Origin of the sequence: Streptosporangium sp. NPDC000095, assembly GCF_042899335.1 — a bacterium.
Taxonomy (GTDB): domain Bacteria; phylum Actinomycetota; class Actinomycetes; order Streptosporangiales; family Streptosporangiaceae; genus Streptosporangium.
In genome coordinates, this window is the sequence record NZ_JBIAZS010000020.1 from 28399 (window position 1) to 142683 (window position 114285).

The window sequence follows — 114285 nt, forward strand, 5'->3', positions numbered from 1 at the left end:
GCCACTCACCCGCGTCCACTCACCCGCGTCCACTCACCCGCGTCCACTCACCCGCGTCCACTCACCCGCGTCCACTCACCCGCGTCCACTCACCCGCGTCCACTCACCCGAGGCGAAGTCGGCGATGACCGGGGGCGGCTGCTGTGTGGAGGCCGCGCACACCGAGGTCGTGGTCCCGGCCACGGCGCTCGCCGCTCAGCCGCGCCAGCCGTCCTCGTCCACCCCGCCGGGCACCTCCGCCTGCGGGTCGTAGGGGGTACGGGTGAAGACGAAGGTGTTGAGGTCCAGGTGGCTGAGGGAGCCGTCGGGCCTGCGGACCACGCGGAGGGTCTCGCCCGCGTAGTAGCCGTCCAGCCCGAGCCAGGTCCCGTCGTCCTGGGCGGTGAACCGCGAGGCCCGTCCCGCGCCGCCGATCGGGTTGAGGGAGAGACCGCCCTCGGGCAACAGCCGCAGCGCGTACGCGCTGGGCCCCCAGTACCACGGACCGGTGAGCTCCAGCAGACCCGCGGTGTCGGCGACGGGCTGCCATTCGTCGGGCAGGCGCGGCTCGTGCTGGTCGAGGATGGCCAGCAGGTCGCTCAGCAGGGTGCGGCCGACGCCCGCGGTGGAGTTGGCGGTGAACAGCACGCCGACCTTGTCGGCAGGGTCGGCCCACACCGTGGCCAAAAAGCCCGGCATGGAGCCGGTGTGACCGGCCAGGCGGCGGCCGCCCGCCCGGGCCAGTTGCAGGCCCAGGCCGTATCCGCCCGTCCAGGCGTCGCCGTCGTCGACGATCGCCGGCTCGCGCATCTCCGCCACGGTGTCCGGGGCGAGCACGTCCCCGGTGTCTCCGGCGACGAACGCCGCCCACCGGGCGAGGTCGGCGGGGGTGGACCACAGCTGCCCGGCCGGGGCCATGGCGACCGCGTCGTGTTCGGGTTCCGGCAGCAGGACGTCCGCCCAGGGGTGCACGGCGTAGCCGGTGGCGTGGGGTGCGCGTGGCCGGGGCGTGGTGTCGCGCATGCCCAGGGGCAGCAGGATCTCCTCGTGCACGGCCTGTGCCCAGTTCACGCCGCGGTGGCGGGCGACCAGCTCGCCCAGCAGGGCGAAGCCCACGTTGGAGTAGTGGTAGCGGCGTCCCGGCCGGTGCCTGGCCGCCTCGGGCCCGAGCGCGGCGACGAGGTCGGCGGCCGGCACGCCCTCGGTCCGCTCCCACCACTGGCCGGGGGACTCGGCGCTCAGCCCCGAGGTGTGCGACAGCAGCTGGGCGACGGTCATCTCACCGACCCGCAGGTCGGGAAGGTGCTTGGTGACCGGGTCGAGCAGGCCGACCTTCCCCTCGTCGCGCAGGCGCATCACCACGACGGCGACCAGGCTCTTGGTGATCGAGCCGATGCGGTACTGGGTGCCCGGGGTGGGGGCGGCCCCATCCACCCGGCCGCGCGCGCCGAACCAGGCGAGCTCCCCGTCACGCACCACGGCGGCGGTCAGCGAGGGCAGGCGTCCCTGGGACTGCTCGACCGCGATCCTGCGCAGCAGCGCGCGAGCCGTACTCTCCAGAACCGGCGACATCAGATGGCTCCTCACCCGACACGAAACCCAACGCGAAAAAGTGCCCCCAGGTTAGTGCCGCCCGAACCGGGAGGGCATCGCCGACGGCTCGGCGCGACGGGCGATCAGCGGCTCCACAGCATCTGGGCTTTCGCCTCCGTACGACGGCGAATGCGACGAAGCCGGCGGTGTGACCGGCCGAGAAGGCGGCGCACGCCGAGCGGGCGGTCCGAGCGGATGCGCGTGCCGAACTTTCGGCCTGGGCACCGGGGCGCCGCCCCGAGGAGGCGTCCGGGAAACCCTCTATCTCGCCAATCCGGGTGATTCCGCGTTGGAACATCGCCGCTGCTGCGGGGGAGGCGGAGCGCCGCTTCGCGAGGGTCTCGTCCGTCCACGGCGGACGACAAGGAAAGGGAAGTATCCACACCTTTCCACTCTTAACGTATAGCGCACCGGGGGGCTTGCCACAAGACCCGGGTCATGCCGCAGAATCGTCGGCCGAAGCCGGAAGTTGCGGAAACGGGGGATGCGAAGTGAGTGTGTTGCCGCCGACGTATGAGGGGGCCGGGAAGGCCTCTCGTCCACCTCGGATCGGAGCCGAGGACGTGAACCCGGTGACGAATCCGCTGACCAGCAGCGCGTTCGACCTTCCCACCCATCTCGCCGCCAAGGCCGACCCGGCGCTGATCGCCGGCGACGAACGGCACTTCGTGGCCATCGCGCAAAGCCTTGAGCACACGATCGCCGACCTGTCCGGCCGCCTCGACACCGAACGCAGGGCGCCCGGCGGCAAAGGCCGGCAGGCGCTGGACCGGGACCTGGAGATCCACCGGCTGTCGGCTCGCCTGCGCACCCTGCGTCGCTTCGGCCTGGACCTGTGTCTTGGCCACATGGTCGGCGCGGACGATTCCGAGCCCGTGCACATCGGACGGCTCGGCCTCACCGACAGCGCGGGCCGCCGCCTGCTGCTCGACTGGCGCTCTCCGGCGGCCGAGCCGTTCTTCGGAGCGACCCACGCCAACCCGATGGGGCTCGCGAGCCGCCGCAGGTACCGCTGGAGTCGCGGCCGGATCAGCGACTACTGGGACGAGGTATTCACCCCGGAGGGATTCGAAGGACACCACGCGGCCCTTGACGACCAGTCCGCCTTCATCGCCAGCCTGGGCGGTGACCGGTCGGCCCGGATGCGAGACGTGCTCGGCACCATCCAGGCCGACCAGGACGCCATCATCCGCGCGGGATCTCGCGGGGCTCTCGTCGTCGACGGCGGTCCGGGGACGGGCAAGACCGTCGTCGCCCTGCACCGCTCCGCCTACCTGCTCTACTCCGATCCCCGTCTCGGCCACCACCGGGGCGGTGTGTTGTTCGTCGGCCCGCACCAGCCCTATCTGGCCTACGTCGCCGACGTCCTGCCCAGCCTCGGAGAGGAGGGCGTGCGCACCTGCACCCTGCGAGACCTCGTCGCCGAGGGAGCCGGCGCGACGGTCGAGACCGACCCGCGGGTGGCCCGCCTGAAGGCGTCGGCGGACCTGCTGAAGGCGATCGAGCCGGCCGTCAGGTTCTACGAGAACCCGCCCGCCAAGGGGATGACGGTCACGACCCACTGGTCCGACATCTGGCTGGGCCCCGACGATTGGGCCGAGGCGTTCGGGGCGGCCGAACCCGGCACCTCGCACAACGAGGCACGCGACCAGATCTGGGAGGAACTGCTCAGGATCCTGATCGACAAGCACGACGACGAGGTCTCGGCCGACCTGCTGCGCAGATCGCTGCTGCGAGACGAGGAACTGCTCACCACCTTCAACCGCGCGTGGCCGCTGCTGGAGGCGGCCGACCTCGTCGGAGACCTGTGGTCGGTGCCGGCCTACCTGCGGATGTGCGCTCCCTGGCTCGACCCTGAGGACGTCCGGCGACTGCAGCGCGCCGACGCCCAGGCCTGGACGGTGTCGGACCTGCCGTTCCTGGACGCGGCGCGGCAACGTCTCGGCGACCCGGAGACGTCACGACGCAGGCGCCGGCAGGAAGCCGCTCTCGCCGCCCAGCGCGAGCGGATGGCCCAGGTCGTCGACAACCTGATCGAGGCCGACGACGACGGTGAAGGGCTCGTGACGCAGTTGCGCCGCGCGGACCTGCAGCGAAATCTGATCGACGAGTCCGAGCTGCCCACCTTCGAACCGGACCTGCTCGCCGGCCCGTTCGCGCACATCGTCGTGGACGAGGCCCAGGAACTCACCGACGCGCAGTGGCAGATGTTGCTGCTGCGCTGCCCGTCGCGGAGCTTCACCATCGTCGGGGACCGTGCCCAGTCCAGGGGCGGTTTCACCGAGTCGTGGAGCGAACGGCTTGAGCGTGTCGGGCTCGACCGGATCACCCTGGCCTCCCTGAGCATCAACTACCGGACGCCGAAGGAGATCATGGCGGAGGCCGAGCCGGTCATCCGGGCCGTGCTCCCGGACGCCAACGTGCCGACCTCCATCCGCGGCGGTGCCGTCCCCGTCGTCCACGGATTGGTCTCGGAGCTGGGCTCGGTCCTTGAGACCTGGCTCGCCGAGCATGCCGAGGGCATCGCCTGTGTCATCGGTGCCCCCACGTTCCAGGCGACCTCTCGGGTTCGGTCGCTGACCCCGGAGTTGTCCAAGGGGCTGGAGTTCGACCTGGTCGTCCTCGTCGATCCGGAGACGTTCGGCACGGGTGTCGAAGGAGCGGTCGACCGCTATGTCGCGATGACCCGGGCGACCCAGCGGCTCGTCATCCTGTCAACACCCTGATCGCCCGCCCTGTCCGGCCGGGGTGCGGGGGATCCCCCGCACCCCGGCCGTGTCCGCCGCCGTGTCCGGCGCGCAGGGCCGGCGGAGGTCAGGCGTCGGGCCCGGGTACGGCGAGGTCGATCCGGCGAAGGCGGTCCGGCTCCGCGATCACGTCGATCTCGGTGATCCCGTCCTTGGTGATCGTGAAGCCGAGCACCAGGCGCAGGTGACCGTAGGGGGCCATCGCGAGCCCGATCGCCCCGTCGAGCAGGACGGGTCCGGTGAACCAGGCCCGTTCCATCGCGGCCATCGCGCCCTCGGCCACGGAACGGGAGCCGCGGACCACGAAGGGCTCGGGGGTGGGGATGACCGCTGCGTCGGCCCGGAGCACCACGTCGGGATGGAGCAGGGCGACCAGCGCCTCGAAGTCCCCTGCGCGCGTGGCGGCCAGGAAGGCGTCGACGACCCGGCGCCGGCGGGTCAGGTCGGCGTCGGGGGCCGCGGGTGCCCCTTTGACCCGGCGGCGGGCGCGGCTCGCGAGCTGCCTGGTCGCGGCCGGCGACCGCTCGAGCATCGGGGCGATCTCCTCGAACGGCACGGCGAACATGTCGTGCAGCACGAAGGCGAGACGTTCGGCCGGTGCCAGCGTGTCGAGCACCACCAGCAGCGCCACCCCGACCGAGTCGGCCATCAGCACCTCCCGTTCAGGGTCGGTCCCGGCCTCCTGCCGGCCGATGAGCGTGCCGGTCACCTGCGCGTCGATGGGGTCCTCACGCCGATGCTCGCGCGCACGCAGCATGTTCAGGCACACCCTCGCCACCACCGTGGTCAGCCACCCGCCGAGGTTGTCCACGTCGCCGGCTCCCGCGCGGCTGACGCGCAGCCAGGCCTCCTGCACGGCGTCGTCGGCCTCGCTGAGCGAGCCGAGCATCCGGTAGCCCACCGACCGCAGACGAGGCCGATGCTCCTCGAAACGCCCTGCCAGCCATTCGCGTTCGTCCACCGTGTCACATTCCTTCGCCGCCGGGGGTCATAGCAGTACATCCGAAAAACACCAGCCGAAAGTACCGGGAGGTCGACTCCCGGCCGAACGAACACTGGAGAAGCCATGACGGCACCCATCCTGGTCACCGGAGGCACGGGCACGCTCGGCGGCCACGTCGTCCCCCTTTTGCGGGAGGCCGGTCGCGAGGTACGGACCCTGAGCCGCCGTGATCACGGGCCCGGCGACGGCGTCGAGCACTTCTCCGCCGACCTGCTCAAGGGCGAGGGGATCGAGCCCGCGGTGAAGGGCGTCGAGACCGTCCTGCACCTGGCGGGCGGCAGCAAGGGCGACGACAAGGCGACGTGGAACCTGGTGGGCGCCGCCTCGAAGGCCGGTGTGCGGCACATCGTGTACATCTCGGTGATCGGGGCGAACACGATGCCGCTGAGCTGGTTCAAGACCCAGCTGGAGGCGGAGCGGGCGGTGACGGACTCCGGTATTCCGTGGACGATGCTGCGCGCGGCCCAGTTCCACGACCTCGTCTTGAAGATCGCGGAGATGATGGGCAGGATGCCGGTGGTCCCGGTCCCGGGCGGGCTGCGCTTCCAGCCGGTCGACTCGCGTGAGGTGGCGGCCCGGCTGGTGCAGCTGACGCTGGGGCGGCCGGCCGGCCTGGTCCCCGACCTCGCGGGACCTGCGGTGTACGGGATGGGGGAACTGGTCGGCGGCTACCTGCGGGCGCGCGGCAAGCGCCGGATGATGATGCCGGTGCGGATGCCGGGAAAGGCCGGCAAGGCCTACCGGGCCGGGGAGAACCTGTCGCTGGACGGGGCCGATGTGGGCAGGCGGACCTGGGAGGAGTTCCTGGCGGAGCGGGTGCGCTAGCGCGCCGGCGTCTTCGTCCGTGACACGCGCGCGGCTTTGGGGACGTCCGGCTCCATGCCGCCCGCCCTGCCGGTCGTTCCTTGCACGCCGGCCGCCTCGGGGCGGCCGGCGTGCAAGGGGCGGCTGCGGTGACCGGGTCGCCTAAGGGTGGGGGATCGAGCCGGTGAGGGGATCCTCCGTCCGGCGGCGGTGGCGCGCCGCCGGGGGCGGCCGGTGCTCGGGGGCGGCCTTGCGGGCGCTGGCCAGCGCGGCCAGGGCCGTGGTGATCGGGACGGCCGCGATGAGTCCCAGGGTGCCCACCACGCTGCGGACGATCTCGGTGGCGATGACCGGGTTGGTCACCACCTCGCCGATGGGCTGGTCGCCGACGCTGACCAGCAGCAGCAGCGGCAGGGAGGCTCCGGCGTAGGCGAGGATGATCGTGTTGATCACCGAGGCGATGTGGGCGCGGCCGACCCGGGCGGCGGCCCGGTACAGCTGGGCGAAGGTGTAGCCGGGGTTGGCGTGCGCGAGCTCGGTGACGGTGGCGGCCTGGGTGACGGTGACGTCGTCCAGGACACCGAGCGAGCCGATGATGATGCTGGCCAGCAGCAGGCCCTCGGTGTTGATCCGGTAGCTGACGTCCAGGTAGAACGAGCTCTCGTCGGTGATCCCGTTGAGCTGGGCGAGGCCGATGGCCGCGTACGACAGCACGCCGGTCAGGCTGAGGCTGACCAGAGTGCCGACCACGGCCATCGAGGTGGGGACGGTGAAGCCGTGGGTGAGATAGAGCACCGCGAGCATGATCGCCGCGGCGCCGACGATGGCGACCAGCAGCGGCTGCTGCCCGGTCAGGATCGCCGGGATGACGAACAACAGGAGCAGTACGAAGGTGACGGCCAGCCCGATCAGCGCCATCACCCCGCGCCAGCGGCCAAAAGCGACCACCGCCGCGGCGAACGCGGCACCGGCCAGCCACAGCGGCGAGGAGCGGTCGTGGTCGGAGATCTGGTACGGCGGCACCTCCAGCTCACCGCCCAGCTCACCGTCACCGCCGGGGGTGTGGACCAGGATCACGTCGTCGCCTGCGGCGAACCTCTGCGAACCGGGCCCGCTGGGAAGGCCGCTGGTGACGAAGTGACCGGCCTCGGGCCCGCTGGTCAGCTCGACCTTGGCGTCGCCGCAGGTGGCGGGGTCGGCCGGCCGCTGCTCGCCGGAGGGTTGCCCGTCGGCGGGCGGCTCCTGCGGGCACGGGGTGAGGGTGATGGCGGTGATCGTCCCGGTCACCCGTTGCAGGCCGGCAGGTTGCTGCCCGCTGGAGGTGAGCTTCGCGGGCCACATCCAGATCAGGGCGATCAGCGTGGCCAGCGCCAGGGGGACGATGACGGCCAGCGTCGCCCACACCGTGCCACGGGAGCTGGGGGCGGCCGGGCCGTGCGAGTGGTTGGCACCCATGGTCGAAAAAGCTCTCCTCAGGGACGGTAAAGGCGAAAGTACCGCACCTGGGAGGTGGCCGTGGCGCCGTGGCGGCTCAACAGGACCGGTGAGGGCGGCAAACGTGGGTGTCCTGCGTGTTCATCCTGATGGATGGCGCTTTCCGGTCATTGTGGAAGGCCGAAGTGGTGGGTGAGCGCAGCGCGCAGCGTGGCGGTGTCCCCGGTGTCCCCGGTGTCCCCGGCGGACCAGGCGGACCAGGCGACGAAGCAGTCGGGGCGCACGAGTAACGCGGTCGCGGTGGTGCCCTGCAGTGGGCCGGTGACCACGTCGACCCGGTCTCGCCATGGCGCGGTGACCTCGGCGTAGGCGCCCCTGGAGTCCAGCAGCAGCGGCCGGGCGGCGCGGGTCAGTTCGGCGAGGCGTTTCGGGCCGTGCTCACCGTGCACGACCACGTCGGGGGCGCAGCGGCCGGCCAGCGGATCGGCGGGGTAGCGGGTGTCCACGCCGGACATCAGCGCCGCGATGTGCCCGGTCACCTCGGGCTTGCGCAGCAGTTCGGCGAAGAGTTCCCGCTCATGCGTGCTCAGGATCGCCGGGCGGCCGGGGAACGGGGCCCAGGCGATGAGGCCGCGCGCGGTGCGGGTGTGCTGGAACGGCGGGACGACGCCGTAGCCGGGGACCCGCAGGCCGCCGGTCCCGGGGTCGAGGAAGGAGTCCGGGACGGTCACGGTGGCGGTGCGGGAGATCGACCGGTCGTTGGTGACGCCGGGGAAGTCGATGCCGGCCAGGCGGCGCACCGTGCTGCGGCCGCCGTCGGCGCCGACGAGGAAACGGCAGGTGAGCCGCCTGCCGTCGGCCAGGCGGACCTCGACCGCTTCGGGGTGTTGGCACACGTCGACGACCTCGTGGCCGCGGCGCAGGTCGACTCCGAGCTCGGCGGCCCGGGCGGCGAGGGCGGCCTCGAGCCGGGCTTGCGGCACACCGAGCACGTAGTGCGGGTTGTCCGCGAGCACCGTGAGGTCCAGCGGGAACGCGCCGAAGGTGAAGGCCGGCTGGGGGGAGGGCGGAGTGCCCTCGCCGCTGAGCCGCGTGTAGAGGCCGCGCCGGTCGAGCAGGCGGACGACCTGCCCGACCAGGCCGTTGGCGCGGGACTCGCCGGTGGGCGCGGCGTGGCGTTCGAGGACGACGGGGTGGACGCCGGCGAGGGCCAGTTCGCAGGCGAGCATGAGGTTGTTGGGCCCGGCTCCGGCGATGAGGACATCGATCATGATCGTGTTCCTTTGCTGGGCGTGCGTCATCGCCACGGCGGGCGCGGCACGCGGCCGGCCCGCCGTGGGGTGTGACGCGGCTGCAAGGGTGGGTGAGGCGGTGTCTTGGGCGAGGAGTGAGAGCTTCAGCGGGGCGGCGCCGGGAGGCCGGCGGCGACCTGGGTGAAGGCGTCGGTGATGAGGCGCTCGATCGGGGTGGGCGGGTCGGCGCTGTCGAGATAGTGCCGCACGGCGACGGCGACGGCGGCGCTGGCCGCGGCCGCGACGAGCCTTGGATACATGTCGGTGGCGAGGTCGGTGCCGGTGCGCTCGGCGACCGCGGCGGCCAGCTCGGCCTCGGCGATCGCGACCGCGCGCAGCCGCTCGCCCTGCAGCGCGGGCTCGGCGAGCATGGTGCGTACGCCGGTCACCCACTTGCCTCGCGTGAGGCAAGGGGCGGCCGGGCCTGCCCCGGTGGCGCGTCAGTCGTCAAAGGCACCGAGGTCACCGACACCGAGGTCACCGAACCCTCCCGCCGTATCCACGACAGTGGCCGGTGACGGCGGTGTGAACCGCGTCCGGGCACGGAGGGTGCGTATCAGGCGCGGCCGGGTCAGCGCTTCCACTCCCTGTCGTCCGGCGTGACGGTCTGCTTGAGGAAGACGACGCCGTCGACCCTGCCGAGCCGGGCCGGGTCCAGCGGGAAATAGGCGAAGTCGTGGGAGACGCGCGGGACGGGCTTCGTGAGGGTCTCGGCCAGGCGGCGGGCGTCGACGAGAGAGTGCTCCCACGGGAGGGTGGACAACAGGCCCTCGACGGTGTCCGGAGGCGGGGTGTCGTCGCCGAACGTGCCGAAGGCCGAGGCCAGGAAGGCGTACCGGTCGCCCAGGTGCGCCTCGGTGATCGCTCCCGCGCTCCACCACTCCAGTTGCCGGTCACCGAGCGACATGAGGCTCTTGTCGCGATGCAGGTGAAGGTTGTGGGCGAAGACCAGGGCCGGACCGCTCTCGGCGACGGCGCGCAGGTTGGCGGCCATCATCGCGTCCCGCAGACCCGACAGCCTGGCCATCCGGGCCGGGGAGGTGTCGGCCATCCAGTGGTGGTAGCGCAGCAGGCCGACGGCGGTGCGCCCGTACAGCGCCGCCCGCTCCCTGTCGGGCCGGCTCAGCCCGGGTGCCTGGATGTCGAGCAGCGCCACCAGGTCGTCGGCGATCAGCCGCAGCCGCCGGGCGTCGGCGGACTGGCCGATCGACTGGGACGGATCCATCACCGTGGCCTCGTTCGTCCACCGCCGGTCCGGGCCCAGCAGCGCCTCCAGGGTTTCCACGGTGCAGGGCAGCGGGCCCTCCAGGAGGGCGTACAGGGCGGTGAGCGCCTGGCGCGGGCTCTCGGCCCAGTACTCCAGCGGGCCGTCGAAGCCGAAGAACCGAAGCTTTTCCTCGTGCTGCTCGTTGTGGGCGCGCATCCAGCGCACGAGTTCGCGGTTGGCCGCGAAGGCGCCGAAGTTGTGGCTGAAGCCGCGTTCCATGACGTCGTCGAGCGTGCCCGCGCCCGTGGTGACGTAGTCGTCCACCACCAGGCCCTTAAGGCAGTCGCTCTCGATGGCGAACGACCGATATCCCTCGTGCTCGGCCAGATGCCGGAAGATCTCGTTGCGCAGCTCGCCCAGCTCCCCCACGAAGTGCCTGGCCTCGCCCAGGCCGAGGAGCAGGGGCCGGGCGGCGAGCGAGCGCAGGAACGCCGAGACGCCCGTGCCGTCGAGCGGCCGGGCCGTGTCCTTGATATCCATGCCTTAAACGGTATCGTTGAACACACGATGTAAACTTTTGCGGTAATTACCCGCTGTTGTCGCGACGGACCTTCAAACGATGGTGTATTCATGAGGCCGGTGGACCTGGCGCGCGAGCATGGTCTGTCCACCCAGGCGATCAGAAACTACGAGGAGGCCGGCATCCTGCCCGCCGCCGGACGCAGCGTCCACGGCTATCGCAGCTACACGCCGTTGCACGCCCAGGCCCTGCGCGCGTTCCTCGCCCTGGTGCCCGGGCACGGCCACCAGCGGGCCACGTCGATCATGCGGGCGGCCAACCGGGGTGCCACCGAGGAGGCGCTGCGGTTCATCGACGACAGCCATGGCCAGCTCCTGGAGGACCGCCGCACCCTGCAGGCCGTCGAGGCCGCGCTGGGTGACCTGGCGCCGGTGCCGCCGGAGCGCGGCGACACCTTCATCGGCCCCCTGGCCAGGAGGCTCGGCATCCGCCCCGCCACCTTGCGTAAATGGGAGGGTGCAGGCCTGGTCAAGCCGCGCCGCGACCCGCGGACGGGCTACCGGGTCTACAGTCCGGCCGACGTGCGCGACGTCCGGCTGGTCCACCAGCTGCGGCGCGGCGGCTACCTTCTGGAGCAGATCGCCCCGCTGATCGCCCAGGTCCGCTCCGCCGGAGGCGTCGCCCCGCTGGAGTCGACGTTGCGCGACTGGCGCGCCCGCCTGTCGGCCCGGGGCCGCGCCATGCTCAAGGGCGCCGCCGAACTGGACGCCTACCTGCGGGCCCTCGACGCCTGAAGGCGGCTTTGAGAGTCAGCTCGTGTCACGGGGGATCAGCTGCAGCCCCAACGCCATCTCGCGGACGGCGCCGGGCCGGTCGAGGCGTTGGATGAGAAGTTCCATCGCGGCACGGCCGGACTCCTCCAAGGGCTGGCGCACGGTGGTGAGTTCCAGGGCCTCGGCCAGGTCGCTGTCGTCGAAGCCGACCACCGCCAGGTCCTCGGGGACGGTGAGGCCGAGGTCGCGGGCGGCCCTCAGTGTTCCCGCCGCGAGGGTGTCGTCGGCGGCGAAGACGGCCGAGGGGCGATCCGGCGCCGACAACAGCTCCCTGGCGACGGCGCGGGCCGGTGCGACGCCGTGTCCGGCCAGCCGCACGTCGCCGTCGAGGAGAAGGTGGCCCGCTTCGGCCAGGGCCGAGCGGTAGCCGGCGAGGCGCTGCTGGGAGGGCGAGAGGTACAGGCCGGATCTCTGCGTCTCGCCGAGGAAGCCGAACCGGCGGTGACCACGGCTGATCAGGTGTTCGGCCACCAGCCGGCCGCCGACGGCGTCGTCGGTGTGCACGGAGTCGAAGCGGGGGTGGCGGACGTCGATCAGCACCGTCGGCAGCCGCATGCCGCTCAGGCGGCCGGCCACCGCCTCGTCCAGGGTGAGACTGATGACGACGAGCCCGTCCAGGCGTCCGGTGATGGGCAGGCTGGCGAGCAGGGGGGAGGCGCTCTGCGCGGCCGACTCCTGGTCGAACAGGACGATTTCCAGGGGACGGTGGCCCACGGCCCGCAGGATGCCGTTCAGGCGCCGGGCGACCGACGGATAGGAGGTGAACGGCGCGATGACGCCGACGCGCCCCACCCCTCGCCGCGCCTTGGCGATCGCGTCCTGCTTGGGCACGAAGCCGAGCGCGTCCGCGGCCTGGAGGACCTTGCGCCTGGTCTCCTGACTGACCCGGGCCGGGGAGTTGAGGGCGAGCGAGACGGTGGAGATGCTGACGCCCGCCGCGGTGGCGACGTCGTAGATGGTCGTCCTGGCCGCCACGTGCCCCTCCTCCCGCGAGACGTGCTCTCGCCGTCGGCAGGAATCGTATCAAGTGCCGGAAAGGATCGAAGTGCTTCGATAGAAGCGTTTGACATTTTCGCCGGAGGCCCCGTCTCATGGTGGGGAAACGGCTGCGCGGCCGGTGCCCGGATGGCACAGGGCACGACCGCGTCATGTCGAGGGTCTTGGCGAGCCTGCGCATCGACGAACAAAGGAGAGGGCATGAGCCGTTCGTACGTGGTGACGGGAGGGGGCCGAGGCATCGGCAGGGCCGTCGTCGAGCGCCTGCTCGGCGAGGGCGCCGTCGTGGTCGCCGTCGAGCGCGATCCGGCGGCCCTGACCTGGACGCAGGGCCATTCCGCCGGCGCACGCCTGGCCGGCGTGGTCGGCGACGCGGCCGACGAGAGCGTGGCGCGGCGAGCCGCCGACGCCGCGCAGGCCGCGGGCCCCCTCGCCGGTTGGGTCAACAACGCCGCCGTGTTCGGGGACGCCTCCCTGCACTCGGCCACGACCGCACGCGTGCTGGAGCTCATCGCGGCCAACCTCGACGCCGCCGTCGTCGGCTGTGCCACCGCGATCCGCCGCTTCCTCGCGGCCCGCACACCGGGGGCGATCGTCAACCTCTCCTCACACCAGGCGCGCCGGGCGGTCCCCGGCTGCCTGCCGTACGTGACGGCCAAGGCGGCCGTCGAGGGGATGACCCGTGCGCTCGCGGTCGAGTACGGGCCGTCCGGCATCCGCGTCAACGTCGTGGCGCCGGGTTCGGTGGACACCGAGCGCTACGCGCACTTCCTCGGCTCCCAGCAGCCCGCGGCGGCCGCCCGCATCCAGCGCCAGATGGCGCTGTTGCACCCGCTGGGCCGGGTGGCGCGCTCCGCGGAGGTCGCGGCCGCGATCGTCTACCTGCTCTCGGACGACGCCGGCTTCATCACCGGCGCGACCGTGCCCGTCGACGGCGGCCGGTCGGTGCTCGCGCACGATCCCGAGTCATGATTTCCGGCCAACGGCGGCCGTCGTGCGGGCCCACGCCGATCCCGGGTGATGGGACGCTCCTCCTCACCCGGCCGCTGGGCGCCCAGCGACCACTGCCCCGATACGGCGATCCGGCGTCGAGCACGCCGAGGCGGAACACCCCCTTTCACCAGGAATGATATGAACGCTTTCGGCAGGGTAGGGCCGGATTCATGGACGGGGAACGGCAGGACGGCGCTGCCTGGCGCGCCGAGGTGGAAAGAGGGTTCGTCGCCGAGGTGGAGTCGGGACGGCTGGAGCTTCCGCTGCCCGGTGCCGGGCGGACCAGGCTGCGCTGGGAGGCCCTGGCCGCGCTGGCCCGGCGGGACCTGTCGCTGGCGCGGCTGTGCGAGGGGCACACCGACGCCGTCGCGATCCTCGCCGAACTCGCCGGGCCCGCACCGGCGGCCGGCAGCCGGTGGGGCGTGTGGGCCGCGCAGCCTCCCGGCCCGTCCCTGTCGGCGCGTCCGGTGGCCACCGGATGGCGGCTGAGCGGGACCAAACGGTACTGCTCGGGAGCGCGGGTGTGCACCCACGCCCTGGTGACCGCCCAGACGCCGGACGGCCACCGGCTGTTCGCCGTGGCGGTCGAGGACCTGCGGCCGGTGGAGGGCAGCTGGCCGGCGACGGGAATGGCCGCCAGTGACACCCTGGACGTCCGCTTCGACGATGTCGCGGGCGAGCCGGTGGGGCCGGTGGAGGGGTATGTGAGAAGGCGCGGTTTCCACCAGGGCGGCGCGGGTGTGGCCGCGTGCTGGTACGGAGGGGCCAAAGGCGTGGCCGAGGCGTTGCTCGCCGCAGCGGGCGAGCGGGAGGTCGGCCCGCACGCCCTGGCCCACCTGGGCGCGGTCGACGTGGCGCTGCGGACCGCGAAGGCCGCCTTGGAGGAGGCGGCCGACGAGATCGACGCCGACCCCCGCGACCTCAAGAACGCGGGAAGAACGCGTTCCCTGCGGCTCAAGGCGCTGGTGGAGGCCGTGGCCACCGACGTCATGGGGCGGGTGGGCAGGGCGCTGGGCGCCGGGCCGCTCGGCCACGACGCCGCGCACGGGCGCCGGGTCGCCGACCTCACGGTCTATCTGCGCCAGCATCACGCCGAACGCGACCTCGCCGCGCTGGGAGCGATCGTCGCCGAGCAGGGAGCCCGATGGTGAGCGCCGAACGAGCCGACCGCGCCGAGCGGGACGCCGGGGACGATCTTCCCCCCAATCCCATCGACGCCCCGGGCACCCGCGAGTCCGACTGGCGCGCCTGGCCGGGACTCGGCGCGCTTTCGGCGCTCGCCCACGACAACTGGCGCAGCGCGGTGGTGGTCGCCGCCCACCCCGACGACGAGGTGCTGGGCGTGGGCGGGCTGCTGTCGCTGCTGGCGGCCTCGGGCGTGCGGCTGCGCCTGGTCGCCGTCACCGACGGCGAGGCCTCCCATCCGGACATCGCCGACGCGGCGGCGCTGGCGGCGCGGCGGGTGCGGGAGACCGGGGCCGCGCTGGAGGCCCTGGGAGCCGGCGACGTCGAGATCGTGCGGCTGGGCATGCCGGACACCGCTCTCGCGGCCCGCGAGGGCGAGCTCACCCAGGCGCTGAAGGAGGCCTCGGCCGGCTTCCAGGTGTGCCTGGCCCCGTGGGAGGCGGACGCGCACTCCGACCACGAGGCCGCCGGCAGGGCCGCGGCCGCCGCGGGGCTGCGCCCCTACTTCTACCCGATCTGGGCCTGGCACTGGGCCAGGCCCGGCGACGGGCGGCTGCCCTGGGAGCGGGCGTCGCGGATCCGCCTGCCGCCGGCGGTCCTGGCCCGCAAGCGGGAGGCCATCGGCTGTTTCACCAGCCAGCTGGAACCCCGCGCCGCCGGCCTGGAGGCGGTGCTGCCCCCCGGCATCGTCGCCCACTTCACCCGCGAGTACGAGGTGCTCTTTCGTTGACATCCCTTCCACCGCCGCAGTCCACCGAACCCCACGCCGGAGGTGTCCGATGACGCCTCGTCCAAGGACGCTCGGGCCGCAGTACTTCGAGGAGATGTACTCGGCCTCACCCGACCCGTGGGGATTCACCTCCCGCTGGTACGAGGAACGCAAGTACGCCATCAGTGCCGCGCTACTGCCCGCGCGCCGCTACCGCGACGCCTTCGAGGCCGGCTGCTCCATCGGGGTGTTCACCGCCCTGCTCGCCCCGCGCTGTGAGCGGCTGCTCGCCTGCGACCTGTCCTTCGCCGCGGTCGAGGCGGCCTCGCGGCGCACCGCCGCCCACCCGGGGACGCGGGTGCAGCGGCGCGTCCTGCCCGAGGAGTGGCCCACCGACGAGGGGAGGTTCGACCTCGTCGTGCTGTCGGAGGTGCTCTACTACTTCGGCGACGCGGACCTGGAGCGGGTGCTCGACCTGGCGGTCGGCGCGCTGAGCCCCGGGGGCACCCTGCTCGCGGTGCACTGGAGGCATCCCGTCGCGGAGTATCCGCGCGGCGGCGAAGACGCGCACCGCGCCCTGGCGGCCCTTGCCGGGCGGGCGGGGCTGAGGCGTCTTGTCGACCATCGTGAACCGGATTTCCTCGCCGAGGTCTACCTGTCCGGCCCCGGGGCCTGCTCGGTGGCCGAGGCCGAGGGACTTGTGTGATCCAGGCCGTCGGAGTCGTGGTGCCCGCCCGCGACGAGGAGAAACTGCTGCCCGCCTGCCTGGCCTCGGTGAAGCTGGCCGGGTGCATGGTTCCCGGCGTGGCGTTCCACCTGATCGTCGTCGCCGACACCTGCACCGACCGTACGGCGCTCCTGGCCGCGCGGGCCGGTGCGACCGTCGTCGAGGGCGCCATGACCAACGTCGGGCGGGCGCGGCTGGCGGGCACCCGGGTGCTGTTGCGGCAGACCCGCGCCCTGGACCCGGCCACCGTCTGGGTCGCCACCACCGACGCCGACACCCTGGTCCCGCCCTGCTGGCTCAGCCGCCAGCTCAGGCACGCCGCCCAGGGCTGGGAGGCCGTCGTCGGCACCGTGACGGTCACCGACTGGTCCGGCTACCCGCCGCCCCTCCACCTGGCCTACGCCCAGAGCTACGCCGCGACGCCGGCGAGCCTGACGCCGGCGAGCGGCGGGAACGCCGCCGCCAGGAGAGGCGACGGCGCGCGGTGGCATCCGCACGTGCACGGCGCCAACCTCGGCGTCACCGCCGCCGCCTACCTGGCCGTCGGCGGGTTCGGCCCGGTGGCGGCCGGTGAGGACCGGGCCCTGGTCGGTGCCCTGGAGTCGGCCGGCCGGCGGGTCCTGCGCACCACCGGGGTGAGCGTGGTGACCTCGGCACGCCGCGACCCGCGGGCGCCGGACGGCTTCGGCCACTTCCTCGCCCGGCTCGAAGCCGACACCGTCTCACAGCAGGCCTCACAGCAGTAGGCGTACCGCGGCCAGCAGCGTGAGCCCCAGCGTGAGCCACTCGAACAGGGTGCGGTCGATGCGGCTGATGACCGCGCGCCCGACCGCGGCCCCGGCCAGGACCGCCGGGGTGCCCAGCGCGGCGAAGACGAGGCCGGAGGGGGTGATGAGGCCCAGCGCGACGCTGAAGGGCACCTTGAAGGCGTTGATCGTCAGGAAGAACCAGGCGCTGGTGCCCAGGAAGCCCAGCATCGGCAGGCCCGCCGCCAGAAGGTAGACGGCCATGATGGGGCCGGCCGCGTTCGCCGTCATGGTGGCGAAACCCGCGAAGACGCCAGCCAGGGCGGCCACCGGGCGGCGGTGGGCGAGTGAGTCCTGCGGCGCCTGGCGCCGGTTCCACAGGTGCACCGCGATGATCACCAGCAGGATCGCCCCGATGAGCCGTCTCATCTGCGTGTCGTCGACCCAGCGCACCACCACCGCCCCGGCGACCACGCCCAGGGCGACCCATGGGAACAACCTGATCAGCCTCGGCCAGTCGGCGTGCCGCCGGTAGGAGGCCACGGCGACCAGGTCGCCGACGAGCAGCAGCGGCAACAGGGTGCCCGTCGACTGCTTGGTCGGCAGCACGAGCGCGAACAGGGCGATCGCCACCATCCCGGTACCGGAGACACCGGTCTTGGAGAAGCCCACCAGGAACAGGGCGGCCAGCAGGACCACCCACTGGACGACGTCGAGGGAGGGCATCAGCCTCCCCGACGGGAGGAAAGGGGATATGAGGTCACAGATGACCGTACAACGGGTGACAATCGAACACGGCGGAAGGGGTCGCCGAGGGAGATATCCACTGGTCACAGCGGTGCGGGCGGCTCCGGTGATCGAACTGCCCGCTCAAAGCGCCGGCCATCCCCGAGGCCGGGCCGGCCGCGGTCACCGCCGTCTTCGCGTCCGGCTGCTCGCCTTTCGCGGACGCCGCGGCGAACCCTTCCCCGCCCGGCGCGCCCTGACCGCGGCGAATGAGCTCGCGGACCTGCGGTTCGGGGTGCTCAGGCGCGCCCCGCAGCCCGGACCGTAACGCTCGCCGACGGCCGGGGCCGATGGGCCGTCAGACGAGCACCTTTCAGCGCCTCCCAGCGCGCTGGTCAGCCACGGTCGGGCCGGATGGCGACGTCGAACACCTGCCGGTCGGCGGGAAAGAGGCCGTAGTTGTAGTTGACGGCGCCGGTGAGCAGGTTGATGCCGTAGAACCCGTAGCGCCCGCCGACCCTCAGCGCGGCGAAGGCGCTGTTGGAGACGGTGACGCCGTTGCGCAGGGAGCTGTGCACGTCCAGGCCCGCCGCGCCGGTCGCGGCCACCCGCAGGTTGCCGATCGCCACCAGCACGCCCGTGTCGGCCGGGGACTGCAGCAACACCCGGGCGGCCGTGGTGTCCACGACGAAGAGTGTCGTGGCGGTGGCCGGGCTGAGGTCGTTGTTGGTGTACCCGGCGCCCGTGACACCGGTCGCGGCCACCGCGGCGACGGCCGGCGGCAGGGACGGGCCGCCGGGGGAGCCGGCCTGCGAAGCGGTGAGCGCGTCGGTCCCGGGTCCGGGCCGCGGGCGGGTCAGCGGATCGTCGGCCACGCTCTGTCCCGCCGCCGGAGCGCCCCGCGGATCGTCGAGGTTGTGGCGCAGATTCTGCCCGGTGTCACTGATCACCCGCAGCCGGTCGGTGGCGGGGTCGAAGTCGACGCCGAAGCCGGCGCCGCTCAGCGGCACGCTCAGCTGCGAGACCTTGACCGCCCTGGAGCGCCCGCTGAGCGTGTAGACGCCGCCCTGGTCGCCGACGCCGTACAGCCTGCCGTCGCGCACCCGGTAGTCGATGCCGACCAGGGTGGTGTCACCGGCGAGCCCGCGGACCCTGCCGAGGTCGCGGGTACGGCCGGGGGAGCGGATCTCGAACCCCACCAGGCGCCGGTCGGCGGTCAGCCCGATGACGTCGAGGCCGCGCCTGGCCGTCCCCGGCGCACCGCCGCTCACAGCGCCCGCCGTGGTGTCTGCCGCAGTGTCTGCCGCCCGGCCTGCGACAGGGCCCGTCGCGGCTCCTGTCGCAGGGCCCGCCATCGTGCTCAGCGCCACCACGGCGGCCAGGAGTGTCCTTCGCATGTGCCTCTCCTTCGCGACCGGCTACCGGAGCACCGGCCTGTTCGGCGACCAGGTCGTCGCAGATCGCGAAGACTTCATCACACACCGCGACGACGCGCACGTGAAAGGCGCGGCCGGCCACCGGCGTGTCGGGGATCGGCGGGCAAGCCACCTCGCCCACCCCCGGACGGAGCCTGCCGAAAACCGCGAAACCCCGCCCCGCGCCCCACCGGCCTCTCCCATCGATCCGGCGGGCCCCTGACCGCTTCCTCCCGGCGGGCCCGGCGCGGGGGCGGTCGGGACGGGGAAACACGCGTCTTCCGGCCGTGAAGGCTGTCCTACACTTGCGCGAGCGGATCCAGCCGATCCAGCGCGAAGGAGGTGGCGTGCAGCCGGAGCAACGGGCAGTCGCGGGCGTGTCGATCTCGGCCGTGCTCGAGCGCATCACCTACGCCAACGAGGAGACGGGCTACACCATCGCCCGGGTGGCCACCGACCGCTCCGGCGCCGATCTGCTGACCGTGGTCGGGCCGCTGCTGGGCGCCCAGCCCGGCGAGTCGCTGCGGCTGACCGGGCGCTGGGCCTCCCACCCCAAGTACGGCAAGCAGTTCGAGGTGTGGTCCTACGCCACCGTGCTGCCCGCCACCATCCAGGGCATCCGCCGCTATCTGGGCTCCGGGCTGATCAAGGGCATCGGGCCGAAGATGGCCGAGCGGATCGTCGACCACTTCGGCGTCGACACCCTGGAGGTCATCGAGACCACCCCCGAGCGGCTGGTGGAGGTTCCCGGGCTCGGCCCCAAGCGGACCAAGATGATCGGCGTCGCCTGGGAGGAACAGAAGATCATCAAAGAGGTGATGATCTTCCTGCAGGGGGTCGGCGTGTCCACCTCCATCGCGGTCCGCATCTTCAAGCAGTACGGCGACAAGTCCATCACCGTCGTCAAGAGCGAGCCCTACCGGCTGGCCGACGACGTGTGGGGCATCGGTTTCAAGACCGCCGACACCATCGCCCAGGCCGTGGGCATCCCGCACGACAGCCCCGAGCGCGTCAAGGCGGGCCTGCGCTACACCCTGTCGCAGGCCGCCGACGACGGCCACTGCTACCTGCCGGCACCCAACCTCGTCGGCGACGCGGTGAAGATCTTGGAGGTTCCCGCCGAGCTCACCGCCCGCTGCCTGGAGGAGCTCATCGCCGAGGAGGGCGTGGTCCGCGAGGAGATCCCGGTCGGCGACGCCGGCGTCCCCGCGGTCTACCTGGTGCCCTTCCACCGCGCCGAGCTGTCCCTGGCCGGCGCGCTGCGTTCCCTGCTGGCCTGCGAGCACGATCGGCTGGGCGCCTTCGCCGGCGTCGACTGGGACGCGGCGCTGAGGTGGCTGCGGACCAAGACCGGCGCCGACCTCGCCGAGGAGCAGGCCCAGTCGGTACGGCTGGCGCTGACCGAGAAGGTCGCGGTGCTGACCGGCGGCCCCGGCTGCGGCAAGAGCTTCACCGTGCGCTCCATCGTCACCCTGGCCCGCGCCAAGAAGGCCAAGGTCATCTTGGCCGCGCCCACCGGCAGGGCGGCCAAGCGCCTGGCGGAGCTGACCGGCCACGAGGCCACCACCGTGCACCGGCTGCTGCAGCTGCGTCCCGGCGGGGAGGCCACCTTCGACCGCGACAACCCCCTGGACGCCGACCTGGTCGTGGTCGACGAGGCCTCGATGCTGGACCTGCTGCTGGCCAACAAGCTGGTCAAGGCCGTGGCCCCGGGCACGCACCTGCTCTTCGTCGGAGACGTCGACCAGCTGCCCTCGGTCGGCGCCGGTGAGGTGCTGCGCGACCTGCTCGCCGCCGAGCAGGAGATCCCCCGGGTGCGGCTGACCCACATCTTCCGCCAGGCCCAGGAGTCGGGGGTGGTCGTCAACGCCCACCGCATCAACACCGGCCTGCCCCCGGCGCTGGAGGGCATGAACGACTTCTTCCTGTTTGCCTGCGAGGAGCCCGAGGAGATCGCGGCGCTGACCGTCGACGTGGTCGCCAACCGCATCCCGCGCCGGTTCGGCCTCAACCCGCGCCGCGACGTACAGGTCCTGTCGCCGATGCACCGGGGCCCGGCCGGCGCCGGCAACCTCAACAACGCGCTACAGGAGGCGCTCACCCCCTTCCGGGAGGGCATGCCCGAGCGCCGCTACGGCGGGCGGGTCTTCCGGGTCGGCGACAAGGTCACCCAGCTGCGCAACAACTACGAGAAAGGCGCGGCGGGGGTGTTCAACGGCACCGTGGGCACGGTGGTCGACATCAGGCCCGACGAGCACAAGCTGACCGTGCTGACCGACGAGGACGAGAACGTCGAGTACGCCTTCGACGAGCTGGACGAGCTGACCCACGCCTACGCGGTGTCGATCCACCGATCCCAGGGCAGCGAGTACCCGGCGGTGGTCATCCCGTTGTCGACCAGCGCGTGGATGATGCTGCAGCGCAACCTCCTCTACACCGCGATCACCCGGGCCAAGAGGCTCGTCGTCATCGTCGGCTCGCGCCGCGCGCTCGCCCAGGCGGTACGCACCCGGGGCGCCGGGCGCCGCCACACCAGCCTCACCCACCGCCTGCGCGTGCGCTGAGCACCTCCTGCGGCCGCGGTGCCGCGGCGCTCGCCCAGGCGGTGAGACCCAGCAGGCGTTCCAGGGCCTCGCCCCCGGCGCCGGTGACGGCCACGGCGCGCCCGGAGCCGATGCGGACGACCCAGCCGCGCTCCAGCATGGTCGTGCACAGCACGGCCCCGGCACTGCCGGCCAGATGGGGGCGGCGTTCGGTCCAGTCCAGGCAGGGCCGGGCCTGGGGGCGGCGCCCGCCGCCGGGCAGCGGCGCCCTCAGCTCGGCGGCGAACCACGACAATCCCTCGTCGCTGAGCGCGAAGGCGGCGTCCTGGCGCAGCAGGCCGCGCGCGGTGAGCGCGTCGGTGATCGTCACGCCGAGCCGCCCGGCCAGGTGGTCATAACAGGTGCGGGCCTCAGCCAGCGCGCGTGCCGCGCTCACGGCGCGCAGCGTCGCGGGCCGGGGCCCGCACCCGGTGTGGGCCGCGTGGGAGGCCAGATCCTCGATGAGCTGGGCCACCCGCGGCCCGGCCAGGCGCACGTAGCGCCGGCGTCCCCGGCGCTGTTCGGCCAGCAGCCCACCGGCGACGAGCCGCGACAGGTGCTCGCTGGCGGTGGAGGCGGCGACCCCGGCGTGAGCGGCCAGCTCCCCGGCGCTCCAGGCGCGCCCGTCCAGCAGGGCCAGGCAGAACGTGGCACGGGTGGCGTCGGCGAGCAGGGCGGCCAGCGCGGCCAGCGGCACCGGCCCGCCCGGCGTCATGGCAGGTGTCATGTCCCCATCATCGGCCGGCACCGCTTCGGCGCCGGACGAAGCCTTCCCAAGGCCCTCGGCGGCCCTCTGCGGCCCTCGGCGCTCTAGTGGCGGTCGCCGGCGCTCACTCCTGCTCCTGGGGAAGCCGGAAGACCCGGTCCAAGGCGGTGACCCGCAGCAGATGGCGCAGGTAGGGGGTGAGGGCGACGATGCGCATGGCGATGTCGTGCTCGCCCGCGGAGTTGTAGACGTTGATCAGCGCCGCCACCCCCGAGGAGTCGATGAACTCCAGACCCGACAGGTCCAGATCGAGGTTGCGCATCTGTCCCGACAGCAACTCTCGCGCGAAACCGAAGAGCTCAGGGGCCGTGTCGTAGTCGAGGTCACCGCTGAGGACGAGCAGGGTGGTGTCCGCAGCGGTGGTGCGCACCTCGGTACGCAACGGGGTCTTGTCGAACATCAAACGTCAGGTCTCCTGATCGGGGCCGGGGACAGGTGCCGCCTCGGCTGCCTGGACCAGCATGTGACGGGCACGGGGGAAGTCTCGCAGCTCGTCGTGGAAAACGCGCAATCCCACCGTCACGGCCTCGGCGGGGACGCCGCGTGCGGCGAGCACGGAACCGGTCCAGCCGATGAAGCCGGTGAACAGCTGCGCGTCGTCGACGTACAGGGACGCGGCCAGAAAGTCGAGCAGATGGCCCAGGTCGGCGGCGGTGGCGTCGACCTGCTGCAGGTCGTAGGCCGCCATCGGCGGGTAGGCGCGGGCCAGGGCCCCCAAGGCGCAGGTGAGCAGCTCGGCGCGCCGGCGCGTCAGATGGGTGTACTCCTCGTCGGCCAGATGGGCCGGCGCGGCGGCCTGGCGGGGCGGGCCGGTCAGGTCGCCGCGCTCCAGCAGGTCGGCCGCGGCGTCGGCGCTGGGCGCCCAGGCGTCGGCGCCCAGCAGGCGGGCGTAGCGGCCGTCGGCGCCGAAGCCGGCCCCGCCGGCCATGACCGGCACGCCGACGGCCTGGCAGGCGGTGAGCGTGGCGTGCGCCCGGGGCAGCCGGGTGGCCAATGCGCAGCCCAGCGCGACCGCGTCGGGCCCGCTCTGGTGCAGGTGGGTGATCAGGTGCGGGCCCGGCACGCTGGCGCCCAGGAAGTCGACCCGCCAGCCGCGCAGGCGCAAGACCTCGGCCAGCAGGCGGGTGGGCAGCGCGTGGTACTCGCCGTCGGCGCAGGCGACGGTGAGGCGCCCGCGGGTGGGCTCGGGCCGGACGCGGGCGGCGATCGCGGCCACGGCGCGCTCGCTGACGGCGGTGGCGCCGTGCTCGCGGGCGATGGACCACTCGTTGGCCGCCCACAGCTCGCCGACGCGCCGCTGGGCGGGGGCGATGAGATCGAGCAGCAGCCGCTCGGCGTCCGCCCCCTGCTCCAGCAGGTCGAGCACCAGGTCGATGGCGGCGAACTCGTCGGCGCGCCCGATGTGCTCCAGGTACCGGCCGAGGGCCTCGTGCGGGCCCGCCCCGCGCGGTGCGGTCGCGCCCGGCGTATCCGTGGTGCTCAGGATGCTCATCGGGACGGCCTCGCCTGCACCGCCAGCAGTGCCCGGTCGTCTTGGACGTCGCCGCCCAGCCAGTCGGTGCTGATCTGCTCCAGCCGCTCGACCAGTGCCGCGACCGGCATGCCCGCGCAGCCGGCCAGGGCGGCCTTCAGCCGCTGGGCGCCGTACATCTCCCTGCCGGTGGGGCCGCCGAAGGCCTCGGTGATGCCGTCGCTGTAGAACAGGCACACCTCGCCGGGGGCCAGGTCGACCCCGGCCGGGGCCAGGTCGGCCTCGGCGAACGCGCCGAGCATGGGTCCGCGGGCCGCGCACTCCTGCACGGTGCCGTCCAGGCGCAGGATCAGCGGCGCCGGGTGCCCGGCGACCGCCAGGTTCACCTGGACGTGCCCGCCCGGGGCGGCGCTGAGCGCGCCGAGCACGAGGGTGGCGTAGGAGTTGGGGGTGGGCGAGCCCCGCAGGGAGCGGTTGAGCAGGGCGACCAGATGCTCGGGGCGCTCTTCCAGCAGCAGCAGGGTGCGCAGGCAGTGGCGGATGTGCCCGGCCATGACGGCGGCGCGGGCGCCCTTGCCGCAGACGTCGCCCAGCACCACCAGCGGATCGCCGGACTCGCCGGGCTCGGGCAGGTAGACGTCGTAGAAGTCGCCGCCGATGAGCCCGGCCTGGCGGGCGGCGCGCAGCGATCCGGCCAGCTCCGCGCCGGCCAGCGCCGGCAGCGGCGGGGGCAGCAGGTCGCTGCTGAGGATCGCGTTGGTGGCGCTTTGCTCCTGGTAGAGGGCGGCGGCGGAGATGGCGGCCCCGGCCCGGGCGGCAAAAATCCGCACCAGGGTCTCGGCGTCCTCGTCGAAGGGCGGCCCGTCTTCGTGACGGGCGAGCACGAGCGCTCCGGCGGGCACCCCGTTGCCGGGCAGCGGGGTGACCAGCAGGTGCCCGGCCGCCCCGAACCTGTCGGGCAGCAGCCAGCCGGGCACCTGCCCCGGATCCAGCCAGCGGCTGGGCACGGGCGGGAAACCCGCCAGCGCCTCGGCCAGGCCGGGCACCTGCGCGGTGTCGGCGACGGCGACGTTGCCCTCCTGCAGGGACCGGTCGGTGCTGGTCAGGCGGAGCCAGCCGGCGTGGCGGCGCCCCGAGGGCGGCAGCACGACCATGGCGGCATCGGCCAGGAACGGGGTGGCCAGCTCGATCGCGGTGCGAGCGCAGCGGCGCATGTTGAGCGAGGCCGACAGCCTGCGGCCCGCCTCGATGAGGAAGTCGGTGCGCCGGCGCTCGGCCAGCAACGCGTCGGTCCTGGCGGCATCGGTGGTGACGTCACGCAGGTACCAGGCCCGGTGGCTGAGGCCGAAGACCTCGCGACGTACCCGGATCCGGCGCCGCCCGTGATCGCTCTCGCGGCTCTCACCGTCGGGGTGCTCACCGTCGAACAGGGACGCGGCCGGGCCCTGGCACAGCGGGCGGCCCACGACGATCTCCGGCGCCATCTCGGCCGCGGCGGTGTTCAGCATCACCACGACCCCGTCGGCGCCGCACAGCACGACCCCCTCGCCGCTGGCCTCCACGATGGCGCGCAGCACCTCTTCACCCGGTGGACGCGAAAGATCGCGCTCATCGGTGCCGGTGTCACGGTCGAGGCCGGCCGCGGCGGTGAGCACGTGGCCGGGGTCGCGCAGCGGGGGAGGTCTTGTCATCACCCTGGGCTTCCGTGTGGAGAGGGATCGATCAGACTATCTTCCCGCCGCGCCGTCGGGACGGGGCGGGGAACCGGCGCGTGAGGCCGGAGGGTCCTTTGCTGCCCATGCCCCTCACAGGGCCGTTGATGCGGCCGGCGCGCGACGGTTTACGGCGGGAAACCGCACCCGCGGCCGCCCACCCCGCCGGAGCAGGGCTTTCACGTCGGGGCCGGTGACGTGGGCATTTCGCCGTCCCCTGACTCTCGGTTGGTATTTTTCCGACTTTACGAAGAGTCCGAAACGTTACCAAACCCACCGCAACCATGCCGAGTCACCATGCATCTCCTATTAGTGTTTTAAGAGCAGTTTGCTGTAGTGGGGGAGAGACATTGTGCTGACCATGCAACACCGACGCCTCAGGACGCCACTGGCCGCCGCGGCCCTGGCGACCACGACGGTGCTGGTCACCGCCTGTTCCACGGGGACGGGCCCGAAGGATCCCGCCGGTCCCGGCGCCGGATCGGGCGCCGTGGCCGCCACCGCTCCGGCCGCGACCGAGATAAAGATCAGCCCCGCCCAGGGCAGCAAGACCGTACGCCCCGACAAGAAGGTCGTCGTCGCCGCCTCCAGCGGCGCGCTGGAGGAGGTCACCGTGCAAAGCGGCGACCGGGTGCTGGAAGGCGACTTCAACGCCGAACGCACCAGATGGGTCTCCACCACGCCCATGGAACCGGCCAGCGACTACACCGTGTCGGCGCGGGCGGTCGACGGCACCACCGCCACCGGCTCCTTCAGGACGCTCAAGCCCAAGCATGAGCTCGAGGTGGCGGACGTGACCCCGGCGATCAAGGGGGAGAAGGTCGGCGTGGGGGCGCCGATCATCGTCACCTTCAACCAGCAGATCGCCAACAAGGCCGGGGTGGAAAAAGCCCTGAAGGTCACCTCACAAAAACCGGCCCAGGGCGCATGGCGGTGGATCAACGACACCACCGTGATCTACCGGACCGCGAAGTTCTGGCAACCCCACCAGAAGGTGACCTTCACCGCCCGCCTCAAAGGCGTACAGGGCGGCAAGGACATGTACGGCGTCAAGGACATGACCAAGGTCATCCAGATCGGCGCCGCCCAGATCTCCACCATCGACACCCGCAAGCACAAGATGATCGTCAAACGCGACGGCAAGGTCGTGCAGACCATGCTGATCAGCGCCGGCAACGCCAGCACCCGCGAGTACACCACCACCAGCGGCGTCCACCTGACGATGGGCAAGGCCAACCCCGAACGCATGATCTCCCCGGGCCGCAAGAAGGGCGACCCCGGCTACTACGACCTGATGATCAACCACGCGGTGCGGTTCTCCAACAGCGGCGAGTACGTGCACGCGCTGAACAACGTCTGGGCCCAGGGGCGCCAGAACGTCAGCCACGGATGCATCAACGCCCGCCCCGACCAGGCCAAGTGGTTCTACGACCAGGTCCAGCGCGGCGACGTGATCACCATCAAGGGCACCAACCGCGAGATGGAGTGGAACAACGGCTGGGGCTTTTGGCAGCTGTCGTTCAAGGAATGGCGCAGCGGCAGCGCCCTGACCTAGAGCCCTCGCTCTTCGAAGCCCTCCCGAGCCCTCCCGAGCCCTTCAGGGCTCGGGAGGGCTGATGACCGCATGAGTTCACCGGCTGCCCGGCGCGTTCGGCGGTGAAGGTGCCCGGGTGACCAGGCGTTCGCCACGGATCCGGCCGGTGGTGCCCGAGCCCGGCCGAGCCCGGAACGCGAGGACCACCCGCGGACGCACATCGCGCACCGATTAGGTTTCCGCCCCGCGCCCGTCTGTAGGTGTGAGATCGACTCACGGGAGGCTGCACGATGCGGAAACCGATCTTCGGCATGAACCTGAGCCTGGACGGCTACATCGCCGCGCCCGGCGACGACCTCGGCTGGGACGTACCGAGCGACGAGCTGTTCCAATGGTGGTCCGACCGGGTGGGGGCGACCGGCCTGGCGCTGTACGGGCGCAGACTGTGGGAGACGATGAGCTCCCACTGGCCGACCGCCGACCAGCAGCCCGGCGCCACACCGGCGCAGATCGAGTACGCCCGCCGCTGGCGGGACATGCCGAAGGTGGTGTTCTCCTCGATCGTGACGATGATCTTCGGGCATGAAGATGCCCCGCCGGCAACGCCGGCGGGGCGGTGGTGTTCGCGTTGGTGTCCAGCTGGCCGGGGCGCTCATTTCGCGGTGACTTCGGTGACGGCGGCCCGTGCGCCGGACTCGTCGACGATGGGGACTCCCCTGATCACAGTGCCGGGGGCAGGCCCAGCCATGGCTTGTCGGCGGCGTCGAATCCGGTGAGCTCGGCGATCTTCCCGTCGACGATGCGCAGGACCGCGATGGCAAATGGCCGGTACCCCGGGTCGCCGGGGGCGCGCAGGTACAGCGCAGCGGCAGGCATGCGGTTGACCGTCGTGGTGATACCGCGCCAGTCGTCGTAGCCGCGCTGGAAGAGCCCATTGGAGACCCAGCCGTCCACCGCGTCCTCGGCCGTCATGATCAAGGTGACCGCCTCGGGCAGCATCGCGAAGCGCAGGTCCTCACGCAGCAGGGACACCAGCCCGTCGAGGTCGTTGCGCTCATGGGCGTCGATGTACGACTTCACCACACCGCGCTCGTCATCCGACAACTCGTGGGTGGCGGGGCTCCGCCAGTCGAGGCGGCGGCCGGGCAGCTGCTCGCGCATCGTCACACGGGCCCGCTGCAGTGCGCTGGTCACCGATGCGACGGTCAACTCGAGGGCGTCGGCGGCCTTCGACGCCGGCCAGCCGAGGACGTCGCGCAGAATGAACACCGCCCGCTGCCGCGGCGGCAGGTGCTGGACGGCGACGATGAACGCCAGCTCGATCGTCTCCCGGGCCACCACCGACTCCTGCGGGTCCTCGGGGAGCATCCGGTCGGGGTACGGCTGCAGGTACCGCACCTCGGAGCCGGGGTCCGGCAGCTCGGACGGCACAGGTGTGCGGTCGTTGCGCTTGTCCAGGAAGTCGAGGCAGGCGTTCGTCGCGATCCGGTACAGCCAGGTCCGCAGGGCCGCGTGGCCCCTGAACGACTCCCGCTTGTTCCACGCTCGCAGGAACGTCTCCTGCGTCATGTCCTGGGCATCCTCGTAGTTCGCGAGCATCCGGTAGCAGTGCACCTGCAGCTCACGCCGGTGGCGCTCGGTCACGAGCGCGAACCGCGCGGTATCCTCCGCGCGGATGGCCGCGATGAACGTGGCCTCGTCGTCGCCCAGCAGCCTGGCGTCGGTCATGGTCGTCAATCCTTCCGCGGGTGACAAGGGATTACCAGAACTGACGATGTGGCGGAGGATTTCTGATCGGTGAAGCCGCTGACACCGCACCGCCGGTCGGGCCGGATGGGCCGTGGCCGATCCAGGGGAGGTGTTCGGGTCGGGCACACCCTCGGTGCCGACCCGAACCGGCCGTAGCCCTCCAGCCCCTGGCCGATCACGGCGACATGACCGCAGAGCCGCCTGAACAGCCCACGACGAGGACCCTTACCGCCGGATCTCGCGGACCTGCTCCTCGCGGGCCGAAAACAGGACGCGCCGGGCCCGGCGGGCGCGGTAGCGTGTGCGCCGGGCACCGTCCAGGCACGGTGGCCGGCGCACCGAAGGCGGCCAGGACCGCCGATGACGACGTTCTCGGGGGAGGACCAGGTGAGACTCCAGGGGCAGGTGCTCATCTTCGACGCCGACGACACGCTGTGGGAGAACAACGTGCTGTTCGAGCGCGTCGTGGAGGACTTCCTCGACTGGCTGGCGCACCCGACCCTGGAGCGCGCCCAGATCCGCGCCGTCCTCGACGACATCCAGGCGGCCAACGCCGTCACCCACGGCTATGGCAGCACGATGTTCCTGCGCAGTCTCGGCGAGTGCTTCGAGCGGCTGCGCGAGCGCCCGGCGACCGCGGCCGAGCGCCGCCACATCGACGAGCTGGCCCTGGCCCTCCTGCAGCGCCGGGTGGAGCTGGTCGCGGGCGTCACCGAGACGCTCACCGCGCTCGGCGAGCGCCACGAGCTGCTCCTGCTCACCAAGGGCGACCTGGAGGAGCAGCGGCGCAAACTGGAGGCCTCACAGCTGGCCCACCACTTTCGCGACGTGCACATCGTGGCCGAAAAAGACGTCGCCGTCTATCGGTGGCTGGCCCGCGAGCACGCCCTGGCGCCCGCGACGACCTGGATGATCGGCAACTCCCCGAAGTCGGACATCCTTCCCGCCCGGCAGGCGGGCCTGAACGCCGTCTTCATCCCCAACGACCACACCTGGGCGCTGGAGCACGACGAGCTGGACCCCGGCGACGAGCGGGTGCTGCGGCTGGAGCGGTTCTCCGAACTGCTGGAGCACTTCTGAGACCCGCCGGGGCCTGCCGGGACGGTCGGCCGGCCTACAGCAGGGTGAGCTGGGCCTGCCGGGGCAACGCCAGCGGCAGCGGCTGCTCAGGCCGGGTCGGCCCCATCCCGTAGCGGGCGGCCAGCTGCAGGATCTGGCCGGTCAGGCGGCGCACATAGCCGGGTTCGGCGTCGGCGCCGCGGCCGTACAGCTCGGCATAGCGGGGCTCAAGCGCAGGATGGTGCTCTCGCAGCCAGGCCAGATACCACTCACGCGCCCCGGGGGGCAGGCGCAGCACCTGCGGGACGCAGCTGACGGCCCCGGCGTCGGCGATACGGCGCACGGTGGCCGAAAGCTGGTCGGGGGAGTCGGTCAGCAGCGGCAGGATCGGCGCCATCGCCACCCCGCACGCCACCCCGCGCTCGTTCAGCTCCGCCACCAACTCCAGGCGTTTTTGCGCGCCGACGGCACCGGGCTCCACCGTGCGGCGGATCCGGTCGTCGACGAACGCGATCGAGACCACCACCCCGGCCCCCGGTGTGGCGGCCAGCAGGTCGGCGTCGCGCAGGATCAACCGGCTCTTGGTGTGCACGGTGAACGGCGCCCCGGCCTCACGCAACGCGGTGACCAGGCCCGGCATCAGCCGGTAGACCTCCTCCACCTGCTGGTAGCAGTCGCCTGCCATCCCCACGGTGATGTGCTCACCGTCCCAGCGTGACCTCAGCTCCGCACGCAACCGGCGCACGATGTTGGTGCGCACCACGATCCGCGCGTCGAAGTCGCCTTCGGCGTCCAGCCCCAGGTAGCGGTGCCCCCGGCGCGCCGAGCAGTAACGGCACGCCTGCGCGCACCCCCGATACGGACTGACCGCCCAGCCCTCGGGCGTGGTGTCCAGCGCGGTGCGCGCCTGCACCTCGTAACAGGTCAGGGCCCCGTGAACCCTGGTCAGCGCGGAACGCTCGATCCGCGGCCTGGCGTCGGGCGGCGCGGCGAGCAGGGGAGGCGCGTCCCATCGCATACGGCTCAGTGGAACACGCTTTCGACGCCGCTCGCAAGCCGGGCAGGTCGTGGCGCCGGACGGTTCCGCCCACGGGGGGCTCCCCTCTGCGATCAGCGAAAAATGGTATGTTTGGCCCGATTTACGGGGGAGTGGTGACAATGGCGTGGCTAATCCTGGCCGGGGCGATCATCGCCGAGATCGTGGCGACCACCGCCCTCAAACTGAGCGACGGATTCACCCACAAAGGCTGGTCGGTCCTCGTCGTCGCCGGCTACGCCGCCGCCTTCCTCCTGCTGGCCCAGGCACTCAAGCTCCAGATGGAGGTCGGCACCGCCTACGCCGTCTGGGCCGGAGCCGGCACCGCCGCCATCGCCGCCATCGGCGTCCTCTTCCTCGGCGAGACGATCAACCTCGCCAAGGTCGCCGGAATCGCCCTGATCATCGGCGGCGTCGTGGTCCTCAACCTGGCCGGAAGCCCCCACTGACCCCCGCACACCCCCACCCTCCCGCGAATATTGACTCGCCCCGCCTCGGCGGCTGTCCTACCCTGACCGGATGCTGAAGCCCGCCCTGCCCATCCGGACCGACCGCCTCACCCTGCGCGCCTACACCCCCGCCGACCTCGACGCCCTGCACGCCATCCACCGCCTGCCCCAGGTCACCCGCTACCTGTACTGGGAACCACGCGACCGCGACCAGACCCGCCAAGCACTGGAAAAGAAGATCAGCGAGACGGCGCTGCTGGAAGAAGGACAATCCCTCACCCTGGCGGTGGAACTGACCGCCACCGGCGAACTCCTCGGCGACGCCCTGCTCATCTGGCACAGCCGCTCACAACGCGCCGGCGAGATCGGCTACGTCCTGCACCCCGACCACCACGGCAAGGGCTACGCCACCGAGGCCGCCCGGGTCATGCTCGAACTCGGCTTCGAGCACCTGAACCTGCACCGCATCGTCGGACGCCTCGACGCCCGCAACGAGGCCTCGGCCCGAGTACTGGAGAAACTCGGCATGCGCCGCGAGGCCCACTTCCTCGACAACGAGATCGTCAAAGGCGAATGGACCAGCGAGATCGTCTACGCCATCCTGCGCCGCGAGTGGCACCCCCAGCGCTGACACCACCCGCCCCCGGTTGAACGACCGGTTGAACGACGGCGACGCACACGGCACCATGTCTGCGGTGACCATCCTGCATCTCGCCCTGGCCTCCGACTGGGAGGCGGCCCGCCAGGCGGGGGAGTACCGCGTCTCCACCCTCGGCCGCACCCTCGACGACGTCGGCTTCATCCACGCCTGCGCCGGCCACGAACAGCTACTCGGCGTCGCGGAACGCTTCTACCGCGACGTCACCGACCCCCTCGTGCTGCTCAGCGTCGACCCCACCGGACTCGACGTCCGCATGGAGGTCCCCGACGACACCCCTGAGGCCTTCCCGCACATCTACGGCCCCCTCCCGCTCAGCGCGGTGACCTCCGTCCTGCCCTACACCCCGCCCGGCCCCGGCCCCGGCCAGTAGGGTCCCTGCATGACCGACGTATCCGGACCGACGATCCGCACCCTCGACTCCATGGTCGTCTACACCAATCCATGGATCAGCGTGCGCGAGGACCGTATCGAACGCCCCGACGGCTCCCACGGCATCTACGGCGTCGTGGACATCCCCGACTTCGCCCTCATCGTCCCCATGGAGAACGACGGCTTCCACCTCGTGGAGGAATACCGCTACCCGGTCAGACGACGCACCTGGAACTTCCCCCAGGGCGGAGTCAAGGACAGCCCCTCGCCCCTGGTCACCGCCCACACCGAACTCACCCAGGAAACCGGCCTGCGAGCCACCTCGATGACCCATCTGGGACGCCTGGACAACGCCCACGGCACCTCAGGCCAAAACTACGACATCTTCCTCGCCACGGGCCTGACCGCCGGCGCCCACGAGCGCGAGCACACCGAACAGGACATGCGCCAGACCTGGGTTCCCCGCACCGAACTGGAACAGATGATCGTGAACGGCGCCATCACCGACAGCAACTCGATCGCCGCCTACGCCATGCTCCTGCTGCGCGGCCTGGCCCGACAGACCTGACCCGACAGACCCGACAGGGCACTCCCGCACCTTCGGCGCCCTCAAGACCGCCATCACCGTCAAATCCGGTGATCTCACCTCACACACGCGGACCTCGCGGCGGTACGCTCACCCCATGTCGAACCTGATCGTCATCCTCCTCCTGACGGCGGTCATCGTGGCGGCGCTCATCGCCCTGATCGTCTTCGCGGTACGAGCCGCACAGCGCCCTAGAAACGCCCTGGTCGGCGGGGGAGTAGGCCCCGAGCTCATCGAACGGCTCCTGGAACTCAAGGCGGCCGGCCAGTTCGACCAGGCCGTCTTCCTGGTACGCGGCGAAACCGGCATGAGCCACCGCACCGCCGCCCGCTTCGTCAGGAGACTCAAACCCGCACCCCCGCCCTGACCCCCACCACCCGCCCGACACAGGAACCGACCCACCAGTGCCGGCGGCGCGCCCCGCGAGGACCGTCACCCGACGCTTTCGGCCACCCAGTTCCGTACGGCCGGGACGTACCCGGCCGGCTTGTCCCCGACCTTGACACCGGGACTGACCAGCCAGCCCTGATAACCGGGCGTGAACATCCGGTAGACCGACGAGGGCGGCACGGCACTCGCCTCCTCCAGCCGGGCGCGCAGTTCGGCCGGCAGCTCGAAATCCAGAGCGGTCATGGTGGCGTCGAGCTGGTCGGCGCCGCTCGCCCCGACGATCGCCGAGGCGACCCCGGGCTGGGTGGCGACCCAGTTGACCGCGACCTGCGCCATCGTCACCCCGAGCGTGGCGGCGACCTCCTCCAGCACCGCCACAAGCCGCCAATCCCGCTCCGTCCACGAGCGGCCCTGCGAGCCCGCGCCACCCAGCCGCCCCTGCCCGCTCAGCCCCCGGTCGCCGTGGCGGTACTTGCCGGTCAGGAAGCCCCCGCCGAGCGGGCTCCACGCGGTGATGCCGAGCCCCAGAGCACCCCCCATCGGGACGTGCTCCGTCTCGATCGTCCGGTCCAGGAGGGAGTAGGGCAGCTGCAGGCCCACCACCGGCACGAGGGAATGGGCCTCGGCGTAGGTCTGGGCCCGCGCCGCGTACCAGCTCGGCACATCGGACAGACCCGCGTAGCGGATCTTCCCGGCCCTGGTGAGGTCGTCGAAGGTCCGCATGACCTCCTCGACGGGAGTGATCCGATCCCAGGTGTGCAGCATGAACAGATCGATGTAGTCGGTGCGCAGACGGCGCAGCGACGCCTCGACCGCCCTGATCATGTGCTTGCGGCCGTTGCCCCCCGCGTTCGGGTCCCCAGGATCGACGCTGTTGGTGAACTTGGTGGTGAGCACCATCTTGTCGCGCACCTTGGCCTCGGCGACGAGAGCGCCGAGGATGGTCTCGCTCTCACCGGCGGTGTAGAAGTCCGCGGTGTCGACGAAGTTGCCGCCCGCCTCGAGGTAACGGCGGAAGATGAGACGGGCCTCATCCTCGCTCTTGCCGTACGCGGCGTGGAAACCGCCGGTGCCGAAGTTCATCGTGCCCAGAGCCAGCCGGCTGACGCGCAACCCCGAGCGCCCGAGCAGATAGTAGTGATCCAGCGACATCAGGACGACACTCCGTTCGAAAGAGAATCCGGGCAGAGCCGGCCCTTGACGGCTCCTCAAAGCGGCAGGGGCCCACGCGCCTGCCCGGCGGGGACGACAAGGCCACACGTGTTCCGAACCGCGCGGCCCGCTCAGCATGCACGCAAAAAAATGGACTTCCAAGTCCAAAAAACGGGGGCACGCACCCCCGCCCGACCACGACGCCACAGCCGGGCGGCCGTCGGATCGCCGTCGCGCGGCGAAAGACGGATCCACCGGAGCGCGGAACCGGTTGCCACCCCCGGCGGCGCCGGGCCGCGAACCCTCTACACCGGCGGGATCGCGCCGGCCCGAAGATAGGCGATCCCCATGTCCAGGGCCGCCTCCAGATGCGTGGTCCGACCGGTGGACATCTGGATCACCACCCCGCCCTGGATGCCGGCGAGCAGGGCGGCCGCCGCCCGGTCGGGATCCAGGCCCGGATCGATCTCACCGGCACCCTGCATGTACCGCACACCGGTGGCGATCTCGGCCTGCCAGCGGCTCATCAACTCCCCGACCACGGCCTGAGCGCCGGGGGTGCTGCCGCCCAGCTGCGACACGACGGAGTTGAGCGGGCACAGGCGTCCCTGCCTGCGATAGCGGGCGACGACCGTGTCACGCCAGCGCCCCCAGGCCGGCCAAGAGGTGAGGTCACCGAGCTGGGGCCGCTGGTCCTCCAGCACACGATCGGCCTCGAAACGGGCCACGGCCAGCAGCAACTCCTCCCGCCCGCCCGGAAAGTAGTGAAACAGCTGGCTTTTGCTCGTCGCCGTCCTGGCCAGGATGTCGTCAAGGGTGGTACCCACCACGCCGTACTCGCGAATGTAGGCGGCCGCGCCCTCGAGAATGCGCTGCCGCGTCGCGGCCCCCTTACGGGTCAGCGAACGCATGACACCCCCAGATCAGACTTCCCGCCCACTGTAGTGCGGGTGCTCCGGCGACATATCCCGACTTCGAGTTCGGGAACCGAACGCCGAACAGCCGACACCGATGCCACTGGAGGGCGGACACATCGCGGGCGGCCTCTGGGAGGGGATCAAGCGGGGCTACGCCAAGGTCATGCGGCGGCCGAACCCCGCCCCGTCGACATGGCCAAGGTGCTGCCACTGACGTACACGGCCGCACCGGCGATGATGATCATGACATGCCTGCTCGTCTACGCCGACCTGGTCAACCCGCTCACCCTGACGAACTGACAGACCGGTTCGCACGCAAGACCACCGGCAGGACTCTCACCCCGCCACCCTCGACGGGGAGTACCGCCAGGGTGCCGCAGACAGGGCCCGTACCCGACGACACCAGGACACAAGGCCGTCCGCCGAGCCCCGAACGCAGCCTCGCCGTCGACGACCGCCTTTCACATACCACCAAATAACACCAATAAACGACCTAATTTATTATAGATCAATATAAATTTGGATAAATCGGGAAGATCTATGTGCCGATATTAAGAAGATGTATGCCAACATCAAGGCGGGTCGAAAAAGCGAAGTAAGGAAGAGATGGTCAATGGTGGCCGCCGAAGACAACGCCGCCACCGCCGGTGAGTGCTTCACGGCCGCCGTCGGCGGCATCGGACAACACCTGCTGCAACAGCACTCACACCAGGCGTTCCCCCAACCCCTCCCCGGCACGAAACCTCCCGCCCCGGACACCACAGCCGCCGCGACCGACAGATGGCTGCTCGCCGTGAGCGAACCAGGCATCGGCCGACTCGCCCTGCAGGCACGCGAACGACTCAACCTGCTGTGCGACGCCGGCTCCCACATCGGCACCTCACTGAGCGTGACCCGGACCGCCGAAGAACTCACCGAAATCGCCGTCCCCCGGTTCGCCGACTACGCCGGCGTCGATCTGTACGACTGCGTGCTACGCGGACACGACCCCACCGGCCTCGACGAGGGACTACGCCGGGTCGCCCTCATGGGTATCGGCGAAAACTCCTGCCTGCACCCGGTCAACGCACTCATCCAACTGCTCGCATCCACACCCCAGGCCCGCGGCGTGGCCGCCGGACAACCGGTACTCGAACCGGACCTGCCCACCAACCTCGGCTGGATGGCACAAGACCCAGAACGCTGCCGGAAAGCCTGCGAACACGGCATCCACTCCCTCGTCGCGGTGCCGATACGAGCCCGCGACATCACCCTGGGAGTGGTCAGCTTCTACCGCTGCACGACCAGGGAAACCTTCGAGGAAGACGACCTCACACTGGCCGAAGACCTGGTCAACCGCACAGCGCTGTGCGTGGACAACGCCCGCCTCTACACCCGCGAGCGCATGATCTCCACAGAGCTGAAGCAGACCACCGAGTCACTGCGAGACACACTCGACCACCAACGACGCTTCACCGCCGATGCCTCCCACGAACTACGCACCCCCCTCGCAGGACTACGGGCCCAACTGGAAGAAGCCCGGCTCCACCCCGGCCAGACCGACCTCACCGACCTCCTCAACCACACACTGAGCGACGTGGACCGACTGCAGGCCATCATCACCGACCTGCTCTCGCTGGCCCGGACCGGAACGACCCCCCTCACCGCCCCGGAGCCCGTCGACCTGGCCGAACTCGTCGAAGCCGAAGTCACACACCGGATCGGCGACCATCACCCGACCCGGCTCGACCTCACCCCCGACGTGCTGGCCAACGCCGTCCCCATCCAAATCCGCCGGATGCTGAACAACCTGCTCGACAACGCCCAACGGCACGCCACCCACCACGTCACAGTAGAGGTACGCCGCGTCGACGACGCCGACCACATCGCCGAACTCAGCATCACCGACGACGGCCCCGGAGTGCCCCCGGCCGAACACGAACACATCTTCCAGCCCTTCACACGACTGGACAGCGCCCGCAGCCGCGACCGCGGCGGCACCGGACTCGGCCTGGCCATCGCCCGCGCCATCGCCCACGATCACCACGGCACCCTCCACGTCGAGGACGCCCGCCCGAACGGAGCGCGCTTCACCTTCCGCCTCCCAGCCACCACCTCGTGAAACGACCGGCTCCCCGACCCGCCCGAAAAGTACACAAAACAGCCGGCCACAAAAAACGGCAACAATTCACCGGCCCAACAGGAAAACCCGAACACAGAGGATTTGTTCATCGTGAGGACATCGTGGGCGTGAGCCGAACGGCGAGTGTCTCGAACACCGAGCGACAACCCGCCGACAAGATCATGGAGCGCCTCCTGGACGGAACACTCACAGAGAACGAGATACGCGCTCCGATCTTGAATTCATGGCGACGCTGTCAAGCCACCGGACTACCCCCCGGCGGCTTCCAAACACGCCTGCTCGACAACCTGGACTACGACAGCCCCCTGATACGCGCGGCCCGCCCCGTACTCGACCGACTGCGAACAACCATCGCCGGCACCTCATCAGGCGTCTTCCTGAGCGACTCCTCCGGAGTACTGTTCCTCCGCGCCCTGGGCGACACCTCAATGCGAGCGGCAGCCGACGCCAACGGCGTCATCCCGGGCTTCAGCTACGCCGAGTCCGACATAGGCACCAACGCCGTCGGCTCCACACTGCTGGAACGGCGAACCTACCAGGTCTCAGGCAACGAGCACCTGTGGGAAAAATTCCACAAATTCGCCGCCGTCGGAACACCGATACTCAACCCCCTCAGCGGACGCGTGGAAGGAGTCATGTGCATCGCCGCCCTCGACGAGCGGGCGAACGCGCAGATGACGGCCGTGGCCCAGCGATCAGCCCACGACATCGAGCAACGACTGCTCGAATTCAGCGCCGAACGCGAACGTGCCCTGCTGAAAAGATTCCTCAGCGCGGCACAGGAAAGCGGCACCACACACACCGCGTCGGGATCCATACCCTCAGACCTGTGCCATCGCGACCGGATCGCCCTGGAAGACGTCGCTGTGAGACTGGTGGCGCAAGGCAGGGAAGCCACAGCGGACATAGCCCTCTCCGACGGCCGGACCGCCACCGTCGCCGCACAACTGGTGACCTATTCCACCGACCTGACCGGCATCGCCGTACAAGCGTGGCTCTCAGAGGGAATCCCGCGGACACCGCCGAAAATCGGCTGAGCCGAGCCGCCTCCGGCACCCACCGCGGCCCTGCCCGCACCCCCGAACCGGGGGAGTGGCGGGATCCAGAACGATCCGCAGGGCCAACCTGTCCGCATCCATCCACCGAAGCGAATGTCTTCGCTGACGACACAGGGGAGAGCCGGCCTGGACACCGATTTCGTGGACGCCGGTCACCGCCATCGAACGGCCGAAGAAAAACGTCCAACAGAACGCCCAACAAAACAGGGCAAATGCGACAAATCACCCATCAGGCGGATCGCCCGAGATGACCATGACCACAAAGCGAGCCGGCCGAGACGCGGCCCCCGTCGCATCCGCCGGGCGACCACCGAGCAGGACACTCCCGACGGGGTGATCCCGGCGGCGCGCATCGACGGAGCCCTGCCACCTCTTGATCGTTCTGGGCGATCCAGCAGGTTGTGGATCTTGCCCGACGAAACGATCAAGAGCGGGGTGATCATGCACGGAAAGAGACTCCAGGCGCCGTGACGCACCCGGAAGGGAAGCCGCTTCGATTCTTCGCCCTCCGGCGCGGCGGGGAGCACCCGACCGGAAAAACCCGCGCTACACACCAAGCAGGCCCTACCGAAACACAAAATCTATACCATACAGAATTCAGCTTATCCATGGGGGCTTGACGGCTCGAATCAACGTACACAGCAGGGCTTGCAGGAGGTGCTGTATATCGTTGCATCATTGCTATCTAGGGGTTCTTAATCAACAAGAAAGAACAAGGGGTCATTGGAGCTTTCTTCTCAGATGAGAGCTGGCTTACCGGGAGAGTGTCGGTTGGCTCGCCAGTTCCGCAACCGCCACCGAATGGCAACGCGAGGCGAGCTAGCCAGCGTAGCGGCCGTGACCGGGCAGGCGCGTGATGGCTTGGATTGGGCCGCTGTTGTTGCCGAAGTGGTACTCTCGTGTAGAGAATTCGCCGAATATTATGTTGGTTAGCCTCAGGCTGGTGGCTGTGCGGTGGCTAAATCCCATTTATGGAATGGGCAACCATGGGGTCGCCGCCCTATCCGCTCCGACAGCTGTCGGTGATTTTCCGGGTGATGAGTTGCGTACTGGCACCCATATCTCGATCGTGGCGATGCATCGAGATAAGCATTTATGTGCTCTGATCGCCGAGTGTTCCTCTGGCAGGCGTACGGGGCCCGATCAGGTTCCGATGCCTGCAGGTGTTGGACGGTGGGCTGACGCCGTGGTCGACATTGGTGGCAGGGGCGGCTTCGTCAAGATCAACCGCGCTTCGGTCACTGGAGGGATCGACATCACGGGTGCCCGCAGCCTCATCAGCATTCATAACGAATGAGTCACTGACTCCTCGCATGTTATTGTGTCCGTTATGTCCGCATTATCATCGTTCTCTCAACGACGTGGGGGAACGATGTCATGGCGTACTGCTTGCCGGTGCGGCCGCCCAACAGCTCGCGTACCTGGACGGTGGTGGATGCCACCTATCGCACCGTGGCCCCGGTCGAGGAATGGATCGAGGCACACCGTCTGCACTGGTCACCGAACACTGTCCGCAGCTACGCCACAGCGCTGGCTCAATGGTGGACCTTCCTCGAACAACGAGGCGACGTCGGAGGCTGGGATCACGTCGGTGTCCCGGCGGTCTCGGCTTTCGTCTCCTGGCTGCACGAAGGCCGCGTATATGAAGCGAAGCTGCTGTCGGAGGGGAGTGAGCAGCCACCGTCGCAGAGCACGCTGGCCACACGCCTGACCGCAGTGTTGTCGTTCTACCGCTGGCAACACCTGGTCCACGATGTCATGGTGGCCAAGCGGCTCCTGAAGGGCACGCCGCGCCGCACTCCGGCCCGTGGTTTGCTGGCGCACTTAGCCGCCCGGCGGCCGGCGCAGCCGTCGTCCCTGGTGCGGATTCGGCGTACCCGAGCGCGAGAGCGACCTCCGGTGCTGCTGCCCTTTCAGGTGCAGGCCATCTTGGACGGTTGCGCGGTCTACGACGGTGACGCGGGGGAGTGGCGGGGTAACCTACGCGACCGCATGCTGTTCGCGCTGCTGGCTGAGAGCGGGATGAGGCTCGGTGAGGCGCTCGGCATGCGGATCAGCGACTTCGTCATGGGCCGCGGCGGCACTCCGTACATCGACGTTGTCCCGCGCGTGGACAACCCCAACGATGCCCGGGTCAAGCTGCTCAAGGCGCGCCGTGTCTATGTCGGCGCCGACCTGGAGCGGCTGTTCGCCGACTACCTCACACACCTGGCCTTTCGGGCTGCCGGGTTGGGGATCGAGATCAGTGCCGAGGAGATGCTGTTCGTCAACCTTGATCGACCACCCTTCTTGGCACCGCTGCGCGAAAGCACCGTGCGCGACAAGGTGCGCTCGCTGAAGAAGAAGGGCGTCGGGGCGCCAGGCTGGACACCGCACTGGTTTCGGCACACCCATGCCACCGCATTGCTGCTGGCCGGTACCGCGGACTGGGTGGTCTCTCGGCGCCTCGGGCACGCCCATGTGCAGACCACGTTAGATCTGTACGGCTGGGTGAGCGAAGACGAGGCGCTGCGCGCGGCCGCCAACTGGGAGACCTACACCACGAAATGGCAGATCCCCGATGAGCAATAAGCAATTGATCCTCGTCTCGGCCGACGCGGTTGGTCCTTCCCTTGAGGCTTACGCCCGTCTGAAGAGCGACCTCCCGCAGGAGTGGCACGGTTCGATCATCGGACCCGGCATCGATGACTGGGATATGCGCAGCGCGAAAAGTCAAAAGATTGACCTCTCTGACCTGCCGGAGCACTTTCGCATTGAGCTGGCCTGGATGGCGCATTGGCAGTACCTGGATGGCATGCAGGTAGTGAGCTACTACATCAACGCCATGGCGCGCATGCTGCGGTGGGCAAGCCAGCAAGGGCACGAAAACCTGCCTATCTCCCTGGCCTTGTGGAAAGAGGAGGACTCTAGACGTCTGTACACCACGTTCCAGCAGGCCACGACAGGCTCCCCCGCTGCTGCCTCAACGCTCAAGCTCCTGCATTCTTGCCTGCGCCATGCCCAACTTGCCTTAGCCGCTCGTCTACACGACGGAGTCTGGTGGCAACTTGATCGCTGGCATCCTCGATGCGATCCGCGTATTCCCCTGCGCGAACGCGAGCCACAAAGCACCGAGAGTTGCAGTCCTGGTCAGATCCACCTCCCGTGGCTGCGTGAGGCCGCCAAATGGGTACTCGGCACTCTTGTGCAGTCCGGTGCCTTCTCGTGGTCAACACTGCTAAGTGTTCGAATGCCCGCGCTGTTGCGGTTCGATGACTGGTTACGCACGCTGCCCGACCCTGGGGTGATAGCGGGGGACCTGAGGCAGGCCTCGAGCCTGGCCGCCGCCTTTCGCCTGTGGGACAGTGTCCCGGCGAACCGCACGCGCGATGGCCGCCGGCCACGAACCGACCGCGTCGATCCCATCAAGGTGAACAACGACCTATTAGCCATCGCCGAGTTCATGTCCTTCCTGATTGACAACCGTGAGGAAGCACTGCGGACTCTCGGCCCTACCCTGTGGGATCGACTCGATCCGGCACACCCGGCGGCATGGGCGCGTCAGGTTCAGCGCAAGCCTGCCAGAGCGCCGGTCCTTGAGGAGAGCCAGTATGTCGACGATCATGCTTTGGCTCAGATCACCGCTTACTTGCCGGTGCTGGGCGCCGCCGAAGACGAGATGGTCACCGTAACCGTCAACGGTCGACAACACATGCTGGCGGGACAGGGCGAGCCGCAGGTGATGCGAATGTTGCTGCTGCAGATCCTGACTGGCCGACGTGCTGGCGAGATTTTAAGCTGCGAGTTCGGCTGCTTGTCACCCGCTACCAACCGAGTGATGCAGGCGGCCGAGGGGGAGCAGGTGGCACGTTTCCAATATGCGCAGAGCAAGATCGGGAAAGCGCCTGACACGATCCTCGTTGATGCTGAGGTCGTTGCTCTCATTCATGAACAGCAGGACTGGGTGCGCCGGCAACTCGGGGCGCCAACCCGCTACTTATTTCCTAAGCGCAAAGCCAACGCAGGTGGCACGAAAGCCTTCCCACGAGGCTCCTATAATCAGATTCTCGTTGCTTTCAGCGATCTGGCGCAGATCAGCGACAGCACGGGGCTGCCTGTTCATCTCAGCCATACCCATCGCTTCCGGCACACCCGGTTGACTCGTCTGGCCGAGCTCGGCCTACCCATCCATGTCCTGCAACGTTATGCCGGTCATGCCAACCCCACCATGTCGATGCACTACGTGGCCCGCCGTGACGAGCACGCCGAACAAGCCTTCGTGGCCACCCGCAGGTTCAAGGCCGACGGCAGTTTGGTCACCTTTACCCGCGAAGACCATGACGGCATGCAGTTGTTTGACCGCGCTGACCGTTTCCTGCCCAACGGATTTTGCTTGCTGCCGCCATTACAGAAGTGCGACAAGGGCAATGCCTGCTTGACCTGCGGTGTCTTTGTCACTGACGACAGCCATACCGCGCTTTTGGAGCGGCAATTAAGCGATACTAGTGCGCTTATTGAACGCACTACGGCTGCCTTTAAGGATCGCCATGGCGTACCGATGCCTGCCGACAATGTCTGGCTCATTCAACGCACCGCCGAACGTGACGCGCTGGTCAAGCTCTTGTCCGCGATGGCCGCCGCACCAGGGCGCGCCGTTCAAGGCGCCGGTTCACCCACTGCCGGGCCTGTTCCAGTCACGATCGACACCATTCGCTACCGTAGGAGCGCGCTATGAGGGTCGCACCATCCGAGGCCAATGAAGAGCAGCGACGCATCGACGCTCTTAGCAGAGAGGTCCGGCACGATTTCAAGACAAAAGTTAATGCTGCTCTAGCGAGCATCTTCGTGGCCAGCGGCTTTTGCCTGCGGCCGTCATCACTGCGATGCGATGCGGGCAATACCTGTTTGACCTGTGATGTCTTCGGCATCAATGCCATTCGGCATCGCAGGAACGCGCCATGATGGCCACACCGTCGGAATCTGCGGAGGCGCGGCGACAACGACGCATCGACGCTCTTAGCACGGCGGCCCGGCGTAAGTCTGAGGCGAAGATACAGGCAGCCGAGGCGGCCATCAAGCGTCTGGTCAGGAAGGGGGTGCCTGTGACGTTTCAGGCTGTGCAGCGAGAGGCGGGGGTTTCCCATTCGTTTCTGTACGGGAACCAGGGCTTGCGGCGACGTATCGAGCAATTTCGCCAGCGCTCCATGCCAGCGCGAGCAGTCGTTCTCGATGAGGCCGACCAAAGGGGTGCTGCGGACAATGTGGTTTTCTCCTTGACGGCGGAGATCACTCGACTCAAAGGGGCTCACCGGCAAGAGGTGAGCGAACTGCGTCGGGCCTTGGAGCGGGCCCATGGCGAGAACTTGATCCTGCGGCGGGAGTTGACGTATCGCGGTTGGAGCGGGCCGGCGCCGGTTGAGTAGGCATCTAGGTGATCACTTTGGATACCAGACAGAATCAACCTTCTGTCTGGTATCCAGTTAATAGTGCAAGTGTGCCACCCTTCGTCCCGGTCGTCTTACTTCAAGCGTCCGGCGTGACTATGGGTTCATCTCGCCGAATCTGTGTGGCGACGGCCACTTAAAGCCGCTTTGCATAGAAGGCACTCTTGGTAGATTCGTATGACCATGATCGTTAAGTCATCCTGTGATCATGGTCGTCTCAAATGATCTACATCGACCTGCCTGATGTCCGACCTTGTCCGCTTCAGTTCTACAGCCGTCTCCTCGAGCGGCTCAGTGAAGGCTGCTTCGTAGATGTAGTTGGGTCTCGCGTCTCGCTTAGCCTGCTCGGCGATCTTCGACTGTCTCATGGCAGCGGCTGCCATCGTCCACGAAATCGGCGCTCGAGCGGCCTCTCCGCTGTGCTGTCAGGGTGAATATTCGCTTTGGTGGGCAAATATGGGCAGGTCAGTGCCATTGGAGATCCTCGCGACCGGCAAGCCGCCCTGGATCTGATGGCGGGCCACTCCCCCTGTTGGTGATCTCACCGATGAGGCGCGGGCGTGATCCCAGCATCGGGCGGGGGTGACTACGGCCGGTGGGTGGCAATGAGACCCATGGCGTAACGGGAAGGTTACCGATAGTGCCGATCTGGTGGAACCAGCGCAGGTCCTGAGCTGCCGCGCGTTCGAGATACAGGCGCAGCAGGTGGGCGCAGGTTCGTGCGTCGCTTTCGGCGCTGTGTGCCCGGCCGGGGTCGATTCCCTCGGCGGTGGCGCAGTCGGTGAGCCGGTGGGAGGCCAGTGGCGGGCCGAAGCGGCGTGACAGGGCCAGGGTGCATAGGGACAGCAGGTCGTCGGGGGCGGCTCCGAGGCGGGCGAACTCGGTGCTGAGCACTTCGGTGTCGTAGCGGGCGTTGTGGGCGACGATCACGGCGCCGTCGAGCATGGCCGCGATGTCACCGGCGATCTCCGCGAAACGTGGGGCTCCTGCCAGGTCTGCGGCGGTGAGGCCGTGGATGTGCGTGGGGCCGGGGCCCGTTCCAGGGTCGACGATCGTGGTGTAGAGGCGGTCGTCACTGCCGTCAGGGTGCAGGCGGATGATCGCGATCTCGACGATGCGGGCCTTGCGGGCGTCGGTCGAGGTGGTCTCGACGTCGACGACGGCGTAGGGAAGGGATCCCAGTCGGTACCGACGGGACGCCGCGGCCGCGACGGCAGAAGGTTGGGCCTGTGCGGCCTGCGCGGGAGCGGCCTGGTCGGCGAGGGTGGCGATGGCCTGCTCGGTGCCGGGGATGTCGAGCTTGCGAGCGGCGTAGGAGCGGGTCAGCAGGTTCTCGCCGATGACGTCGTCGTACTTGTCGATTCTCTTGTCGGGGATCAGGCTCGCCAGGTCTGCGGCGTCGGGGAGGCCGGAGGCGGCCAGGTCGGCCAGCAGGTCCGCGGCCACCCGAGGTGGGGTGGCGCAGAGCAGCAGGGCGACACCGTAGCGGGCGACGTCGACGCCTTGCGCATGCAGGGCCAGGGCGGTCGTGGTCATGATGGCGTCTCCCCGGAAGGGGAACAGCAGGCTGTCGGCGCCGTAGCCGAGGAGCGGGCTGTGGTGCAGGCCGAAACGGCGGTAGGTGGCGCGGCCTTCGGCCAGGAGGTGCTGGCCGGTCGCGTCCAGGTAGGGCGGGATGGCGGAGTCTTCGTAGATGTGGCGCATCTGGGTGCGGATCCGGTCGTGGATGTCGGGGCCGGGGCCGGCGAAGCGCGGCGGGCGGCCGCCGGAGGCGCGGGTGACGTCGATGACCTTGGCGTGGGTGTCGATGGTGAGGATCCGCCAGCGGCGGCCGGCGAAGATGAGCAGCGCCCCCTCGGGCGGGGAGTTCTCCAGGGGAAGGCTGCCGAGGGTTCGTCCCGCGGTGACGATCCGGTATTCGGTGGGGGCGGCGAAGGCGGCGTAGAAGGTGTAGTGGTTGACCAGCCGCTCCCCCACTTCCGCGTGCAGCAGCAGGCCGTCGCTTTCCTGGCGGATGAGCCGTCCGGCGCCAAGGTCGCGCAGCAAGGCGGCGAACGTCGGCGCGTCAATCGTGCGGAACGGTCCTTGGGCGCACAGGGTGCGGTAGGCGTCGGCCGGGGTGATGCCGCCGTGCTGGGCGATGAGGGACAGAAGCTGCTGCACCAGCGTCGACAGGTGTAAAGCCGCGCCGTGGGGAGGTTCGTACCAGCGTTGCAGGAGCAGTTCGATGGTCGCGACGGCTTGGACGAGTTGGGTGCGGAGTTCGTCGGCGGGGTGGATGGCAGGGGTCGGTTCGGGTTCGCTGATGTAGAGCCGCAGGACGGCGGGGCCGCCGCGTCGTCCGGAGCGGCCGAGTCGCTGGCGCAGGGCGGCTACGCTCGGGGGCGCGCCGACTTGGGCGATGGAGGAGACCGAGCCGATGTCGATGCCCATCTCCAGGGTGGAGGTGCAGACGGCGGTGGTCGGCCGGCTGCGGTCCTTGAGGCGGGACTCGGTGTGCTCGCGGATGTCCTTGGACAAATTGCCGTGGTGGGGCAGAAACTCGTTCGGCACTCCCCCGGTGTCGCAGCGGCGGCTGAGCAGGTCGGTGTAGTCCTCCACCGCGCCCCGGGAGTTGGCGAAGATGAGGTTGTGTGACCCGCGCAGGGTGGCGAACAGGTGGTCGGCGATCGCGAGGCGGTCGCCGGAGGTGATGTCGTCGGTGCTGACGTCGGCGCCCAGCGCCTCGTGCGCGGCCTGGGCGCGCGGGTCGAGCGTGGGTGCGGTCTCGACGTAGCCGCGTACCTGCAGGCGTAGCTCTTGGGCGTCGGAGGTCGAGACGATCGAGATGACCCGCTCTCCCGCTCCCGGGCGCAGGAAGTCGGCGGCTTGGCTCATGTCCCCGAGGGTCGCCGACAGGCCGATACGAGGAACGCGTCGGCGCGCGGCCAGGTCCAGTCGATGCATGAGCGACTGTAGTTGAGCGCCGCGCTCGGTTCCGATGAAGGAGTGCAGCTCGTCGATGACGATGTAGCGCAGCGCGGCGGTGAGGTCGCCCATCTTCCAGCCGCGCAGGACGAACAGTGCCTCCAGTGATTCGGGGGTGATCAGCAGGATTCCGCGGGGCTGGTCGATCAGCTTGCTTTTGAGGTGGGAGCCGACGTCGCCGTGCCAGCGGGCGACCGGGAGGTCAAGGTGGGCGCAGAGCTCGTCCAGCCTGCCGTACTGGTCGTTGATGAGAGCTTTGAGGGGGCTGATGTAGATCGCGGCGAATCCAGCGGTTGTCGGTGGCTGGTCGGTCAGGGCCGAGCAGATCGGCAGGAAGGCGGCCTCAGTCTTGCCGGAAGCGGTCGCGGCAGCGATCAGGACGTCGCCGTCGCCCGCCAGGATGGGGGCGACGGCCGCTTCCTGGGTGGGGCGCAGTTCCGGCCAGTCCTGCTGCCAGATCCATCGCTGGATTGCCGGGTGAAGCCGTTCGAAGGACTCAGAGCCGGAAGGAGGCGAGGTCGTCATCGCCTGTCCTTCCCCCTTGAGGAGCCCACGCGGGTGTCGCGGCGCTGTCGTCTTCCTCGAGCGGCGCCAGGTCGGGGTTGGCCTCCTGGGCCAGTTCGACCGAGGGCAGGATCTGCCGCCAGTCGATGCCGGGGTTCTGCTCCAGTACGGCCAGCAGGTCGCAGAACGCCTTGATGGTGGTGCGGGGCGTGCGGAAGTAGGCCTCGCCGATGCGGCCCGAGCAGTGCTGCATGAAGGCGGGCAGCGCCTCGTCGCCGAGCAGGTAGCGGGAGGGGTCGCCGCCGGCATGAACGTAACGGAGCTTGGCCAGCAGCACGTACAGGTCTTCCTGGGTCAATGCGGCCAGGCGCAGTACCGGCCCGGAGTAGTCGACCAGGCCGCCGGCGGCGAAGGTGTTCTCGGCCAGCCGTGATTGCAGGGCGGCGTAGCTGTAGAGGCCGCGGCGGGTGTCGGCGAGGAATTCCGGGGTGCCGCCGAAGACGAAGCCAAGGTGGGCGGCGCTGCTTTGGAGGGTGTCGTTGAGGATGCGCAGAATCTGCTCGTAGTTGGCGTTGCGTGCCTGGGTGGAGGCCAGTTTGTAGAGGTTGACCATCTCGTCCAAGCACACCAGGAGGCCGTCGTAGCCGGCTAGCCGGACGAATCGGCTCATCAGCTTCAGGTGGTCGTGGAAGGTGGAGTCGTCAATGATGGTGCGCACCCCGAGCGCGGAGCGCGCCTCGGTCTTGGTGGAGAATTCGGCCCGTAGCCAGCGCACGGCCGCGGATTTGAGCTGCTCGTCGCCGCTGTCGTGGCCGCGCCAGTAGGCGCCGACGACCTCGGCGAAGTCGTATCCGCCGGTCATCTCCGACAGGTGGGCCAGCCGCTGCCGGATGATGTGGCCGGGATCGGTTCCGCTGTGCTGGGCTTCGGCCAGGGCGGTGGAGACGAACCGCTCCACCACGCTGGTCAGCGCTCCCCCGTCCGGCTTTGCCCGGGTGGCGAGGTTGCGCATCAGCTCAGCGTACAGGCTGCGTGCCTGTCCGCCACTGGAGTGCAGGCGCCGGTCGGGGTTGAGGTCGGCGTGTACGGTGACGAGTTTCTTCTCCATTGCGATGGAGCGCACCAGGTGCAGGAAGAAGGTCTTGCCCGCCCCGAAGTCGCCGATGACGAACCGTACCGCCGCTCCCCCGCCGGCGATCCGGTCGATGTCGCTGACCAAGGCCGTCACCTCGGGTTCTCGCCCTACCTGCACATGGCGCTGGCCGGCGCGCGGGACCACGCCCGCGCGCAGTGACTGCAGCAGGGCGTCGCGCTCGCGGGGACGGATAACGGTGGAGCTCACGTCAGCATCTCTCCCAGCAGATGTCGGTCGACCCGAATCGGGTCGTCTCCGTCGAGCAGCGGTTCGCCCGCCAGCTCGTAGGCGGCTTCGTTGATGCGGTCCAGTGCCCCGTCGGGCAGCAGGTTCCAGCGCGCGGCCAGCTGCTCGAACTGCCCGCGCGAGATCTGCTCGGCGGTGGTGAGCGCGCGCACCAGCCCGGAGTGCCGGCCGTCCAGCCCGGCGACCGGGTCGGCCGCCGGAGGCGGGGGTGGGGGTGTTGGGTCTTCGTCGGTGAAGATCGATCCCAGCAGGGCTCCGACTCTCGCCGACTCGGCGAGTTTCGCCGCGATCACCTCTTGGTCGAGCTGCACCGAGGACGACGCCGCCGGTGGAGCTGACGGGGTTGGCGGCGGGGGGATGGCGTATCCCTGCTCGGGCTGCCCGGGACGGACGATGACCGGCGCGGACGCCGGAGGCGGGGCGGCGGGGGCTGTCAGGGCACTTTGCGCGAGACCGGGGTCCAGGCCCAGCAGGCGGTAGATCTTGGTGAGGGTCTTGATCTCGGCCGAGGAGATGTGGCCGTCGGCGGCGGCCACCGCGGTGAGGAATTCTGCGACGTAGGAGCGTTGAGCCTCGTCGATGCCCGCGATGCGCCGGGTCAGGCCACTGAGCTTGACTGGTGTGGCGATAAGCCAGCGCAGGTGGGCGTGCAGGCGCCGTCGCTCATCAGAGGTCAAGTGCAGGGCGCGCTCAAGGTGTTCGCTCAGGTGGCGCTGTTCGGCCTGGGAGGTCTCCCCGTCGGCGGCGCTGACCGCCGCGGCCAGGTGGAGCAGCACGGTGGCGGCCTGGTAGGCGTCCGAGGCCGCCGCGGTGGGGCCGCCGGGGGCAGCGAACAGCACCATGGGGCCGGCCGATGGCGTTGGTCCGCCCAGTCGTGGGTCGGGTTCGACGCCGATGCCGGCGGAGCCCAGCAGCCGGGCCAGAGCGATGACGTCTTTCTTGACCGGCTTGGTGTCCGGTGCGGAGATCAGGGCGGTGAACTCCTCGGCCGCGACCAGGGCCGTCTCGGCTGCTCCCAGCCGGGTTCGCGCCCAGGTCACGGCCTGCCCGGCGCCACCGGCGGTCAGATCGAGCAGTTCGATCGGGAGGAGTGCCTGGGCCTGCACGCTGGCGTGGCCGTCGGGGGCGCGGCCGATGAAGCGGCTGTAGGCCTCCAGCTCCGAGGTGCATTCGTCGGCCAGCGCCACCAGCTTGCGGGTCGGCGCGGCCAGGGTCAGCACTTCCGGGATGCCGGCGAGCGTCAGCTCGGCGACTCCACGAAAGCCCGCGCTGGCGGGCCGGTAATCGAGGGCAATCTCCGTTCGGCCGGGTCGCACGACCAGGCCTTGGCCGTGGCGTGCGGTGTAGCGCAGCTGGAACAGGGCGTCGAACTCGGTTGCGCAGCGGGTGGCGGCGGTGCGTGGGTAGTAGTCGGGGTGAGAGCGGATCCAGGTCAACGCCCACTGCGCCGGGATCGGTCGTCCCTGGAGAGCGAAGGAGCCCAGCCCTGCGCGTAACCGCAGCGGGGGTGGTGTTTCGCGAGCCGGAGCCGGTGGTGCGCCGGCGCTGAACTGGGCTCCGGCCAGGGTGAGGATCTCCAGTGCCTGCTCGAACTGCCCGGCGTAGCGTTGGAAAGTGCCGTGTCCGCCGTAGATGCCGAGCAGGCGCCGGACCTCGGCGTGGATGATGGGCAGCTCGTACACGGCGGTGGAGCGATCCAGTGCCAGGTCGTGCAGGGCTCGGCGTTCCAGCCCGTAGAGGTAGAGGAACACGTAACCGATGGGCACCTGCGGGTAGCGCCGTCCGTCGGCGAGCCAGGCGAGGTAGGCGGCTCTGGACTGTGGCGGGATCGTGGCGTATGAGGGCCAGTAGTCCAGGCCTTGCCCGCTCCAGTCGGGTCGGCGTCCGTCGACCGGTAGCCGGGGGTCGATCAGCGCGGGTTCCACAATGGCGCCGGAGGCGGAGGCCAGCCCGGAGCCGACATAGAGCAGGCCGCCGACGATGTTGTGGCCGGCGAGGGTGATGCCCGTTCCCGGCGGCAGCCAAGAGGCGTGGGGAGTAGGAGGCGTGGGCGCGGTGGGAGTCGGTGGGGCGAAGGAGGCGCGCCGGTCGACCGCTCGCTGGGAGACGTTACTGCGGCGCGGAGGGACGGGCAGCGGCGGTGGCTGGTGGTCTGCGCTGCGGCGAAAGCGATCAAGGAATCCCATCCGCCCACCTCGTCGTCGTGTTCCGATCACCAGTGACGGTCCTGACCGTGATGTTCCGCGAAACAGCAGCCAGGCGTGATCACTTCGCCACGGACTGCACCCTAACCCGCACCCCATTCGCCCACACAACTCGGCAGGGATCTCGTTATCATCTTGCATCCCGCTAGGAACAGACCTAAATCTCCATTTTAGGCGTCCGATTAATCGTCATCCCGCAGACCCAAAACCCATATCGCCCAAAATGGGCATATTGGCCTTTGACCTCAAAAGATTCCTGGATGGATTGGAACGCGCCACGAGTTTCCCCATAAGCCCCACCAGTGCTTTTCCTGCGCGTCATCATCAGAGACCTGAAACGGTTTTCACGACGCGAGGGAACCCGGGTGAAGCTGCTACACGCCGCCGATCTTCACATTGACAGCCCGCTGCGCGGACTGTCCTCCTACGAAGGCGCTCCGTCCCAGGAACTGCGCACCGCGTCCCGGCGCGCGCTGGAAAACCTCGTTGCCCTGGCCATCGCCGAAGAAGTGACCGCGGTGCTGCTGGCGGGCGACATCTACGACGGAGACTGGCCTGACTTCCAGACCGGCCTGTTCTTCACCCGGCAGATGTCACAACTACGCGACGCCGGCATCCCCGTCTACATGGTCTCCGGCAACCATGACGCGGAAAGCCAGATGACCAGGCAACTGCGCCTGCCGGAGAACGTCCACATGCTCGATTCCCGAGCGCCGGAGACGATCCCCAACGAGGACAAAGGGCTGGCCGTACACGGCCAGGGGTTCGCCGAACGCGACATCACCGCGAACCTCAGCCTGTCCTATCCCGACCCGTGCCGCGACCTGTTCAACGTGGGTCTGCTGCACACCGCGCTGACCGGACGAGAAGGCCACGCTCCGTACGCCCCCTGCTCGATGAGCGACCTGCAGGCCAAGAACTACGACTACTGGGCCCTGGGACACGTGCACACCCGCGAAGTCGTCTCGCAAGACCCGTGGATCGTTTTCCCTGGAAACCTCCAGGGACGTAGCGTCCGCGAGACCGGCCCCAAGGGCTGCACTCTGGTCACCGTCGATAACTTGCGCGTGCAATCGGCCATTCACCATGATCTGGACGTGGCCCGCTGGCACCACCTGCGCATCGACGTCTCCACCGCCACCGACGCCGATGCGGCCCTCGACCTGGTTCGTACGCAGCTGGCGTCCCTACCGGGCGGACGGCTTCGAGCGGCCCGCGTCAGTCTCACCGGCAACAGCTCCGCGCATCTGCAGCTGTGGCACGACCGCCCCCGGCTCGTCAACGAGATCCGTTCTCTGGCCAACGACTTCGGCGAGCTGTGGGTGGAGAAGGTACGCATCGAGACCCGTACGCCAGAGGCCCCAAACGAAGGAGCGACAGGACTGCTCACCGAACTGCGGCGAACCGCGGACGTGCTGCGGGCCGATGAGGACATCCTGCGGAGGCTGATCACCGCTACTCCCCTGTACGCCTCCTTGCCGAGTGACGCGCGCGGCAAGGACGGTATCCGCCCGCAGGATCCCCAATGGCTGAGCCGGATCGGCGATGACGCCATAGACCTGTTGGAGGCCATGCTCACCGAAGGCAGGACTCGATGAGAATCGACCGGCTGGACCTCACCGCTTTCGGTCCCTTCACCCAGCTGACACTGGATCTGTCGGCTCCGGGAGTTCATCTGGTCTCCGGACCGAACGAGGCAGGCAAGTCGACCGCGTTGCGTGCCCTCGACCAGCTGCTGTTCGGCTTCGACGCGCAGTCTCCGTACGACTTCGTCCACGCCAGGGCCTCCCTGCGGCTCAGCGCACTCCTGCGCGGTAGCGACGGCATCGGCGTGGAAGTTACCAGGACGAGAGCCAGGCAGCCCACCCTGCGCGCCGATGACGGCTCGGTGCTGGAAGCGGCCCTGTTGGACGTGCTTCGCCACCGCATCGACCACACCACGTTCACCTCCGTGTTCGCCCTGAACAGTGCGGAACTTCGCAAGGGCGGCCAGAACCTGGCGGGCGGAGGAGGAGACTTCGGACACGCTCTCGCCGCGACGCGATCGGGAAACCGCCTCACCGAGATCCTGCGAACGCTCGACCGGCAGATCAAGGACCTGTACAAGCATCAAGGCAGCAAGCCGGTCATCAACTCCAAGCTCATCGAGTTCAAGAACGCTCGGACCCGCATGCGAGAAGCGTCGCTGCCCCCGCGGGATTACACCGAACGACACCAGGCGGTCAGCACCGCCGAACAGTCCCTCGCCGACCTGGACACCGAGTTGAAGCAGGCTAGAGGCGAACACTCCCACCTCAAGCTGCTCAGCGACGTTCTGCCCTCCCTGCACCGCCGCCAGGAGTTCCTGGATCAGATCGACGCGCTGAACGCCGAAGGCCCGCTGGCCACCCAGGAGGCGGTCGACCGCCTCGCGCCCCTCCTGCACGAACTGCGGGCCGCGGACGACAGCCTGGCCGACAGCCGACGACGCCTGGAGGAAACAGCCCTCAAGCTGGATGAGCTGATCGTCGACGAGGACCTTCTCGGCGCCCAAAACGCGATCGAAAACCTCTTCCAAGATCGCAAAGCTGCGGCGGAGGCCGCCCAGCGGCTGGCCAGGTTCGCTGGTACGGCGACCAAACTGCGTACCGAAGCTCAAGCCCTGCTTCAACAGGTCTATCCCGGCGCCCAGCTCACCGAGACCACCCGCTACACCGTGCCCGCTTCCCTGCGCAGCCGGGCCGTGGAACTCCACGAAGAGCGCACCAGGGCAGATACCGCATTGAAACAGAGCCGTAAAGCGTTTGAGCAGCGACGCCGCGCTCTCGAAGACACCGGTAAACGGCTCAGTGAACTTCCCGCGACCGAAGACAGCGGGCCGCTTCGAGCGATTCTCGACGCGATCCCCCACGACCTGCTCGGCCAGATAGCCGGCATCGACGAAGACGCACAACGCATCCGAAGCGGCGTCGAACACCTCCTGCATGACCTGCGACTACAACCTTTGACCGTACAAGAGGTGACAGCCCTCAGTGTTCCCACCCGCGCCCAGATCGAGGCGCACATCGCCGCTCTGAGCGACCTCAAGCATGAGCGCGGCGATCTAACCAAACGCACCAAAAACCTTAACAAGCAACTGGCGGCCAACCGGCTGAGCCTAGCGACCTTGCTGAACAACGACCCACCGCCCAGCGAGGATGACCTACTCGAGGTTCGATCCCTGCGCGATGTCCTCTGGCAGGAGATCAACGCCGGTCGATCGGAGCGTTGCGCGGACTTCGAGCAGGCGATCGTGCGCGCCGATCGGCTTGCCGACCAGATGCGCAAGGACGCCCATCGGATCGCCGAGCGCTACCGGATGGAGCTCCAGATTGGTAGCGATGAGCGCGAGCTGGGCGAATTGGACGAAGAGCAAGCCGATCTTCGGCGATATGCCGAGAAATTGGATGCCGAATGGAGCGGCCTGTGGCAGGACTTTCCCGGTCCACTCCCCCTGCCTGCCGCAGCCCTGACCACCCTTGACGACGTCAGAAAGCTCCGAGAAGCCTTCAGCGAGCTGAGCACGGCGCAGGCCAGGCTCGCCTCCTTCACCGGGCAGGCTCACCAGCACATCGAGCGGCTGCGGGAAGGTTTGCGTGAACCGCACGGCTCGACCTTGCTGGGCACGCATAACGCCTTGGTCGAACTGCCCGAACTCCGCGAGACCGCCGCGGCCCGGCTGAGCCTGCAGGAAAAGACCGCCGGGGAACACGCCACGATGCGGGAACGTCTGGCCTTGGCGCAGGCTGAACTCACCGCCGTCGAGACTCAGATCTCCGAACACGAGCAGGACCTGACCGACTGGCAGGCCGAGTGGGACACCTGGCTTACCCGCGTCGATCTGCCCGCCGACCACGACACCGCTGACGCTCTGGCCGACTTGGAACGGCTCCACCGGGTCGCGGCCTTAATGACCGACGCCCTCACCAGCGAACAAGAGTCGCAACACGCCACCGCCGTGATCGAGCGTTTCCACACCCTGCTGCAAACGACCTCCGCCGCGTGTGGCCGCCGCTTTCCCGACAACATCTCCGAGCGTGATCAGCTCGTCGCCGCCCTCTACGACGAAGCCAAGGCTAACCGCTCGCATTTCGAACAACGCGCCATCCTGCGCAGCGCGCATGACGAACTTCTCAGCGCTGTCGCGGGTTTCCGTCAAACCAGCCAGCGACTGACGACCGAGCTGACCGGCCTGGTACGAGCGTCGAAAGTGGACGACCATAGTGCCCTTGCCGAGGCTGTGCGGCGACGGCAACGCCATATCCTTCTCAGCGCCAACCTCGAACAGGTGATCCAGGCGATCCCCGCCAGAGGCGACAAGCTCGATGCCCTCATCAGCGAGGCCGCCGACGCCGACGGCAGTCGGCTCGAAGCCCAGCTGGCCGAACTCACCGACCGCATCACCGACCTCGACAGGCAACGGACCCAGCAAGCCGAGCTCACCGGAAGCAAGAAAACCGAGCTGGCACAACTTGACGGATCGCCTGCAGCCGCTCGGGCAGCGGCCGAAGCGGAGATCTCCGTCGCGGCCTTGATAGAGGAGAGCGAGGAATACCTGCGCCTGCAGGTCGCCCGCACCATCGTCACGCGATGCATGGAGGACTATCTACAGGCGCAGCAAGATCCGATCCTGCTGCGGGCAAGTGACCTGTTCACCCGCCTGACCTTGGGGCGGTTCTCCGGCCTGGAACTCGACCACGAACACGATGCTCCCCTGGTACTGGCCCGCCGAGGATCAGAGCTGCTGAGCGTCAACCAGCTCAGCGAAGGCACCACCGACCAGCTCTATCTCGCCCTGCGCCTGGCTTCCCTGGAGCGCTACGCCGAAGAAGACCGCACACTCCCCTTCACCGTCGACGACATCTTCATCACCTTCGACGACCACCGCACCCGCGCGGCCCTGGCAATTTTGAACGAGATGGCCGACCGCTTCCAGATGATCGTGTTCACCCATCATCCCCACTTGATCGACCTCGCCCGGCAAGAACTTCCCGCCGGTCGGCTGCACGTCCACTACCTACCGGTCTTCACACCCGGCCGCAGCGACGCCTCACCTCCCCAAAGCACCGAACGTCTCTGCCGCACCTGCCAGCAGCCCTTGGCTTATTCGGGCAGAGGCAGGCCTCCGGTGGAGTGCGAGACCTGCAATCGCACCCGACGCTGAAAAGCCACCCCGCTCGCTCATCTCGCGGCACTGACCAAGATCACTGATCGGTGCCGTCAGCAAAGATCGAAGTGGCTCGCGGACGCAAGTGGATCTACGCGGCGGACGCCGTGTAGATCTTCTCGACGATCTCGGTGGGAAGGAGCGCGCGGGCGTCGGCGCTAACGGTGGAGTTCAGGAAGCTTAAGAGTGCTGACGGCTGTTCCGGCCGTCCGAGTGGGACGGGTTCGACACGCCGCCATCCCCTGGCGGATATCGTCTTGACCGCTGTGAGGTAGCTGCGGTCGTTCATCTTGCCAAGCGTCTTGGCGCGCATGAGGAGAGCGGCCAGCGAGACCTGCCAGTGGCGCTTGAGCTCGAACAGTACCTGCCAGTCGACCCTGCTCGGCAACTGGTCGTAGATGTCCTCGGCTGGCATCAGGAACGCCGCGGCGAACTGATGCGCCTGCGTCTCCACTTCCTTGACACCCCAGATCTGCTCACCATGAAGAACCAGATGGCCGAGCTCATGCGCGCAGTCGAATCGTGACCGGGCGCGGTCATTCTTGTCGGTGCCGAGCACGACGACCGGATGGTCGGCGAACGGGAGAGAGAAAGCGTCGACGTCGGTGTTACCCAGCGGCAGGCGGATCACTGCCACGCCGTGCTGTTCGAGGAGGTCGACCACGTCGGTGACCGGGCCGGCCGGAAGGTTCCACGACGACCGGACGCGGGCCGCAATCTGTTCGATCTCGGTGATGTCGGCGTCCAGGCCGCTCGCGGGGATGAGCGGGACGTTGTGGGCTGGGAACAGACGGGCATCGGCCGCATGGAGGACGAGGTCGTGGGCGACGTGCCCGATCGCGCGGGCGTGGCGCCGGTCGGTGACCGAGGTGCGGCGCAGCGACCGAAAGAAGCCCTCATGACTATCGGCCATCGGTGTGTGGAAAAACTCGATCGGGACGTTGAGGAGCTCGGCCAGGAGGCCGGTGGTCTCCGGCTTCGGCCGTGCGGCGCCGCTCTCGAACTGGCTGATCGCGGCCGGGGTCACGTCCGCCTTCTTGGCTAGCTCCGCCTGACTCCATTTGGAGAGTTCGCGTGCGGTCCGAAGGCGTGTCCGGTCGAACGCCTGCGTGCTCATCTGATGCCCCTTGCCTGATCTTGTTCCTCATCTTGTCGGATCGCCCGGTCTACCCGTACGCCCCGGGGGTGTCCAAGGGCAAAACGTTACGATCTCAGTGTAGAAGTTCACGCGGAACTTCTTGCTGTGATATTAAGTACTCTCGATAGTGGAGATCATCTGGGGGTGCTCTCCTTGGCATCGCAGTTACCCGGGGGCCACGTCGTGCCAACCGAGCGTTTCCAGATCCTGGCCTTGGACGGCGGAGGGTTTCGCGGGATGTTCTCCGCCGCGGTCCTGGCTCGCCTCGAAGAAGACCTCGACATCCGCATCGTCGACCACTTCGACCTCATCGCGGGCACCTCGACCGGCGGGATCATCGCCCTGGGTCTCGGGCTCGGGCTCTCGCCCAAGGAGATCGTCGATTTCTACACCGGGCACGGACCGCGGATCTTCCGCAATCGCAGCAAGTTGCGCGTCATGCGGCACCTGCTTCGCGCCAAGTACGGTGCCGGGCCGCTGCGCGAGGCCCTCACGGAGGTGTTCGGCGAGCGGACCTTCGGAGAAAGCACCAAGAGGTTGGTGATTACCTCGTACAACCTCCGGGCGGATGATGTGTATCTCTTCCGGACGCCGCACCTGCAGACGCTGAAGCGCGACTGGCGCGAGAGCGCGGTGAACGTCGCGCTGGCCACCTCGGCCGCACCGACTTACCTGCCGGGGATGTCGTTGGACGGCGCCCGGCTCGTCGACGGCGGCGTGTGGGCGAACAACCCGACGATGGTCGCGCTGACCGAAGCGGTCGGACCGCTCGGCGTCCCGTTGAAGGCGATCCGGGTGTTCAGCCTCGGCACCACGACCGAGGTCCGCAACCGCCACCGGCGCCTCGATCACGGCGGTCTCCTGCCGTGGGCGAGCGACGCCGTCGAGGTCCTCATGCGGGCGCAGAGCGAGAGCGCAGCCAAGCAGGCCCGGCACTTCCTTGGGAAGGACAACGTGCTCCGCCTCAACCCGACGGTCCCCGCGGGCGTCCTCGCGCTCGACAAAGTCGACGTCAACACCCTCTACGGACTGGCCGGCCACGTCAGCCGCGACGCCTCCCCGGCCGTCCACCGGACCTTCTGCGATCACCGTGCACCGGTATTCGCTCCCTTCTACCCCGCCCGCGAGGACTGACATGGACACGCTGACGCAGGCGCCAGATCTGGACACGCTCCCCGGAATGCTGTCGGATGTGATCAACGGCGCCGTCGAGGTGCTCGACATCTCACCGGACTTGCGCGACACTGCGGTCGAGCACTACGAGGAGGTCGGCACCTGGCTGGCCGAGAACGGCGGCACCGGCTGGAAGATCTACCCTCAAGGATCCTTTCTGCTGGGGACGGTCGTCCGGCCCTTCCGGATCACCGGCGAGTACGACATCGACCTGGTGTGCTGGCTTCCGCTGGCCAGGGAGAGCGTCACCCAGCAGGCCCTCAAAGACCGTGTCGGCGGTCACCTGGCCTCTTACACCAAGTGGAAAGCCGACCAGGGGCATGAGGACGGGCCCCTGAGCATCGAGCCCAGCCGCCGCTGCTGGACGCTCGGCTACGAAGGATTCCACCTGGACGTGTTGCCGTCCATCGACGACGAAGAGCGCCCGCCCACGGGAATCCTCCTCACCGACAAGAACCTGCGGGCGTGGCAGCGTAGTAACCCCAAGGGGTACGCGGCCTGGTTTCAGGAGCGGTCGAAGCCGACGCGGCCCATCGAGGCCAAGCGGCACCCCAGCGTCGCCAACGTCCCCGCCTGGCGGACCCGCAACACGCTCCAGCGGATCGTCCAGGTCCTGAAGTGGCACTGCATGATCACATTCGAGGACGACCTCGACAACCGGCCGCCGTCCATCCTCATCACCACCCTCGCCGCCCACGCCTACCAAGGCGACACGGACCTGTTCACCGCGATCCGCAACGTGCTCGACGGAATGCCGCACTTCATCGAGAAACGTGACGGCATCTGGTGGGTGCCCAACCCGGCACACGACGGCGAGAACTTCGTCGACAAATGGAACGAATACAACGAGCGGCGGATCGCGTTCCTCCGATGGTTCGACGAGATCAGAAGGACCGTCGACGACCTGGCCGGGATGGAGGGCAAGGGACACCTCGCGGTGTTCTCCCGCCTGACCGAATCGTTCGACCGCGAGCCCATGCGCCACTCCATCAAACGCGTCGCAGCCAACCTCGGCCGCCACTCCGGGGACTACCGGATGAGCGGAACCGGCCTGCTGTCGGCCTCTTCGACGGCGACCGGCCCCCGAACGGGCGGAAACACCTTCTATGGCCAGCACTCCGCGCCGCGCGGTTAACCTCGGGCGGCAGGCCGCCGCGATCCACGCGGCCCTGCCGCACGCTCGAGCGCAGGTGCGCGACGGGCGCTTGACGTGCAGTGTCACCCTCCAGCCCAGCGCCATCTGCCGGGTCTACACGGTGGAGGTGACCTACCGCCATCGCAGCCGCCCCCGCGTGATGGTCATCGATCCGGAACTGAAACTGCACCCGCGCGCCACGGCGTTGCCACATGTCTACCCCAAAGGCGACCTGTGCCTGCACCTTCCCGGCGAATGGAACGACAGCATGCTCCTGGCCAGGACGATCATGCCGTGGACGTGCGAATGGCTCCTCCACTACGAGCTGTGGCTGATCACAGGACGGTGGGCAGGCAGCGGCGCCCCCCACGCCGTCGCCAACGATGAAACGACATGGAACGACGCCTGAACCATCGCTCCGCTGTGCTCCTCAGCAAGGATGTAAAGAACGGCTTCGGCTCACTTACGTTCGTCTCCAGCGCCTTTTCGTCCATGACGATCAGTGGAGGCTCCGACCGAAGAAACCCAGCGGTAGACGCCGTGAGCTGCCTGCCATGCTGAGGAGAATCGGCCGTTAATCAATGCGCCGCTACCCCCGACACACCGAAGGAAGACATCGTGCTCGACCTAGAAGGACAGATCCATCGCGTCTGGAACCCCGACGTTCGCCCTTTGATGGAGGAGGCGCTGCGCTGCTACCACGCCGGCGCCCTTCGGGCCGGTATCGGACAGACCTGGATCGCCGTTGTGGCCGATCTGACCGAGAAGATCGTCCGCTTGGCCGACGAAGGAGACGGCGACGCCAAAGACTTTCGCACCCAGCTGGAAACCGCGCAGACCGCAGGTCTGGCCGCCGACGGTGTCACCGCCATGCAGGCCATCGAGCGCAGCATTCTGGATACCGCAGTCAAGCTGGAGCTCATCGACACCATCGCCGCCCGCGAGTTCGAGCGGCTCCGCCAGGACCGACACCTGTGCGTGCATCCGTCCCTGCGCCGCTTGGGCGAGACCTACCAGCCGCTGCCGGAAAGCGCCCGCGCGCACATGGCGATCGCTTTGGACTCCCTGCTTATCCACCCACCCACCCAAGGTCGCAAGGTCATCGACGATTTTATGGACCACGTGACCGAGCCACTATTTTCGGCCAATCCGGCCTACCTGCTGGCGACCTTCTTCGCTCGGGTCCGGCCCACTGCCCGACGTAGGATCGTCGACCTGGCGGCCAAACACGCCCTGACCGAACTTTCAGGGCCGCCCGATAGTTCCCCTGTTCTGCTGGCCGATCGCATGGCGGTGTGCCTGCGTGCCTTCAGCACCAGTGACTCGGCTATGGTAGCGGACGCACTGAAGAAGTCGCTGGACCGGCTGGGTAAGGCCGAGGGGCAGCAGCAGTTACGCGCCGCCGCTCGCTTGGCCGAGCTGGACGCCTTCTGGGACCTGTTGGACGCGCCGTTCACAGCTCGACTTGACGAGCTGATCGCTGGCCTGGTCCCTACCGACTCTTGGGAGGTCTTGACGCCGGAAAGCGCCGAGGCGTTGTCGATGGTGCGTGTGGCCCAGGCGCGTGCTGTACTACCCCGGCTGGAGTCCACCTTCGCCGCCCTGCCCGTCAGGAATCGCGCCCAGGTGATGGCCCGTCATCTCGCCCCTTACTTCGCCTCCTACGTCTCGGACCTGTTGGCGCAGGCGCCCGGATGGCGGGGAGCGGAAGAAATCACTCGCACGGCTGTGGTCCCCTACGGACCTTTGATGTCCGTTGAGCTCCTGCAGGAGGCATTGGCCGCTTGGGCGGCCGATGTTGACTGCCGCACCGCAGGCGGGATGCTCAACCTGGCGGTGGAGTTCTATCGCGCGACCGCGCACTTGCGCGCGACCGATCAGGAGGCATGGACGACCTTCCTCAAGGATGTCCGCGCGCGGGAGCCAGAGTCGAGCATGTACCGCTACACGGAACTCGAAGCCGAAATGCAATCCTGACCAGCGGGTATCGACCTATAATTATCGCGCCTCCAAGACCTGCGCGCTGAACTTCGTCTTGTAGCTGAGTTCGCCGTGAAAGTCTCGCCCTACCTGGACAAACACGGCGAGCTCACTGCCACAGCCGAGGACGAGATGGGTCGGCCCCGAGGGGACCACAGTCCGTGATCTCGCCGCATCCTTTCCCACTGCGGCCCGGCTCCGGTCAGGACACGCGTCGAAGGGCACGACCCGCGTGGTCACCGGCCAGAAAGGCCGCCGGAGGAACTGGTCGGTGTGCCGGGTCCTGGTCAACGGTCTGGCGACAAGGAAGGGCGGCCAGGTGAGCGTCGAGCACAAGGCCCGCCTCCACCTCGGATTCGCAGCGTGGCCACCCGGGCCGAGCAAGCGTGAGCCGAAAGACCTGCGCGTGCTCTCGATCACGTTGACGGTGACGGGCCGCGTCGGGTTGTGGAGGCGATCGAGGGCACGAGCGTGAAGATGTCCGGCGGGGTCCGCGAAGAACCGGCCGCAGGACGATGTCAACGGATTCGGCGCGTTTGAGCCGCTTTGCCTATCCGGTGGGGGCCTCTTACGGGTGGGCATGCTTCTCAGCCACGGCCAAGATACTCCAGCACGACCCGCTGGAACCGTTTCGGCGCTCCAGCACGGCTGATAACCCGCGCCTCCTTCGCCACTGTTGCTCTCGTGGCCACCCTAGACGATCCACCCCACACCCCGCCGGGTAAGGACCCCGCGAAGGCCGCCTCCAGCCAGGGCTTCGACTTCTCCTTCTCCGGCCTCAAGAGCGCCGTCGCCCGCCAGGTCGAACACGACCCCCGCCTGTCGGTGCCGGACGTCGCCGCCTCCTTCCAGGAGGCCGTGGCCGCCAACGCCCGGCTGCGCGAGGTGGCCGCCGGACGTTGCGCCGCCGCCGGTCTCACCCTGCGCGTCCCGCCGCCCGCCCTGTGCACCGACAACGGCCTGATGATCGCGGCGGTCGGCGACCTGCTGGTGCAGGCCGGCCACCCGCCTGCCACCCTTGACCTGTCCGCGAATCCCTCCTGCCCACTGACCAAGGCGGTTTGTGCATGACCGGTACGGCACCTCCCATCACCCTCGTCGGCACCGACGTGCTGCACACCCCATGCCGCCCGGTCGAGCACTTCGACGACGATCTCGCCCACCTGGTCGACGACATGTTCGCGAGCATGTGCGAGGCCAAGGGCGTGGGCCTGGCCGCCAACCAGATCGGCGTGGACCTGCGCGTCTTCGTCTACGACTGCCCGGACGCCGAGGACGTGTGGCGCAAGGGTGTGATCGTCAACCCGCGCCTGGAACTTCCCGCGCCGAAGGACCGCAACCTCGACGAGGGCGAGGAGGGCTGCCGGCCGCCACAGGGCCGAGCTCTTACGCCGGGATCTCCACGAGTCGGTGGTTGAGTGGTGCCGCGGAGAGGTCGATGCCGTCCGGCCTCGCAATGGTGATCCGCGAGAGAGGAACACTCCGGTCGTGGCCGATGCCGGTCACGCGGCCCGCGCAACCATCAGGAGCCCACCCATGAAGTTTGATCATGTACTGGTCGGCCGGGACGCCGACTTCGTGACGATCACGATGAACCGCCCGGAGCGGCGCAACGCCCTTTCGCTGGCCCACCTGCGTGATCTGACCACCGCCTTCGCGTCCGCCGGTGACAGCGACGCCTCAGGGATCATCCTGGCCGGGGCAGGTCCGGTCTTCAGCGCCGGCCATGACTTCGCCGACGTCGCCGAAGCCGACCTGGACGCGGTGCGCACCCTCCTGGAGTCCTGTCTCCAGCTCATGGAACTGATCGAGTCGGTGCCGCAGCCGGTGATCGCCCGCGTCCACGGCCTGGCCACCGCGGCCGGCTGCCAGCTGGTCGCCACCTGCGATCTCGCCGTCGCCGCCGACTCGGCCGGTTTCGCGGCGCCCGGCGGAAAGGGCGGCTGGTTCTGCCACACCCCGATGGTCGCCATCGCCCGCAACATCGGCCGCAAACGCGCCGCGGAGCTGGCCTACACCGGTGACACCATCACCGCCGCCCAGGCTCTCGACTGGGGACTGGTCAACCGGGTGGTGCCCGCCGCCGACCTCAACGCCGCCGTCGACGACCTGCTCGGCCGCGCCACCCGCGGCAGCCGCGCCTCCAAGGCCCTCGGCAAGCGCACCCTGAACCGGCAGCTGCCCCTGTCCCAGGCGGACGCCTACCGGCTCGCCACCGAAGTGATGGCCGAGTCCTCACAGTCGGCCGCGGCGCGAGAGGGCATGGCCGCGTTCCTGGCCAAACGCCGTCCGGAATGGAACGACTGACGAGCCGGACCTCAGCCGGGCTGAGCCTTGGCCGGTGAAGGGCCTTCACGTGAGATGCCGTTCGCTTGCCACGACGCGGGGCTCTCACGAGACATTGGCCGCGGGTTTCGCCGTCCGTTCCCGAACCCGGCCGGTCAGGTCTCGCCCGGATGCTGTCACCGCTGCCCGGCCGCCACCTGACCGATGGAGGCAGGCCCCTTTGTGAACTCTTCCAGCACCGCCTTGCGGGCCGCCCTCGACGTAACCAGGACTGGAGCGCGAGCGGGCAGGCCGTAAGGCCGGTTGCCTCATCGGGTCCAGATCGTGCCGCGGGCCTGGTATTCGAGGGCTTCTTCGACCTTGACGGCCACGTCCGCGTTCAGCTCGCGCTTGATCAGATACAGCGCCAGGTCCAGGCCGGAGGTGATGCCGGCCGCGGTGACCAGGTCGCCGTCGTCGACGACGCGGGCGTTCTTGACGACGCCGCCACGCGAGGCCAGCTCTTTCTTCGCGACCGTATGGGTGGTGCAGGGACGGCCGGTGACCAGGCCGGCCGCGGCGAGGATGATCGCGCCGGTGCAGAGCGAGGAGATGGTGAGCCTCGGGCGGCGGGCCGCGGCGAGCGCTCTCGGGAGCGCCCCGTTGTTGATCTCCGCCCAGATGCCGGGCTCGCCGGGGCGACCGCCACCGGGCACGATGATCAGGTCGGCCTGTTCGGGCCGCCAGCCGCGGTCGACCGTCACGCGCGTACCGAAGGCGGCGGTGATGACGCGAGGCTCGCCGAGCACCATGTAGCCGGTGTCAATCTCCCTTTCGCTGTACCAGCCGGCCAGTGAGAACACTTCCTGTGGCGCGATGAAGTCCTGCTCCTCCACGCCGTCGAACATGACGATGCGTACCCGCAAAGGCCCCTTCGGGCCGCGCGGCGTGGCCGCGGCCGCCTGCTCGCCGATCAGCATTCCCATGCCGGCGACCGCGCCGCCCGTCAGTACCGCCCGTCGTTCCATCGAAGCTCCCTCCAAGAGCCGACTCATGGGAATAGTCGGAGGCGGGAGAGCGAAAGTTCCCGGGAGCATCGATCAACGCGTGGTGAGGCGCCCGGATCCGCGGCGTCCTGGGCGCCGTGACGCGCCAGGCCGCCGTCGGCTCCGCTGCCTGCTGCGGGATCATCAGGGGCTCCCCCACGACGCTGCCACCCTGGCGCCTGGCGATGCTTGATGTGATCAGTCGGTGAGCTGGGTGGCGAGGAGCCGCGTGTAGGCGCCGCGGCCGGCGAGGAGTTCGGCGTGGGTGCCGGCTTCGGCGACCTGGCCGTCTTCCAGGACGACGACGCGGTCGGCGGTGCGGATGGTGGACAGGCGGTGGGCGATGACCAGGGTGGTGCGGTCGCGGCGGGCGGCGGTCATGGCGGCGGCGACCTCCTGCTCGCTTTCGGCGTCGAGGTTGGAGACGGCCTCGTCCATGATCAGGATGGGGGCGTCCTTGAGCAGGGCGCGGGCGATGGCGACGCGCTGGCGCTGGCCGCCGGACAGGCGGGCGCCGAGCTCGCCGGGCAGGGTGTCGTAGCCGTCGGGCAGGCCGGTGACGAACTCGTGGGCGTGGGCGGCGCGGGCGGCGGCCTCCACCTCCTCGTCGGTGGCCTCGGGGCGGCCGAGGCGGATGTTGTCGCGCAGCGAGACGTTGAACAGGTAGACGTCCTGGGGGACGAGGGTGATCAGGCGGCGCAGGTCTTCTTGGGGGAAGTCGCGGACGTCGTGGCCGCCGACGGTGATCTGGCCGGCGGTGACGTCCCACATGCGCATCAGCAGGCTGGCGCAGGTGGACTTGCCCGCTCCCGAATGGCCGACCAGGGCGACGGTCTCGCCGGGGGCGATGGCGAAGGAGACGTCGGCGAGCGCCTCGGGCAGGTCGGGGCCGTAGTGGAAACGGGCCGCCTCGAAACGCACATGCGGCTCGACGGGGGCGGGAGGTGGGGTGGTGACGCGGTCGGTGACCGGGGCGGGGGTGTTCAGGATGGTCATGATGCGGTCGGCGGCGGCGATGACGAGGTTGAGGTCGCGGGCCACGTCGGTGACGGCGATGACCGGGGCGAAGGTCGTGGCGGCCAGGACGACGGCGACGGGGAACAGCGCCGGTTGCAGGCTGCCCGCCGAGGTCAGCAGGGCGGCGGTGACGAGCACGGCGAGCATGCCGAGCGTGGTGGCGGCGTTGGTGGCGGCGTGTTCGAGGCCGGAACGGCGGCCGTGGGCGAGTTTGGCCTCCAGGAGGCGCTGGTCCTGTTCACCGAGGCGGTCGAGCTGGCGGGCCCCGGCACCGGAGGTGAGCAGTTCGCGCAGGCCCTGGAGGGTGTCGACGGCTTCGGCGTTGAGCTCGCCGAGTTCGGCGCGCAGCCTCACGCCTTGGGCGGCGGCCCGTTTGCGCAGCCAGGCGGGCAGCAGGGCGAGCAGGATCAGGGCCGGGGCGAGGGCCACGGCGAGGGCAGGGTGGAAGACCGCCAGCGCGCTGAGGGCGGCGACAGGGACGGTGACGGCACTGATCAGCGGGCTGAGGGTGTGGGCGAACCACAGCTCCAGTTGCTCGACGTCGGAGATGGCGGCGGAGCCGAGATCGCCGGAGCGGCGCTGCAGGAGATAGCCGGGAGCCAGGCGTTCGAAGGCGGCGTAGACGCGGCCGCGGACGTCGGCCAGCACGCGGAAGGCGGCCACGTGCGCGAGATAGGACTCCAGCCACGGGGTGAGGGCCAGGAAGGGCAGCAGGAGGCCCAAGGCGATCAGGCCACCGCGCAGGTCGCCGGGTGTGGCTCCGGTGATGGCGCGACTGACGACCCACGCGCCGACGCCGGCCGAGGCCAGGACGACCAGGTGGTGAGCGATGCCGCTGACCGTCGCGATCAGCAACAGGGGCCGGTGCGGGCCGAGCAGCGCCAGCAGGGGCCGGAAGCGGGAGCCGCCGGGACGGCCGGGCGCGACGGCGGTGGCAGTGGCGGTGGTGGTGGCCGTGGTGCTCATCGGGTGGCTCCGTTCTGCGCGGCGACCAGGCGAGCGTAGGCACCCTGGCCGGCCAGGAGCTCGCCAGGTGGCCCGGCCTCCTGGATGCGGCCCTCGGCCATGACGATGACGCGGTCGGCGCCCTGGACGGTGGACAGCCGGTGGGCGATCATCAGGGTGGTCCGGCCGCCGGACAGGGTGTCCAGCGCGTGCTGGATAGCGGCCTCGTTGGCGGCGTCCACGGCGGAGGTGGCCTCGTCCAGGACGAGAATGGGGGCGTCCTTGAGCAGGGCGCGGGCGATGGCGATGCGCTGGCGCTCACCGCCGGACAACTTCAGGCCGCGCTCGCCCACGACGGTGTCGTAGCCATCAGGCAGGGCGGTGATGAAGTCGTGGGCCTGGGCGGCGCGGGCGGCGGCTTCGAGCCGGTCGTCGGTGGCCTCGGGGCGGGCCAGGGCGAGGTTGCGGCGGACGGTGCCGTGGAAGAGGTAGGTGTCCTGGGAGACCACGGCGACCAGGGCGCGCAGCCGCTCCAGGGGCAGGTCGCGGACGTCGACGCCGTTGACGCTCACGCACCCGGCGTCGGGGTCGAAGAAGCGCAGCAGCAGGGAGGCGACGGTGGTCTTGCCCGCCCCCGAGCGGCCAACGAGGGCGACGCGTTCACCGGGTGCGATGTCGAGGGTGAAGCGGTCGAGGGCGGGACGTTCCCGGCCGGGGTAGCCGAACAGGACCTCGTCGAAGGTCAGTGAGGGGGGTCCGGTCAGGCCGAGCAGGGTGGTGCCCTGGGCGGGTTCGGGGGTGTCGAGGATCTCGAAGACGGCCCTGAGGGAGGGGACGGCGTTGTAGCTGGAGTGGTAGGCCGCCTCCAGTTCCTTCAGGGGGCGAAAACTCTCGGCGGTGAGCAGCAGGATGAGCAGCAGTTCGGTGACGGTCAGCTCGCCTGCGGCCAGCCGCAGCGCGCCGGTGCCCAGCGCCACGGCGGTGCCCAGACCGACGATGAACGCCACCCCGCCGACGTAGCCGATGACGACGGCCATGAGCCGGATCGAGTCGCGGCAGAACCGCTCGGCGAGGCGGGCCAGCTCGGCGCCGCGGCGGCCACTGGCGTTGAACGCCTTGAGCGTGGCCATGCCCTGCAGCGCGTCCAGGTTCTCGGCGTACAGGCCCTTGTAGCCGTGGAACCAGGCCGCGTTGCGGTCTCGCAGCACCCGGTCCGACACCAGCGGCAACACCGGCATGAGCAGCGCGCAGGCCAGGACGACGGCGCCGACCAGCGGATCCAGGGTGAACAGGTACGCGGTCACCGCGACCGCGCCGAGGACGGAGGCGGTCACCTGAGGCAGGAACCTGCCTATGTAGGCATCAGCGGTCTCGATGCCGTCCACGAGGGTGCTCTGCGCGGAGCCGGTGCGTCCGCGCTGGGCGTGGGCGGGGCCGAGCCGCAGCAGCTTGGCGGTCAGGCGGCGGCGCAGCTCGGCCTTGACGGCACCCGAGACCCGCAGCGCGAGAGGCTCGCGTACGGTCAGCGCGACGCTGCGCAGGAGTTGCAGGGCGACGACTCCCGCGACGAGCCAGGTGATCGAGCTCGCGCCGTGCCCGGCGAAGATGCGGGCCAGGGCTTGTGCGACGAGCACGCCCTGGCCGACGTAGGTGGCCGTGACGGACAGCAGCACCAGCACGAGCCCTATCAGGCGCCACCGGATGGATGGAGACAGGGCCAGCAGTCGGGGAATCACTGCTCCTCCTTGAGTCGTTCGAAGACGAGCTGGGTGCGGTGGACGGCGCGCACGCCGTACACCTGACGGATCAGGTCCGGGGTGAGGACCTGGTCGGGCGGCCCGCCGGTCACGATGCGGCCGGCGTTCATCACGTAGAGGCGGTCGCAGAAGGCGGCGGCCTGGTTGAGGTCGTGCAGCACGGCGAGGGTGGCGATGCCCAGCTCGCGCACCAGATGCAGGATCTCCAGCTGGTGGCGGATGTCGAGGGGAGACGGTCGGTGACGATGCCCCAGGCTTGGGGCAGCGCGACGTGCACCGCGCCGATGCTCACCGCCAGCCAGGTCGAGACGACGACGGCGACGGCGAGCGCGGCGATGAGCAGGAGGAACCCGTTCGCGCGATGCCTTTTCGGCTTGAGCCGGGTTTGTGCCGGGTTTTGGCGGGTCGTGCCGGTCACGGGGTGAAGGCGTCGGGGTGCAGGAAGCGGGCGATGTCGGCGATGGCCAGGATGTTGCGGTAGCCGGGGTGCTGGGCCGCCACGGGAAGTGCGAGGTAGCGCTGCTCCTTGGCCGCGGGGCTGTTCTTGGCGATGGCGAAGGCCTCTGCGGCCTTCGCCGGTGAGCTCGGCATGTCCTCGCCGCGCAGGGTGGAGTAGTCGCTGATCAGGACGGCCTCGGGCTGGGCGGCGCTGACCTTCTCCGCGCTGACCTCGGTGTAGTCGCCCTTGACGTCGGCCAGCACGTTCGTCCCGCCGGCGGCGGTGATCATCTGGTGGGTGATGCCCGAGCCGCCGTAGGCGTTGACCGGGCCCTTGCCGCCGTCGGTGGCCAGCACCTTGACCGGGCTACGGCCGGCGACGCGCTTGGTGACGTCGGCAAGCCCGCTCTGAAGTTCGGCGATCAGCGCGTCGGCGCGGTCGGGGACACCGAAGATGGCGCCGAGATTGCGCAGGTCGGTGTAGGTGTCGTCGATGGTGAACTCGAGCACCTCCTCGGGGCTGCACCAGCCGCCCAGGATGTACACCGGGGAGCCGGCCGCGTCCAGCTCCTCCACGGTGGCGTAACCGCCGGCGGCGTCGAAGCCGGCCATCGCGTTGTCCAGGACGAAGTCCGCGCCCTGGGAGAGCATGACCTCTTTCTGCGGCAGCATGATCGTGCCGGAGATCTCCGGGATCTTGGCGTACTGCTCCTGCTGCCCCGGCAGGAACGGGCTCTCGGAGAAGTTCGTGCGCCCGGCGACCCGATCACCCAGAGCGAGCGCGAGCAGGGTCTCCAAGGAGGGGTGGTAGCCGGTCACCACCTTGGCGGGCGGCTTGTCGAACGTGAGCTCGCGCCCGCAGTTCTCCACCGTGACCGGGAAACCGGCCTGCGGCGCCGCCGCCTGCTGGGTGGCGGGAGCCGGTGAGCAGGCGGCCAGCGTCAGAGCGACTGCCACGACGAGCAGCCTTCTCATGATCGGGGTACCGCCTTCGGTGGCGCGTTGCCGCCAGATGGTCGGGGTGATACGGGGCGGGCGGCTCATGTGGCGAGTCTCCGAAGATGCGAGGTCAACTGATCGTCATGCGCGAAACCACCACATTCTGCGCATATGTTGCAATTGCTAGCAAGTGGCATTAAGCGACGATCAAGGAAATGGCGCGGCCGGGCCGGCAGTTCGCAGGCGCGGCGGATCCGCTCAGGCGTCACCGCCGAGGGAGGGCTGCGAACGAACGCATCGCTCACCGGCCCACCTAACTGCATAGAAGTTGCAACAGCAGGCTACTTGCAACATCATCGCGAGACGGTCAAGGTGACAGCGAACGCGGGCGTACGAACTACAGGCCGCCCCGGAGCCCGAGGAAGGCGGTCCACATCGAGGTATCCCCCAAGCCTTGTCGGCGGATACCGGCGTGGCGGCCGGGTGGTGCGCCTCCGCCAGCGGACGGCGGCGCTTTGATCATGTTCACCGTAAGAGCGCGATCGAGGTGAAGGGCACCGAGGTGGAAGACGTCGACGTGAAGCACACGGTCGCCGGGTTCGAGGAGGTCCTGCGCGGCAAGGGGCTGCGCCGGACCATCCCCCGCATGATGATCCTGTCCATCCTGGTGGAGGCCTCCGCCCACCTCAGTGCCTCCAGACTGCATCATCTGGTGACGGCGGCCCAGCCGACGATCAGCGTCTCCACCGTCTACCGCAACGTGACGATGATGACCCAACACGGCCTCCTGCACAGCGTGGAGCACACCGGGCAGGCGCATTTCGGCATCGCCGCGGCCCCGCACCACCACCTCCTGTGCGAGCGCTGCGGGGTCCTGGCCGATATGGCCGTCGAGGACCTGGCGCAGACGGCGGCGAGCCTGCTGGCGCGAACCGGATTCGAGATCACCCCCTCGGGCCAGGTGTTGCGCGGCCGCTGCCTGCGGTGCCGGACCGGCTGAGGGTTCGCGGTGGCATGCCTCGCACCCTCTCGGCTAGTTGCATGATTATTGTTATTGCGAGATACATGCACTAGAGGTTCACAGAGGAGATGCCCATGGGTGACTACACCCTTCCGGATATGCCTTACGATTACGCGGCACTGGAGCCCGCGATCACCGGGGAGATCCTGGAGCTGCACCACGCCAAGCACCACGCCGCCTACGTCAAGGGCGCGAACGACACCCTGGAGAAGCTGGCCGAGGCGCGCGACAAGAGCGAGTTCGGCGGGCTGGTCGGGCTGGAGAAGACCTTCGCCTTCAACCTGTCCGGCCACGTGCTGCACTCGATCTTCTGGCAGAACCTCTCCCCCGACGGCGGCGACCGCCCCGACGGAGCCCTCGGCGAGGCGATCACCGAGCACTTCGGCTCCTTCGAGGCCTTCCAGAAGCAGCTCACCACCGCCACCGCGACGGTGCAGGGATCGGGCTGGGGCATCTTGGCCTGGGAACCGTTGAGCCGGCGCCTGGTGGTGGAGCAGGTGTACGACCACCACGGCAACGTCGGTGTGAACACCACCCCGCTGCTGGTCTTCGACGCCTGGGAGCACGCCTACTACCTGCAGTACCGCAACGTGCGCCCCGACTACGTCGAGCAGCTGTGGTCACTGATCAACTGGAACGACGTCATCGCCCGCTTCGACGCGGCCAAGGGCGCCTGACCCCATGACCGCGGCGCCCACCGTCCGTCCTTCCTTGGTGAATGGTCCAACCGGGCGGTCGGGCGCCGCACCTCCGCACATCCAGATAGTCGTCCCCCACGCTGCCACCCGGTTTCTCGTGGCCGTGGCCGATGTGGGCGAGGAGGTCTTCACCCGGCCGCCCTGGCGCGAGCCGTACCCCGCCGCAAGAGGTGTGGCCGCGCGACTGCTCGCCGACAGCAGGCGCCCTGGATTCGTGCTCGCCCTGGCCTTCGGCGGTGAGGAGCTGTACGGCTTCGCCTACGGCGTGCGCTGCTCGCATCTGGCCAGACTCACCTGCCACGACAAGCCGGGCCCGGATTTCACGCTCAAGGAGCTGGCCGTCCTGCCGCAGCGGCACGGGCTGGGGCTCGGAGCCGCACTCCATGACGCCGTACTCACCCGCGCCGCGCCCGGAACGCGCTGGCTGACCACTCACACTCGCGCCGCTGCGGCCCTGGGCCTCTACCGCGCCCGGGGGTGGCGAGCGGTCGCCCTGGCGGGCGGCGAGCGGTTGATCATGTCACGCCGGGACTCCCGTTGACCGGTTCCCGGTATGCGGGCGCATCTCTCCAGCGGCCATTCCGTTCCGCGAGCGGACTCGCGCTCACGCGAGCGTCCTCACCGTTCGGCGGGTCGTAGTCCTCCGGCGACGTCAAGCGGTACGGCGTCGCGCCGGAGGGCGTCGAAGCCGGCGGCCAGGGCTGGGTCGCGGGTGAGGGCCTCGCCCACGACCGGGTCGGTCAGCACGAGGAAGGTCAGGTGCCGCAGGGCGTGGGCGACCACGTTCTCGACCTGCAGGCGTTCGGGGGAAGGCGCCGAGGGCGCGCTCCCCCTGGCGAGCTGGAAGTCCGTCAGCGCGATCGCCGGCAGATCGGCGGCAGGATCAGGACATACGGCATACGTGAGAATGACCTGGCCCTCGGGCTGGTAGCGCCAGCTGGTGGAGTGCACCACGGTGGACGTCGCCTCGGCGGTGACCCCACTGGCGCGGCGGACCGCCTCGTCCGGGCTTTCCCCCCTGTCCAGCGACGTCACCACGCGCCGGTAGTGCCAGGTGCCCACCGGGTCGGCCCGCAGCAACAGGATCTCGACCGATACCGGTACGAGGTGGCTGAGCTGCTCGTTCACAGGGTGTCCCGTCGTCTGGCCGCACTGTTGCGCTGGTTATGCAACAACGCCTTTGTCGCAGAGATGCTATTGCCGCCGGGGCGTTCCTGTGCGTGGCTTGGCGCAGGACGACGGAGAGGCGGAGTTCGATGCCGGGACGGCCTGGGGTGCTGGTGCTCATGGGGTCGGGTGAGACGAGCCCGACGATGGTCGAGGTTCATCGCTCGGTGGTCCGCAGGCTGGGTGGCGGGGCGCGAGCGGTGTTGCTCGACACCCCGTACGCGTTCCAGGAGAACGCCGCGGGCATCTCCGCCCGGGCCCGGGGGTACTTCGCGCGCAGTGTGGGGCTGGAGGTGGAGGGGAGCGACGAGGTCGCGGGCGCCGACTGGGTGTTCTCCGGCCCCGGCAGCCCCACCTTCGCCCTTGAGCGGTGGACGACGACGCACGTCGCCGGCGACCTGCGTGCCCGCCTGCGGGCGAGGGAGGGGGCGACGGTGCTGGCCTCGGCCGCGGCCTGCACGGCGGGTGTGGCGACGGTGCCGGTGTACGAGATCTACAAGGTGGGCGCCGCCCCTCACTGGCGGCCAGGCCTGGACCTGCTGGGCGTCCTCGGGCTCACGGTGGCACTCATCCCGCACTACGACAACACCGAGGGCGGCACCCACGACACCCGCTACTGCTATCTGGGCGAGCGACGGCTGACCCGGATGGAGGCCGAACTGCCGCCGGGCGCCGCCGTCCTGGGGATCGACGAGCACACCGCGCTGGTCGTCGACCTGAACACCGAGGAGGCTCGGGTCGCCGGCCGGGGCCGCGTGACGATCCGTCGGCCCGGCTCCCAGGCCGTCCTGCCTGCGGGGACGAGCACGAACCTGGAGGAGATCCGCCGCCTGGCCCGCGGCGAGACGACGGGGAACGGTGCTTCGCCGCCGGTCCTCTCGCCGGCGCCTCGCCAGGTCAGCCTGGCGGAGACGACCCGCTCGTGCGAGGAGCGCTTCGCCTCCGCGCTGGCCGGGCACGACGCCGCCGACGCGGTCCGGGCCGTGCTCGATCTGGAGAGCGAGGTCGCCCGCTGGGGCGCCGACACCGAGGAGGACGAAGGGGGTGTCGAGCACGCCCGAGAGAGCCTGCGACTGCTGATCACGAAGCTGGGCGCCCGCCCAAACTCCCCGTATCCGGGGGATCTGGTCGCCTCCCTGGTCGAGTCCGTACTCGCGTTGCGCGGTGAGTTGCGCCGCCAGGGACGCTACGACCTCGCGGACGCGCTGCGCGCGGCACTGCTGCGTGGCGGGGTGCTGGTCGCGGACACCCCGGACGGCCCTCGCTGGACCTCCACCGGAGGTGACCGGCCGCCGTTGAGCGGGCTGCTGGGGCCCGGTTCCTGAAAGAAACCCGCTGGGCGTCCTCCCACGATGACGTCGACGAGCCTTGAGCATGTCACCTACCGCCGGGTGGTCGTCCCGCTGCCGGAGCGGCTCGACATGCCGACCTTCCCGAAAACGACAGAACTCCATATGGGAGTCATTGATCGTTAGGATGCCGGATGGAGGCGTTCAGGTGCCTGGTGGTCCTCCCAGTCTTCGAAACCGGTGGCGCCGCGTATCTCGGCGCGGGGGTTTCGATTCCCGTCCGCCTCCGCCGAGCAGCCGCGACCGGGCAGGAGCGCCATGGGCATCGACAACGTGCTGGCCGCGGCCCGGGCCGGGCTGCGACGACTGCACCCGGCCGAGGCATGGACGGCGGCACAGGAGCAGGACACGTTCCTCGTGGACACCCGGCCCGCCTTCCAGCGCCGCGCCGGCGAGGTGCCGGGAGCCATCGTCATCGAGCGCAACCACTTGGAGTGGCGACTGGACCCGAGTTCTTCGTCACGGATACCCGAGGCGGTGCACGCGGACATCCGGTGGATCGTCCTGTGCGATGAAGGGTACTCATCGAGCCTGGCGGCTCTGTCCCTCAGAGCGGTCGGCTTGCCGCATGCCACGGATGTGATCGGGGGGTTTCAGGCGTGGACGGCGGCGGGACTGCCGTTCACTCGCCGGTCTCGCCCGACCCGCCCCAGAGGTCCCGGCGAAGGAGCGGAGATCTGAGCAGGGGCGACCTGTCCGGTGAGGTGGTCGTGATCGGCGGCCCAGGTGACATCAGCCGGCTTGCGGTGTACCGCCCACTCGGTCGAGCTGACGTGGACGCCGTGACCGGCCGCGACGGAGGTGACGTCGACGATGCTTGACGACCTGGGTACCCCCTGCACGCCGCACGGTGCCGTACGCCGCGTGGTCTCGCTCGTGCCCTCGCTCCCCGAGTCGCTCGCCGAGACCGCCCCGCACCTGCTGGTCGGCGCGACCGGCTGGTGCACCCATCCGGCGGGGCTGGCGGTGCGGCGGATCGGCGGCACCAAGAACCCCGACCTGGCCGCGATCATCGCCCTTGAGCCGGACCTGGTGCTGGCCAACGAGGAGGAGAACCGCCTGGCCGACCTGGAGACGCTGCGCGCGGCCGGGATACCGGTGTGGGTGACGAGGATCCGCACCCTGGAGGAGTCCTTCACCTCCCTGCGCCGGGCACTCACGCTGGCCTGCGGCCTGCCCGAGCCACCCTGGCTCGCCGCCGCGCAACGGGCGTGGTCCGCCCCGTCGGTCACGGAGGTACGGAGAGCTGTGATCCCCATCTGGCGCAAACCCTGGATGGTCCTGGGACGCGACACCTTCGCCGGTGACCTCCTGCTCAGGCTCGGCGTCCGCAACCTCTACGCCGGCCACCCCGAGCGCTATCCGAAGGTGGCCCTGCCGGACCTGCTGGCGGCGGGCGCCGACCTCGTCGTCCTTCCCGACGAGCCCTACCGGTTCACTGCCGAGGACGGCACCGGCTTCTTCCCCGAAACGCCCACCGCGCTGGTCAGCGGTCGGCACCTGACCTGGTACGGCCCCTCCCTGGCCGAGGCGCCCGACGTTCTTCGAGCCGCCCTGGGATGATGCCCACCCGTGCTGGTTTGTGGACCGGCTCACCCCGCCACTTCCGCGGATCCTTGAGCGGCCGGCGATGCCGTGCGGCGGGCGCGGATCCGCAGCAGCAGGGCAAGCATGACGGCGAAGGCGGTCCATGCCGCGTAGATGCCCAGCAGGCCGAAGCCGAAGATCAGCCCGAGGAGCCAGCTCAGCGGGATCAGCAGCAGGTAGTCGCCGGCGACGTTCGCGACCATCACCGACCGGGTGTCGCCGTAAGCGCGCAGGAAGCTGCCGTAGGCCATCGCCCACACCATCGGCGCCATGCTGAACAGTGCCAGGGGCACCACCTGCCAGGCCAGCGTGACGACCTCGGCGGAGGCGGTGAACAACCCCAGCAGGGCCGTTCCGCCGAGCAGGACCAGCGCGGACGGGACCGCGTACACGATCAGCAGCAACCGGATTCCGACGCTGCGCCACCGTTCGGCGGCGGCCCGGTGCCCGGCACCCGCCTCGTGCCCGACGAGGATGGCGATGGCCGAGGACACCGATGCCATCACGGTGAAGACGACGAGCAGCAGGTTGTCGGTGATCCGGTAGGCGGCCAGCTCCGGGGTGCCCATCCGGGCCGCGAAGCCCACGATCAGCGCCTCGTTGAGGTAGCCGACGCCCATCGCGCTCATCTCCGGCCAGCCGAGGGTCCACAGCGTCCGGACCACGGGCCGGCCGTCGCCGGGGATCTGGGGCAGCCTGGCGCGAGCGTATCCGAGCAGGACGGCGGTCCCGGCCGCCGTGGCGGCCAGGGTCGCGAAGGCGGCGCCCTCGATGCCGAGCCCGGCGTTGAAGATCAGCAGCAGGCCCAACGGCAGGTTCACCGCGTTGACCACCAGGGCGTTGTACATGGCGGCGCGGGTCACCCCGACGCCCGAGCAGGCGCTCTGCAGGGTGAACGACGCGGCGGCGAACGGCACCGCGAAGGCCAGGATTCGCAGGTAGGCGCCGCCGGGGCCGATCAGCTCGGCCGGCGCGCCCAGCAGGGCGAGCACCGGCTCGGCGACGGCGTACAGCACGGCCCCGATGGCGAGGCCCGCCAGGGCCGAGGTGGCCAGGCCCACCCGCACCACCTGGACCACCGCGCCCGCGTCACCCGCGCCGTGGGCCTGGGCGACCTTGATCTGTACGGCGGTCGCCCAGCCGCGCACGACGACCAGGGCGATCAGGTAGACGGGGGCGGCCAGCGCGAAGGCGCCCAGAGCCGTGGTGGAGTGGCGGGCCAGCATGATCGTGTCGACGATGTTGACGATGATCTGGGTGAGCCCGGCCACGAGCAGGGGCACGGTCAGCGCCCACACGCGTCTCACAAGACGGCCCGCGCCGCTTCCAGCAAGGCGGTGTCGCGGTCGAGCAGGATGACGGTGTCCACCCTGGAGGCGCGCCACACGGCCAGCCGTTCGGTCATCGCCTCGATGGGGCCGATCAGGGCCACCTCGTCCAGCAGCCGGTCGGGGACGGCTTTGACGGCGGCGGCCCGGTCGCCGTCGGTGAAGTGCTTGCGGATGTCGCGGGCGGGGCCCTCGTAGCCCATCTGGACGACCACGTCGGCGTAGGTGTTGCGCACGCCCGGGGAGGAGGCGCCGATGAGATGGGCGTACAGGGGGCGCAGCTTTTCGCGGCCCTCAGCGATCGTGGGGGCGTGGGCGACGTAGAGGATGGGGCAGATCCGCACGTCTTCGGGTTGCCTTCCTGCGCGCGTCAGCCCTTCGTCGAGCGGGGCCAGGATGGCGCTCTCGTGTTCGGGGGCGTACATGCCCGACAGCCAGCCGTCGGCCAGTTCGCCGGTGAGCGCGAGGTTGCCGGGGCCGATGGCGGCCAGGTAGACGGGGATGCGGGGCCGCAGCGGCGTCATCTCCGAGCGGATCGCGCGGGCCCGGCCGGTCGAGCCGGGTCCGGTGTAAGGCAGCGTGTACAGCTCGCCCTCGTAGTGCACCCGATCCTCGCGGGCGATGGCCCGGCGCACGATCTCGACGTACTCGCGAGTGCGGCGCAGCGGGCGCTCGTACGGCAGGCCGTGCCAGCCCTCCACGATCCACGGCACCGACAGGCCCAGCCCGAGCTGGAAACGGCCGCCGGACAGCACGTCGAGGGTCATCGCGGTGGCGGCGGGGGTGCGGGCCGGGATCTGCATGATCGCGGTGCCCAGCTCGATGCGGTCGGTCACGGCGGCGAGGTATCCGAGCACGCTGACGGCGTCGGGGCCGTACTCCTCGACGCTCCACACCGAGTCGACGCCGATGCTCTCGGCGCGTTTGATCACCGGGAGCACCTCGTGCATGGGTTCGCCGCCGTAGCCCATGGCCAGTCCGAGCCGCATGCGTTCTCCTTCTTCGGGGTCAGGCGAGAGGTCAGGCGAACGGCAGGGGTTGCCGTACAAGGTCAGGTGAGGCGGGCAGCCGGGTCCCGCCGAGGAACGGGAAGGCCGCCGGGGCGTCGCAGTACAGGCCGGGCACCAGCACCCGGGCCACGTGCAACCCGGCGTCCCCGGCGTCCGGGGTGGTCAGGTCGACGGCGTAGGCGCGAAAACCCCGCTCGGTGAGCGAGCGCAGCGGCCCGGTGGTCTCCGGCGGCAGCGGTGGGCCGCCGGGGAGGCGCAGCCGGTCCAGCACCTCGCCCTGGAGGCGTTCGTCGAGGTAGACCTGGACGTGCAGGCGGACGTCGTTGACGTCGCGCCAGCCGCGCGCCAAGGCGTCGAGGTAGCGCCGGTCGGCGCGCCGCCGCAGGTAGGGGCGCCGACCGATGTCGCGGCGCAGCAGGACGCGGCCGGTCTCGTAGGTGCCGACGGCCTCGGTGAACGCCTTGGCCGCGGCCTGTTGCTCATCTGCCCGGCAGGCGCTGCCGAACCCCACGACCCGGTGCGCGCGGTCCTCGACGAACACCGCCGCCACGGTCGCGTCGAACGTCGAGGGCACCCGCAACAGGGACACCGTCAACCCCGCCTCCTCGGCCTGGGCCAGCGCCGTGACCAGCGGGCCGCCCGCGGGCCTGGGCAGTGGTGAGGCCGCCGTGGTGCTGGCCCACCACGTGGTCACGGCGTCGCGTTCGAGGACCTCGCGCAGCGCCGCCTGCCGGGCCTGCTCCGGGGTCGTGCCGGCGGCGGTCCCGGCGAGGACGGGGTAGTTGGTGAGCGGCTCGGCGCGGCGGGGGCCGGTGAAGTAGTTCACGTACACCAGCGAGGCGGGCACCAGGACCCGCTCGCCGGAGACCAGGTCGGTGGCGGGCGCCCAGGCGATCTCCAGATCGGGGGTCATCGCGACGAACGGGAACCCGCGCGCCCGGTACTGGCCCTGCGAGTAGAGGGCGAACGCGCGTGGGTCGGCGGCGGGTTCGGTCAGGTCGTGGTAGGCGGCCCGGCGCAGCCCGGCGGGCACCTGGTTGGCGCAGTGGCGTTCGATCGCCTCTCCGATCGCGGCCGCCCGCGCCGCCTCCTCGTCGCCGAGGGCCGCACCGCCGGTCACCTCCGTGCCCTCGATGGGGAAGGCGGAGTAGGAGACCAGGCTGGGCACGACGGGGTCGCCGGGCGCGTCGCGGCGGACCTGTGCGATCACGAACGCTCCTCCTGAAGGGGCCGGGGAGAGGCCGGGGCCCGGTGAGGGGCCCCGGCTCGGGGCGATCTACTCGTCGTCGTCCTGGCGCCACTCGAACGGCGAGTCCACCGCCGGAGTGTGGGACTTCAGGCAGTCCTGCGGGCCCTCGGGCTCGGCGAATCCGTGGTGTGCCATGCGCCTCCTCCTTCTGCAGGTGATTTGCAGGTGCGAACTACACGCAACACCATAGGCATACGGTCGCGGTGAATTCAAGAATTCATTTCTTCGCCAATGAGCAGTCATCGCATTTGGAACCGCCGGGCACCCGGTAATAAAGGCAGCACGTGGTGCGCCGGAAAGCCAGCTCAGGGGAGATGAGCGCTCCCTTTCCCGCCAGATGGCCGCGGGCCAGCAGGTCGGTGACCAGGCCGGTGGCGGGTCCGGCCAGGTCCGGGCGCATGGCGGCTATCGCGCGACCTGCCTCGGCCAGGGCGGAGGCGGCGTTGCCGTACAGCAGGCCGGGGGCGACCTTAACCCGCAGGCCGGCCGCCAGCGGTTCCAGGTGGCGGCGAATCACCAGGTCATAGAGTTGGGCCGGTGATTCGTAATGCCATCCCGTAGGAGTAGGCAGGCGGAGATCCGGGCCCTCGTCGGCGCGGTCCAGACGGGTCAGGTCGGGCACCACCGCGTGGGTGAGCACGGTGGCCAGGAGTGGAGACCAGAGCCGCGCGGCGTGGCCGAGCTGGGCGATCGAGGCGCCGATGCGCAGCTCACGGGTGCCGTACCTGGTGGCCGTCGCCTCCACCAGGTCGGTGAAACCGCGTTCGTAGTCGCATTTCACGTCGTGCCACCCGGCCGCGTCGCCGCCGATGCGCAGAGAAAAGAACGAGCCGAACCCGGCGACCTCTTCGAGGGCCGTCAGAATCGATTCAGTCGATGCCGATTCCATTGTGCCGAAGCTCCGTTCTTTAAAATCGCACGGCTAACAAGCCGGATGGCGGATCCGGCTTTTGCGCAAAAAGGTTTTATTTCGTGGCGCGGCTCCCTGCGGTTCGGAGACTCACCTGCGGCACCCCTGTCACCGAGTGGATCGCCACCTCGGCGTCCACCCGGTAGACCTCGGCGAGCAGGGCGGGGGTCAGCACGTCGGCGGGGGTGCCGAGAGCGACGACGCGACCGGCGTCCATGACGCAGACGCGGTCGCAGAAGGCGGCGGCCATGTTGAGGTCGTGCAGGGCGACCACCGCGGTGACGCCGAGGCCGCGTACCAGGTTCAGCGCGTCCAACTGGTGGCGCAGGTCCAGGTGGTTGGTCGGCTCGTCCAGCACCATCGTGGTCGGCCGCTGGGCCAGCGCCCGCGCGATCAGCACCCGCTGCTTCTCCCCGCCCGAGAGCCGGTCGAAGGGCGCGTGCGCCAGATCGGCCACATCCAGCCGCCCCAGCGCGTCGGCGATGATCGCCTTGTCGGCCACGTTGTCGCCGTCGAAGGCCCGTTTGTGCGGGGTGCGGCCCATGGCGACGACGTCGTACACCGACAGCTCGAAGTCGCCGCCGCTCTCCTGCAGGACCGCGGCCAGCTGACGGGCCAGCCGCCCCGCGGGCATGCGCCACACGTCCTCACCGTCCAGCAGCACCCGGCCGCCGGTCGGCCTACGCGCCCGATAGAGGGTGCGCAGCAGCGTCGACTTACCCGCCCCGTTCGGGCCGGCCAAGCCGAGCATCTCCCCCTCGGCGACCTCGAACGAGACCTGGCGGACCAGGTCGCGGTCGCCGACGCGGACCGACACGTTCTCCACGGTCAGTGTCACTTGGAGCGCCTCCGCATCAACCACAGGAAGAACGGCCCGCCGACCAGCGCGGTGATGATGCCCACCGGGATCTCCTCCGGCGCGATCAGGGTGCGGGCGGCCAGGTCGGCCACGATGAGGAAGGCCGCGCCCAGCAGCGCGGTGGCCGGGAGCGCCCGGCGGTGATCGGCGCCGATCAGCAGCCGGACGACATGCGGCATGATCAGCCCTACGAAGCCGATGGCCCCGCTGACCGCGACGATCGTGCCGATCATCATGGCGACCAGCACGAACAGCGCCGCCCGGAAACGGTGCACATCCAGCCCGAGCGAGGCCGCGGCCTCCTCCCCTGCCAGCAGCAGGTTCAGCGGCCGCGACACCCCGACTAGCGCGAGGGTCCCGGCCAGGACGGCTATCGCCGGGATCCACACCACCGTCCAGGTGGTGCCGGCCAGGCCGCCCAGCATCCAGCGCACCGCCGCCTGCGTCTTGTGCGGGTCGTTGGAGGTCACGATCAGGAAGCCGGCCACGGCCGAGAGCACCTCGGCCATGGCCACCCCGGCCAGCACCAGCCGCACCGTCGTCATACGCCCGCCCGAGCGGGCCAGGAAGTAGACCGCCACCAGCGCGGCCAGCGCGCCGAGGAAGGCCGCGATCGGCAGGCTGAACGCGCCGAACACGCTCAAGCCGAACACCACCACAGTGACCGCCCCGACACTCGCGCCAGAAGAGACTCCCAGCAGCATCGGGTCGGCCAGCGGGTTGCGCACCAGCGCTTGGAGGGCCATGCCGCAGACCGACAGGCCCGCGCCGATCACCCCCGCCAGGACGACCCGCGGCAGCCGTACGTCCATCACGATGGTCTCCCGCACCGGTGTCCAGGCCGGTTCGGCCAGGGCGGGATGCAGGTTGTGGAGCAGGATGCCCCACACCTGCCCTGCGGGCAGGGCCACCGACCCGGCCGCGACGGCCGCGGTGAGCGCCCCACCGACCAGGAGCACGAGCAGGCCGAGCACGATCGGATACGGCACCCCCGGGCGCTGCGCCAACGGCACGGCGCCTGCGACCGGTTCGCTCACTTGAACTGGTCTCACTTGAAGCGGTCGGCGTGCAACTGGCGGGCCAGCGCCTCGACGGCTCCGGGCGCCCGTACGCCGAGGACCACCGACGACAAAGGCAGCACCGCGAACCGCTTGTTCCTGATGGCCGGTACGTCCCTCAGCGCCGGGTTGGCCAGCAAGAACCTCTCCTTGTCGGCCACCGGCTGGTCGCCGTAGTCGTAGATGACGATCCAGTCGGGCGCGCGCTCGGCGACCTGCTCGAATGAGACGTCGCCCCACATCTTGTCGACGTCGGCGAACACGTTCTGTGCCCCGGCCAGCTTGATGATCTCGTTGCCGACGCCCTTGCCGCCGGCGGTGAAGGCGGTCTTGTCGCCACTGTCGTAGACGAACAGCTTGACCGGGGCGGTGTCGCCGAGCTTGGCCTTCACACCGTCGAGGGTCGCCCGCAGTGTGGTGATCAACGGTTCGGCCCGGTCGGAGACGCCGAAGATCTTCGCGACATTGCGGATCTCGGTGTTCATCAGGTCCAGGGACACCGCACCTTCGGCGCACCCCTCGATATTCAGGTATGTCTTGATGCCGGCCTTGTGCAGGGCGTCCCGGCTGCGGCCCTCCTTCTCGTCGAAGGTGCTGCCGAAGCCGCCGTAGACGAAGTCGGGCTCCTCGGCCAGCAGGGCCTCATACGCCGGGTACTCCTTCGAGACGACCTTGATGGCGTCGTAGGCCGCCTGATACTCCGGCAGCACCTTGTCGTCGAGGTAGGCGGTGCCGATCATCGACCTCTCCAGGCCGAGCGCCAGCATCACCTCAGTGGCGTGCTGGTTCATGGATATCGCCCGCCGCGGCGGCTGCTCGTACGTGCTCTTCACCCCGCAGTTGTCAAGGGTGACCGGGAAGCCCGCAGGCGCGGAGGCCGCCGGAGCGGCGGCCGGGACATTCTCAGCCGGGATGCCGCCGCAGGCGGCCAGCACTCCGGACACCAGGAGGGCGAGCAGCAGGGGAATGGGGCGTCTGCCCGTCATGACGTGTTCCTCTCACGGAATCTGCGCAACGGGGCGGATCTGAAAGAGGGAACACTTCAGGGATTCTCGGCGCGGCCACCGGCTCGACGGGCACGAGAGCCCACTCCTCTCCGGGGAAATCCGCCCCAGTTCATCGAGGAGGCGACCGCGTGAGTCTCCTGGCTCTCGGGTCGAGGCTCGTCCCCGCCTTCCCACCCCGGAGAGGGGCAGTGGCATGGTGGGGATTCGCTCGCCGATCACAGTGGCGGGACCGCGCCGGATTCACACCGGCTTCCTCAGTCCGCGCTCGCCTTCGGCATCATCATCACACGAAGCGGGTCGATGCGCACAAGCAGGGCACCCTTGTCCTGGGAAGTGCGGGTGGAGACAAAGGCTCGGCAATCCTGGCGCGGAGTGGCTTCAGCACCACACGCTGGTCTTTTCGCCGGACCGATGTCACCGGCGCGCGGTTGAGGTGTTCGTCATCGGAGGGTCGACCTCGCGGGGCGGCAAGCGGCGCGGCGGGGTGAAACGGTACAGCTCAAGGATCGGCGGCAACGGAACCAGGCCGGGACCACCAGCGCGAACCCACTCGGCGACATCGGCCGTGGCATCCTCGTCGTTGACGAGGGCGAGCCACACCGGACGGCCACCGGCCGCCCGCCCCTCCGGGGTCGGCTGCACGATGAGAACATTGGCCTGGTCGCACACGTCAAGGCACTCGGTCACGCGGACGTCGGCGACCTCGGCCAACCGGCGGATCTGCTCGTCGTGGTCGAGGGCGGGTACCTTCCGCACGCTCCCGCAGCAGCAGTCCCGGCACACGGTGATCCTTTTCATGCGTTCCTTCCTCAGGCGGGCTGGCGGCGCGATACGCGACCGCCATACGTGCTGACTCCGGGCACCCGGTAGCTCTCCCGCACCGTCACGCTTCCAGCACACGACGCCACACGGCGGCGGAGCCCCCCTCTTATCCGTGCTTGAAGCCCTTTCCGGCGCGGTCCAATGGATCGGGGCCGATTCCGAGATAGGCGGCTCGAAGCTCGTCCCAGGCGATCAGCCGGTCGTAGTCGGGCGGGTCGAGGATCTGCTGGCGGTCGGTGAGGAACGGGTTGGGCAGCAGCACGGTCATCAGCTGGTCGCCCTGGCCGTTGAACATCCGCATCCCCCAGGAGACGGGGTGGCCGTCGGCGCTGATCGAGCGGTAGAGCTCGGCGCGGGCGCAGCGGCGGATCCGCCCGAGTTCGGGGCCGCTGGCGGTGTGCTCGCCGATGCACAGGTGAAAGTGCCAGCGGCCGAAGTCGACGGTGACATATCCGTCGTACAGGCTGATGCGTTCGGGCGCGTTGGGGGCGGCGACCTCCCAGGCCGCGCCCTGGACGATGACCCCGAACCAGATGTGCTCCCAGTGGTGCTCGAAGATGTCGGTGACCAGCGACAGCAAGGTGCGCTCGTCGGTGGGCAGCGCCCACACGTGCAGGGTGCCGGTGCCGTGTTCCTCGACGACGGTGTGGCTCATGCGGGTCCTCCGGCCTGTCGCAGGGTCAGCGCCCACTGCTCGCGGCGCGTGTCGGGGTCGATGAGGGCGCAGTCGCCGCATTTGCCGCCGTTAGGCAGGCGGTAGTACAGGCAGCAACTGCGCCGAACGAAGAACGGCTGTCCGGGAGCGGGTTCGACCAGGTCGCCGCCGCCCTGAAGCACTCCCAGGGCGAGCAGTTCGCGGCCGAGCACGATGGTTCGCGCGGCGAGTTCGGGGCGCTGTCGGGCGATGGTCCGGATGGTTCCGGCCAGGGCGGAGGCGGCGTTGCCCCACAGCAGCCCGGGGGCGATCTTCACGATCTCCCCTACGGCCTGCGCCAGCGGCTCCAGCAGCTCGGTCACCACGGTGTGGTGCAGCGCTCCGGCGACCCTGGCGGGGGCGAGGACCTGCCAGCCGTTCGGGCGCTCGGCGCGCAGCGGCAGCGGCCCGCTGGGCGCCTCCCGCCAGTGGAGGCGGGAAGGGCCCAGGTCCAGGAGCAGGTCGTGGGCCACCGCCGCGCCGATGACCGGTGACCACAGCCGGGCGGCCAACCCCTGGAACAGGATGGAGGCCGCCACTCGGGTCTCGTCGGTCCCTAAGCGTTCGGCGACGTCGGTGATCCGCCGCCGCAGGGATTCGAGGTCGGCCAGCAGGTCGGTGAGCGGTCGCCAGCCCGCTTCGGTGTCGATCGGGCCGATCCCGACTTCGAAGTAACCGCTGATCGTGGAGACGTCGGCGACCGCCACCGACACCATCGGCGGTGCGGCGGGCAGCAGCCCGGGCCGGGCGACGGCGAGCCCGGAGCGCGCCGTACGCGTCCAGGCGGCCAGGTCGGGCAAGGTGGCGAACCGGTGGATGGTGCCGTCGTAGGCCGCCTGGTAGCCGTCGCCCGTCCACTCCACCGCCAGCTCGGCGGGCCCGGCGCCGGCCGTACGCCAGTCCTCCCTGGCCAGCGCCCGCTCCAGCAGGGCGGCGTGCAGACCTTCGGCGAGGACGCGGACGGTACCGCTGGCCCCGCTCTGGAGCACGAACATGCCGGAGGTCGCGTCGAAGGCCAGTTCACCGCCGTCGAAGGCGGCGCCGATCACCTCCCGCGAGGTCAGCTCCTCCGGGGTGCCGGTGTGCAGGCGGCCCGCCGGGTCGATCAGCCACATCCGGTCGGCGACCCGCAGCGCCAGCTCCAGATCGTGCGTGGAGACCACGATGACCAGGTTCTTCTCGCGAGCCAGACGGCGCAGCAGGCCCATGAGCGCCACCCGGGAGGTGACGTCGAGAAAGGCGGTCGGCTCGTCCAACAAGATCGCCGCCGGTTCCTGGGCCAAAGCGCGGGCGACGAGGACCCGCTGGCGCTCGCCGTCGGACAGCTCGGTCACCGCCCGGTCGGCCAGATGGCCCGCGTTCACGGCGGTCAGCGCCCAGGTGACGATCTCGTGGTCGCCGGGCCAGAGGCGTCCGGTGAATCCGGTGTGCGGGTGGCGGCCCAGCCCGGCCAGCTCGCGGGCGCTCAGCAGCGGCGGCAGGTCGCGTTCGGTGAGCACGACGGCCAGGCTCCTGGCCAGGTCGGCGGCGGGCAGGGTGTCGACGTCGACGCCGCCGAGGAGCACCTGGCCGCCCAGCGCGGACTGGAGTGCGGCCATGGTGCGCAGCAGCGTGGATTTGCCGGTGCCGTTCGGGCCGATCAGCACGGTCAGCTCACCCGACAGGGCTTCGGCGTCCAGGTCGTCGAGCACGCGACGCTCCGGTTGCCCCCGCCTGGCGGGGTATCCGGCGTGCAGTCCGCGTAGTTCCAGGCTCATGCTCACACCGCCAGTCCAGTGCGGGCCGCGCGGCTGCGCAGCAGTACGGCGATCACCACGGGCGCGCCCACGATGGTGGTCACCGCGTTCAACGGCAGCACGACCCCACTGCCCGGCGCCTGGGTGGCCACACAGCACGCCAGCGCCACGGCGGCCCCCAGCAGGACGACCGCGGGCATTAGCACCCGATGGTCGGCGGTGCCCAGCAGCAGCCTGGCCACGTGCGGCACCGCCAGACCGAGGAAGGCGATCGGCCCGCAGTAGGCGGTCACCGCCCCGGCCAGCACCGAGGAGGTCAACAGGGTGAGCGTGCGCACCACCCGGACCCGCACACCCATAGTGCGCGCGTAGTTCTCGCCCAGCAGCAGCGCGTTGAGCGCTTTGACCCCGGCCAGCGCACCCGCCAGCGCGGCCACGCAGACCGGCACGAACACCCCGAGATCTCCCCAGGTGGTCCCGGCGAAGCTGCCCAGACCCCACATGATGAACTGCTGGGCCCGCTGCGGGTCGGTGTAGACCAGCAGCAGCGTGATGAGCGAGGTGGCGGCCGACCCCACCATCACGCCGATGATCAGCAACGTCACCACCGACCTGACCCGCCGCGACAGCACCAGCACCAGCCCCAGCACCGTGGCCGCACCTGCCGAGGCGGCCACCACCACGCCCGCGCGGCCCAGGCCCGCGATGCCCGCGGTGAACGCGCCGGCCGCGCCGCCCCACCCGATGATCACCAGCGCCACGCCCAGGCTCGCCCCCGAGCTCACCCCCAGGATGTACGGCTCGGCCAGCGGGTTGCGAAACAGAGTCTGCAGCTGTACTCCCGAGACCGACAGGGCCGCTCCGGCCAGGGCCGCGGTGATGGCGCGCGGCAACCGTACCGTCCAGATGATCTCCTGAACCCCCGGGTCCGCGCCGGTGTCACGCACCAAGGCGAGCAGTGCCTGGTTCAGCGGGATCGAGGTCGAGCCGAGCAGGACCGCCAGCGCGAACGCCAGCGGCACCGCGACCCCGATGACGGCCAGAACGACGCTCCGGCGGCGCCGGGCCGCCGCCGGAACACCCGCGAGGGCCAGAGCCGTCACTTGGCCAGCTGCTGGTAGAAGGTGAAGGCGTGCCCCGGCGCGAGGTCGGGATGCAAGATCGCTACCAGGTCGGCCAGGATCAGGTCCGGGTGGCCGACGCCGCGCTCGTAGAAGTCGTTGCCGCCCCCGGGGCCGAGCGTCCTGTTCGCCGACCAGAGGCTTCCGGACTCGAACGCGCCGAACTTGGCGTAGCGCGGGTCGGCCTTCTCCACATCGGCCAGGCTCTTCCACTCGTTCACGGCGGCCAGCCACACCTCGGCGTCCTTGGCCTTGGACAGCACAGCCTCCAGGTCCAGGGTGGTGCTGCCGGGGCCCGGCGTGTCCGCCCACGGGTAGGTGCCGCCCGCGTCCTTGATCAGCCCCGCGACGTAGCTGCCGCCGTTGGGCACCGACCACTGCCCCTCGTACATCTGGCCCGGCAGCACGGTGACCGGTGCGGCGGCCTTGGCCTTGGCGGCCAGGGCGGTGTAGTCGGTCTCGACCTTGCCGAACACCTCACCGGCCTTGGCCTCGGTACCGGTCAGCGCGGCCATCACCTTGATCCACTCGGCGCGGCCCAGCGCGGTGGACTCCAGCCATTCCGCGTTGGCCACCACCGTGATCCCGGCCTGGCGCAACGGGCCGTAGGCCTTGTCCTCGGTGCCGCCGCTCATCAGCACGTCCGGCTTGGCGGCGATCACCTTCTCGGTGTCGACTTCCTGACCTTTGGCGTACTCGGTGATCTTCCCGGCCTTCACCTGGGCCAGTACCTGGGGGGAGGCGATGTACCCCGCCGACGAAACACCGGTGAGCCGCTCCAGCACGCCCAGGTCGGTGATGAACGGCAGGTGGGTGGTCGAAGCGGAGAACAGCCGCTCGATCGGGGTCTCGACGGTGACCGCCGCGGCCAGTTCGCCGGTGAGCGCGGGAGCAGGGGTGCCGCACCGCACCAGCACGTAGGTCTCCGGTTTGGCGCCGGGGGCGGGCTGCTTGACGGTGAGGACCTGATAGTTCTTGGCGTAGGTCAGCGTGAAGTTCGTCGCGTGCTCCACCTTCTGCTTGACCGGGAAGTAGTCCTCAGCGGCGTCGAAGCTCGTGACGCAACGGCCCTCGGCCGAAGGCGGTGCCGCCGAAGCGCTCGGTGAGCCCTGCGGCGCGGGGGCGCCGCAGGCGGTGGCGGTGAGCAGGATGGCGAGCAGCACGCCGGTGATCGGGCGGGGGATGCCCATAGGTGGTCTCCTGGAAACTGGCCGCGGCCACCGTTCCTCGACGGCTGCCGCGACGGGCGAGAGGCCGGATCACCAGGAGAGTCCTGCACGACGGGCAGGCTGAAGGGCCCTATAGCGGGAGAACCGCATGACGGCCACCGTCCTCTCTTGGGGAGATCCGCCCCATTTCGTGAGGAGGCGACAGCGTGAGTCTCCTGGCTCTCGGGTCGATGCTCCTCCCGGCCTTCCCACCCGCACGCGGGCAGTGGCCTGTTCGGGATTCACTCGCCGATCACAGTGGCGGGACCGCACCGGATTCACACCGGCTTCCTCGTTCCGCCGTCGCCTACGCCGACCATGTTCGCACAACCACCATTAACGACAAGCCCCCGACCGGTTCGTTCAGTGATCGTTGCAACGGCGTCCGGGACCGCACGCACGGCCGCCATGGGAAACGAGGCGCTCTTCGCATGACCGTCCCGCGTTTCGGGTGAACGGCGGGAGCCGTTCCCACGTATGTCCGGGTATGAGATTCACGCACCCGGCCGCGACGGCCTGAGGCATGATCCGCTGTCCCGGTCTTCTCGGCGAGCCACCCGGCTGACAGGATGTCCTTTGTGACCCCTACGGTGTCGGCGCTGCGCGTGCCACGAGCCGTCGTCTTCGCGACGATGTGCCTTGTGGTCTCCGCGGGCGGCCACGCGCTGGCCGGGGGCGGCCTGATCCCGCCGCACGTGGCCGTTCTGGGCGCACTGATCGCCTTCTGCGTGGCGTACGCGCTCAACGGGCGCGAGCGCGGTGTGGAGGTCGTGCTCGGCGCGACCATCGGCGCGCAGATCCTGCTGCATGAGCTGTTCAATCGCGCCGCGCCCGCGCCGCAGGCGATGTCCTCCGCCGAGCACGGCCATTCCGGCCTGGGCATGACGATGATCCATCTCGCGGTGGCGTTGGGCACCGGCTGGTGGCTGCACAGAGGCGAGAGCGCCCTGTGGCTGATGATCCGCCTGTACGGCGGGCCGAGGCCGCTGATCCGGCTGTTGTTCGCCGTCCCCGCCGAGGTGGCGTCGCCGGTGTGGCGGGCCGTTCCGGCCGCCGATGTCCGGCCGTACGGCGGCTGGGAAATCCTGCCGGTGCTGCGGCGGCGCGGCCCACCCGCGCCGCGACACGCCGGCTGAAGGACCTGGAGGAAGGGTCCGGAGGGCGGCGTGCCCCCGTGACCAGACGCCCTCCTTTTTCGCTGGAGGCGTTCCTTCCGTTTCGCCGGTCTGTGCCAAGGGCACGGCCGGAGGTCCCTTCTGGAGTCCACGATGGCGTCCCTGCCACGATCCGTCCGCACGACCGTTGTCACCGCCCTGTGTTGCGCCATATTCGTCCTGCTCGGCGCACCCGCCGCGCTCGCCCACGACCGTCTCAAGAGCAGCTCTCCCGCCAAGGATGCCAAGGTCTCCGCCGTCGAACGGATCAGGCTGGAGTTCAGCTCTCAGGTCCGCTTCCCAGCGGTCGCGCTGCGCACGGCGAGCGACACGATCATCGACATCGGCAAAGCGAAGGTCGCAGGTGACACGGTCACCTCCGACGTTTCGGCGCCTCTGGACCCGGGTGACTATGTGATCGCTTGGCGGGTGGTCTCCTCCGACGGTCACCCGATCGAGGGGGAGACTCCCTTCATCGTGACCGCCCCGGCGACACCGTCCGCGAAGGCCGCGCCGACCGTCGCGACCACACCGGTGCCGGAGCCGACGGCTTCAGCGTCCGCACCGGTGGTCGCGCAGCCCGTTTCGCCTGGCCCCGCTTCCGCCACCGGCGAGCAGGAGAACGCCGGGAGCCTGCCGGGCTGGATCTGGGTCGCACTCGCCGCGATCGTGGCCATCGGCGCGGGCATCTGGTTGCAGGCCTCTCGCCGAGGCCGTTCCGGCGGCGCGGAGTGATCCGCCGGCCATGCCCGCGCACCTGACGTTACGTCTCGCCCGCGCCGCGGCCTTCGCCGTGGTGTGCCTGGGGCTCGGTGTGCTCGCCCACGTGTCCGGCGGGGGCGTCGTCTCCGCACCGGCGGCGGCGTGCGCCTTGGCGCTGGCGTTCCTGGTGGCGCTGCCCGCGACCGGCGGTGAACGCGGCCTGGGCGTGATCTGGCCGTTACTGGCAGGCACGCAGGTGGCGTTGCACCTGCTTTTTTCCACGGTTCACCTCATCGCGCCGCTGGCCGAGGTCGGCGGGCACGCGCATTCCGGTTCCGGGCTGGTCCCCGGGCTGGGCATGGTGGTGGCGCACGGCTGGGCGGGAGCGCTGGCCGCTTTGTGGCTGGCGCGCGGCGAGGCCGCGCTCTGGGCGGTGCTGCGCCGCCTCGCCGTCCGGCTGTTCCGGTTGCTGAGGGTCCGGTGTAGCCAGACGGCCGCGCCTGCCCGCCTATGGCGTACGACTTCCCTCGCACCGCCGCTCCTGCGGTCCGCGCTATTGCGGTACGCGCTCAGCGGGCGGGCCCCGCCACTGCCGATCCGCGGCTGAACCGCTCCCTCTTCACGGGCTGCCCCCACAGGCGGTCCCGTCTCTTCACGATGCCCTCCCGGGCGGACCCGGTCCGCCCTGCTGCCGCCGTGCCCCTCCCCCCCAACCGGAGTACGCCCATGCCCGTCCCCGTCCCCGTCCCCTTGTCCGGTTCCCCGGCGTCCGCCGCCGGTCTACGCCTGTCCGCCGTGAGCTGTCGGCACGGCCGGCTCCTCGCGGTGGACGCCGTCGACCTGGCGCTCGCCCCTGGCGAGCATCTGGCCATCACCGGCACCAACGGCTCGGGCAAGAGCACGCTGCTGCGCGCGCTTCTTGGACTGCATCGCGAGGTCTCCGGGGTGATCGAGGTCTCGGGACGGCGGGCGCGCACGCCGGCCGACTGGGCCCGCCGCCGCTCCGAGGTCGCCTGGATCCCGCAGCGCCAAGCGGCCGGCCGCTTTCCGCTGCTGGTGCGCGAGCTACTGGCCAGCGGCGGACACGCCGAGCGGGCGTTCGCCGCGGCCGAAGACCTGGGAGTGGGCGCACTGCTGGAACGCCCGCTGGCCACCCTGTCGGGTGGCCAGTTGCAGCGCGCCTATCTGGCGCGGGCGCTGGGACAGGTCGCGGCCGGGGCGGGGCTGGTGCTGGCCGACGAGCCGACCGCGGCGCTGGACTTCGCCGGTCAGGAGCAGGTCGCCGGCGTGCTGGCCGGGCTGGCGGTGAGCGTGGTGGTGGTCACCCATGACCGGGTGGTCGCCCAGGCGTGCGGGCGGGTGGCCGAGATGGCCGCCGGGCGGCTGCGGGAGGTCCGGTGAACTCGATCTGGACGCTGCTGGAGATTCCCTCGGTCCGGCTGGCCCTGGTGGCGCTGCTGCTCGGTTCGGTGGCGCTGCCGATCGTCGGGGTGTTCATCGTGGGGCTGGACATCATGCCGGTCCGTTTCGCGATGATGCACGTGGCGCTGCTGGGCATCGCGATCGGCCTGCTGACCGGGCTGGATCCGCTGCTGTGCGCGCTGGTGCTGTGCGGGCTGACCGGTGGTGCGCTCACGCCGCTGGCCCGCAGCAGCGCGGGGTTGTCGGGGGCGATGGGCCTGCTGATGACGCTGGCCATCGCGGCGGCGCTGCTGGTGTTGTCGATCTCCGGGGTGAACGCCAACGGGGCGTTCGAGCTGCTGTGGGGGTCGATCCTGGCCACCCGCCCCGGGGACGTGGCCGCGCTCGCCGTCCTGGCCGCGCTCGTCCCGGTGCTGTACGGGCTGCGCAGGAAGGACCTGGCCCTGCTGCTGCACGACCGTGAGCTGGCCATCTGCTCGGGCGTGGCCGTGGAGCGGCTCACGCTCGTCCTGCTGGTGGTGATCGCGGTGGCGATCGCCTCGGCCATCCGGCTGACCGGGGCGTTGCTGGTCGACGCGCTCACCCTGCTGCCCGCCCTGGCCGCGCGCCGGGTCGGCCGGTCACTGTCGGCCATGGTCGGCTGGTCGGTCGCCTTCGGGCTGGTCTTCAACCTGGGCGGCTTCTTCCTCGCCCTGCTCTTCGACTTCCCGCCCGGTCCGGTGCTGGTGCTGGTCGGCGGGGTCTGCACCGTCCTTCTCTACTCGATTCCGGAAAGGATCCTCACGAAATGATCATCTTGCGCCGATTCCGTCTCGCTGCCTTGGCCGCTGTCGCCGCGCTGGCCATGGCCGCCTGCGGGAGCACCGAGGAGGCTTCCCCCTCCGCTTCTCCCACTTCATCCACGGGAGGCGGTTTGAAGGTGGTCGCCGCCTCCACCTGGGAGGCGGGGTTCGCCAAGGCCGCGGGCGCGACCGACATCACGGTGATCGTCCCACCCGGCGTGCACCACGCCGCCGACTACGACCCCAAGCCGTCGGATCTGGCGAAAGTGGCCGAGGCCGACGTGGTGCTGTACGCCGCCTTCGAGGGTTTCGCCGGCAAGCTCAAGGAGGCCGCCGGGTCCAAGGCCAAGCTGATCGAGGTCTCCCTGGACAACGCCCCCGACAAGGTCAAGGCCGAGGTGCGGCGCCTGGGCGGTGAGTTCGGCACCGCCCAGGCCGCCGAGGCGTGGACCGCGGCCTTCGACACCGAGTACACCGCGTTGAGGGAGAAGGTCACCACCGCCACCAAGGGCACCGCGCCGGTGATCGTCTCGCAGGCGTTCGTGGCCTGGGCCTCCGATCTGGCCGGCGCTCAGCCCGCCGGGGTGTTCGGCCCGCAGCCGCCCACCGCCAGCCAGATCTCCGAGCTGGCCGCCAAGAAGCCCCGGCTGGTGCTCGACAACTCCGCCATGCCCGGTGGGGACGCCCTCGCGGGTGTCGAGGCCAAGCGTGTGGTCATCAACAACTTCCCCGACCAGGGGCTGGATCTGCTCGCCGTGTACCGGGCAGGCGCCGACGCGCTGACCGAGGCCCTGGGCTGACCGATTGTGCGGGGCGGTTCCGTACGAGCCGCCCCGCCCCCCTTTTTTTCTGGAAGGAGGCACGTGGACGTTCCCGTGCTCATCGTCGGCGGAGGACCGGTCGGCCTGTGCGCGTCGATCGCGCTGTCCGGGTTCGGGGTGCCCTCGCTGCTCGTCGAACGGCATGCGGCCACCTCGGCCTTCCCTAAGGGGCGGGCGCTCAGCATCCGCACCATGGAGGTGCTGCGCCGCTACGGCCTGGAGGAGGCCGTGCTGGCCGCCGGAGTTCCCCGCGAGGAGAGCCTGCACTTCTTCTTCGGCACCTCCCTGACCTGCGCCGACCACATCCGTAACAGCAACCTGCCCGACCCGGCGCGGGCGGCCTTCAGCCCTGCCTTCACCGCGGTCTGCTCCCAAGACGTGCTGGAGCCGCTGCTGCGCGAGCACGCCGAGTCGCTCGGCCCCGGCTGGGTGCACTTCGGCCAGGAACTGATCGCGTTGAAACAGGACGAGCAGGGGGTGACCGCGCGGCTGCGCGACACCGACGGACAGACCTCGACGATCCGTACCACCTATGTCGTCGCCGCAGACGGCGCCGACAGTTTCGTACGGCGTGAGCTCGGCATCGCCATGTCGGGCGAAGCCGCCCTCAGCCGCAATCTCAACATCCTGTTCGAAGCCGACCTGCGCCCACACCTCGCCGACCGGCTCAGCCTGATCTACACCATCGCCAATCCCGCACTGACCGGCACGTTCATGACGGTGGACAACCGGCGCCGGTGGCTGTTCAACCTCGTCCACGACCCCGCGCGCCGCGCGGTCGACGACCTGACCCCCCGCGACTGCGCCGATCTGATCCGCGCGGCGGCGGCCGTACCGGATCTCGACATCGACGTGATCGCGACCCAGGAGTGGACCGCCGCCGCGTTGCTGGCCGACCGTTACCGGGCAGGCCGGGTGTTCCTGGCCGGAGACGCGGCACATGCCATGACTCCCTACGGCGGATTCGGGATGAACTGCGGCATCCAGGACGCCGACAACCTTGTCTGGAAACTCGCCGCCGTCCTGCAGGGCTGGGCGGGGCCCGAGCTACTCGACTCCTATGAGGCCGAGCGGCGCCCCGTCGGGGCCGACACCGTCACCCAGAGCCGTCGCAGCCTGCTCGCGACGCTGGAATCCACCGCCGTCATTCCGGGCGTGGACGGGCCCCTGCCCCGCTCGCGCCCCAGTGACGGGCTCGTCTTGGGCTATGCCTACGACGGCCCCGGCGCGGCGGTGGTCTCCGACGGCACACCGTCACCCGACCTACCGGATCCGGTCTCCGCCTACCAGCCCTCAGCCCGCCCAGGACATCGCGCTCCCCACCTGTGGATGCGCCATGACGGGCACGAGATCTCCACGCTTGACCTCGTCGGCACCGGCTTCACCCTGCTCACCGGACCGGACGGAGCAGCCTGGCGAGAGTCGGCGCCGGAGGGTGTGCCGCTGCTGGTGCACGCGGGAGACACAGATATCGCCGCTGCCTACGGCATCGAGACCGACGGGGCCGTCCTCATACGTCCTGACGACCACGTCGCCTGGCGGTGTCCCCGGCTGCCGGATCATCCGGAGCAGGCCGTCGCCCAGGCGCTTACCACGACGCTCAGCAGGCGAAGGGGCTGATCACTCCGGTGAGGATCGCCAGCCCCACGGCCAGGAAGAAATCGCCCCATACCAGTTCGTGGCGAGTGGCCACCCCATGGCCGACGTCGTAGCACCCGTTCAGGAGGCGGCCGTCGTGCAGGTGCTCTGTGACCAGTTCGCGGAGCACGGCGGCGGCCCGATCCCGCAGCCGGGCCGCCTCGTCCCCAGAGGCCCGCGCGGCCAGCTTGAGAGCGGCGACGGCCTCGATCGCGGCGGCCGAGGTGTCCGGCGGCCCGCCGGGACATGCCAGGGGGATGGCGGGCGAGGCTGCCGCGAAGCGGGCCGTCACCTGGGAATGGCCCAGCAGCCTTTGCCGCTCACCCTCGTCACCTGCGTCGGCGACCGCCAGCGACAGCCACGCCACCGTACGACTCCAGCCGGGCGCCGGATCGGAATGGTGCGCCCAGGCGCCGTCCGGCAGTGCCCGCCAGGCCGGGCGCAGTTCCCGCTCACCCGTCGTCAGCCCGAGCTGCAGATCGAGCTGGGTACGGGCGGCCGTGATCCCGGCGGGCCCCGACAGGCGCAGGAGTTGCAGGAGGCCGGGCAGCCCGTCGACCCGAGCCACCTCGCGGGGACCGCCGAACGCCTCCCCCCAGGGCACCAGCCCGAGCCCGGGGTCGTAGGCGTTCAGGCAGGCGCGGGCCGCGCGGTCGCGAAGCGCCGCCGCCGCGGCGTCCCCACCCGCCACGCCGAACGCGGTGCCGTACCAGAAGATCAGACCCCGGGTCGCGGTGTCGGCCTCGATCCAGGGGCCGAGCAGCGCGGTGCGGCCGGTCGCGGCGGCTCGGTCGGCGAGATCACCGCTCATGATCGCCCGCAGCCAGAGCAGGCCCGCCCAGAAACCACCGGTCCATGACCCGCGGGCGGTGGTCGTCCAACGGCCGGAGCCGGGGTCTGCGTGTAGCGGCCATCGCCCGGCCACTTCGGTTTCGGTTGTCCCTGCCCGAACCAAAAGCTCCACCAGCGCTTTCTGCGCCCAGATCATCGGCGCGCTCCGGCCCGGAACCGCAGTGGTGCCGCGACGGCGGCAGCGGCGGCGAACTCGGCGGCCACCAGCACCCAGCCCGGCCCGTACCCCATGAGCTCGACGAGGATCGCGAACAGTGGCGGCCCGGAGGCGAAGCCGGTGAAGAAACCCGCCGAGACGAGCCCGGAGGCACGACCGGCACTACGAGGGTCGGCACGCTTGATCACCGCGACCATCGTGACCGCGTTGCCCGCGACGGCGAAGGCGCCGACGGCCGCCGCCCCGGCCCAGACCAGAAAGGGAACCGACGAGGCCGCCACGAGCAGCAGGGCGGCCCCGCACGCTCCCGCCGCGAGGGGGGCCAAAAGCACTTCGGGCCGGCCCAGACGGCCGGCCCGCCGCGACCAGCCGACCCGGCCCGCCACCCCGGTGACGCCCAGCGCGGCGATCAACCATGCCGCCACGACCGGCCCCAATCCCAGCCGCTCCACCCCGAACAGCGCGAGGTAGGTGTTCACCGCGGCGATCCCGCACCCCAGCAGGAAGGAGAACAGCGCCAGCCGGCCGACGCGGGCGCGCGGCATGTCCAAAGGAGGCGGCGCCTGCGCGAGGCCGGGGTCGGGCGGCAGCGCGCGAAGGGCCCAGTAGGCGACGAGGGCGGCGAGCGCGGCGGCCGTCCACACCGAACCACGCCATCCCGTCCAGGCGGCGAGCGCCGCCAGCGGCAGTCCCGCCGCGAAGGCGCCGAGCTGCACCCCGGACTGCTTCCAGCCGGTGACCGCGCCGCGCCTGGCCGGTTCGACCACAGCCAAAATGATCTTGTTGGTCGCGGGGTTGGCCAGCGCCTGCGGCAGCCCGCCCAGGGCCACCGCCGCCAGCAGGACGAACGTGTTCGAGGCGGCGCCGATCAGGGCCAGCGCCACCGCGGCCAGCAGCAGCAGGGCGACCAGGCTGCGACGGGCGCCCAGCCGGTCCACCCAGCGACCGGCGGTGAGCGACAACAGCGCGGCGACCCCGAACCCGGCGGTCGTGGTCAGGCCGATCGCCGCACGGGAGATACCCGCCTCCCCGACCAGGCGCGGGCCGAGCGCACCGATCAGGAAGAGCTGAAGCATCGACACACCCATGGCCGCGGTGAGCAGAACGGTCACCCACCGTTCCCCGGCCATGCCGGGAGCGGGGCCTGCCGGTCGTTCCAGCCGCATCGCGGCCTCCTTCCCCTGGCGGAGTCCTGGTGACGACCGCGCTCCAGACAGTCGCTCGCGGGCCCGCCGAGGTTCCCACGAGAGCGGGCGCGATGACGCGACCCGCACGAGAAGCCGTCCGGCCACCTCGCGCACCACGCCCTCGTGGCCCACCTGCCCGGCCCCAGTGGCCGCCCCGCCCCTGTGCCCCTGTCTCCTCCACCAGCCCGTCAGGGGCCACCCATCTCCGGACCGTGTATCCGTTCTGCACCGCGACCCAAGGAACGACCATCATGAGTTCTGTCACGCGCGACCACCGCGCCCCCGACCATGACACCCCCGCATGCTCTGACGAGCAGCTGACGGTGCTCGCACTGGCCGCGCGCGGAGGAGCGCCCGCGGACGTCGAGGCCTTCACCCGTGCGGTCTACACCGATGTAAGCAGATTCATCGCCTACCTGGCCGGGACCCCGTCGGCGGAGGACCTGACCCAGGAGACGTTCGTGCGCGTCCTGCGGAGTCTGCCCCGCTTCGCCGGCCGCTCGTCGGCCCGGACCTGGCTTTTGTCCATCGCCCGGAGAGTCGTCGTCGACCGGTTCCGATCGGCGTCCTGCCGTCCAAAGATCGCCGATCTCGCCGACTGGCAGGCCGCCGCCGAACGATGTCAGCCCCGTGGGCTACCGGGGCGTGAGGACGGAGTGGTCCTGGCGGACCTGCTGGCCAAGGTGCCCCGCGAGCGGCGTGAGGCCTTCGTGCTCACCCAGATCGTCGGCCTGCCCTACGCCGAAGCCGCCTTGTTGATCGGCTGTCCGATCGGCACGGTGCGCTCCCGGGTCGCGCGAGCCCGCACCCAGCTCATCGAATCGCTGCAAGCCGCCGACCGGGCCGCCTGATCGAAGACCCTTTCCCGGGCCGGAGTCACCCCGGTCCGGGAGGCGCACCCTGCACAGCAGCGAGGCATATTAGAAAACGGCGAGGAGCCATGCGAATCCTTGGGTGATCACACCTAAAAGAACAAGCAGTACCGCGTCTCGGAACACAGTGATGTGTGTGGCGACGGTGTTTTCTCCAATGCGTACCGTACGCGCATAGGAAAGCGCGAGAATCGGGAGAATCGGTGGCGACTGTCTCGAAAGCCGTGTGCTGTCGATAGTACCGATCTCTTTGCGAACCACGGTGACGGCAGCTGACCCCAAAAGCCCAAGCATCGTGCTGGTGATGCTTACGCACCAGACGACAAACGACCATGGAGTCGGAGCCGCAGTTATGGTTTGAACGCTAGCAAGGACGACCAGGAGAAGCGCGAGAGCGGTCGGAAACAGAAATTGGGCGCGTCCGCGAATCTGCTCCAGGTCACTCAACTGCCGATCGAGCTGTCGGCGCCCTTCTTCGACGAGAAGAGTTAACTCTACCGAGTCCCAATCGCGCATTTCACCGGGTTCAACACGGTGAAGAGCGAAAACGGGCACCTTGCGACCAGGCCATAGCCCGGATAGATGCCGAAGATAAACCGTGACTTCAGATGGCAGCGCATCTTTTTCTGCCACTATGAATTCCGCCCCAGCCAGGAGGCGATAGCCGATGTGACCGGATCTGCGACGCTAGAGGGAAGGAAAAGCCATTGGCCCGCCGGGTTAACGTCCAACAAGTAGGCGCCGTCATCGCCGATCACCCAATCCTGGCTGGTGTAGCCCAAGCTCAGTTCGGCCGCAATGGAAAGGGCTCCGCCTGCAACCTCCTCTGGTAGATCAACAGGAGTGAACGATCGATGCGCAATCGGGGCGGCGCGCCAGTCCATCGGCTGACCTGATGCGTCAAGCTCAGCCCCCCAAGCATCGCCGCAGACCGTCACAACACGTAGGTGAGAACGGGCCGCGATCCGTTCCTGAATCAAAAAGGGTGCCGCCGCGAGCGCCTGCAACTCGGGAGAGTCGGCGTTTACGGCGGTTGCGAACACCGTGAAGGGCTGATCGCCGTCGAAAAAATGCCCCGGACCAAGCGGCTTGAGAACGAGATCGAAACCCACTGCATCCCGCACCGCTACGGGATCGTTAGTGACAACAGTGGGTGGAGTGCGAACCCCGATCCGCATGGCCGCAGCATATTGAACGAGTTTGTTTTCTGAGGTGATGAGTGCATCGATGTCCGTAAGCCATTCGACGCCACAGGTGCGTAGCGCAGCTGTGAGAAGTGTCAGCCAGGCCGTCTTCTCTGCGGCCTCGAGAGACTCGACCGCTACCCCTCGGTTCCAGTCGGCGGGAGCCAGCCGACGGATCCATCCGCGGATGCCTCGGTCCGAAGCCAGCTCGATATTCGCATCATTGCCGGTAAGAGTCAGCCGGGCGTCCTGCATGCAATAAACGCTATCTGCCAACGTGGCAGCGTTCATAACATACGGCGGAGGCGAAGATTTAATCTGATCGAGGACCGCCATGGCATGCGGGTCATCCAGGTCGCCGATCACGATCGAGGCGGATGATTGGCTCACGGCATAGGAAGGCCGGTGCCCGGAAACGCACCGACCGCTCGGTCGTTGTCGACAGTTTCGATCGCTTCGGTGATTATCGTGTCAGGTGGTGGTTCACTCATCGCTGATGGCGAGGCCTGGCCAAGTCGCCGATATAACCCTCGGCGCCGTTCGGGAGTCGGCCAGGCTTCGCCGGAATCTTCCGTAACCATCGCGTAAGGCTACGCCATCAAGGATCAGTTCGCAGGTAGTCCCGGCACGTAAAACAGAGCGAACGAGCGATCTTCGTCGACAGTTTCGATTGCCTTGGTGTTCAGAGTGTCAGGCGGATCCTCATCGGGTCGCGCAACTGCCGGTTCGGACAGCAGGGAGTACAGCGAGAGCGAGCCGCCATCGGCTGCCGTTGATATGACCACGAGCATCCAGCGTAGTTGCGTCTCAGGGGTAAGGCGACCCTGAGCGCTGAATTGCTGACTGGGTTTTGCGGGGTTTCTCACCGGGCCGGAGTTGCCACCGGCCTGGGAAGATCGCACTGATCCGTGCTACCCGCGAAGCAGTAGATCGCGTAGCGCGTTCCGGTCGGGCTTGCCCGCCGGGGTCAGCGGCAGTTCCTCCACCACCAGCAGGTGTTCGGGGTGCTTGCCCCGATCGAGTCCCTGCTGAAGCAGGTGGGAGGTGAGGCCGGCGAGGTCAGGAACGTGGCCGGGGCGCGGCACCACGCAGGCCGCCAGCCGCTCCCCCATCACCTGGTCGGACACTCCCAGGCACACCACCTCGCGCACCTCGGGATGGGTCGCCAGCGCGTGCTCCACCTCGGCCAGGCTGATGTTCGCACCGCCGCGGATGACGACCTGCTTGAGCCTGCCGATCAAGCGCAGCCGCCCGTCGGCGTCGATCAGACCCAGGTCACCGGTGCGGACCCAGCCTTCGGCGGTGCGGTAGCGCTGGTTCAGCTCCGGTGCGCCGACGTAGCACATCGGGGTCATCGGGCCCCGTGCGATGATCTCGCCGAACTGCTCTCCGTCCGGCGCGGCGGCGATGCGGATCTCCGCCACCCGAGGGTCCGGCAGGCCCACCACCACGCCGGGGCCGGGATCGTTCATCGGGACCGGGCGGAACCCGCTGTGGCAGTTCACCCCGTCGGCGGAGCCGTACAGGTTGATCACCGGGCAGCCGAAGGCCTCACCAGCCTCAGTGGCCGTGGCCGCGTCCAGCTCCGCGCCGCCCAGTACCAATGCGGTCAGGGGTGGGGTCGTCCCGAAGTCCGGGTGGTCGAGCATCATGCGGATCATGGTCGGTACGGCCAGCACGTGGGTGGGCCGATGCTCACGGATCGCGGCCAGCGCGGACCGGGGGGAGAAATGGTCGAGGAGCACCAGGCAGCCGCCGTGCCGGGCCAAGGTGACGGCGGTGCCGTTGCTACCGAAGGCCGAGGCGAGCGGGACCAGGAACAGGCAGCGTGGCGTGCTTTCGTCGGGGATGAGGGTGGCCATGAAGTTGCCCCGCCCACCGGCGAGCGCGTTGTGGGAGTAGGCGACCATCTTGGGTTCCGACTCCGACCCGGAGGAGACCAGGATGCGGGCCGCACTGTCGGGGTCAGGCCTGGCCGGGACGAAGGCGCCGCCGTCGGCCGACAGCACCTCACTCCAGGCGACGCTGCCCGGCGGAGGTTCCTGCGGACCGGCGGCGATCACCGCCCGCAGGCCCGGCAGATCGCCGGCCGCGGCCACCAGGTCGCGGGCATGGGCGGCGCCCCGGTGGTCGATGGCGGCGATGACGGCCCGTGCGCCGGAGCGGCTCAGCAGGGAGGTCGCTTCGGCCACCCCCCGACCTGCGGGGAACGGCAGTGCCACCGCGCCGAGTGCCGCCACGGCCAGGTCCGCCACGACCGCGTCCCGGCCGTTGGGCAGCTGGACGCCGACGACGTCGCCCTCGCAGACGCCGAGCCCGCGCAGCCCTGCCGCGGCCGCCCGGGCCAGGCGGTCCAGTTCGGCGTAGCTGAGCTCGCCCGCCGTGTCGATCACCGCGATTCGGTCCGGGGCGGCCAGGCGGCGGGTGCGAAACAGGACGTACAGGTCGAGGTCCGGGCAGGTGCCCTCGGCGGCCCACCGGCGCCTCAAGGTGGTGGGTACCAGGTCGTCCAGGTGCAGGGTCATGCGAACCTCCAGGGAGCGGGTACGGCCAGGGCCCCGTGCTCGTCACGGGCGAGGGCGGCTGCGAAACGCGGGTCGGCGGGCAGGGCCTCCAGCGAGGTCGTCACGGCGGTGGCCCGCAGCCCCCGGCGCCGAAGCGAGGCCAGGGCCTCGGCCGAGGTCATCGCGGTGATCTCGTTGAGAGAGGTCGCGCCCACCTGTCCGGTGGAGTCGTCGGCGACGCTCACCCAACCGTCCGTCGTCCGCAGGGGACGGCGGAAACCCTCCGGAGCGCGGGCCCTCCCACCGTCGGCGGCCCGGCGCAGCGCGGGCCCGGTGAGCAGCTCGGCCGCGCCCAGCAGCGAGGAGTCCACCCGCACGGCGCGGCCGTCGCGCTCGCGCAGCAGGAGTCCGGCGAGCACCGCCTCGGCACCGAGCAGGCCGCCGAGAACGTCCAGCAGGGTCATCAGCGACGGCGCGGCCGGCTCACCGGCGGGCCGCACGGCCTCGCCCACACCGGTGCGGGCCTGAACCATGAAGTCGGTTCCCAGCGGCACGTCGGCCAACCGCCCGGCCCAGCCGCTGGTGTAGACGTAGACCAGGGCGGGGTTGACCGCCGACAGGTCGCGGTCGTCCAGGCCGAGGCGCTCGGCCGTGCCCGGCGCCCAGTTGTGCACAAAGACGTCCGCGTCCGCGACCAGGTCGCGCAGCCCGGCCCGGCCGGCGGCCGACTTGATGTCGATCTCCACCGCGCGTTTGCCCCGGTTGAGCGCCAGCCACCGGGCCGACAGATCACCGCACATGGGCGGCATGCCGCGCAGCGGATCCCCGCCAGGCGGCTCGATCCGTACCACGTCCGCGCCCAGCAGGCCCAGCAGGTGGGCGGTCAGCGGCGCCTGGATCCGCCGCCCGGCCTCCAGGACCGTGAGCCCGGCCAGGGGGCGGGCGGTCTCGGCCTCCGTGCCCCGCGCGGGCGGTCCGCACATCGGAACAAGCGGCGACAGCCGCCAGGGCGCCGCCGGGCGGGGTTCGGCCAGACGGTCGGTGAGGGAGCGCAGCGCGCACACCGAGGCGCCCGACTCCGTCGCGGCGTGCCGCACGCCCTCCCAGGTCGCCGCGCGAGCCTGCGCGTGCAACTCCTCGGGAAGTGGACAGCAGGCGGTGGCGTAGCGGAACTGGAAGGACTTCCACGCCGATCCGGCGAGACGCTCGGCCACCCCCAAGGCTCGCCAGAACGTCACCCACGCGGCCGGGTCGAGGGTCTCGACCTCGAAACACACACCATCGGCCGTGGTGAAGGGCGGCCCGCCGGGCGAGAACGGCACCGCCTCCTCGTCCCCGGCCGTGGCGGCCGCCAGATACTGGCCGACGGCGAGCAGCCCGGCCAGGTCCACCCCGGTCCGCACGGTCTCGACCGCACAACCGCGGGCCCGCCCGACCAGGGCGGCCAGGAGTCCCTGGACGGCCAGTACCGAGCACGCGGTCGTCAGGTAGTCCGCGGCCAGGCCACGCGGCTCGCCGTCGCGGCGGCCGTGCACGTGGGCGACCCCGGTCGCGGCCTGCGCGGTGGCCTCGTCGCTCACCTCCTCCCGCGGGGCGAGAGCGGCCCAGACGATCTCGGCGCTGAGCGGGCGCCCGTCCGTACCACTGAGTGACACGATCCCGGGGCCTTCCGACGCGGCCGATCCGAGGTCGGCGGCGCCCAGCAGGACCAGGTGCCGGGCGGCGACGGCGGTGAGGGCGGGTGGCCCCACCGCCCGCAGGCCGAGGCCGTCGAGCGGGTGCGCCGCCGTGACGGTGACGGGGTGTGCCATGGCTCTCCTCTCCCGCGGCGGTGACCGCGAGTCGTGCCTGACCGCGAACGGGAACTCCGCCGCGCGTCTACGCGACCTGTTCCACAGCAGGAAGTCGGATGAAATTTTCAATCAGTTCCCGACATGTCTGGAGTTGGAATGTCACAGCAGGCCGCCATCACGACCGATACCGGACTATCCGACGGGGAGACTTGGGGCGCACCCCCCTGCCCACCGCAGGTGCTTGCACTGCGTAAGCGGGTGGCCGGATTCGTCCGCGAGCAGGTCATGCCGCACGAGGCGGAACTGGACGCGGGCGGCGCGCCCGCGCGCGAACTCCTCGCCCGGCTCAGGCACCGAGCGCGCGCCGAAGGGCTCTGGGGACTGCCTCTGCCGGCGGAGCTGGGCGGCGCGGGCCTGTCGCTGACGGAGTACGCGCACGTGGCCGAGGCCGAAGGCGCGAGCGATCATGGTCCGGGCGTGCTCGGGTCCACGGCGCTGCTGGACGTGACGACCCTGGTCAAACACGCCGACCCCGCCATACGAGACCTCTACCTGCCCCGGGTGGCGAGCGGGCGGCTGACCATGTGCAACGCGATGACCGAACCGGAGGCGCCCGGCTCGGAACCCGGCCTCACCACCACCCGGGCCGTCCAGGAGTCCGACGGCTCCTGGACGGTCCATGGACGAAAGTGGTTCGTCACCGGCGCGGGCGACGCGGACCTGGCCGCCGTACTCGCCCGCACCTGCGGCACCCCACCCTCCACGACCGGCCTGTCCCTGCTGCTCGTCCCCACCCGCGCGCCCGGCTTCCGCGTGGTCCGCGAGCTGCCGGTCCTCGGCGTGGGCGGCCAGTGGGAGATCGCCCTGGACGCGGTCACCGTCCCGCCCGGCCACCTCCTCGGGGAGGCCGGGCGGGGGCTGCACGTGGTCGCCGAACGGGTGAGGCTTGGCCGCCTGCTGCGCTGCCTGCGCTGGCTCGGCCAGGCCGAACGCGCCTTCACCCTCATGCGCGAGCGAGCCCGCTCACGGCCGACGGCCTCGGGACGGCTCGCCGACCTGCAACTCGTCCAGGCGCTCGTCTTCGACGCCCTGCTCGCGATCAGGACCACCCGCCCGCTGGTGTTCGAAGCCGTGGCCCTGGTGGAGGCGGAACTGGACGCCAGGGTCGAGACCGGCCTGGCAAAGGTGGCCGCCGCCCGAACGCTGCAACAGGTCACCGACGCGGCCATCCAGGTCCACGGCGCGGCCGGACTGGGCCCCGACACCCCGCTGCCCGCACTGTTTCGCACCGGCCGGATGGCCCGCCTCCTCGACGGCCCCGACGAACTGCACATCACCACGGTGGCCCGCAGGGTTCTCAGCTGAGTTCACCAGACAGGCACCGCCGTGTGGTGTGCCTCATCATCAAACATGCGCGGAGGCGCGACCCGGTGGAAGGGGCAGCCGCCGTAGAAAACGATCGGCACAGTGAAGGCCGGCGAGCCCCGGGCCCGGTGTCCACAGGATCTGTGGCCAGGGCAATCACCCCGACCCCGGGACCGCGGAGATTACAGCCGCTCCTTCAGCGGTCACAGCGCTCAACACTCGTCGACCGGCCTAGCCACCTCGGTGGTGGATCCGGCGCGCACCACCTCGGCCACCAGATCGGTCGAATCGAAGCCGGCGAGAGTAGTTGACCGCCACGCTCGACCCCGTCGAGCCTGTTCAGCTTGCACTCGGTCCGGCCCGCGCTGGCCCCGCGCAGGTCATGCAGCCGATGGAGAGTTCCGTCGTCACGAAGTGTGCCGCTGTCACCGATGTCCCTGTAGTCGGTGGGATGCCGTGGGTCGGCGTCAGGCGACCTGGAATCCGGCCTGTTCGACGACCCCGCGCATCGCGGGGTCGTCGGCGACCCCCCTCCAGGTCACGTCCATTCTGCCTGTGGGCAGATCGATCGCGACCCTGGTCACTCCCGGCACGTCGTGCGCCTTCTTGGTCAGCGAGGCGACACAGTTCTCACAGTTCATGCCCCGCACCACGTACGTGTTCGTGTCCACGATTCTCTCAATCGATCGGAAGTATGACGATATCGACATTCAGGCACATATCCATAACCCGTCGAACGGGCACCACCGTGAGGTACGGCCAATCAGGCGGCCAGGTTCGATCCTCTTCCCGCTCCGCGATGACGGCACCAAGCTCGAAACCGCAGAGGGACCGCATGCTCGTCGCCACCCGTCCCTCCCACCTCCTGAGTCGGACACGAACCCGGAAAAGTTCCCGCGAGCTGTGGAGGTGATCCGACGGGCTCGGTAAACGAGACCATCGCCGACGCGTACCCCGCCGCGTCACGAACGGAGCGGCCGATTAACGGCTCCGCCGCTGTGCCTCACGAGCCGATGCCGCCCCGGGGGGCGGAGAATGAGATGGGCGCGTTCGGCCCCGGGGACGCTGGTGACATGGGCGTCGACGTCGAACACCTCCCTGACCGAGGGACGGGGTGAGAAGTCGTGCGGGGGGCCACGCGACGATGCGTTCCCCGGCGAGAACGTAGAGGTGGTCGCAGTAGGTGGCGGCTAGGTTGAGGTCGTGCAGGGCGGCGACGACGATGACACCGGTCGAGGTGATCAGGTCGAACAGTTCGAACTGGTGGCGGACGTCGAGGTGGTTGGTGGGTTCGTCGAGCACCAGGATCGAGGATTGCTGGGCGAGGGCACGGGCGAGCAGTACATGCTGTTTCTCACCGCCGGAAGGAGCGGTGTAGCGGCGGTCGGTGAGATGAACGACCCTGGCATGGGTGAGGGCGTCGGCGACGATGGCGGTGTCCTCGGCGGTGTCCAGAGCAGAGGGACGCTTGTGCTGGATGCGTCCCACCGCGGCTATCTCTCAGACCGTGACATCGAAATCGAAGTAGGTCTCCGGGCGAAGCGCGGCGATCAGCTGAGCGGCGCGACGCGAGGTGAGCCGCCACAGGTCCTCGCCATCGACGATGACGTCTCCCCGCATGAGGGGCCAGATCGAGTCGTCCCAGCATTGGTTGGCATGCACATCGGGGAACTGCCGTCGTCATGCCATCGCAACAATGCCCCGCTTGGTAAATGCTGAAGTCTTTGGTGGGCCGATGCGCCAGGATGAACGCTGTGATGGTGGACTTGGACTCCTACGAACTCCTTTGGCCCACGGCATTGTTCGTCACCGAGGGACAGCGGGTAGCGCGCTCCAGCGGGGGAATGTGGAGCGATCGCGTCATCTGGCTACTGACCGAGGCGCTGTCAGGGACAACAGCGGTGGCCGACTTCGAGGATGTCGCGAACCTGAAGGGCTTTGGACAAGCAGATCCCTGGCCTCCGGCGGACCCGTGGGCGTCGGCGTCACCACAGGCGGCAAACGGTGATCCCCAGCGGGAATGGTTCACCGAGCTGATCGATCGAGCCAGCGAACTGCGGCACGCGACCGCTCCCCGAGCGTACTGGCCGCAGCGCCGCACCGACACCTTCCCTTCCTTACACAGTGGTCTCAGGGATGTACGCCGCGAGTTCGCCCGGACCGTCACCGAGTTCGAGGACAACGGCTATCTGGTGGAGGCGTTCGGTGAGGAGTGCGTCGACGATCATCGAGAACTCCCAGACCCTGCGGAGGTCATCGATCGTCGTCTTGGCATCGCCGGACTGTGGCCACTGACCCCCACCGCGTGGGACGACGACACCTTTTACGGACTCGTAGAGGTATTCCATGACCTGGTCAGCCGTCCCCGTCAACGCCGATTTCACTCATGGAACGAGTGCGGCTGGCACTACTCGGAGTTCCACGCCGTCCCTGGACAGACCTTATATCGATGGAAGATCAACCACATGCTGCACTCGGCTGGCATTGAGTACAAGCTCGCCGCCGAAGGGGAAGACCTCGGGCGGTTGGTGGCGGTCACCGATGATGCCCGCAGCCATCTCATCCAGCAGGTCTTGCACGCCTCAACGCCCAATACCAAGGACCAGGTCGAGCACGCGATCGCTCTTTTCCGTAGCCGCTCCACCTCGCCCGAAAACAAGCGTTCGGCGATCATCGCGCTGGCCGGAATCCTTGAGGAGCGTCGTCAGTTGATCCGCGACGACATCGGCAAACCAGACGAAGGCGCGCTGTTCGAGATCGCCAACCGCTATGCCCTGCGTCACCGCAGAGCCGACCAGCGAGGCGACTATGACGCCGCGTTCTTGGACTGGATTTTCTGGTGGTACCTGGCCACGGTGGAACTCACCAATCGTTTGATCGCCGCCCGGCAGTGAGGTGATCTCACCAAGATCAATAAGGGCGGTTGTGATTCGATGCCTTCAAAGCGGCGCCCGCTGACATGAACCGGGATGGATCGCGATGCCCCTGAAATAGGCGTGGAGCTTTCGGTAGAAGAGGTCTCACCACAAGTCTTCTTCAGTCCAGAAAGCCCCACGTGATCACCTATCGTGCCACGCTCGATGTCCCCCGGGAGCTGGTTTGCCATCTCTCGCTGCTGCTGTCGGCCGAGCGCCGCCGACTGGGCACCCGCTCGGGTTCTCGGGCACTGACCTGTTTTGAGCAGGCGGTGATGGGATTGCGCTGGTTTCGCGACCGCACCGCCCCGGCCGCCCTCGGCCGCGACCACGGCATCTCCCGCGCCACCGCCTACCGCTACCTCGACGAGGTCATCAACGTCTTGGCCGACCAAGCCCCCGACCTGCACCACGCCCTGCAGCGTGCTACCGATGAGGGCCTCACCCACCTGATCCTGGACGGCACGATCATCGCCACCGACCGCTGCGCCGAAAAGACCATCAGCGTCAAAGGCGAGCCCATCGACCTGTGGTACTCCGGAAAGGCCCGCCACCACGGCGGCAACATCCAGGCCCTGTCCGCGCCCTGCGGCCTGCCGCTGTGGGTCTCCGACGTCGAACCCGGATCGGTGCACGACCTGACCGCCGCCCGCACCCACGTCCTGGGCGCGCTGTACAAGGCCGCCGCCGACGGGCTTCCCACCTTGGCCGCCTGGAGGCTACGACGGCGCCGGCATCGGCATCCTCACCCCGGTCAAACACCCCTGCGACGGCCGACCCCTCGCCCCCGGCACCCGCACCCGCAACGCCCTCCTGCGCGCCCTGCGCTGCCTGGGAGAACGCGGCTTCGCCCTACTCACCCAACGCTGGCGCACCCTCCAGCGCATCACCGCCAGCCCCAGCCGAATCGGCGACATCGTCAAAGCCGCACTCGTCCTCACGCACTTCGAACACGGCTACCTGAAATAAAAGTCGCTGAGATCACCTCAGTAAATCACTTGGGTTTTGACCTCAAGTTCTCCATCGAATCGGTAAGTATCGGATGATTCGCGCCACAGGTCGATGCGTTCGCCTTTGACGCCGATGCTTTCCTAGCGGTACCGGCTGGTGCCGCCCATGGTCAGGACAGTCCTTCGTCGTGGGCATGAAGGCCTTCAAGGAGGATGGGACCGGATTTTTCGGCAGGAACGTAATCATGACGATATTCAGTTCGGCACCTCGTCGTCGACTAGGGCGTGTTTTAGAAGTGGACGCTGTCCTTTGCCCCGCACCGTAATGATCTCGGTGTGGGGCGAGGGGATCTTTCTGATGAGCAGTGGGCGGTGCTGGAGCCGTTGCTGCCGGTCGCGGTGTTGGGCAGGCCGGTGGTGGACCGGCGCAGGCTGATAGACGGGATCCGCTGGCGGGTGCGGACCGGTGCTCCGTGGAGGGATCTGCCGCCGGAGTATGGGCCCTGGCAGACGGTTTATGGTCTGTTTCGCCGCTGGCAGCGCGATGGCACGTGGCCGAGGCTGCTGACCGGGCTGCAAGCCCGGGCGGATGCGGCAGGACTGATCACGTGGGAGGTCAACGTCGACTCCACGATCTGCCGGGCCCATCAGCACGCCGCGGGCGCCCGTCGCGATGGATCGGCCCAGAAGGAGCCGCCGGGCGGAATCGGTGTCGAGCCCGCCGATCACGGCCTGGGCCGGTCCCGGGGTGGCTTCACCACCAAGATTCACCTGGCCTGCGAGCAAGGCCAGCGGCCGCTGTCTTTGCTGGTCACCGCTGGACAGCGCGGCGATAGCCCACAGTTCACGGCTGTCTTGGAAGGCATTTGGGTCCCTCGTATCGGGCCGGGGCGTCCCCGAGTCCGTCCGCTGCGGGTGCGCGGCGATAAGGCGTACTCCTCTCGCGCCAACCGGTCCTACCTGCGCAGCAGGGCAATCCGGAGCACGATCCCCGAGCCGGCCGATCAGGCCGGGAACCGTAAGCGACGCGGGCGGGCCGGCGGGCGGCCTCCGGCCTTCGACCGCGAGGACTACAAGGCCCGGCACGCGGTCGAGTGCGGGATCAACCGGCTCAAGCGCAACCGGGCGGTGGCCACCCGCTTTGACAAGCTCGCGGTCCGCTTCGAGGCCACCGTGCTGATTGCCGCGATCGGCGAATGGCTGTGACCCGGCAAAGCGGCCGCTTTCGCATGCCATGCTGACCGCGACCAGGTTGAGCGGGGCGAAGAGGGAGAGCGTAGATGGGGGCTCAGTACTACGGCGCCGACAGCGAAAACGGCGACCGCATCGACGACCCATCCGAGGACGCGCTGTTCATGATGATCAGTGATCTGAACGACTCCGACAACACCTTCGTCGTGATCCAGCCCGATGAGGACGCCCCTGTTTGGTTCGCCTCGGTGGCTGTGCTGGACGAAGGCGGATACGAGGTCGTCCGCCGCGACAGCACCCGAAACGAGCACCAGGTCACTACCTCAAGCAGCATCAACGACATCGCCCGCGACCTCACCGTCTGGTTGGCCGCCCGCCACTTCCCCGGACGGCCAACCAGGCACATCACCGACTTCTAAAACACGCCCTAGTACGGCAGCCGCCATTCGTTAGTTGAGCTGGGCTGATGCGCCGCTGATCGATGCGGCCTTGTGACAGCGATCCCGCACAACGAGAGCAGCCGCTCGTGATCATGTCTGTGTGACGAGAACAAGATCGAGAGCGGCTGCCGCTCTCATGGTAGAGGCCGCGCGGGTGCGGCGAAACTCCGAAGATCTGACGGCCGCACTGGCGCCGATGTTCGCCCGGGTCGAACCACGGCTGCAAGCTGTCAAGTACATCCGCGCCGTGATGTCCGACCTGCCCAAACGCAACGGCTGGACGATCGCCGAGTGGGCGGGCGACCACAGCCCCGACGCCACGCAGCGCCTGCTGAACCGCGCCAGCTGGGACACCGCCGGCGCGATGAGCATCGTGCGACGCTTCGCCGTTGCCCGCCTGGACGCCGCCGCCCCGCCCGCAGCCCTGAAGGTGGGCGCGCTGGACGAGACCGGCCAGGAGAAGAAGGGCACCGCCACCGCGGGCGTCAAGCGCCAGCACATGGGCTGCGCCGGCGGTGTCGACAACGGCATCAACACTGTGCACCTGGCCTACATCCGCGCCGGTACGGGGCATGCGCTGATCGCCGCCAAGCAGGGGATCCCCGCCGAGCAGATCAGCGACCCCATCACCGCGATCACCACCGGCCTGCCCCTGAACCTCACCTTCGCCACCAAGGGCGAACTGGCCATCGACCTGCTGCGCGATGCCTACACCGACGGCGTTCACCTGGACTTCGTGACCGGCGACGAGGTCTACGGCGCCTGCACGAAACTACGCGCTTTCCTGGAGGAGCACGACCAGGCCTACGTGTTGCGCGTACGCGCCGCCTTCACTCTCACCCTCGGCGGCGGCACCTGCCTGACCTGCGATCAGGTGGTGGCCAAGCATCTGAAGCAGAAACGGAAATGGACCCTGCGCTCTGCCGGAGCAGGCTCCAAAGGCGCACGCACCTATGCCTGGGCGTGGATCGCCACCGCCGGCCCACCTTTTGCTGGTCCGCAAACATCGCCGCACCGGGGACCTGGCCTTTCACTACTGCTTCGTCCCCGCCAACCGGCCCGTAACCCTGCCCCGCCTGATCGCCGCAGCCGGGCTGCGCTGGCCCGTGGAGGAAAGTTTCGAGTTCGGCAAGGACCTGTTCGGCCTTGATCAGTCCCAAGTCCGCCTGTATGAGGCGATCCTGCGCCACACCGTGCTGGTCATGGCGGCACTGGCCATCTGCGCGGTCAGCGCCGCGACCTCCCGGCTCCGCACCGACACCCAAGCCCCGCCGCCCACCAGCCCCGACCAGCCTCCGCCCAAGGACCCCGGCATGATCCCGTTGACCGTTGCTGAGATCAAATGCCTGCTCAACGCCACCACCCCCCGCGCACCATCGCTGGAACACGCCGCGCAATGGTCCATCTGGCGACGCCGTCATCAAGCCCGCGCCCGATGGTTCCACCGCCGTGCCCGACTGGCCACCGAATACACCCAGCTCAACTAACGAATGGCGGCTGCCGTACTAGGACGGCAATTCGGTACGCGACTGAGTCGCGGCGGTCGCGGTTTTCAACCAGTGCACTCGTTCCACTGGATCAGAGCCAGACCTACGAAGCCATTGAGCAAAGCTTTTTACATCCGGCGACCAGCCAAAACGCCTGCGGCGACGGCCTGATCACGCAGTGCCCTGAGCGAGAGCATCTCGCCGTCCTCGCGTGTGACGCACCACATTCCCATGCCGTCGCAGGTCCGTGTCTCGCGCACGAACGCTCCCGCCTCATCGATCTTGCTGTAAATGCCGCCTGTGCCCTCCAACGTGATCCGTCCCTCGTCATTGATCTGTGCCCAGTGGTTGAAGCCCAGATAGGTGAGGACGATGCGCGTACCCGGCTGGATGACACCTGCCGCGACCATACGGGCGACATCCGTTCGCAGACGTATCTTCCGTGGAGGGGGCGCGACCTCGTCGGCTTCGGGCTTGAGGAAGGGATCGGAGAGCTTCGCCTGGTCATCGGCGCTGAGTCCCATGTGATCGAAAGACCAGATCTTGGAACACAACCGGAGGTACAACTCCTGCCGCGTCTGAACGATGGTGGCCATGGGCGTCTTGGTCCCGAAAGAGCGCATGCAACTTTCCACCTTGTGCGCCTTGACGAACTCACGCAGCCCCGGAAACCGACGGTGGTATCTCTGGTCGAGCACTCCGACAAGGACGTTGTGACGTCCGTAGAGCTCGATCTTTTCGTCATACGGCATCGCACCTAGACTCGCGTTGTCCTTGTCAGGCAGCAGGACCAGCCCTCCGAGCTGGTTGCGCAGGGAGCGGAAGCGAAGAGCGTCCGGGATCTCGTCTCGATGCCGCTCCGGCTTGTTCGCGAACAGATGCTCTATCTGGTACGGGCGTGTGTCGCTGAGGTAGTCGGGAACCTCACCATGCTGCCCGCACCCTTGCTGTACGAAAGCGGTCAACCTCGCCAGCAGGTATTTCACCTGGCCACGGTTGGTGCCGCGGAGGCCGAACCCCTCCAAGACGGCATACTCGCGTTCTTCCCCTTGAAGCTGGGCGGCGAGCACAGCACTGACGTCATCGGTGGTTCGACACCGGCGAAGTCCCGGCAGGAGAGCGCTTATCGCCTCCATGAGATCTCGTTGCTGGACAGGGAGGTCACTCAGGATTCTCAGTACGTACCAGCGATCGATGTAGGCCGCGATGCGGCGAGCCTTGTCTTTTGCCTCTACCAAGATGTCATCCGCCCTGACCGCGGCGAAGATGGCGATCATCTGCGAGTCGAGACTGTTCTTAGCGTTGAAGTAGAGCGCCTCTAACCCGTCCTGGAGGGTTCGGCTGGCATGCAGGAAGGTGCGGTAGAAGGTCGCCAGGCGCAGGAGCTCCTCAACGAAGGCGTGGAAACGATCTGGACGTCCTCTCAGGCCAAGATGGTCCTCGTTCCTGCGCACCCACAGATTGAGGGCGCTTTCGATTCCCGCCATGTCGTCGTGCTCGTCGTCAAGGCGTGCGTATCGGGCCTGGAGCGCGGCCTTGAGGAAATGCCCCGGCGCGCTTCGGTCGTCGCGCACGGTGGTGAGCTCCGCGAGCATGTGCCGCCACTGGTGATTGAGCTTGTCCTCGTCCTCACCCACGTTGGCCAGCAGGTAGCTCTTCAGGAGGTCGACAGCGGTGAGTCGCGCGCCGCGATCGTTCATCGACTCGAAAATGCGGAAGGCGTTGTTGCTGTCGCTGGCGCGAATACCGACCATCACGACACGGTTGAGGAGCCACTCGATGAACCGCGTGTAGGACTCGGCCGGGACCTCGCGAAGCATCGGCTCGATGTCCTGGCTCCGGCGCCAGAGGTTTCGTACGGACAGGGAGTCGGCCTGTGTCCCCTCGTACTGCCGATCTTCATAGATGGCGTTCAGGACTTTGGTACGTTCCTCGTCGCCGATTCGGTAGCGGGGCTTGGATCGTTCGTCGAAGTTGCGGATCACCGAGGTGAGCATCTCGGTGTGCCCCTGGGCGTTGAGGCGGA

The 114285-nt window shown here is 69.5% G+C and carries 100 protein-coding genes, 1 tRNA gene, 2 pseudogenes and 2 riboswitches (1 of these 105 only partly in view); of the genes and pseudogenes, 54 read left to right on the top strand and 49 right to left on the bottom strand.

Annotated features, from left to right (window positions below):
- Positions 1 to 195: 195 nt before the first annotated feature.
- A complete protein-coding gene (locus ACFY3V_RS33840) occupies positions 196 to 1551 on the bottom strand; it encodes a serine hydrolase domain-containing protein (RefSeq protein ID WP_350949687.1) in 1356 nt (451 codons plus the stop codon).
- A 593-nt stretch (positions 1552 to 2144) separates the two neighbouring features.
- Here ACFY3V_RS33840 and helR point away from each other — a divergent pair.
- Positions 2145 to 4298 carry an RNA polymerase recycling motor ATPase HelR gene (gene helR / locus ACFY3V_RS33845; protein WP_389779199.1) on the top strand — a complete coding sequence of 718 codons (2154 nt, stop codon included), beginning with the start codon at positions 2145 to 2147 and terminating at the stop codon, positions 4296 to 4298.
- Positions 4299 to 4386: 88 nt separating this feature from the next.
- On the opposite strand, the gene ACFY3V_RS33850 is transcribed toward helR, so the two are convergent.
- Complete coding sequence (locus tag ACFY3V_RS33850; RefSeq protein WP_389779201.1) at positions 4387 to 5280, bottom strand: sigma-70 family RNA polymerase sigma factor; 894 nt, start codon at positions 5278 to 5280, stop codon at positions 4387 to 4389.
- Positions 5281 to 5385: 105 nt separating this feature from the next.
- Here ACFY3V_RS33850 and ACFY3V_RS33855 point away from each other — a divergent pair, with 105 nt between their 5' ends.
- Positions 5386 to 6147 carry an NAD(P)H-binding protein gene (locus ACFY3V_RS33855; RefSeq protein WP_362904246.1) on the top strand — a complete coding sequence of 254 codons (762 nt, stop codon included), beginning with the start codon at positions 5386 to 5388 and terminating at the stop codon, positions 6145 to 6147.
- Between the two features lie 141 nt (positions 6148 to 6288).
- Here the strand turns inward: ACFY3V_RS33855 and ACFY3V_RS33860 are convergent, their stop codons facing one another.
- The 4 genes from ACFY3V_RS33860 to ACFY3V_RS33875 all read right to left on the bottom strand — a co-directional run bounded on the left by ACFY3V_RS33860 (position 6289) and on the right by ACFY3V_RS33875 (position 10599).
- Complete coding sequence (locus tag ACFY3V_RS33860) at positions 6289 to 7581, bottom strand: YibE/F family protein (RefSeq protein WP_350949691.1); 1293 nt, start codon at positions 7579 to 7581, stop codon at positions 6289 to 6291.
- A gap of 146 nt (positions 7582 to 7727) precedes the next feature.
- A complete protein-coding gene (locus ACFY3V_RS33865; RefSeq protein ID WP_389779204.1) occupies positions 7728 to 8831 on the bottom strand; it encodes an FAD-dependent monooxygenase in 1104 nt (367 codons plus the stop codon).
- 125 nt (positions 8832 to 8956) lie between these two features.
- Positions 8957 to 9241 (bottom strand): hypothetical protein, encoded by a 285-nt coding sequence (locus tag ACFY3V_RS33870; protein ID WP_389779206.1) that lies wholly within the window; start codon positions 9239 to 9241, stop codon positions 8957 to 8959.
- A 182-nt stretch (positions 9242 to 9423) separates the two neighbouring features.
- Positions 9424 to 10599, bottom strand: coding sequence for an erythromycin esterase family protein (locus ACFY3V_RS33875; RefSeq protein ID WP_350949694.1), 1176 nt, complete (start codon positions 10597 to 10599; stop codon positions 9424 to 9426).
- A gap of 90 nt (positions 10600 to 10689) precedes the next feature.
- Here ACFY3V_RS33875 and ACFY3V_RS33880 point away from each other — a divergent pair, with 90 nt between their 5' ends.
- Positions 10690 to 11373, top strand: coding sequence for a TioE family transcriptional regulator (locus tag ACFY3V_RS33880; protein WP_350949695.1), 684 nt, complete (start codon positions 10690 to 10692; stop codon positions 11371 to 11373).
- 15 nt (positions 11374 to 11388) lie between these two features.
- Here ACFY3V_RS33880 and ACFY3V_RS33885 read toward each other — a convergent pair whose 3' ends face one another.
- Entirely contained in the window at positions 11389 to 12387 is a 999-nt protein-coding gene (locus ACFY3V_RS33885; protein WP_350949696.1) for a LacI family DNA-binding transcriptional regulator, read from the bottom strand.
- Between the two features lie 222 nt (positions 12388 to 12609).
- Here ACFY3V_RS33885 and ACFY3V_RS33890 point away from each other — a divergent pair, with 222 nt between their 5' ends.
- From ACFY3V_RS33890 to ACFY3V_RS33910, 5 genes are all read left to right on the top strand, one after another.
- Positions 12610 to 13380, top strand: a complete 771-nt coding sequence (locus ACFY3V_RS33890) for an SDR family NAD(P)-dependent oxidoreductase (RefSeq protein ID WP_389779209.1) — start codon at positions 12610 to 12612, stop codon at positions 13378 to 13380.
- Between the two features lie 191 nt (positions 13381 to 13571).
- Entirely contained in the window at positions 13572 to 14552 is a 981-nt protein-coding gene (locus ACFY3V_RS33895; protein WP_389779211.1) for an acyl-CoA dehydrogenase, read from the top strand.
- A complete protein-coding gene (locus ACFY3V_RS33900) occupies positions 14549 to 15316 on the top strand; it encodes a PIG-L deacetylase family protein (RefSeq protein ID WP_389779213.1) in 768 nt (255 codons plus the stop codon). The genes ACFY3V_RS33895 and ACFY3V_RS33900 overlap by 4 nt, the downstream gene beginning before the upstream one ends.
- A 49-nt stretch (positions 15317 to 15365) precedes the next feature.
- Positions 15366 to 16001 carry a class I SAM-dependent methyltransferase gene (locus tag ACFY3V_RS33905; protein ID WP_389779215.1) on the top strand — a complete coding sequence of 212 codons (636 nt, stop codon included), beginning with the start codon at positions 15366 to 15368 and terminating at the stop codon, positions 15999 to 16001.
- Positions 15998 to 16768, top strand: a complete 771-nt coding sequence (locus ACFY3V_RS33910; RefSeq protein WP_389779217.1) for a glycosyltransferase — start codon at positions 15998 to 16000, stop codon at positions 16766 to 16768. The genes ACFY3V_RS33905 and ACFY3V_RS33910 overlap by 4 nt, the downstream gene beginning before the upstream one ends.
- Here ACFY3V_RS33910 and ACFY3V_RS33915 read toward each other — a convergent pair.
- Both ACFY3V_RS33915 and ACFY3V_RS33920 read right to left on the bottom strand, forming a co-directional pair.
- The gene (locus ACFY3V_RS33915; protein WP_362904222.1) at positions 16757 to 17494 is read right to left on the bottom strand and encodes a sulfite exporter TauE/SafE family protein; all 738 of its coding nucleotides are present in this window, start codon (positions 17492 to 17494) and stop codon (positions 16757 to 16759) included. The genes ACFY3V_RS33910 and ACFY3V_RS33915 overlap by 12 nt on opposite strands.
- A 395-nt stretch (positions 17495 to 17889) precedes the next feature.
- The gene (locus tag ACFY3V_RS33920) at positions 17890 to 18891 is read right to left on the bottom strand and encodes a DUF4394 domain-containing protein (RefSeq protein ID WP_362904220.1); all 1002 of its coding nucleotides are present in this window, start codon (positions 18889 to 18891) and stop codon (positions 17890 to 17892) included.
- 365 nt (positions 18892 to 19256) lie between these two features.
- Between ACFY3V_RS33920 and ACFY3V_RS33925 the strand changes: the two genes are divergently transcribed.
- On the top strand, positions 19257 to 21473 hold the full coding sequence (locus ACFY3V_RS33925; protein WP_389779220.1) for an ATP-dependent RecD-like DNA helicase: 2217 nt from the start codon (positions 19257 to 19259) through the stop codon (positions 21471 to 21473).
- On the opposite strand, the gene ACFY3V_RS33930 is transcribed toward ACFY3V_RS33925, so the two are convergent.
- The 4 genes from ACFY3V_RS33930 to ACFY3V_RS33945 all read right to left on the bottom strand — a co-directional run bounded on the left by ACFY3V_RS33930 (position 21448) and on the right by ACFY3V_RS33945 (position 25419).
- Positions 21448 to 22218: an ArsR/SmtB family transcription factor gene (locus tag ACFY3V_RS33930; protein ID WP_389779222.1), complete on the bottom strand. Its 771-nt coding sequence runs from the start codon at positions 22216 to 22218 to the stop codon at positions 21448 to 21450. The genes ACFY3V_RS33925 and ACFY3V_RS33930 overlap by 26 nt on opposite strands.
- 103 nt (positions 22219 to 22321) lie before the next feature.
- Complete coding sequence (locus ACFY3V_RS33935) at positions 22322 to 22657, bottom strand: STAS domain-containing protein (RefSeq protein ID WP_350949706.1); 336 nt, start codon at positions 22655 to 22657, stop codon at positions 22322 to 22324.
- A 6-nt stretch (positions 22658 to 22663) separates the two neighbouring features.
- On the bottom strand, positions 22664 to 23749 hold the full coding sequence (locus ACFY3V_RS33940) for a B12-binding domain-containing protein (protein ID WP_389779224.1): 1086 nt from the start codon (positions 23747 to 23749) through the stop codon (positions 22664 to 22666).
- The gene (locus ACFY3V_RS33945; protein WP_389779226.1) at positions 23746 to 25419 is read right to left on the bottom strand and encodes a SpoIIE family protein phosphatase; all 1674 of its coding nucleotides are present in this window, start codon (positions 25417 to 25419) and stop codon (positions 23746 to 23748) included. The genes ACFY3V_RS33940 and ACFY3V_RS33945 overlap by 4 nt, the downstream gene beginning before the upstream one ends.
- Positions 25420 to 25801: 382 nt before the next feature.
- Here ACFY3V_RS33945 and ACFY3V_RS33950 point away from each other — a divergent pair, with 382 nt between their 5' ends.
- Together ACFY3V_RS33950 and ACFY3V_RS33955 are read left to right on the top strand one after the other, a co-directional pair.
- A complete protein-coding gene (locus ACFY3V_RS33950; protein WP_389779228.1) occupies positions 25802 to 26995 on the top strand; it encodes an Ig-like domain-containing protein in 1194 nt (397 codons plus the stop codon).
- A 269-nt stretch (positions 26996 to 27264) separates the two neighbouring features.
- Positions 27265 to 27750 (top strand): dihydrofolate reductase family protein, encoded by a 486-nt coding sequence (locus ACFY3V_RS33955; protein ID WP_389779230.1) that lies wholly within the window; start codon positions 27265 to 27267, stop codon positions 27748 to 27750.
- On the opposite strand, the gene ACFY3V_RS33960 is transcribed toward ACFY3V_RS33955, so the two are convergent.
- Positions 27695 to 28702, bottom strand: coding sequence for an RNA polymerase subunit sigma-70 (locus ACFY3V_RS33960; protein WP_389779232.1), 1008 nt, complete (start codon positions 28700 to 28702; stop codon positions 27695 to 27697). The genes ACFY3V_RS33955 and ACFY3V_RS33960 overlap by 56 nt on opposite strands.
- A 381-nt stretch (positions 28703 to 29083) precedes the next feature.
- Between ACFY3V_RS33960 and ACFY3V_RS33965 the strand changes: the two genes are divergently transcribed.
- On the top strand, positions 29084 to 29803 hold the full coding sequence (locus ACFY3V_RS33965; RefSeq protein ID WP_389779234.1) for an HAD family hydrolase: 720 nt from the start codon (positions 29084 to 29086) through the stop codon (positions 29801 to 29803).
- 34 nt (positions 29804 to 29837) lie between these two features.
- Here ACFY3V_RS33965 and ACFY3V_RS33970 read toward each other — a convergent pair whose 3' ends face one another.
- Entirely contained in the window at positions 29838 to 30800 is a 963-nt protein-coding gene (locus tag ACFY3V_RS33970; protein WP_350949713.1) for a radical SAM protein, read from the bottom strand.
- Positions 30801 to 30940: 140 nt separating this feature from the next.
- Here ACFY3V_RS33970 and ACFY3V_RS33975 point away from each other — a divergent pair, with 140 nt between their 5' ends.
- From ACFY3V_RS33975 to ACFY3V_RS33995, 5 genes are all read left to right on the top strand, one after another.
- Positions 30941 to 31267 (top strand): SMR family transporter, encoded by a 327-nt coding sequence (locus ACFY3V_RS33975; protein WP_362904203.1) that lies wholly within the window; start codon positions 30941 to 30943, stop codon positions 31265 to 31267.
- A gap of 70 nt (positions 31268 to 31337) precedes the next feature.
- The gene (locus ACFY3V_RS33980) at positions 31338 to 31898 is read left to right on the top strand and encodes a GNAT family N-acetyltransferase (RefSeq protein WP_389779237.1); all 561 of its coding nucleotides are present in this window, start codon (positions 31338 to 31340) and stop codon (positions 31896 to 31898) included.
- Positions 31899 to 31962: 64 nt separating this feature from the next.
- The gene (locus tag ACFY3V_RS33985) at positions 31963 to 32298 is read left to right on the top strand and encodes a DUF952 domain-containing protein (RefSeq protein WP_389779239.1); all 336 of its coding nucleotides are present in this window, start codon (positions 31963 to 31965) and stop codon (positions 32296 to 32298) included.
- A 9-nt stretch (positions 32299 to 32307) separates the two neighbouring features.
- Complete coding sequence (locus ACFY3V_RS33990; RefSeq protein WP_350949715.1) at positions 32308 to 32865, top strand: NUDIX hydrolase; 558 nt, start codon at positions 32308 to 32310, stop codon at positions 32863 to 32865.
- 115 nt (positions 32866 to 32980) lie between these two features.
- On the top strand, positions 32981 to 33250 hold the full coding sequence (locus ACFY3V_RS33995; RefSeq protein WP_350949716.1) for a hypothetical protein: 270 nt from the start codon (positions 32981 to 32983) through the stop codon (positions 33248 to 33250).
- Between the two features lie 65 nt (positions 33251 to 33315).
- On the opposite strand, the gene ACFY3V_RS34000 is transcribed toward ACFY3V_RS33995, so the two are convergent.
- Together ACFY3V_RS34000 and ACFY3V_RS34005 are read right to left on the bottom strand one after the other, a co-directional pair.
- A complete protein-coding gene (locus ACFY3V_RS34000; protein ID WP_362904197.1) occupies positions 33316 to 34425 on the bottom strand; it encodes an aldo/keto reductase in 1110 nt (369 codons plus the stop codon).
- A gap of 305 nt (positions 34426 to 34730) precedes the next feature.
- A complete protein-coding gene (locus ACFY3V_RS34005) occupies positions 34731 to 35336 on the bottom strand; it encodes a TetR/AcrR family transcriptional regulator (protein ID WP_389779242.1) in 606 nt (201 codons plus the stop codon).
- A 619-nt stretch (positions 35337 to 35955) separates the two neighbouring features.
- Here ACFY3V_RS34005 and ACFY3V_RS34010 point away from each other — a divergent pair.
- From ACFY3V_RS34010 to ACFY3V_RS34035, 6 genes are all read left to right on the top strand, one after another.
- On the top strand, positions 35956 to 37443 hold the full coding sequence (locus ACFY3V_RS34010; RefSeq protein WP_389779244.1) for an ATP-binding protein: 1488 nt from the start codon (positions 35956 to 35958) through the stop codon (positions 37441 to 37443).
- A gap of 128 nt (positions 37444 to 37571) precedes the next feature.
- Positions 37572 to 38501 carry a GAF domain-containing protein gene (locus ACFY3V_RS34015; protein WP_389779246.1) on the top strand — a complete coding sequence of 310 codons (930 nt, stop codon included), beginning with the start codon at positions 37572 to 37574 and terminating at the stop codon, positions 38499 to 38501.
- A gap of 964 nt (positions 38502 to 39465) precedes the next feature.
- Positions 39466 to 39819: a hypothetical protein gene (locus ACFY3V_RS34020; RefSeq protein ID WP_362904647.1), complete on the top strand. Its 354-nt coding sequence runs from the start codon at positions 39466 to 39468 to the stop codon at positions 39817 to 39819.
- Between the two features lie 80 nt (positions 39820 to 39899).
- The gene (locus ACFY3V_RS34025; protein ID WP_362904649.1) at positions 39900 to 41093 is read left to right on the top strand and encodes a tyrosine-type recombinase/integrase; all 1194 of its coding nucleotides are present in this window, start codon (positions 39900 to 39902) and stop codon (positions 41091 to 41093) included.
- Positions 41083 to 43236 (top strand): tyrosine-type recombinase/integrase, encoded by a 2154-nt coding sequence (locus ACFY3V_RS34030; protein ID WP_389779249.1) that lies wholly within the window; start codon positions 41083 to 41085, stop codon positions 43234 to 43236. Before ACFY3V_RS34025 ends, ACFY3V_RS34030 begins: the two co-directional genes overlap by 11 nt.
- A 226-nt stretch (positions 43237 to 43462) precedes the next feature.
- Entirely contained in the window at positions 43463 to 43924 is a 462-nt protein-coding gene (locus tag ACFY3V_RS34035; protein ID WP_362904764.1) for a DUF6262 family protein, read from the top strand.
- Positions 43925 to 44410: 486 nt separating this feature from the next.
- On the opposite strand, the gene ACFY3V_RS34040 is transcribed toward ACFY3V_RS34035, so the two are convergent.
- The 3 genes from ACFY3V_RS34040 to ACFY3V_RS34050 are packed head-to-tail and all read right to left on the bottom strand — an operon-like array spanning position 44411 to position 50983.
- A complete protein-coding gene (locus ACFY3V_RS34040; protein ID WP_362904653.1) occupies positions 44411 to 47437 on the bottom strand; it encodes a DEAD/DEAH box helicase in 3027 nt (1008 codons plus the stop codon).
- Positions 47409 to 48758 (bottom strand): ATP-binding protein, encoded by a 1350-nt coding sequence (locus tag ACFY3V_RS34045; protein WP_389779251.1) that lies wholly within the window; start codon positions 48756 to 48758, stop codon positions 47409 to 47411. Before ACFY3V_RS34045 ends, ACFY3V_RS34040 begins: the two co-directional genes overlap by 29 nt.
- Positions 48755 to 50983: a TerB N-terminal domain-containing protein gene (locus ACFY3V_RS34050; RefSeq protein WP_362904657.1), complete on the bottom strand. Its 2229-nt coding sequence runs from the start codon at positions 50981 to 50983 to the stop codon at positions 48755 to 48757. Before ACFY3V_RS34050 ends, ACFY3V_RS34045 begins: the two co-directional genes overlap by 4 nt.
- A 383-nt stretch (positions 50984 to 51366) precedes the next feature.
- On the opposite strand from ACFY3V_RS34050, the gene ACFY3V_RS34055 reads away from it, so the two are divergent.
- Together ACFY3V_RS34055 and ACFY3V_RS34060 are read left to right on the top strand one after the other, a co-directional pair.
- Positions 51367 to 52599 carry a DNA repair exonuclease gene (locus ACFY3V_RS34055; protein ID WP_362904659.1) on the top strand — a complete coding sequence of 411 codons (1233 nt, stop codon included), beginning with the start codon at positions 51367 to 51369 and terminating at the stop codon, positions 52597 to 52599.
- Positions 52596 to 56183 carry an AAA family ATPase gene (locus ACFY3V_RS34060; protein WP_362904661.1) on the top strand — a complete coding sequence of 1196 codons (3588 nt, stop codon included), beginning with the start codon at positions 52596 to 52598 and terminating at the stop codon, positions 56181 to 56183. Before ACFY3V_RS34055 ends, ACFY3V_RS34060 begins: the two co-directional genes overlap by 4 nt.
- 94 nt (positions 56184 to 56277) lie before the next feature.
- Here ACFY3V_RS34060 and ACFY3V_RS34065 read toward each other — a convergent pair whose 3' ends face one another.
- Entirely contained in the window at positions 56278 to 57303 is a 1026-nt protein-coding gene (locus tag ACFY3V_RS34065) for an ImmA/IrrE family metallo-endopeptidase (protein WP_362904663.1), read from the bottom strand.
- 204 nt (positions 57304 to 57507) lie between these two features.
- Between ACFY3V_RS34065 and ACFY3V_RS34070 the strand changes: the two genes are divergently transcribed.
- The 7 genes and pseudogenes from ACFY3V_RS34070 to ACFY3V_RS34100 all read left to right on the top strand — a co-directional run bounded on the left by ACFY3V_RS34070 (position 57508) and on the right by ACFY3V_RS34100 (position 63919).
- On the top strand, positions 57508 to 58458 hold the full coding sequence (locus ACFY3V_RS34070; protein WP_362904665.1) for a CBASS cGAMP-activated phospholipase: 951 nt from the start codon (positions 57508 to 57510) through the stop codon (positions 58456 to 58458).
- Between the two features lies 1 nt (position 58459).
- Entirely contained in the window at positions 58460 to 59632 is a 1173-nt protein-coding gene (locus ACFY3V_RS34075) for a nucleotidyltransferase (RefSeq protein ID WP_362904667.1), read from the top strand.
- Between the two features lie 70 nt (positions 59633 to 59702).
- Positions 59703 to 60041, top strand: coding sequence for a hypothetical protein (locus ACFY3V_RS34080; protein ID WP_362904669.1), 339 nt, complete (start codon positions 59703 to 59705; stop codon positions 60039 to 60041).
- Between the two features lie 209 nt (positions 60042 to 60250).
- Positions 60251 to 61609 carry a hypothetical protein gene (locus ACFY3V_RS34085; RefSeq protein ID WP_362904671.1) on the top strand — a complete coding sequence of 453 codons (1359 nt, stop codon included), beginning with the start codon at positions 60251 to 60253 and terminating at the stop codon, positions 61607 to 61609.
- Between the two features lie 759 nt (positions 61610 to 62368).
- A pseudogene (locus tag ACFY3V_RS34090) lies at positions 62369 to 62683 on the top strand (tRNA (adenosine(37)-N6)-threonylcarbamoyltransferase complex transferase subunit TsaD); the annotation flags it as partial.
- Positions 62680 to 63030 carry a peptide deformylase gene (locus ACFY3V_RS34095; protein WP_389779257.1) on the top strand — a complete coding sequence of 117 codons (351 nt, stop codon included), beginning with the start codon at positions 62680 to 62682 and terminating at the stop codon, positions 63028 to 63030. The pseudogene ACFY3V_RS34090 and the gene ACFY3V_RS34095, both read left to right, overlap by 4 nt.
- Positions 63031 to 63148: 118 nt before the next feature.
- A complete protein-coding gene (locus ACFY3V_RS34100) occupies positions 63149 to 63919 on the top strand; it encodes an enoyl-CoA hydratase-related protein (RefSeq protein WP_362904673.1) in 771 nt (256 codons plus the stop codon).
- A gap of 287 nt (positions 63920 to 64206) precedes the next feature.
- Here the strand turns inward: ACFY3V_RS34100 and ACFY3V_RS34105 are convergent, their stop codons facing one another.
- The 5 genes from ACFY3V_RS34105 to ACFY3V_RS34125 all read right to left on the bottom strand — a co-directional run bounded on the left by ACFY3V_RS34105 (position 64207) and on the right by ACFY3V_RS34125 (position 70124).
- Entirely contained in the window at positions 64207 to 64905 is a 699-nt protein-coding gene (locus tag ACFY3V_RS34105) for a DJ-1/PfpI family protein (RefSeq protein WP_389779259.1), read from the bottom strand.
- Between the two features lie 216 nt (positions 64906 to 65121).
- Positions 65122 to 66906 carry a thiol reductant ABC exporter subunit CydC gene (cydC, locus tag ACFY3V_RS34110; protein ID WP_389779261.1) on the bottom strand — a complete coding sequence of 595 codons (1785 nt, stop codon included), beginning with the start codon at positions 66904 to 66906 and terminating at the stop codon, positions 65122 to 65124.
- A complete protein-coding gene (locus ACFY3V_RS34115) occupies positions 66903 to 68621 on the bottom strand; it encodes an ABC transporter ATP-binding protein/permease (protein WP_389779263.1) in 1719 nt (572 codons plus the stop codon). Before ACFY3V_RS34115 ends, cydC begins: the two co-directional genes overlap by 4 nt.
- Positions 68618 to 68833 carry a hypothetical protein gene (locus ACFY3V_RS34120; protein ID WP_389779264.1) on the bottom strand — a complete coding sequence of 72 codons (216 nt, stop codon included), beginning with the start codon at positions 68831 to 68833 and terminating at the stop codon, positions 68618 to 68620. Before ACFY3V_RS34120 ends, ACFY3V_RS34115 begins: the two co-directional genes overlap by 4 nt.
- Before the next feature lie 223 nt (positions 68834 to 69056).
- Complete coding sequence (locus ACFY3V_RS34125; RefSeq protein WP_389779266.1) at positions 69057 to 70124, bottom strand: ABC transporter substrate-binding protein; 1068 nt, start codon at positions 70122 to 70124, stop codon at positions 69057 to 69059.
- Between the two features lie 349 nt (positions 70125 to 70473).
- Here ACFY3V_RS34125 and ACFY3V_RS34130 point away from each other — a divergent pair, with 349 nt between their 5' ends.
- From ACFY3V_RS34130 to ACFY3V_RS34140, 3 genes are all read left to right on the top strand, one after another.
- Positions 70474 to 71019, top strand: coding sequence for a Fur family transcriptional regulator (locus ACFY3V_RS34130; protein WP_389779268.1), 546 nt, complete (start codon positions 70474 to 70476; stop codon positions 71017 to 71019).
- 95 nt (positions 71020 to 71114) lie between these two features.
- Complete coding sequence (locus ACFY3V_RS34135; RefSeq protein WP_389779270.1) at positions 71115 to 71717, top strand: superoxide dismutase; 603 nt, start codon at positions 71115 to 71117, stop codon at positions 71715 to 71717.
- A gap of 118 nt (positions 71718 to 71835) precedes the next feature.
- A complete protein-coding gene (locus tag ACFY3V_RS34140) occupies positions 71836 to 72279 on the top strand; it encodes a GNAT family N-acetyltransferase (protein ID WP_362904691.1) in 444 nt (147 codons plus the stop codon).
- Positions 72280 to 72356: 77 nt separating this feature from the next.
- On the opposite strand, the gene ACFY3V_RS34145 is transcribed toward ACFY3V_RS34140, so the two are convergent.
- Positions 72357 to 72866, bottom strand: coding sequence for a hypothetical protein (locus ACFY3V_RS34145; RefSeq protein ID WP_389779272.1), 510 nt, complete (start codon positions 72864 to 72866; stop codon positions 72357 to 72359).
- Between the two features lie 128 nt (positions 72867 to 72994).
- Between ACFY3V_RS34145 and ACFY3V_RS34150 the strand changes: the two genes are divergently transcribed.
- The 4 genes from ACFY3V_RS34150 to ACFY3V_RS34165 all read left to right on the top strand — a co-directional run bounded on the left by ACFY3V_RS34150 (position 72995) and on the right by ACFY3V_RS34165 (position 75817).
- Positions 72995 to 74230, top strand: coding sequence for a hypothetical protein (locus ACFY3V_RS34150; protein WP_389779274.1), 1236 nt, complete (start codon positions 72995 to 72997; stop codon positions 74228 to 74230).
- A 160-nt stretch (positions 74231 to 74390) separates the two neighbouring features.
- Positions 74391 to 74483: transfer RNA gene (locus tag ACFY3V_RS34155), tRNA-OTHER, on the top strand.
- Between the two features lie 29 nt (positions 74484 to 74512).
- Positions 74513 to 74935: a rhodanese-like domain-containing protein gene (locus ACFY3V_RS34160; RefSeq protein ID WP_389779276.1), complete on the top strand. Its 423-nt coding sequence runs from the start codon at positions 74513 to 74515 to the stop codon at positions 74933 to 74935.
- Between the two features lie 132 nt (positions 74936 to 75067).
- Positions 75068 to 75817, top strand: coding sequence for a helical backbone metal receptor (locus ACFY3V_RS34165; RefSeq protein WP_389779278.1), 750 nt, complete (start codon positions 75068 to 75070; stop codon positions 75815 to 75817).
- Between the two features lie 29 nt (positions 75818 to 75846).
- Here the strand turns inward: ACFY3V_RS34165 and ACFY3V_RS34170 are convergent, their stop codons facing one another.
- From ACFY3V_RS34170 to ACFY3V_RS34225, 12 genes are all read right to left on the bottom strand, one after another.
- Positions 75847 to 77139, bottom strand: coding sequence for an MATE family efflux transporter (locus ACFY3V_RS34170; RefSeq protein ID WP_389779280.1), 1293 nt, complete (start codon positions 77137 to 77139; stop codon positions 75847 to 75849).
- Between the two features lie 5 nt (positions 77140 to 77144).
- Positions 77145 to 78158 carry an LLM class flavin-dependent oxidoreductase gene (locus tag ACFY3V_RS34175; protein ID WP_362904703.1) on the bottom strand — a complete coding sequence of 338 codons (1014 nt, stop codon included), beginning with the start codon at positions 78156 to 78158 and terminating at the stop codon, positions 77145 to 77147.
- A gap of 31 nt (positions 78159 to 78189) precedes the next feature.
- On the bottom strand, positions 78190 to 79389 hold the full coding sequence (locus ACFY3V_RS34180) for a YcaO-like family protein (protein WP_389779282.1): 1200 nt from the start codon (positions 79387 to 79389) through the stop codon (positions 78190 to 78192).
- A 256-nt stretch (positions 79390 to 79645) separates the two neighbouring features.
- Positions 79646 to 80317 carry a (2Fe-2S)-binding protein gene (locus ACFY3V_RS34185; protein ID WP_362904708.1) on the bottom strand — a complete coding sequence of 224 codons (672 nt, stop codon included), beginning with the start codon at positions 80315 to 80317 and terminating at the stop codon, positions 79646 to 79648.
- 76 nt (positions 80318 to 80393) lie between these two features.
- On the bottom strand, positions 80394 to 81176 hold the full coding sequence (locus ACFY3V_RS34190; protein ID WP_362904710.1) for an ABC transporter ATP-binding protein: 783 nt from the start codon (positions 81174 to 81176) through the stop codon (positions 80394 to 80396).
- Positions 81173 to 82234: an iron ABC transporter permease gene (locus ACFY3V_RS34195; RefSeq protein WP_362904712.1), complete on the bottom strand. Its 1062-nt coding sequence runs from the start codon at positions 82232 to 82234 to the stop codon at positions 81173 to 81175. The genes ACFY3V_RS34190 and ACFY3V_RS34195 overlap by 4 nt, the downstream gene beginning before the upstream one ends.
- An 11-nt stretch (positions 82235 to 82245) precedes the next feature.
- The gene (locus ACFY3V_RS34200; RefSeq protein WP_362904714.1) at positions 82246 to 83241 is read right to left on the bottom strand and encodes an ABC transporter substrate-binding protein; all 996 of its coding nucleotides are present in this window, start codon (positions 83239 to 83241) and stop codon (positions 82246 to 82248) included.
- Between the two features lie 130 nt (positions 83242 to 83371).
- Positions 83372 to 83568, bottom strand: a riboswitch (cobalamin riboswitch).
- Between the two features lie 108 nt (positions 83569 to 83676).
- Entirely contained in the window at positions 83677 to 84060 is a 384-nt protein-coding gene (locus tag ACFY3V_RS34205; RefSeq protein ID WP_362904716.1) for a (2Fe-2S) ferredoxin domain-containing protein, read from the bottom strand.
- A gap of 130 nt (positions 84061 to 84190) precedes the next feature.
- Positions 84191 to 84739, bottom strand: a complete 549-nt coding sequence (locus tag ACFY3V_RS34210) for a hypothetical protein (RefSeq protein ID WP_362904718.1) — start codon at positions 84737 to 84739, stop codon at positions 84191 to 84193.
- Positions 84736 to 86535 carry an ATP-binding cassette domain-containing protein gene (locus tag ACFY3V_RS34215; protein ID WP_362904720.1) on the bottom strand — a complete coding sequence of 600 codons (1800 nt, stop codon included), beginning with the start codon at positions 86533 to 86535 and terminating at the stop codon, positions 84736 to 84738. Before ACFY3V_RS34215 ends, ACFY3V_RS34210 begins: the two co-directional genes overlap by 4 nt.
- 2 nt (positions 86536 to 86537) lie before the next feature.
- Positions 86538 to 87617 carry an iron ABC transporter permease gene (locus ACFY3V_RS34220; protein WP_362904722.1) on the bottom strand — a complete coding sequence of 360 codons (1080 nt, stop codon included), beginning with the start codon at positions 87615 to 87617 and terminating at the stop codon, positions 86538 to 86540.
- On the bottom strand, positions 87614 to 88825 hold the full coding sequence (locus ACFY3V_RS34225) for an ABC transporter substrate-binding protein (protein ID WP_362904724.1): 1212 nt from the start codon (positions 88823 to 88825) through the stop codon (positions 87614 to 87616). The genes ACFY3V_RS34220 and ACFY3V_RS34225 overlap by 4 nt, the downstream gene beginning before the upstream one ends.
- Before the next feature lie 166 nt (positions 88826 to 88991).
- Positions 88992 to 89173: riboswitch (cobalamin riboswitch) on the bottom strand.
- A gap of 248 nt (positions 89174 to 89421) precedes the next feature.
- On the opposite strand from ACFY3V_RS34225, the gene ACFY3V_RS34230 reads away from it, so the two are divergent.
- The 7 genes from ACFY3V_RS34230 (at position 89422) to ACFY3V_RS34260 (ending at position 95344) form a co-directional block, all read left to right on the top strand.
- Complete coding sequence (locus ACFY3V_RS34230; RefSeq protein WP_362904726.1) at positions 89422 to 89979, top strand: hypothetical protein; 558 nt, start codon at positions 89422 to 89424, stop codon at positions 89977 to 89979.
- Between the two features lie 132 nt (positions 89980 to 90111).
- The gene (locus tag ACFY3V_RS34235; RefSeq protein WP_362904728.1) at positions 90112 to 90732 is read left to right on the top strand and encodes a copper resistance protein CopC; all 621 of its coding nucleotides are present in this window, start codon (positions 90112 to 90114) and stop codon (positions 90730 to 90732) included.
- A gap of 10 nt (positions 90733 to 90742) precedes the next feature.
- A complete protein-coding gene (locus ACFY3V_RS34240) occupies positions 90743 to 91306 on the top strand; it encodes an MFS transporter (RefSeq protein ID WP_362904730.1) in 564 nt (187 codons plus the stop codon).
- Positions 91307 to 91494: 188 nt separating this feature from the next.
- Positions 91495 to 92100, top strand: coding sequence for an ATP-binding cassette domain-containing protein (locus tag ACFY3V_RS34245; protein ID WP_362904732.1), 606 nt, complete (start codon positions 91495 to 91497; stop codon positions 92098 to 92100).
- Positions 92097 to 92912 carry a metal ABC transporter permease gene (locus ACFY3V_RS34250; protein ID WP_362904734.1) on the top strand — a complete coding sequence of 272 codons (816 nt, stop codon included), beginning with the start codon at positions 92097 to 92099 and terminating at the stop codon, positions 92910 to 92912. The genes ACFY3V_RS34245 and ACFY3V_RS34250 overlap by 4 nt, the downstream gene beginning before the upstream one ends.
- A 128-nt stretch (positions 92913 to 93040) precedes the next feature.
- Positions 93041 to 93703: a metal ABC transporter solute-binding protein, Zn/Mn family gene (locus tag ACFY3V_RS34255; RefSeq protein ID WP_389779326.1), complete on the top strand. Its 663-nt coding sequence runs from the start codon at positions 93041 to 93043 to the stop codon at positions 93701 to 93703.
- 63 nt (positions 93704 to 93766) lie between these two features.
- Positions 93767 to 95344, top strand: a complete 1578-nt coding sequence (locus ACFY3V_RS34260; RefSeq protein WP_389779289.1) for an FAD-dependent monooxygenase — start codon at positions 93767 to 93769, stop codon at positions 95342 to 95344.
- Here ACFY3V_RS34260 and ACFY3V_RS34265 read toward each other — a convergent pair.
- Positions 95325 to 96287: a hypothetical protein gene (locus ACFY3V_RS34265; protein ID WP_362904740.1), complete on the bottom strand. Its 963-nt coding sequence runs from the start codon at positions 96285 to 96287 to the stop codon at positions 95325 to 95327. The two genes, ACFY3V_RS34260 and ACFY3V_RS34265, sit on opposite strands and share 20 nt — an antisense overlap.
- A gap of 59 nt (positions 96288 to 96346) precedes the next feature.
- The gene (locus ACFY3V_RS34270) at positions 96347 to 97537 is read right to left on the bottom strand and encodes an MFS transporter (RefSeq protein ID WP_389779292.1); all 1191 of its coding nucleotides are present in this window, start codon (positions 97535 to 97537) and stop codon (positions 96347 to 96349) included.
- Between the two features lie 272 nt (positions 97538 to 97809).
- Between ACFY3V_RS34270 and ACFY3V_RS34275 the strand changes: the two genes are divergently transcribed.
- Positions 97810 to 98409, top strand: a complete 600-nt coding sequence (locus ACFY3V_RS34275; RefSeq protein WP_389779294.1) for a sigma-70 family RNA polymerase sigma factor — start codon at positions 97810 to 97812, stop codon at positions 98407 to 98409.
- A 69-nt stretch (positions 98410 to 98478) separates the two neighbouring features.
- On the opposite strand, the gene ACFY3V_RS34280 is transcribed toward ACFY3V_RS34275, so the two are convergent.
- From ACFY3V_RS34280 to ACFY3V_RS34295, 4 genes are all read right to left on the bottom strand, one after another.
- Positions 98479 to 99063, bottom strand: coding sequence for a hypothetical protein (locus ACFY3V_RS34280; protein WP_362904746.1), 585 nt, complete (start codon positions 99061 to 99063; stop codon positions 98479 to 98481).
- Positions 99063 to 99980 (bottom strand): hypothetical protein, encoded by a 918-nt coding sequence (locus ACFY3V_RS34285; protein WP_362904748.1) that lies wholly within the window; start codon positions 99978 to 99980, stop codon positions 99063 to 99065. Before ACFY3V_RS34285 ends, ACFY3V_RS34280 begins: the two co-directional genes overlap by 1 nt.
- A 545-nt stretch (positions 99981 to 100525) precedes the next feature.
- Positions 100526 to 102139 carry a class I adenylate-forming enzyme family protein gene (locus ACFY3V_RS34290; RefSeq protein ID WP_362904751.1) on the bottom strand — a complete coding sequence of 538 codons (1614 nt, stop codon included), beginning with the start codon at positions 102137 to 102139 and terminating at the stop codon, positions 100526 to 100528.
- Complete coding sequence (locus ACFY3V_RS34295) at positions 102136 to 103929, bottom strand: CoA transferase (RefSeq protein ID WP_362904752.1); 1794 nt, start codon at positions 103927 to 103929, stop codon at positions 102136 to 102138. Before ACFY3V_RS34295 ends, ACFY3V_RS34290 begins: the two co-directional genes overlap by 4 nt.
- Before the next feature lie 219 nt (positions 103930 to 104148).
- Between ACFY3V_RS34295 and ACFY3V_RS34300 the strand changes: the two genes are divergently transcribed.
- A complete protein-coding gene (locus tag ACFY3V_RS34300) occupies positions 104149 to 105276 on the top strand; it encodes an acyl-CoA dehydrogenase family protein (protein ID WP_362904755.1) in 1128 nt (375 codons plus the stop codon).
- A gap of 467 nt (positions 105277 to 105743) precedes the next feature.
- On the opposite strand, the gene ACFY3V_RS34305 is transcribed toward ACFY3V_RS34300, so the two are convergent.
- The 3 genes from ACFY3V_RS34305 to ACFY3V_RS34315 form a co-directional block, all read right to left on the bottom strand.
- Entirely contained in the window at positions 105744 to 105947 is a 204-nt protein-coding gene (locus ACFY3V_RS34305) for a heavy-metal-associated domain-containing protein (RefSeq protein ID WP_362904757.1), read from the bottom strand.
- A 310-nt stretch (positions 105948 to 106257) separates the two neighbouring features.
- On the bottom strand, positions 106258 to 106764 hold the full coding sequence (locus tag ACFY3V_RS34310) for an ABC transporter ATP-binding protein (RefSeq protein WP_362904759.1): 507 nt from the start codon (positions 106762 to 106764) through the stop codon (positions 106258 to 106260).
- A gap of 12 nt (positions 106765 to 106776) precedes the next feature.
- Positions 106777 to 106938: a hypothetical protein gene (locus ACFY3V_RS34315; protein ID WP_362904761.1), complete on the bottom strand. Its 162-nt coding sequence runs from the start codon at positions 106936 to 106938 to the stop codon at positions 106777 to 106779.
- 50 nt (positions 106939 to 106988) lie between these two features.
- On the opposite strand from ACFY3V_RS34315, the gene ACFY3V_RS34320 reads away from it, so the two are divergent.
- The 6 genes and pseudogenes from ACFY3V_RS34320 (at position 106989) to ACFY3V_RS34345 (ending at position 112259) form a co-directional block, all read left to right on the top strand.
- Positions 106989 to 108170: a hypothetical protein gene (locus ACFY3V_RS34320; protein ID WP_362904763.1), complete on the top strand. Its 1182-nt coding sequence runs from the start codon at positions 106989 to 106991 to the stop codon at positions 108168 to 108170.
- A gap of 161 nt (positions 108171 to 108331) precedes the next feature.
- Positions 108332 to 109160: pseudogene (locus ACFY3V_RS34325) on the top strand (transposase family protein).
- Between the two features lie 317 nt (positions 109161 to 109477).
- A complete protein-coding gene (locus ACFY3V_RS34330; RefSeq protein WP_362926870.1) occupies positions 109478 to 110347 on the top strand; it encodes an IS5 family transposase in 870 nt (289 codons plus the stop codon).
- A gap of 74 nt (positions 110348 to 110421) precedes the next feature.
- Complete coding sequence (locus tag ACFY3V_RS34335; RefSeq protein WP_362900094.1) at positions 110422 to 110751, top strand: hypothetical protein; 330 nt, start codon at positions 110422 to 110424, stop codon at positions 110749 to 110751.
- 175 nt (positions 110752 to 110926) lie between these two features.
- Positions 110927 to 111922, top strand: a complete 996-nt coding sequence (locus tag ACFY3V_RS34340) for a transposase (RefSeq protein WP_389779299.1) — start codon at positions 110927 to 110929, stop codon at positions 111920 to 111922.
- Positions 111879 to 112259, top strand: coding sequence for a hypothetical protein (locus ACFY3V_RS34345; protein WP_389779301.1), 381 nt, complete (start codon positions 111879 to 111881; stop codon positions 112257 to 112259). The genes ACFY3V_RS34340 and ACFY3V_RS34345 overlap by 44 nt, the downstream gene beginning before the upstream one ends.
- A 128-nt stretch (positions 112260 to 112387) precedes the next feature.
- Here the strand turns inward: ACFY3V_RS34345 and ACFY3V_RS34350 are convergent, their stop codons facing one another.
- On the bottom strand, positions 112388 to 114285 hold the 3' portion of the coding sequence (locus tag ACFY3V_RS34350) for a DUF262 domain-containing protein (RefSeq protein ID WP_362904180.1). It continues 319 nt past the right edge of the window; only the last 1898 of its 2217 coding nucleotides appear in the window; its start codon lies beyond the right edge, outside the window — the gene reads right to left on this strand; its stop codon occupies positions 112388 to 112390.

Bases quoted from the DNA above. Each gene is read 5' to 3' on its own strand.
- ACFY3V_RS34035 (WP_362904764.1), top strand. From the start codon at position 43,463: ATGGCCACACCGTCGGAATCTGCGGAGGCGCGGCGACAACGACGCATC.
- ACFY3V_RS34075 (WP_362904667.1), top strand. From the start codon at position 58,460: ATGGACACGCTGACGCAGGCGCCAGATCTGGACACGCTCCCCGGAATG.
- ACFY3V_RS34240 (WP_362904730.1), top strand. From the start codon at position 90,743: ATGCCCGCGCACCTGACGTTACGTCTCGCCCGCGCCGCGGCCTTCGCC.
- ACFY3V_RS33970 (WP_350949713.1), bottom strand. From the start codon at position 30,800: ATGCGATGGGACGCGCCTCCCCTGCTCGCCGCGCCGCCCGACGCCAGG.
- ACFY3V_RS34095 (WP_389779257.1), top strand. From the start codon at position 62,680: ATGACCGGTACGGCACCTCCCATCACCCTCGTCGGCACCGACGTGCTG.
- ACFY3V_RS33905 (WP_389779215.1), top strand. From the start codon at position 15,366: ATGACGCCTCGTCCAAGGACGCTCGGGCCGCAGTACTTCGAGGAGATG.
- ACFY3V_RS33865 (WP_389779204.1), bottom strand. From the start codon at position 8,831: ATGATCGATGTCCTCATCGCCGGAGCCGGGCCCAACAACCTCATGCTC.
- ACFY3V_RS34165 (WP_389779278.1), top strand. From the start codon at position 75,068: ATGCTTGACGACCTGGGTACCCCCTGCACGCCGCACGGTGCCGTACGC.
- ACFY3V_RS34215 (WP_362904720.1), bottom strand. From the start codon at position 86,535: ATGAGCCTGGAACTACGCGGACTGCACGCCGGATACCCCGCCAGGCGG.
- ACFY3V_RS34100 (WP_362904673.1), top strand. From the start codon at position 63,149: ATGAAGTTTGATCATGTACTGGTCGGCCGGGACGCCGACTTCGTGACG.
- ACFY3V_RS34125 (WP_389779266.1), bottom strand. From the start codon at position 70,124: ATGAGCCGCCCGCCCCGTATCACCCCGACCATCTGGCGGCAACGCGCC.
- ACFY3V_RS34205 (WP_362904716.1), bottom strand. From the start codon at position 84,060: ATGAAAAGGATCACCGTGTGCCGGGACTGCTGCTGCGGGAGCGTGCGG.
- ACFY3V_RS33855 (WP_362904246.1), top strand. From the start codon at position 5,386: ATGACGGCACCCATCCTGGTCACCGGAGGCACGGGCACGCTCGGCGGC.
- ACFY3V_RS33995 (WP_350949716.1), top strand. From the start codon at position 32,981: ATGTCGAACCTGATCGTCATCCTCCTCCTGACGGCGGTCATCGTGGCG.
- ACFY3V_RS33860 (WP_350949691.1), bottom strand. From the start codon at position 7,581: ATGGGTGCCAACCACTCGCACGGCCCGGCCGCCCCCAGCTCCCGTGGC.
- ACFY3V_RS33950 (WP_389779228.1), top strand. From the start codon at position 25,802: ATGCAACACCGACGCCTCAGGACGCCACTGGCCGCCGCGGCCCTGGCG.
- ACFY3V_RS34200 (WP_362904714.1), bottom strand. From the start codon at position 83,241: ATGACGGGCAGACGCCCCATTCCCCTGCTGCTCGCCCTCCTGGTGTCC.
- ACFY3V_RS34175 (WP_362904703.1), bottom strand. From the start codon at position 78,158: ATGCGGCTCGGACTGGCCATGGGCTACGGCGGCGAACCCATGCACGAG.
- ACFY3V_RS33990 (WP_350949715.1), top strand. From the start codon at position 32,308: ATGACCGACGTATCCGGACCGACGATCCGCACCCTCGACTCCATGGTC.
- ACFY3V_RS33960 (WP_389779232.1), bottom strand. From the start codon at position 28,702: ATGACCGACGCCAGGCTGCTGGGCGACGACGAGGCCACGTTCATCGCG.
- ACFY3V_RS34290 (WP_362904751.1), bottom strand. From the start codon at position 102,139: ATGACCCTGCACCTGGACGACCTGGTACCCACCACCTTGAGGCGCCGG.
- ACFY3V_RS34150 (WP_389779274.1), top strand. From the start codon at position 72,995: ATGCCGGGACGGCCTGGGGTGCTGGTGCTCATGGGGTCGGGTGAGACG.
- ACFY3V_RS34225 (WP_362904724.1), bottom strand. From the start codon at position 88,825: ATGGGCATCCCCCGCCCGATCACCGGCGTGCTGCTCGCCATCCTGCTC.
- ACFY3V_RS34295 (WP_362904752.1), bottom strand. From the start codon at position 103,929: ATGGCACACCCCGTCACCGTCACGGCGGCGCACCCGCTCGACGGCCTC.
- ACFY3V_RS34050 (WP_362904657.1), bottom strand. From the start codon at position 50,983: ATGGGATTCCTTGATCGCTTTCGCCGCAGCGCAGACCACCAGCCACCG.
- ACFY3V_RS34105 (WP_389779259.1), bottom strand. From the start codon at position 64,905: ATGGAACGACGGGCGGTACTGACGGGCGGCGCGGTCGCCGGCATGGGA.
- ACFY3V_RS34320 (WP_362904763.1), top strand. From the start codon at position 106,989: ATGCTGAAGTCTTTGGTGGGCCGATGCGCCAGGATGAACGCTGTGATG.
- ACFY3V_RS34160 (WP_389779276.1), top strand. From the start codon at position 74,513: ATGGGCATCGACAACGTGCTGGCCGCGGCCCGGGCCGGGCTGCGACGA.
- ACFY3V_RS33930 (WP_389779222.1), bottom strand. From the start codon at position 22,218: ATGACACCTGCCATGACGCCGGGCGGGCCGGTGCCGCTGGCCGCGCTG.
- ACFY3V_RS34210 (WP_362904718.1), bottom strand. From the start codon at position 84,739: ATGAGCCACACCGTCGTCGAGGAACACGGCACCGGCACCCTGCACGTG.
- ACFY3V_RS34335 (WP_362900094.1), top strand. From the start codon at position 110,422: ATGGGGGCTCAGTACTACGGCGCCGACAGCGAAAACGGCGACCGCATC.
- ACFY3V_RS34000 (WP_362904197.1), bottom strand. From the start codon at position 34,425: ATGTCGCTGGATCACTACTATCTGCTCGGGCGCTCGGGGTTGCGCGTC.
- ACFY3V_RS34065 (WP_362904663.1), bottom strand. From the start codon at position 57,303: ATGAGCACGCAGGCGTTCGACCGGACACGCCTTCGGACCGCACGCGAA.
- ACFY3V_RS34040 (WP_362904653.1), bottom strand. From the start codon at position 47,437: ATGACGACCTCGCCTCCTTCCGGCTCTGAGTCCTTCGAACGGCTTCAC.
- ACFY3V_RS34010 (WP_389779244.1), top strand. From the start codon at position 35,956: ATGGTGGCCGCCGAAGACAACGCCGCCACCGCCGGTGAGTGCTTCACG.
- ACFY3V_RS34060 (WP_362904661.1), top strand. From the start codon at position 52,596: ATGAGAATCGACCGGCTGGACCTCACCGCTTTCGGTCCCTTCACCCAG.
- ACFY3V_RS33920 (WP_362904220.1), bottom strand. From the start codon at position 18,891: ATGCGAAGGACACTCCTGGCCGCCGTGGTGGCGCTGAGCACGATGGCG.
- ACFY3V_RS33875 (WP_350949694.1), bottom strand. From the start codon at position 10,599: ATGGATATCAAGGACACGGCCCGGCCGCTCGACGGCACGGGCGTCTCG.
- ACFY3V_RS33880 (WP_350949695.1), top strand. From the start codon at position 10,690: ATGAGGCCGGTGGACCTGGCGCGCGAGCATGGTCTGTCCACCCAGGCG.
- ACFY3V_RS33980 (WP_389779237.1), top strand. From the start codon at position 31,338: ATGCTGAAGCCCGCCCTGCCCATCCGGACCGACCGCCTCACCCTGCGC.
- ACFY3V_RS34025 (WP_362904649.1), top strand. From the start codon at position 39,900: ATGGCGTACTGCTTGCCGGTGCGGCCGCCCAACAGCTCGCGTACCTGG.
- ACFY3V_RS33935 (WP_350949706.1), bottom strand. From the start codon at position 22,657: ATGTTCGACAAGACCCCGTTGCGTACCGAGGTGCGCACCACCGCTGCG.
- ACFY3V_RS33940 (WP_389779224.1), bottom strand. From the start codon at position 23,749: ATGAGCATCCTGAGCACCACGGATACGCCGGGCGCGACCGCACCGCGC.
- ACFY3V_RS34030 (WP_389779249.1), top strand. From the start codon at position 41,083: ATGAGCAATAAGCAATTGATCCTCGTCTCGGCCGACGCGGTTGGTCCT.
- ACFY3V_RS34135 (WP_389779270.1), top strand. From the start codon at position 71,115: ATGGGTGACTACACCCTTCCGGATATGCCTTACGATTACGCGGCACTG.
- ACFY3V_RS33965 (WP_389779234.1), top strand. From the start codon at position 29,084: ATGACGACGTTCTCGGGGGAGGACCAGGTGAGACTCCAGGGGCAGGTG.
- ACFY3V_RS33975 (WP_362904203.1), top strand. From the start codon at position 30,941: ATGGCGTGGCTAATCCTGGCCGGGGCGATCATCGCCGAGATCGTGGCG.
- ACFY3V_RS34005 (WP_389779242.1), bottom strand. From the start codon at position 35,336: ATGCGTTCGCTGACCCGTAAGGGGGCCGCGACGCGGCAGCGCATTCTC.
- cydC (WP_389779261.1), bottom strand. From the start codon at position 66,906: ATGAGCACCACGGCCACCACCACCGCCACTGCCACCGCCGTCGCGCCC.
- ACFY3V_RS34185 (WP_362904708.1), bottom strand. From the start codon at position 80,317: ATGGAATCGGCATCGACTGAATCGATTCTGACGGCCCTCGAAGAGGTC.
- ACFY3V_RS33890 (WP_389779209.1), top strand. From the start codon at position 12,610: ATGAGCCGTTCGTACGTGGTGACGGGAGGGGGCCGAGGCATCGGCAGG.
- ACFY3V_RS34270 (WP_389779292.1), bottom strand. From the start codon at position 97,537: ATGCGGCTGGAACGACCGGCAGGCCCCGCTCCCGGCATGGCCGGGGAA.
- ACFY3V_RS33945 (WP_389779226.1), bottom strand. From the start codon at position 25,419: ATGACAAGACCTCCCCCGCTGCGCGACCCCGGCCACGTGCTCACCGCC.
- ACFY3V_RS34235 (WP_362904728.1), top strand. From the start codon at position 90,112: ATGGCGTCCCTGCCACGATCCGTCCGCACGACCGTTGTCACCGCCCTG.
- ACFY3V_RS33955 (WP_389779230.1), top strand. From the start codon at position 27,265: ATGCGGAAACCGATCTTCGGCATGAACCTGAGCCTGGACGGCTACATC.
- ACFY3V_RS33840 (WP_350949687.1), bottom strand. From the start codon at position 1,551: ATGTCGCCGGTTCTGGAGAGTACGGCTCGCGCGCTGCTGCGCAGGATC.
- ACFY3V_RS33895 (WP_389779211.1), top strand. From the start codon at position 13,572: ATGGACGGGGAACGGCAGGACGGCGCTGCCTGGCGCGCCGAGGTGGAA.
- ACFY3V_RS34275 (WP_389779294.1), top strand. From the start codon at position 97,810: ATGAGTTCTGTCACGCGCGACCACCGCGCCCCCGACCATGACACCCCC.
- ACFY3V_RS33915 (WP_362904222.1), bottom strand. From the start codon at position 17,494: ATGCCCTCCCTCGACGTCGTCCAGTGGGTGGTCCTGCTGGCCGCCCTG.